The sequence below is a fragment of the Thiomicrospira sp. ALE5 genome, assembly GCF_900112445.1.
In the GTDB taxonomy this organism is placed as follows: Bacteria; Pseudomonadota; Gammaproteobacteria; order Thiomicrospirales; family Thiomicrospiraceae; genus Thiomicrospira.
Window position 1 is genome coordinate 53,174 of the sequence record NZ_FOYY01000005.1, and the last position, 86,764, is coordinate 139,937.

Here is an 86,764-nt window from a genome sequence, read left to right on the forward strand (position 1 = left end):
GGAGTCCCAAATCTCTTACATTGATGGTCAGAAAGGCCTCCTCACTTATCGTGGTTATGACATCATGGAACTGGCGGAAAAGTCTTCATTTGAAGAAACAACACTCTTATTGCTGTTTGGTGAGCTACCTACACGAGACGAGCTCAATGATTTTGATAGCCAGCTTCGTCAGAACCGCCGGGTTAAGTATAACATTCGTGAGATTATGAAAAACCTGCCTGAAACCACCCATCCTATGCATATGTTACAGGTGGTCGTGGCGAGTTTAGCCAGCTTTTATCCCAGCACGGAATACATGAAGGGGGGGACAGAAAACCAGCATTACATTAATGATGTAACGGTAAAAATTATTGCGCACATGGCAACCTTGGTCGCGCAATGGGAACACATGCGCAATGGTTATGACCCCATTGAACCACGTAAAGATTTAACCTATGCCGAGAATTTTTTGTATATGGTTACCGGCGCAGAGCCAGATCCTGATTGGGCGCGTTTATTGGATGCGTGCTTAATTTTACACGCTGAGCATACAATTAATGCCTCAACTTTTACCACGATGGTAACAGGTTCTACCTTGGCAAATCCTTGTTCAGTCATTTCATCTGCCATTGCCTCGTTATCCGGCCCACTCCATGGTGGCGCGAATCAAATGGTCATCGAGATGCTCGAGAAAATTGGTCGTCCAGAAAATGCCCGTGCTTATATTGAAGACCGATTAGCCAATAAGAAAGTGATTTGGGGCATGGGGCATCGTGAGTACAAAACTAAAGATCCACGTGCAACGATTTTGCAACAGTTGTCTGAAAAGCTGCTACTAAAGAAAAGTGAAAGTGGTGAGTTGAGTCAAATGTTTGAAACCGCACTCGAAGTCGAGCGGGTTTGTGAGGAGCATCTTGGTCATAAGGGTGTTTATCCAAACGTGGATTTCTATTCCGGTATTCTGTACAAAGAAATGGGTTTTGATCCAAAAATGTTTACGTCCATTTTTGCAGTAGCGCGCTCTGCGGGTTGGATGGCGCATTGGCGTGAGCAATTACAAAACAATAAAATTTTTCGCCCCACCCAAGTTTATACAGGAGCGGGTAATTCATGTTATTTATCATTGGATCAGCGTTCCGAAGGTATTAGAGGCGTGCTGAGTAAGAAAAAGAATTCGGATGCTTAGTCACACTTGTTGGTGGTTAAAAAATAAAATGCTAAATGCTTGAAATTAGTTCAAGTTTTGAGTAATATTCGCAGTCTTATTAATCCTTCCCCCTCTTATTGCCCGTTAAACAGTAAGTGCGCTACATTTTTGTAGTTAGGATTAAACATTAATTTTAGGATAATGAAATGGGAACATTTGTAGCCAAACCAGCTGAAGTTAAGCGCGACTGGTATATTGTTGATGCTGAAGGTCAAACTTTAGGTCGTCTTGCCGCTCAGGTAGCCGCACGCCTTAGAGGTAAGCATAAGCCTGAATATACACCTCACGTTGATTGTGGTGATTATATTGTTATTGTTAATGCTGAAAAAATCGGGGTAACCGGTAACAAGCGCAAAAACAAAATGTATCACCGTTATACTGGATATATTGGTAACTTGAAGTCTATGTCTTTTGAGAAGATGATTGATTCACGTCCAGAGCGCGTACTAGAGTTAGCGATTAAAGGCATGTTGCCTAGAGGCCCACTTGGCCGTGACATGTATCGCAAGCTAAAAGTCTATGCTGGTGCTGAGCATCCGCATGCAGCGCAACAACCAAAATCACTTGAAGTGTAAGGATAGAACATGGCAACAGAACAATATTACGGAACTGGTCGTCGTAAAAGCTCAGTCGCGCGTGTTTTCTTACGCGCTGGCTCTGGCAAAATGATGGTAAACGGGCGCGAAATTAATCAATATTTCGCGCGTGAAACAGATTTGATGGTGATTAACCAGCCTTTAGAAGCTACCCAGAGTGAAGGTAAGTTTGATGCTTACATTACTGTTGTAGGTGGTGGTACAACGGGTCAGGCGGGTGCCGTTCGTCACGGCCTAGCTCGCGCGCTGGTGGCTTATGAAGAAGGTAACCGTCCAGCCTTACGTGCTAAAGACTTACTAACGCGTGATGCGCGTAAAGTTGAGCGTAAGAAAGTCGGTCTTCGCAAAGCGCGTCGCCGTCCACAATTCTCAAAACGTTAATTTATTATGTAGATGGATTGTTAAAAACCCGCTTCGGCGGGTTTTTTGTTTGTTATCTTCTATAAAAGCCTGCTAGAATCTTATAAGTTATTACTACACAGGGTGTGTCATCATTTTATGAAAAAATTTCCCTTGCGTCATGAATTGTTGCTTCATCTTATTGAGTCGGCACAAGATGGTATTGTACTGGCAGAAAAAGAGGGCGAAGATACCATTCTGGTGTATGTTAATCCTGCCTTTGAAAAGCTGACTGGCTATTCAGCGGAAGAAATTTTGTTTCAGGATTGTCGTTTTCTGCAGGGCGATGACCGCGAACAAAATGCAGTACGCGTGATACGGAATGCAGTAGATAACAATAAGCCTGTTAGAACTGTGCTAAAGAATTATCGTAAGGATGGCAGTTTGTTTTGGAACGAGTTAAGTGTGACGCCCTATTTTGATGAGTACGATAAGCTTACTTACTACATTGGGATTCAAAAGGATGTGACAGAGGAAATGGCACTGCGCGAAGCTCTGAATAAGGCACAACAAGAAATTGCTGATTTACGCGCGCAGCTCAGCTAGTTTTGATCAAGTGTGATGGGTTCAAACCAAAATGGCCAAGCACGCAGTTCTGATGCGATAGCGGCCTGATCATTATTTTCAAAGCTTGCACAACCCATTAACCAACTTTGTAAGCTTCCCAGTGGCTTTACGGCCAAGTTAATGTCAAATTCTTCCTGCTTCTGTAATGGCGAAAACAAGTAGATAGCGCCTCGAAAAGGCGTTAGGTTGTCTGGCAAGATGACCTGATTTATATTCTTAAAAGACTGTTCAATAAAAACGGGCGTTAATCCCTGTTCGTAGATGTGTAATCCCATTAGCTTTTGTAACCAACTCGGTGTGTCTTGGTGTTTAACAATTAACACCATCTCTTTTGATTGATAATTTTGCTTGCGCCACAGGTGCAGTCGATAATAGAGTTGTTGGCTGAGTTCTTGTAACCAGACCTGCTGCCAGAAAAAACTATTTGTGTCGAGCTCATTAGCAGATTGGCTTAGTTTTAATAAATGTTTCGCAAGGCTTGCATAGTCTTTTTTGGCATCAATCATTCGCTGAGTGAGGGAATGTAGTTGCTGATAACTTTGTGCTTGAATCGCCTGGATGATTACATCATGCCAATCACAGGATGATGCATTGGCAGGCGAGGTATCTTTTAGCAATTTTGAACGCTCGGTAATTATCCCTTTAACTTGACTAATAGGTAAGCCTGTTGCGACAAGCATCATGGCTTCTTTGATGATGGCGAGATGGTTTTCAGTATAAAGACGATGACCCGATGTAGTGCGAACAGGTTCAACTAATCCATAGCGACGTTCCCAGGCACGTAATGTAATGGGCTTAATACCTGTTAACCGCGAAATTTCGCGGATTGGATAAAGCGCCTGTTGATCATTTTTATTATCTGTCATAATGCTAAGGTCATCGTTTTTAGTTGCTGAACACGTTGTTGGTGGTTCAAGCGAGCCTGCTTTAAATTTGGATCGGCTAGCGGGTAGTGCGCTGCAATGTCAGGGAATTGCTGTTTAATACTATTCGCTGCCTCCCAAGGGGCATGAAGTATATTTGTTGGCAGCGGTGTAAGTTCTGGTAGCCATTTTCTAATATATACCCCTTGCGGGTCAAATTTCTCGCTTTGTACCACGGGGTTGAATAAGCGAAAATAAGGGGCGGCATCCACCCCGCAGCCAGCCACCCATTGCCATCCCATTACATTATTGGGTATATCGGCATCAATTAATGTTTGCTCAAACCAGCGCTGACCAATTAGCCAATGTTGATTTAGGTTTTTAGTTAACCAAGATGCTACAAGCATTCTGACTCTGTTATGCATCCAACCCGTTTGCCAAAGTTGGCGCATACCTGCATCTATAATTGGTATTCCAGTGACGCCTTTTTGCCAAGCCATTACGCTTTCATTGGGTTCTGGCCAGTCAAGGTGGTTAAATTTTTCTTGGTAGGCATGGGTTTGCAGTTTAGGGTTAAAGAATAATAAATATCGTGCAAATTCACGCCATATAAGTTGACGAATAAAACTCTGAATTGCATCACCATGAGCAGGCCTGTTGACCAGCGCATCGCGACATTGTTCTAGTAAAGCGGTTGAGCTGATTTCACCAAAATGTAAATGTGTGGACAGTTGGCTTGTACCTGAAACACCTGGAAAATCGCGCTGATTAGGGTATTGGGTCATCTTGTCCGTTAAAAATTGCTTAGCTAAAGACCAAGCGGCTTGTTCGCCTATATGCCAATGCTTGAGCATGCGTTGCGCCCAAGAGGCTGAACTTATTTTTTGTAATGTTTGGGGTGGGCGCGTATCTTTTGGCTCAAGTTCAATTGTTTTGAGTTGTGACCAATTTGCCTGCCCCTCCGCTTTTGGCACATCATCAAGTTGACTCATTACCTTCTTGCTAAACGGCGTATATACGCCATAAGGTTTCCCTTGTTGGGTTAGGATTGTCTCGGGTGACAACCAAGTCTGATCAAACGGCGTCAGTCTCACTTGATGCTGCTTGCAAATTCTTAGCGCATGTTGTTGTGCGGTTTGGTAGGGTTCACCTAATTCAAAATGATAAAGCACGTCGGTGATCTTGTGCTTAATTAAGATGCGCTCAAACTCATGGTCAAACGGGCCTTCGGCGACAAGCAGATTGGCGCCCTTTTCTTGAAGGTCTTGTTGTAAGCTTTCCAAGCTCTTCACTAGCCAGGCCTGGTTAGCTTCACCCTGTGCAAGCGCTGGATCGTGAATGTAGCCAAACAGGCACGCACCGCCGTTTGACAGGGCACGGTGAATAGGTGCATGATCTTGAAGGCGTAAATCACGTTGGAACCAAATTAATTGACGCATTAGGGTAGGTCCCTTAACAGGTTGTTTTTTAAACGATTGGATAAGGGCGATTCGCCAATCCAAATACCAAAATAGACAGCTTTAAACCCAGGCGTGTTAATGCGTACTAATTCTTGTCCATTTAATATGAGTGCCGTACCTCGTTCAGGCGCATGGTCGAGTAGATAGCAATCGCCTTGACTAACTGGTTGATAGGCTTGATGAAGCTTTTCGACAGCACGATTAAGTTCGGCAGTAAGATTATCGGGTAAGGCATGATTAGCGCCATCGACAAAATTTTCTACGGTCAGGCTGCGGGCATAACAGAGCTCAAGCTGTAATGGCGTCGTGTCACTAAGCAGCGTTTGATGATTCATGCCGGGTGCGACGCGCAGGGTTGCGTCGTAAAGTTTGATTAGCCCCCAGCGTGCTGTGCCTTCACCCGTTGTTAACCAGTTCTGACTACTTAATACAGGTTGCGTTAATCCCGTTAGCATTAGCGCGAGTAAGAATTTATTCAGCTTACTCACTGTTTTGGTCCTTGTTTGTTAAAAAATAGCGTCACTTCGCCCACCTTAAAACCAAATTTAGTTACGGTGGCACGGTTTAGCATCACATCGTCAGATTGTAAGTACATCCAATCATCAAAGTTTACGGCCACTGTGCTGTTTCTAAAAGGAAGATCCAGCGTATATGTCCAGTGAAAGACGGCACCTTCGGTACGTCCGTGTGCTTCCCCAATAACATCACCTGCCGTGCCCCGATAGGTGTTAGGTGCAATACGTTTAATCACCCAAATCCGCTGTTCTATTTCACCATCGTCATAGATAAAATGCTCGTCCAACGTGATGGTTTCACCTTCAATAGTGCCGGTGATGTCAACATAAAAGCGCCGCTTAACCTCGCCTGATCGGCTCTGGAATTGTCCCCAGGCATAGGTTTTTCCTTCGAAGTAGGTAAATAAGTCAAATGCCGGTTCGGTGTTCGCGTAATCTTCAATTTTCATGCTTGAGCACCCCAATAATAAACTGGCCGCAATAATGATAAGCCAAGCTTTAAAATTCAACATTATTTATGCTCCAAGGTAAGTTGGATAACATCAGTACGTTGCGTTTCAAAGCCGACCCGGCAGTAATCTAGATAGTAGTGCCAGACCCGTTGAAACTTATCATCAAACCCTAGTTTCTCGACCTCATCGATTTTTTTATCGAACTCTTGACGCCAACGATGGAGTGTTTCAGCGTAGTCGAGCCCAAAACTAAAGTTATTAGTAATCTTAAATCCATAGCGATCAGCCAGTTCAACAAGTTGGGTTTTTGAGGGCAGTAACCCGCCTGGAAAAATATAAGTTTGTATAAAGTCTACACCCTGCTGGTATTTTTCGGCATAGGCTTCATCGATGGTGATGATTTGTAGCACGGCTTTGCCTTCGACTGCGAGTAGGGCTTTAAGCTGGCTAAAATAACTATCCCAATATTCTTGTCCAACCGCTTCGAACATTTCGATACTGACAATATGGTCGAACTGGCCTTGTTGGTGACGGTAATCCGTTAAGCTAAGTTGTGTTTTGTGATCAAGATTCAGTTGTTTCATCCGGTTTTTAGCAAAATCCAATTGCTCTCTTGAAAGTGTGATACCGGTTACCTCAGCATCGCGTTTTGCGGCTTCTTCAGCAAAGCCCCCCCAGCCACAGCCAATTTCTAATATCTGTTGATTGGGTTTTACGTCCAATTCATCTAATATGCGATGGTATTTATTATGTTGAGCAGTAGCTAAATCTTCATCAGGCGTTTTAAACAAAGCGCTTGAATAGGTCATGGTGTCATCAAGCCATAATCGATAAAAGTCATTGCCTAGGTCGTAGTGCGCTGAAATATTATCTTTGCTATTTTCAATCGAATTGTGATTTGCTAAATGTTTTTTTAGGTAGTGGCTGTAAAACCAGTTTTTACCCAACAAAACCTGAGATAAGGCTTGTTCATTCATGGCGCCAAAGTGGAGTAGGTGGTGCAGGTTGGGGGTCTCGATATAGTGCTTAGAGTAGGCTTTCGCAAAACCGAGTTCACCTTGTGTTGCCAGTAACCAAAAAAATTTAAGCGGTTTAAGAATGCGTATTTCAGCATGTAAACCTTCATGTTGTCCCTCATATCGTTGTTGATAGCCCCCGATCTGTACCGTTAAGGAGCCAAACATAATCGCGTCGAATGGCAGGCGTTTTAACACCCAAGAACCAAATAAGGGTGTTTTTAGTGCGGCAATATTTGAGCTAGATGTTTTGGTTAACATAATGTCATCTCCGAATGGCTATAGCGAATATTTTGCAAGTGGGTAGGTGTTTTATGAAATTGCCCGCCAGCAAGCCATATTTTTAGCGCCCACCAATGAATAAGCGTGATAACTTTGACCATGCTGAAGGGCGCAAAGCCAGCTGCTTTGAGGATGTTTTTTGTATCCAGTGGCGCCATATAGCCATTTTGGCTGGCATGAAAAAAGGCTTTGTTTTGCCTGGTTTCCTTGATAAAGGTGTTAAATTTATCCCTAGGAGGGGTAATTTTAAAGTGATAAGCGGCATCCATATCAATAAAGGGGGAGACATGGAATACCTTATTGACATGGCACTGTATCGGCTTGCTTGTCTGAGCGGTTTCGGCAGGTACTTTGAGTACATAGTGATGCCATTGTCCAAACGTGTTGCTTACTTCAGCTACAACGGCAAACAATTGCTCATTGTTGTCATAGGCGTACCACATAGCCAGTGGATTAAAAGCGTAACCCATAATGCGTGGATAACAAATGAGTTCGATTTTCGCGGGATTTGGAAGCTGATACTCCGCCAGTAAGCCGGTCAACCATTCTCGCCAAGACGTGCCGTCGCGGGAACCATGGTCCCGAGTATGGACGCTCAATAGATTAAAGCGATTAAAGCTAAGTAGCTTACAGTCTTGTACTTCTTGCGCAAAGAGATCGACATCGATTTTAATGCTTGCGGTGTGATAATCAAAACGATACTGCATCGGGTCTTCACGCTGATGCATAACCTTGCCAAAATAGAAACACGAGGCCATTTAATTATGTTCCCAAGGGAGCGGTAATTGCCATAGTCTTGCAATACGTGCAGCACTGCGTAGACCATCCTCATGAAAACCATAGCCAGTGTAAGCACCGGCAAACCAGCAGCCATGATGGCCTTGAATGGATTCAAGTTCTTTTTGTGCTTGCATGGTTTGTTCGTCAAAAACCGGGTGATCATACTCAAATTTCGCAATCACTTTGCTTGGATCTGGCTCTCGAGTTGGATTAAGCGTGACTAAAATAGGGGTTTCTGTTCGCAAGGGTTGCAATTGATTCATCCAATAGGTGACTGCCACAGCACGTTGTTGATCTTGATTGATATCGCTGAGATAGTTCCAAGAAGCCCATGCAGACTCTATTTTAGGCATCAAACTTTCATCGGTATGTAACCAGGCTTGGTTCGGTTGGAATTTGAAATTAGCCATAAGGTTAAAGTCAGCATGGTGATCAAGTAGCTGATAGGCTTGATCACCGTGGCAAGCAAACACGACCTGATCAAATTCAAGCTGTTGATCATCGGCTGTTTTAATCAGAACGCTATCTCTTTCTGCGGACATAGGTGATACATGGGTTACACCTGAGTGAACAACGTTGAACTTTGCGTGTTTGGTGATGGCGTCAATATAGTGGCGAGCACCATTGCGTACGGTTTTCCATTGTGGGCGATCGTTAACATTAAGTAGCCCGTGATTGTTGAAAAACTGTAAAAAACTTTGTGCAGGAAAACTTAGCATAGTCTCTGTTGGGCAGGACCAAATGGCTGCAGCCATAGGCAACAGGTAATCTTGCTGCATAGATGTAGAAAAATCATGCTGGCTGAGATAATCTTTTAAGCTTAAATGATGTTCTAAATGGTGCAGATCTTTTTTTGCTTGCTTGTTGAAGCGAAGAATTTCGCGAATCATCTTCCAATGGGCGATGGAAAATAAATTTTTTCGTTGCGCAAAAAGCGTATTCAGGTTGTTGCCTGCATACTCAAGCCGACCTTGGTCAATGGATACGGCAAAACTCATATCTGTTTCTGCCGTGTGAATGTGCAGGTGCTTAAACATCGCGGTTAGTAACGGATAGTTAGGTTCGTTGTAAACGATAAAGCCGGTATCTACAGCAATGTTCTTACCTTCGTGTTCAAAGTCAACCGTATTGGTATGACCACCCAAGCGGTTTTCTTTCTCAAACAGTGTGACATGGTGTTGCTGGCTTAGGAACCATGCACTGGCAATGCCACTAATACCACTGCCAATAATGGCAACATGTTGCGGTTTTGATCTAGTCATTTACTGTTAATTCCAAATTCTATACAATAATTATACACGCATTATACACGGTTTTAAGGAATGACTATGCAAGCGCCAAAACATAATGGTTTATTTGCCAAAAAAATATGGTTAGTTGGCGCATCCCAAGGAATTGGGCTGGCTTTATTGCAAAGCTGGTTGCGCGAAGGTGCCCAGGTTGTCGCATCTGCACGTAAGGCAAAGGAGTCAGTAGAGTTACAAGAACTTGCTAACGCCTATCCAAATCAGCTTTATTTGTTAAATGTAGATGTAACGGCAGATGAGATTGCCGATAATCTGGTCACCGAGGCATGGCAGGCTTTCAATGGCTTGGATGCCTGGTTTTATAATGTCGGCAGTTATTACCCAATGTCGAGTCATGATTGGGATTTGGCTGCCTTTATCCAAATGAATCATGCTAATTATTTGGGTGCCGTTAAGTTGATGTTACTACTGCGTGATTATTTTGTTGCGCAAGGTCATGGTCGATGGGTATGGAATGCAAGTGTTGCTGGTTATTTTGGACTCCCTTATGGAGGGGGTTATTCGGCACCCAAAGCGGCACTGATCAACCTAGCTGAATCTTTACAACCTGAATTGGCTGAGCATGGAATTCGCTTACAAATCATTAACCATGGGTTTGTTAAGACACGTTTAACGGCTAAAAATGATTTTACTATGCCGGGTTTAATGACGGCGGAAGAAGCGGCGGCCGCAATAAATAAGGGACTTGCAGGTTCGCGGGGATTTGAAGTTCGTTTTCCGCGCAGTTTGATTGGATTTTTAAGTCTCTTAAAAAGCGTGCCTTATCGTTTTAGCTTGGCAATCACACGCCGCATGCTCAAACCCCAAAAAGAGGTCTCAGATAAATGACACAGCAATATTATGAGCTAACCGAAAAGTCGACTAAGTCAATCAAGGCACGTGCACCGCTAACCTTAGAGCAGGTATTGTCTGCCTACCAAACGCTTTTTGAAAACTTGGACCCGCAAACCATGGCACAAGCGTTTAGTGAGGTGTTTGCACCGCAGGTTTATTTTAAAGATCCGTTTAATGAAATTAAAGGGCGTGCTAAGTTGTTAGCATTGTTTGAGCATATGTTTACGACCTTGCATGAGCCCATGTTTCGAATTCATCATAAAGCGGGTTCGGGCAATACGGGCTATTTGGAATGGCGTTTTTACTTTAAGTTAAAACCCAATCAACCCGTTAAGCAAATTAATGGCATGAGTAAAATTGTGATTGATGATCAGGGCTGGGTTATTGTGCACATTGACTACTGGGATAGTGGTGAGTATATCTATCATCAGGTACCTATTATTGGTGCTTTTACACGTTGGGTAGCAAGCAAGCTTAAGGCGGACGTTTAATGTCGGCACAGCCTTTGTGGTATGGCTTACCGGCCTGGCCTCTAGCCATGTTGGCCATCCCGCTTTATGTTTATCTACCTGCTTATTACCATGAGCTCGGCGTTGGCCTTGCCGCGATTGGACTAGCGTTACTTTTAGCCAGAGTCAGCGATCTAGTAACCGATCCAGTGCTGGGCTGGTTACGTGATCATTTGAGCGCGCGTGGTCATTATCTGATGATCATTATTGGTTGGGCGCTATTGTTATTTGGTTTGTGGTTTTTGCTGTTACCCACCACGCCAAGCTTTTGGACCTTATTGTTCTGGTCTTTAGTCGTTTATTTTGCTTGGACTTTAATCATGATCCCATATCAAGCATTAAGTGCAGAGGTGACGGCCAGTTTGCACTATAAAACCAGCTTTACGGCGGTGCGTGAGGGGTTTGCGATTATCGGCGTCTTAAGCGTGTTGAGCCTACCTGTTGCGCTGGGAGTCCTGCCAACCAGTCGTGACTTGTTTGTCACGGTTTATCTATTGGTTGCGGCCTTGTTGACGTTATTTCTCGGTTTAATGTTATGGCGTCTTCAGCGCCCAGCTTTGGCCTTGGTAAAAAATAATCAATCAGCACGAGATGTGATAGTTAAGCTTCGCTCTATCTGGGAAGACGCTGCCAGTCGTCGTTTATTGCCTGCTTACTTTTTAAACAGCCTTGCCAATGCATTGCCAGCGACCTTGTTTGTACTGTTTGTTCAAGGTTATTTAGATTTGGAGTCTTACACGGGTGTGTTACTGGTTGCTTACTTCATTGCAGGGATAATGGCCTTGCCAGCCTGGGCATGGTTGGCAAAAAGGATAGGTAAATACCAGGCCTGGCAACTGTCAATTTTGTTAGCATCGCTCAGCTTTATTTGGGTGTTTGCGCTAGAGCCAGGTAATCTAATCGGTTTTTTGATTATTAGTTTTATTTCTGGCTTGAGTTTGGGTGCGGATGTCGCTTTGCCTTCTTCTATCCAAGCCGATGTAGCGCAAGACTTATCTAAGCAACAAGGCCCCATGAACGGGGTGTTGTTTGGTATTTGGGGGATGTTGACCAAGTTAGCGCTAGCTTTGGCGGTGGGGTTAAGTTTACCGCTTATTGATTGGGCGGGTTGGGAGCAGCAAACCGCTACCAGCATGACTATGATATTGTGGTTATATGCTGGCGTACCCGTTATGATCAAGTTGGTTGTGTTGGCCTATTTGCAATACACGGGTAGGCAAGGCATGACCAAGGCGTAAAAAAGTTTAAGTCGAATTTAGGCCGTTTGGGGTCGAAAAGCCTGCAAAACCAACGTCAGCAAAAATAAGCCTAAGGCACAGACTACAATGGCAGGACCGGTTGGAACGTCAATATACCAAGAGAGCGCAAGTCCAAGCACAATGGCAATAGTCGCTAAGATAATCGCGAAAACCAGCATTTGTTCAGGTGAGTTTGCCCAGCGTCGAGCGGTAGCAGCGGGCAGTATGAGTAACGAGGTAATAAGCAAAATCCCAACGACTTTCATTGACATGGCAATGACGAGGGCCAGTAGTAGTGTCATTTGCAGCTGTAACCGTGATACGGCTACCCCTTCAACCTGTGCAAGATCAGCGTTGAGCGTAAGGTTAATCAGGTTTCGCCATTGGGTAGTTAAAAACCATGTGACCAGGCCTGCTATTAAGGCCATGAATAGGAGGTCATAGATGGCTAGGTTAAGGATGTCGCCAAATAAAAAGCTCATAATGTCGATGTTAACACCGGTTTGAAGAGCCACCAGTACTAAGCCGCTTGCTAAACTGCCGTGAGCTAAAATGCCAAGGAGGGTGTCATTGGTTAGTTGGGTGTGGCGTTTTAGTAAATGGAGGCTGAAAACCAACAGGAATGAGGTTATTAGAATGGCAAGGCTTAAATTGATACTTAACATGAGGCCAATTCCGACGCCCAACAGCGCTGAGTGAGCAAGGGTTTCTCCGAAGTAGGCTTGGCGTTGCCAAACGACAAATAAACCGAGTGGAGCGGCAATCCAAGCGGTGAGCAGTCCGCCCGCGAGGGCTAGCCAAATAAAATAATCAAGCATGGTTTTTGGTGTCCAAATGGCTATGCTCACAGTGATGTGGTTGATGTTGGTACCAGGCCTGGTAAGGGCTCATATCGCCAAATTGAGCTAAAAAATCAGGGTGGTCTTGGATATGTGCCAGACTGCCACTACAACATACATGGCGGTTGAGGCAGATGACTTGGTCGGTGTTTTTCATCACCAGGTGTAAATCGTGACTGATCATCAGTACGGCACACTGTCGTTGCCGCTGTTGTTGGTAAATGAGTTGGTAAAGCTGGTGTTGGCTTTGCAAATCAATACCCTGTACCGGTTCATCAAGTACGAGCAGGTTAGGTTCGCGAATGAGCGCACGGGCTAACAAAACGCGTTGTAATTCACCGCCGGACAGACTGTGAACGGGGTGTTTAAACAGATGATTAAGCGCTAATTGCTCATTGAGTTCCGCGAGGGCTGTGTTAAGATTCTTGGCGCTTGTTTTGGCATCAAAGCCGAGCGTTAAAAAACCTGCTACGCTAAGTGGTAAGGTGGGGTCAATAAAAAGCTTCTGTGGCATAAATCCAACCCTTAAATCGGTGTGGTGCGAGACATGGCCTTTAGTGGGTTTAAGAATTTTCAGTAGAATTTTAACGAGGGTTGACTTGCCTGCACCATTGGGACCAATTAGCGTACTGATTTGGTCAGCTTTTAGCGTCAAGTTAATATGGTCAAGAGCAAGACATTCCTTATTGTAACGATGACAGATGTCTTGAGCTTGTATAAGAATTTTTTCCATCATCAGACTAGTGTACATGGAGTGATGGCTAATGCGAAGATTGCACAGGCAAATAATTATAGTGTTGTGTTGTTGGTTGGGTGTGGCCAGTGGCGCGCTAAAAGCAGACGTTGAGTCGTCATCCAGTCAACCTATACATATCGTGGCCTCTATTCCGCCTTTGGCAGGGTTGATTTATCCAATGCTGGGTGAACAGGATTCCGTCACGGTCATTTTAGATGCCGGTAGTTCACCGCATGGTTTTCAATTCAGGCCGAGCCACATGCGTGCGGTGCAGCAGGCGGACTTAATATTGATGGTTGGCACGCCAGTTGATGCGTGGATCCAGCGTACTGCAGAGCGTGCTGATAGTGCAAGCTTACAGCTGTTTGATCCAGAGAAATCAGATTGGCTGCCGCGGCGAGACTCGGGGACGTGGAGTCGTGACCATCACCATCGTCATGGACAGGGTATGCATGGTCATGCTCAGCAAACTGGCTTACAAGCCGTGGCTCGAATAGATGGTCATATTTGGTTGGATATAGAGCGTGCTACAGACTGGGTAGCGGATATGAGTTTAGCTTTGCAGCAACTCCGGCCAGAGCGTGCGGCAGAGTTTCAAGCGCGGGAACAGCAAACAGTGGCGAGTCTGATGGCAGCTCGCCAAGTTTGGTCAGATCAGCTGCAAGCATACCAAACTAAGCCATTTGTTGTTATGCATGATGCCTATCAGTATTTTGAACTAAGGTTTGGCTTAAATGCGGCTGGTGCGGTTTATATGAACCCGGAGGTTGCGCCAAGTGTTCGTCGCATTCAAGAGATTCGCGATACCTTGGTTGCCCAGGGTGTGGTATGTGTGTACCAAGAGCCGCAGTTTCCAACGGATAGGCTGCGATCTGTGCTGCGGGGTATGGACGTGGGCTTGGGGCAGCTAGATCCACTTGGTGCAGAGGGTACCATTGTTCCTTATGAGCACTTCTACGACAGTTTAGTTCAATCTTTTATCGCTTGTATGCAAGATGCGTCAAAACCATAAGCTGTTCTTAATCGGCCTGCCTGGCAGTGGTAAATCGTCTGTTGTAACTAAGCTCAAAGGTCTAATGGAGCCGACAGGTATGGCTCAATTAATTGATGCTAGGCTGCGTGAAGCTGACGGGTTTGATTTTTCATTGGATAAAGATGAGCAGGCCTGCTTAGTTTGGGATGTTCGCGAACATTTTTCGGCCTACCCTGAAGACTGGTTAAAAGCGTTTTTTGCCCAAGCGGATCGATTGGTGTTAACCAACTGGACACAGCTCGATTTAATGGCGCAAAACCGATTTAAGCGACAGCTAAAAGATTACTATGGCAGTGCTGTTTTTTATGCTGATACGCTGGCGCCTGAAAAAGCAGCGGCATTATTTGCACCACTAAAACAGGCTTTCCCATGCTTTAGTGATGCAGGTGCCAATCTTCATCATATAACCCTGCCTATGGGTTGTGTTGTATTGGATCATCTGCTATTTGTACTCGATATGGTGCAGCAAAATTATCAGCGCCCCATTTGGCGAGCAGCTGCGTTGTTGGATACCTTAGAGTACGCTAACCCGGTAGTATTGGACATGACCCATAGTCAGTTGCGCACCTTTGGTTGGCCGTTAGATCGCCCAGTCAACAACAAATTGATGCCAGGGCAGCTTAATGTTTGGCTTGATGCGTCGTTTGATCATGCGCAGTTGCAAGAATGGCTTGATGCATCGCTTGCACCTGGGGCGTGATTCGACATATAATAACCTACCAAATTACTCAGAAATTCGGATTGAGGACGAAAGCCCATGCAAACAACCCAGTATGAAGAAATTAATGACATTCTGGCTAAGAATCAGCACTATAAGGAAGGTTTTCATACTCAGACCCTAGTTGAGACCTTTGCAAAGGGCTTGAACGAAGATGTTGTTAAGGCAATCTCGGCGAAAAAAAATGAGCCCCAGTGGATGCTGGATTTTCGTTTGAAAGCTTTTAGGCATTGGCAGACTATGCCAGAGCCTCACTGGGCTAAAGCCGAGTATGAGCCTATCGATTATCAAGATTACAGTTATTATTCTGCACCAGAGTGTGGCAGTTGTGCTACAGACGGGCAGGCTGAAAGTGGCTCGGCTGTAGACCCCGAAGTAGCCAAAGCCTTTGCGGCGCTCGGTGTGCCGATAGATGATAGTGATGCGAATATTGCTGTTGATGCCATTTTTGATTCGGTGTCGGTGTCCACGACCAAGCGTGATCAGCTAGAAAAGTTGGGTATTATTTTTTGCTCATTTTCCGAGGCGGTTCAAGATCATCCTGAGTTAGTCCAGCGTTACCTTGGCAGTGTGGTGCCTTATCACGACAACTTCTTTGCCGCACTCAATTCTGCTGTCGCATCAGATGGAACCTTTGTTTTTATTCCTGAAGGGGTGCGCTGTCCGATTGATTTATCTACCTATTTTCGAATTAATGAAGCTAAGACAGGTCAGTTTGAGCGTACGATTTTAATAGCTGAAAAGGGCAGTTACATTAGCTACATTGAAGGTTGTTCTGCACCGATTCGTGACACCTACCAATTGCATGCCGCTGTGGTTGAGGTGATTGTCCATGAAGATGCCGAGGTTAAATACTCTACGGTGCAAAATTGGTACCCAGGTGATGAGGATTGTCAGGGCGGTATCTTAAATTTTGTGACTAAACGGGGTGTGTGCGAAGGGCGTAATGCAAAGCTATCATGGACGCAAGCTGAAACGGGATCGGCGATCACTTGGAAATATCCAAGCTGTATTTTAAAAGGCGATAACTCAATCGGTGAGTTTTATTCGGTGGCCTTGACTAATCGTCGTCAACAAGCTGATACCGGTACCAAAATGATCCATATCGGCAAAAACACCCGCAGTACTATCATTTCAAAAGGCCTGTCTGCAGGAAAAAGCGACAATACCTATCGTGGCTTAGTGAAAATTTTGCCTGGTGCTGAAGGCGCGAGAAACTTCACACAATGTGACTCGATGTTAATTGGCAATCAATGCGGCGCGCATACCTTTCCATATATCGAGGTACAGAACCCAACTGCTCAAGTAGAGCACGAAGCGACAACCTCTCGGATTGGAGAAGATCAGTTATTTTATTGCCAACAACGGGGTATCAGCGAACAAGATGCGATTTCGATGATCGTTAACGGTTTTTGTAAAGAAGTATTTAAAGAGCTACCATTAGAGTTTGCACAAGAAGCCGAAGAGCTATTGGCGATTAGTTTGGAGGGGTCAGTGGGTTAACCGCAAGCAATGGCTGATATTATCTGTATTTAATTTGAATTTTATTTAACGCAAAAGCGAAGACTAATTATGTTTCTCAATATCGAAAACTTACATGCTCAAGTTGAGGATAAGACAATTCTAAAAGGGATTAACCTTAGGGTTAATCCTGGTGAAGTTCATGCGATTATGGGGCCAAATGGATCGGGTAAAAGTACCTTATCTAGTGTGTTAGCCGGTCGTGAGGATTATGAGGTGAATGCAGGGGAGATTCGTTTCTTGGATCATGATCTGCTCGAAATGGATGCGGATGAGCGCGCCCAGCAAGGGGTGTTTTTGGCATTCCAGTACCCTGTCGAAATTCCTGGTGTCTCGAATAAATTATTTATGCATACAGCGTTGAATGCCAAGCGAGCGGCGGAAGGCTTGCCTGCTTTGGACATGTTTGATTTTGAACAGCTCGCTTTGGAAAAAATGAAAAGGCTTGAAATGTCACCGATAATGCTGGAACGATCGGTGAATGTCGGGTTTTCAGGCGGTGAAAAAAAGCGCAATGATATTTTTCAAATGGCCATGCTTGAACCTAAGCTATGCATCATGGATGAAACCGATTCAGGATTAGATATTGATGCACTAAGAATTGTAGCGAACGGCGTCAATGCGCTTCGCTCTAATGAACGTAGCTTTATTGTTGTTACCCACTATCAGCGTCTGCTTGATCATATTAAGCCCGATTTTGTGCATGTGTTATACGATGGCAAAATCATCAAGTCGGGTGGTTTTGAGTTAGCTCAAGAGTTAGAGGAGAGGGGGTATGACCACCTTATCCAAGCCTATGAAAAAGTTTAGTCCGCTCGCACAGGCTGCGATGGATTATTATCAATCGCAGGCAAAACAACTCATGCAAGCAGAGGGTGAAGGCCATGCTGTGACGGCATTTCGTCAAGCTGCGCTAAATAGATTTTTAGAACAGGGCTTTCCAACTCGCAAGGATGAGGACTGGCAATTTACCCCGCTTAGTAACTTTTTAAAAACTCATTACGCTTTCAATGGTGTGTCACGCATAGACGAAGCTGCGATTGCAGCGGTCAAGCCTAAAGTTGATGGTTGGCATTTAGTATTTGTTGACGGCTATTTTAGTGAAATTTTGTCGGATGATTTAGCGGGTATGCCCTCTGGTGTTTCCCTGGAGTCAGGCAAGGATGCGCTGGATTTTGAACAAGGTTTTCGTGTATTTGCTGACCATGAAACTGATATTGAACAGGACGCATTTGGCATGCTGAATGCCATGTTATTTGACGATGGTTTATTTATTGAGCTCGCCGCGCATGTTCGCTTAGCTAAGCCGATAGTGGTGAGCTATGTGCAAACCTTGGCCAGTCATGCAAACACAACGCGCTGTAAAATTAAGTTAGGTAGGGGTGCGCAATTACAGCTTATAGAGCAATATGTTGCGATTGATGCTGGTTGCGGCTTTGAAAATAGCGTATGCGAAATTGATTTGGCTGAGCAGGCAAAAATGTCGCAAGTTATTTGGCAAAACTTGCCTGAGCAAGGGATGTTTTTTAACAATCAATTTATTGATTTGGCTGAGCAGGCGCAATTTAATACGCATTATATTGGTCTGGGCAGCGCAATCTCGCGCCACCAAAATCACGTTCAAATGGCTGGAGAGCGTATTGAGTCTGAACAAAATAGTATTTGTTTTGCGCGTAATCAGCAAATAATGGACACCCGAACCTATACCGGGCATAGCGTTGAATGGGGTGCGAGCCGACAGCTGCATAAGTTGGTGTTAGCTGATCAGGCAATTGGCGTATTCAATGGCATGATCAAGGTGGATCAAAAGGCACAAAAAACAGACGGCATGATGGATAACAAGAATTTATTGTTATCTAACAAAGCACAGATGAATGCCAAGCCACAGCTGGAAATTTATGCTGATGATGTCAAGTGCTCGCATGGTTCGGCATCGGGCCAAATTAGTGCAGACCAAATTTTTTATCTGCAAGCAAGGGGTTTGACGAAGCAACAGGCGCGTCAGCTTGTTACCTTAGCGTTTCTTATGGAGCCGCTTGAATCAGTGGCAGATCACGCAGTGCGTGATTGGTTACAGCAGGCGCTTTCTGCAGCAGTTACACCTTATTTAAACTAGGCAAAAAGCTTGAGGCTCTATGATTGATAATCACGCCATTCGTACTGAATTTCCTCTGCTAGCACAAACTGAAAAAGGCTTGTCGTTAGTCTATTTGGATAATGCTTCGACGAGTCAAAAGCCACAGCAGGTGATTGATGCCATGGCACGCTATTATGAGGCCGAGAATGCTAATGTGCATCGTGGTGTGTATGGTTTGAGCGAACGTGCAACCGATGCATTTGAAGGTGTTAGAGCGCAGGTTCAACGTTTATTAAACGCGGCTTCTACAAAAGAAATCATTTTTGTACGCGGCGCAACAGAAGGTATTAACCTTGTTGCAAGTTCATGGGGGCGAAGTACTTTAAACCCTGGTGACCAAATTATTGTCAGCGAAATGGAGCATCATTCTAATTTAGTGCCCTGGCAACTGTTGGTTGCCGAGCTGGGTGTTGAAATTGTGAAATGGCCGATCGATGATTTAGGTCAGTTACATTTAGATGACTTAGCAGGCCTGTTTAGTGAAAAGACACGTCTTGTTGCGGTCACGCATATGTCAAATGCCTTGGGTACAATCAATCCTATTGCTGATGTGATAGCACTTGCTCATCAACACGGGGCAAAGGTATTGGTAGACGCGGCTCAATCTGTGTCGCACATGCCGATTGATGTTCAAGCTTTGGATGTTGATTTTATGGTCTTTTCCGGGCACAAAATGTATGCACCTACGGGAATTGGTTGCCTATATGCAAAGCAGACACTATTAGAGCAGATGCCACCCTACATGGGCGGTGGTGACATGATTTACCAAGTGAGTTTTGCAGAGACTACTTTTAATGAGTTGCCCTATAAGTTTGAAGCGGGCACGCCAAACATTGCCGGTGTCATCGGTTTAGGTGCCGCCATTCGTTTTATTGAACGGGTGGGGTTCGATAGAATTTCGGCAATTGAGCAAGATTTATTAGACTATGCTACACAAAAGTTAAGTGAACTACCTGGTTTACGTATTATTGGTGAAGCACCACATAAGGGCGCGGTGATTTCATTTGTGTTTGAACAGGCGCACCCTCATGATATTGCAACCTTAATTGATCAAGATGCGATTGCGTTACGAGCCAGTCATCATTGTGCCATGCCTGTCATGACCAAGTTTTCTCTCCCGGCCACACTGCGTGCGTCATTTGGTGTCTATAACAATCGTGACGATGTGGATCGTTTGTGTGCGGCGTTAAAGGATGCGCTAGAGATGTTGGCATAATTATCTTGCCTAGGCATGTCGTGATAGTTGGTTAAAATTTTGCTATGATACCCACATTTTAGCCTTAAGCCTAGATAGTGCTTAAGTGGGGTAATCAATGAAAGAGCAAGTTAAGCATATCCACTTTGTCGGAATCGGTGGTGTAGGCATGGCCGGTATTGCTGAGGTGTGCATTAACCTTGGTTTTGCAGTCAGTGGATCAGACATTCGCCGCCACGCAACCGTAATACGATTAGAGGCTTTGGGCGCGAAAATTCAACTTGGTCATCAGCCCGAGTGGGTGCAGCAGTCAGATGTTGTGGTGGTTTCAAGTGCCATCACCCAAGATAATCTTGAGGCGGCTTGGGCTAAAGCGAATCGTATTCCGGTCATACCTCGTGCAGAGATGCTTGCAGAGCTGATGCGCATGCGATATGGCATCGCCATTGCAGGCACACATGGTAAAACGACTACCACAAGTTTAACGGCGGCTATTTTGACTCAGGGGGGGCTTGATCCAACATTTGTGATTGGTGGGCAGCTTAATCAAATTGGTACTAATGCGCGCTTGGGAACAAGTCGTTATTTAGTGGCAGAAGCAGACGAATCGGACGCCTCATTTTTGCATCTTGCGCCAATGATGTCAGTAATCACCAATATTGACATAGATCACATGGAAACCTATCAAGGTGATTTTTCTCGTCTTGTTCACACCTATAATGAGTTTATCAACCGACTGCCTTTCTATGGTCTGACTGTATTATGTCTGGATGACCCCCATCTGAAGCAACTAATGCCGGACGTGCTTAGAAAGGTACGCACTTATGGATTTGATTCAGCTGCAGATGTCGTGGCAATTAACTGGCAGGCTAAGGGCTTAACAAGTGAATTTGATGTTGTTGTCAAGGGTCGAGAGCCCTTTCATGTCAAGCTCAATATTCCTGGTCAGCATAATGTTAAAAATGCCTTAGCTGCGATTAGTGTGGCGCTAGAGTTGGGTGTTTCAATAACGTCTATCCAACAAGCATTAGAGGCTTTTGGTGGTGTCGGGCGTCGTTTTGAAGTCTATCCTAAGCGGGTGATTGGTGGTCACACGCTTACTTTGGTTGATGACTATGGTCACCATCCAACCGAGCTATTGGCAACATTAGAGACCGCGCGTGATGCGTTTCCGGGTCAGCGCCTAGTTTTAGTGTTTCAGCCACACCGTTATAGTCGAACACGAGATTTATTTGATGAGTTTATGACTGCGCTTGCAAAAGCAGACCTGATCATATTGGCTCCAGTTTATGCAGCAGGTGAAGCTTTAATTCCAGGTTTTGATACTAAAGCAATGATTCAAAACCTGCGTATTCGTGGTGCACAAAATGTGATGTTAGCGGATGGGTTTGATGCACTTAACGCGATGGCCGGAGATGTATTGGCCGCAGATGATGTTGTTCTGATGATGGGGGCAGGAGATATTGGGCAATGGGCGAAGGTATGGCAGCAGCAAATTTAAACCAAAGAGTGGCATCATGGCGAACAAAGTTGCAGGCACAATCCATTGCGGTTATATACGGCGGCACCTCAGCGGAACGTAATATCTCTTTAAAAAGTGGCCAGGCGGTCGTCAATGCAATGCTATGCGAAGGCTTGGATGCGGTGGGTTATGATGTGTCTTGTTTGGACGATGTGGTCAAGGCCGCTAAACAACACTCTCTGGTCTTTTTAGCGCTGCATGGCCGTTGGGGTGAAGATGGTCAAGTTCAGGCTATATTGCAGAGTTTAGGCGTCCCTTTTACAGGTAGTCACATGGCAGCGAGTGCGCTAGCGATGGATAAGGTGCGTACCAAGTATGTGTGGCAGGGAGCAGGTTTACCCACGCCGCAATTTTATCGCATCTGCGCTGCGGATTTGGCGCAGATTGATTGGTCTGCTATGCCTATTCCGGCCATGGTCAAAGCCAGTCATGAAGGATCTAGCATCGGCCTTTTTAAGGTGGATTCAATGCAACAGCTACAATCTGCTGTCACCGAAGCATTGAGTTTTGATACGGAAGTTTTAGTTGAACAGTGGGTGTCGGGTCGTGAATTTACCTTTTCAATTTTAGGCGATCAAGTGTTGCCTGCGATTGAATTAAAAACACAGCATGACTTTTATGATTTTGAGGCAAAGTATGTCACGGGCGACACACAATATATTTGCCCGGTAAATTTAAGTACGGAGTTGAATGCGCGTCTTGCGCATTTGGTTTGGCAGGCGTTTGAAATTTTGGGTGCAAAAGGGGTTGGGCGTATTGATTTGATGCTTGATGAATCAGGTCAGCCTTGGTTAATTGAATTAAATACGCTACCAGGTATGACGGATATGAGTTTAGTACCTAAAGCGGCAAAGCAATATGGACTAAGCTATGGTGAGCTGTGTATTGCAATTGCAGGATTGGCTTTAGATGACTCGGCTCTGGCTTAAGGGCGCATTAGTTGCCTTATTAGCAGGCCTGCTGCTGCTATGGGTGTTGATGGTTATTAAACCTGAGCAGCACGCAACAATGTCCTATAAAATAACATCGTCCTTAAACCATGTGAGCTTAGATGACATTGAAGATGTCATTTGGCCTTTTTTAGCGCAGGGTTTTTGGGAGGTAGACTTACCTGGCTTGCAATACAGCTTGCAACAGCAAACATGGGTTAAGCAGGCTCATGTATCTAGGCAATGGCCAAACCAGCTCATCTTAGAGCTGGAGGAACGTGATCCAATAGCACGATGGGGTCAAGCAGGGTTAATTGATCGTCAGGGCGAGGTGTTTAACCCAGAGAATGTGGCTGCTTTTGAGCATTTGGTGAAGTTAACCGCACATGACCTACAAACACGTGCCATGCTGCGTCATTGGCATCAGGTGCAGGACACGCTTAATCAAATGGCATGGCGCGTGAAGTCATTGACTTGGTTTGCAGACGACGTCCTTCATGTGGAAGTAGATGCGGGGCACCAACTCTATATTATTGCCAGTGAAAAGGGGTTGCTGCTCCAGCGATTTATTCAAGCTTGGCCGCATTTGGATACGACAGAGTTAGTGGCTGCTAAAACATTGCAGATGCCGACAAAAGAACCTGTTAAATGGAAAATTGATTTAAGATATAGTAATGGAATGGCGCTGAAACCCTTAACTAGAGTTGATTGAGAAAAGTATGGCAAGAAAAAAACCGGCCGCGAATATTGTTGTTGGCTTAGATATTGGCACATCAAAAATAGCTGCCATTGTTGGCAAGCTTAAAACAAATAGTGAAATCGAAGTCATTGGTATGGGGACCTATCCATCCAAAGGTTTAAAAAAAGGGGTCGTTGTAAATATTGACTCTACTGTAGACTCTATTCAGCGTGCAATCGATGAAGCTGAGCGTATGTCTGGCTACGAGGTATCATCCGTCTATGTTGGCATTGCGGGCAGCCATATTAACAGTTTTAACTCAACGGGTATGGTCGCAATCCGCAGTCAAGAAGTGACTGACGACGATATTCTAAGGGTGATTGATGCAGCGAGAACGCAAGCGATTCCCGGTGACCAAAAAGTACTGCATATTTTGCCACAAGAATATACGATTGATAATCAAGATGGTATTCGTGAGCCCATTGGTATGTCTGGTGTTCGTCTTGAAGCAAAGGTTCATATGGTAACCGGTTCACTCAGTGCGGCATTAAACATAACCAAATGTGTCGAGCGTTGCGGGCTAGAGGTTAACGATATTATTCTTGAACAGTTGGCCTCAAGTGAATCAGTTTTGTCAGAAGATGAGAAAGAACTAGGGGTCTGTCTAGTCGATATTGGCGGTGGTACGACTGACATAGCCATTTTTTATCAAGGTGCGATTCGGCATACAGCGGTTATCCCCGTCGCGGGTGACCAGGTAACTAATGATATTGCCGTGGCATTACGCACACCATCACCTGCAGCAGAAGAAATAAAACGCAATTATGCGTGTGCTTTACCGCAGTTGATCGCGACGGATGAAGAAATAGAAGTTCCAAGCGTCGGCGATCGTCCGGCGAGGTGTTTGTCACGACGTACGCTTGTAGAAGTCGTTGAGCCGCGTTATGAAGAGCTTTTCCAACTGATTCAAGCCGAGTTAAGACGTTCTGGTTTTGAAAGCATGATGGCCGCGGGCGTGGTGTTAACTGGCGGTAGTGCTAAGGTCGAGGGCGCGGTAGAACTCGCTGAAGAGGTATTTAATATGCCAGTTAGGTTGGGTATTCCCCAAGATCTGCAAGGGCTAAAAGATGAAGTAACAGATCCGGCTTTTTCCACAACGGTAGGGCTGTTAATTTATGCGCGCGAACATACCCAGTTTGTACCAGGCCAAGATGCATCGCCACTGAAGGTCAATCAAGTATCTGTGCTTAACCGGATGAAAGAGTGGTTCAACAAAAGTTTTTAATGTTTAGGATTAATGAGTGAAGCAACGTACATTAGCTAACCCAATTCATGCCAAGGGTATTGGTCTTCATACCGGGCATCAGGCTCGTATTACACTAAGGCCTGCTCCCGTTGATACCGGTATCATTTTTCGTCGTGTTGATGTCGACCCTGCAGTGGAGTTTAAGGTTACGCCCAATTTAGTTGCAGAAACCACACTCTGTACCACGATTCGCTCAGGTGATAAGAAAATTGCTACCATTGAGCACCTGATGTCGGCACTAGCCGGTGTTGGAATGGATAATCTATATATCGATATTGATGCGGATGAAGTGCCGATTATGGATGGCTCTGCATCGCATTTTATTTTTCTTATTCAGGCAGCAGGTATTCAGTTACAAGATAAGCCGAAAAAGTTTTTGGTTATCAAACAGCCTATTCGTGTTGAAAATGAACTTGGTGGTTGGGCCGAATTTAAGCCTTATCAAGGCTATAAGCTCAACTTTGCAATAAAGTTTAATCATCCTGCGTTTAAGCAAACGGCTGAGGATATGACGCTGGAGTTTTCATCTACAAGTTATTTTAAAGAAGTGAGCCGTGCACGTACCTTTGGTTTTTACAATGACATCGAAGCCTTACGTGCTAAAAAGTTGGCACTTGGCGCGAGTTTAGAAAACGCTATTGGCCTTGATGAAAATGGAGTGATGAATAAGGGTGGTTTGCGTAACAAAGATGAGTTTGTAAGACATAAGATTCTAGATGCAGTAGGTGATCTATTCATGTCTGGCTATGCTATTGTAGGCGAGTTTAGTGCATTTAAATCGGGTCATGCGCTGAATAATCAGTTATTGCGCAAGCTGTTTGAGCAGGACGATGCGTTTGAATTTATAACCGACTTTGGTGATCAGTCTGAGCCGATAAATTTTGACAGTTCTAAGGTGTTGCTATAACAAACCCATCACATGTTGCGTGTTAGTTGGCACGGCGACTAAGCCTTCTTAAAGCACTCGCCAATTTAGCTGATGTTACTTGCTCGCTTAATGCGAGCATTTTTTTTGCTGTCTGCTGATCTGGGCGTTGAGGTTGTTTAGTGGGTTTGAATGGGTCGTGGGTTGATTTTTTATGTTGGCTTAATCTCACTTTTACTGGGTTGATAAGATTAAGTCCGGGGTAGAGTTCATTGATACGAGCCAAGCATTCAGGCGCTATAAACCTGATTTTGCTTGCCCATAATGCTTCATCAATAATCAATACTAAATAAGGATGTTCAATGCCTACTGCGCTGAGGTGTTGGCGCATGGTTTCGGGTAGCAGATTCTGCACATGCTCGTAGAGTGCTTGATATTGTTGCGCTTCTTGAATAAGTTTAAATAACCCGGATTGATTCAGTGGGTGTTTGGCCATAATAGTCTTCAATCAATAAGTGAATGGGATGTCAGCAACCTGTTTACTTTAGCTATGCTAGAATAGCCACATTTTAAACGATTTTTTGCTTTGGATTTCTTCAACTATGTTTATGTCATTTTTTCAAAAGTTATTAGGTAACCGTAATCAGCGCTTGGTTAAGCAGTATCAAAAACGTGTAGCACTTATAAATGCACATGAAGAAGCTTTGGCGAGTTTAACTGACGAAGCATTACAGGCTAAAACGGCTGAATTTAAGACACGTCTTGCGGCTAACGAAAGCCTTAACGATATTCTTCCTGAAGCCTTTGCAGTGGTTAGAGAGGCCGGCAAACGCGTACTCGGTATGCGTCATTATGATGTGCAAATGATTGGGGGTATGGCACTGAATGATGGCCGTATTGCTGAAATGCGCACGGGTGAAGGTAAAACCTTAGTTGCAACCCTACCCGCCTATTTAAATGGTCTAGCGGGTAATGGCGTTCACGTTATCACGGTAAATGATTATTTGGCTAAACGTGATGCCGAGTGGATGAGCCATTTATATGGGTTTTTAGGTTTAACTACGGGTGTGATTGTTAGCGGGCAAAGCCATCAAGAAAAACAATTGGCTTACTCTATGGATATTACCTATGGTACCAATAATGAATTTGGCTTTGATTATCTGCGCGACAATATGGCTATTTTTAATGAAGAGCGAGTCATGCGTGGTCAAGCATTTGCTATTATCGATGAAGTGGACTCAATTTTAATTGATGAGGCTAGAACGCCGTTAATTATTTCCGGGCCGGCTGAAAATAAAGCGCAAACCTATCATACTATCAACCCATTAATGCCCCATCTTGAACGTGGCGAAGAAGACCCGATTGAGAAAACCGCAACGGGTGACTACACCGTTGACGAAAAAAATCGCCAAGTCTATTTGACGGAACAAGGTCACGAAAAGATTGAAAATCTTTTGGCAGAGGTTGAATTGCTTAAAGACGGTGAAAGTCTTTATGATGCGACCAATATTGGTTTGATGATTCATGTGAATGCGGCGTTACGTGCGCACGTGTTGTTTGAGCGTAACCGTGATTACATTGTTGAAGATGGTCAAGTGGTCATTATTGACGAGCATACCGGTCGGAAGATGATAGGCCGCCGTTGGGGCGAGGGCTTGCATCAAGCCGTTGAGGCCAAAGAGGGGCTAGAGATTCAAAGTGAGAGTCAAACCTTCGCTTCAATTACCTTCCAAAACTATTTTAGACAGTATCAAAAATTGTCTGGTATGACCGGTACAGCAGATACCGAAGCAGGCGAATTTCTATCAACCTACAAGCTCGAGGTTGTGGTCATTCCCCCTAATAAAACGCCGCTACGTGATGATTTAACCGACTTGGTTTTCTTGGATGTGCAATCCAAGTTTAAAGCGATTGTTGAGGACGTTAAAGCAACGCATGCTAAAGAGCAGCCTGTATTAATTGGTACCGCTTCGATAGAAATGTCAGAGCTTTTATCGGCCGCTTTTACACAATCAGGTGTTAAACATGAGGTGTTAAATGCAAAGCAACATGAGCGCGAAGCGCAGATTATTGCCAATGCGGGACGCCCGGGTGCGGTCACCATTGCCACCAACATGGCGGGGCGTGGTACGGACATTGTTTTAGGCGGTAGCTTGGATGTTGAACTTGAAGAGTTAGGACCTGACGCGGATGCAGAGGCGAAAGCGCAAGTTAAAGCGGCTTGGCAACTTCGTCATGATCGCGTGCTAGAGTTGGGTGGTTTAAAAGTGATCGGCTCGGAACGTCATGAATCACGCCGTATTGATAACCAGTTGCGCGGGCGCTCCGGTCGTCAAGGTGACCCTGGGAGTACGCGCTTTTATTTGTCATTGGACGATGATTTAATGCGTCGCTTTGCGTCAGAAAAAGTGAAAAATATGATGCGTCGTCTGGGGATGGATGAAGGCGAAGCCATTGAGCATCCGATGGTCAGTCGTTCGATTGAGCGCGCGCAAAAGCAGGTCGAACGTTTACATCAAGATGAACGCGCCAACCTACTGAAATTTGATGACGTATCCAACGAACAGCGTAAAGTGGTGTATCAGCAGCGTAACGAGTTAATGGAAAGCGAAGAAGTTCGTGAAACCGTTAAGATTATGCGTGAAGACGTGGTTAATGAGATCATTGATGACTTTATTGCCCCCGGCAGTCTAGATGAGCAGTGGCGCATTCCAGAACTTAATCATGCGCTAGAAGAAAACTTTGGTATCAAGGTCGATGTGCAGGCTTGGTTGGATGCAGACGCGTCCTTGTATGAAGAAACCTTGCGTGAAAAAATTGTCGCTGAAGTACAGTCTCACTATGATCAAAAAATGGCCATTATTGATGAGAAAACCTTGGGTCATTTTGAAAAAGAGTTGTTGTTGCGCAATATTGATAAATTATGGCGTGAACATTTATCTGAGATGGATTACTTGCGCCGAGGTATTCATCTGCGTGGCTTTGCGCAGCGTGACCCTTTCCAAGAGTACCGCCGTGAAGCCGCATTGCTATTCCAAGGCTTCCTAAATGAAGTGAAAAAAGAAACGATTAAAATGTTGTCATTGGTGCAGTTACATAGTCAACAAGATGTCGCCGCCTTTGAAAAACAGCAGCAAGCTGAATTAGAAAAAGATATGCAGCAGGCGAAGGCCTCTCATCCGGCCGCTGCGGCACCTCAGGCTGAATCAGCAGCGACGTCAAATAATGCAGGTGCTGATAATGCTAAAGAGCAAACTTACCGTCGTGAAACCCCTAAGCTTGGGCGTAATGATCCTTGTTCCTGTGGTTCAGGCAAAAAATACAAACATTGTTGTGGTAAGTTAGATTAATTTTATTCTTAGAGGTGGATCATGCCTGTTGGTCTTGCGTACGAGTTGCCAGAAATTCATCCAGTTGCCGGTGTTTATTTAGGTGCGACGGCCGCTAAAATTAAAAAAAATGGTAAAACAGATTTGGTTGTTATGGAGTTTGCGCCGGGCAGTGTGACCGCCGCAACCTTTACCACCAATGCCTGTTGTGCTGCACCAGTTCATGTCGCGAAAGCCCATTTAGCGGCCGCGCAACCACGGGCGTTATTAATTAATTCGGGTAATGCGAATGCGGCGACTGGCGAGTCGGGAATGGTGAATGCTAAGCAAACCTGTCAGTGGTTGGCTGATGAATTAGGGTGCGAGCCGGAAGAAATCTTGCCCTTCTCGACAGGGGTCATTGGCGAACCCTTGCCGATGAATAAAATTCAATTGGGTTTGGTTGCGGCTGTGGCTGAACGCGCTATTGACCACTGGCCTCATGCTATGGCCGGTATCATGACTACGGACATTGTGCCTAAAATGGTCAGTCGTGTAATTAACATTGACGGGCATGACGTAACCATCACGGGTATGGCTAAAGGCTCGGGGATGATTCATCCTAATATGGCTACGATGTTGGGTTTTGTGGCCACTGATGCCAAAATTACCGCCGAACTATTGCAGGGCTGCTTAAGTCACGCAGTCAAAAAATCATTTAACCGGATTACGGTGGATGGAGACACCTCGACTAACGATGCCTGTACGCTAACGGCCACCCAACAGGCCGATATGCCAACCATGACCGATGCGAACTCGCCTCAATATAAGCTCTTTGCGACAGAGATTGAGCGAGTGATGACCGAGCTTGCGCAGATGATTGTGCGTGATGGTGAGGGGGCAACTAAGTTTATTAGTGTGGAAGTGAATGGTGGTGAATCTGAAACAGAGTGTTTACAGGTCGCCCATGCGGTTGCCTTGTCTCCGTTGGTGAAAACAGCCATGTTCGCATCAGATCCAAATTGGGGTCGTATTTTGGCCGCAGTGGGCCGTGCGGGCGTAAAAAACTTAGACATAAATCGATTGCAGATTTTTTTGGGTGACGTATGTATCGTGCGTGATGGTGGCCGTGCCAGCGATTACACCGAAGAACAGGGGCAGCAGGTGATGAAAGCGGAAGATATTGCGGTACGTATCGAGCTTAATCGTGGTCAGCATAGTGAAACCGTTTGGACCTGCGATTTCTCCTATGATTACGTTAAAATCAATGCGGAGTATCGCTCTTAAATGTCAGACCTTGTCGAGGTTGCGGTCGGCTGTTTAATTCGCAATGGTCAGGTGTTGATTGGGCAGCGATTGGCTCGTCAATCTTTTGCCGGTGAGTGGGAGTTTCCAGGTGGTAAGCTAGAAGCCCATGAAACACCTGTTGAAGCATTGGTTCGTGAGTTTAAGGAAGAAACCGGTTTAATTACCCAAGATTGGCAAGCCTTAATTAGCTATCCTTGGACACACCATTTACCCAAGGGTTCGCTCCAAGTACAGCTGCATGTGTATGTGACTGAGCAGGCAAGTGGCGAGCTCACCGCCCCTGAAGGGCATGCGTTTGAATGGTGTCCATTAGCTGATTTGGATCAGCGTCCTATGCTGGTTGCTAATAAAGGGATTGTGCGGGCGCTGCAGTTACCTTCATCCTATATGATTACCGGTGGCTTTCACGATCAACAAGATGCGATAGGGCGCCTTGAGCAGGCGCTTAAACAGGGTATTAAGTTGGTGCAGCTCCGCGCGAAACATCTGGATAAGTCAGCGCTTTGTAAGCTTGCTCATGAGATGGCGAAACATTGTCATGGTCATGGCGCAAAACTACTTGTCAACACCTCTGTTGACTGGTTTGAGGCAATGCCATTAGTTGACGGTTTACAGTTATCGTCCACGGAGTTAATGTCTTGCACCAGCAGGCATGTTGCGACCGATCAGTTGTTGGGTGTATCGGCTCACAATGCTGTGGAGCTTGCCAAGGCGGCTGAGTTAGTCGCCGATTTTGCGCTGCTATCACCGGTTAAAGCGACACAAACCCATCCTAATACCCCCGCGCTTGGCTGGTCAGCTTTTACGCAACTTACCCAATCCATGCCGATTCCCGTTTATGCTCTAGGCGGCATGACGCTGAATGACCTCGCGATTGCGAAGTCAGCCGGTGCACAAGGTATTGCGGCCATTAATGGTTTGTGGCCCCAGGCTTTGTAACCGATTCTAACCAAGCCTGCAAAGTTTGATGCAATGCTGCGACCGAACTATTGTTCTCAATAATGCTATCAGCTAAGGCTTGGCGTGTGGCGGGGTCCGCTTGTTGCACGATAATGCGTTCGATTTGTTCAATGGCGCGTTGATCACGGGTTGCAACGCGTTGACGTTGTAAAGCAGGGTCGCATTCAATTAATAGGACATGGTCGATTTGATAAGCCGGTTGTATGACTTGGCTAATCACTGGGATGGCAACAAAGATCAACTTGTGTTGGGTTTTGAGTGCGCTGACTTGAGCGCCAACTTGTTGGCGAACCAAGGGGTGTATCATCTGCTCGATGTCATGTTTCAGTTTTTGATCACTAAAAAAAGCCGCGGCGAGTTTTGGGCGATCTAATTCACCCTGTTGGGTTAAAAAACGATGACCATAATCGGCAACTAATGCTTTCAATCCTGGCTGTCCGGGTTGCATGAGCTGTTTTGCAACCTGATCGGTATCGATGACTGGATAGCCTTGCTCAGCAAAGTAACTACAAGCCGCCGATTTACCACAGCCTATCCCGCCGATAACGGCAACAACCAGGCCTGGTGTCATGGCCACACCTTCTGATGAACCCAAGCGATATGCCAACCTAACGACGATTGAAAGGGTTCGCTGGGGCGTGCAACAGGCGCACCCCATAGCCCATGTTCAAAGTCTCGCTCAAGCAGGCCTGGTGCCATAAAGCCTAAATCCCCTTCATGTGCCTTGCTAACACAGATTGAATAGCGCATGACGGCCTCGGTAAAGCTCAGCTCTTGCGCAACTAAGCGGGGGTATAGACGTGCTGCAATTTTTCGCGAGGGCAGCAGGATATGACTGGCATGGATTAATGGCATTATTTTTGGTAATCGGTAAAATGGTAAAACTCTATTTTACTGGATGAAAGTCTTATGTGCGGAATTTGCGGTGAGTTTTTGTGGCGAGACGGACAGCAAGCTGATCAGCAACGAATCAATAAGATGGTTGCGCAGCTTGCCAAACGTGGCCCGGATGCACAAGGGGTGTGGACACACGAGCAAGTGGGCTTGGGTCATACGCGTTTAGCCATTATTGACTTAAGTCCAGCAGGGCAGCAGCCTATGCAGGATCAAGAGTTAACCTTGGTATTTAATGGTTGCATTTATAATTACAAGGCGTTGCGAGCAGAGTTGATTATTCTGGGGCATGACTTTCAGTCTGACTCGGATACCGAGGTGATTCTAAAGGCTTATCGTCAGTGGGGTTCGGAGTGTTTAACCTACCTTGACGGCATGTTTGCTTTTGCTATCTGGGATGACCATCAGCAACAATTATTTTTAGCACGTGACCGCTTTGGGATTAAGCCGCTCTATTATGCTTTGACTGATCAGGGGGTGCGTTTTGCGTCGAATACCCAAGCACTCTTGGCTTCAGGCGGCATCAATATGGAGATTGATCCGGTAGGTTTGCATTTCCAGTTAACCCTGCATGGTGTGATTCCGGCACCGCATACCATTTTAAAAGGAATTAGAAAATTACAGCCAGGGCATTACATGCTGGTGCAGCCGGATGGTCAAATTTTTGTGCGCCAATACTGGCAGCTCAAAGCCCAGCGTCCTGAGGAGACGGATGCAGCTAAGCCGCAAACGGAGCAGGCCTGGTTAGACGCTACGCATGATGCGTTAAAAAAAGCGGTGGCTAAGCGAATGGCAGCGGCGGATGTGCCGGTCGGCGTTTTGCTTTCTGGTGGGCTGGATTCGAGCCTACTGGTCGGATTGTTAGCTGAAGCAGGGGTGAGCCATATCAAAACCTTTTCAATTGGTTTTGAAGATGTCGCTGATGAGCGTGGGTCTGAGTTTGAGTACTCCGATAAAGTGGTTGCGCGTTATCAAACCGACCATCATAAATATATTGTACCGAATAGCCAGGTACTGCCTCGTTTACCAGAAGCGATCGCGGCTATGTCCGAACCCATGGTGGGCCAGGATGCGGTGGCCTTTTATTTGTTATCCGAACAGGTGTCACAAGATGTCAAGGTGGTGCTATCAGGTCAGGGCGCCGACGAAGTGTTTGCCGGCTATTTCTGGTACCCGCAGATGGCGGCGGCAGAAGGCTCGGCGCTAGAGCGATTTGCGCCTTACTATTTTGATCGCAGTCATGAGGAATGGTTACAAACTGTTCATCCGCGTTTTCATCTAAATGATGTAACCAGTGAATATGTCGCAGAGTGTTTAACCGAGCCGGGCGCGGATAGTTTTTTAGATCAAGTGTTGCGTTTTGATAGCACGACCTTAATTGTTGATGACCCGGTGAAGCGTGTTGATAACATGACCATGGCGTGGGGCTTAGAGGCGAGAGTGCCTTTTTTGGATAAGGATTTAGTTGAATTGGTGATGCAAGCGCCTCCCGAACTTAAACTGGCGGATGGCGGTAAGACGTTGTTAAAAAGGATGGCGCGTGGCCTGATTCCTGACGAGGTTATTGATCGACCCAAAGGGTATTTCCCAATGCCAGCGCTTAAATTTGTACGCGGGGAGTTTTATGATTTTATGCGGGATATTTTATTGAGCCCCGCAGCACAAGCGCGCGGTTTATTTAATCAGGATTACATTGCAAGATTGTTAGCCAGTCCTGAAGCGCCTGAAAACTTTACGGCCATTAAAGGGTCCAAGCTTTGGCATTGCGCGCTATTAGAACTTTGGCTGCAAACCCATGTTGACCCATATAATTTAGCGCACTAACGTGATCGCAAGAATTGGCGTATAATAACCAAGCATTTTACTAGGACATTAAATAGGAGTTTAAGATGAGTTTTGAAATGGATGAACAAAGCGTGCTCGCAAAAATCGATGAGCAGGTTAAAAACAATCCGGTTGTGTTGTATATGAAAGGCACGCCCCAAATGCCATCCTGTGGTTTTTCCAGTCGTACGGCAGCGGCTTTGGTTGAAACGGGTGAAAAGTTTGCGTTTGTAAATGTGTTAGCAGACCAAGGGATTTATCAGTTTTTGCCTAAATATCAAGATTGGCCAACCTTTCCACAGCTTTACATCGACGGCGAATTACAAGGCGGGTGCGATATTACGCTCGAGTTAGCTGAGGCTGGCGAGCTAAAAGCGCTCATGGCGGCCGCCAATGCCAAGGTCGACCAAGCTTAATCAGCTATTCTTAAGCACGACTTGGCTTGTCAAGTTTCCATTGATTCACGATTTGGCAGAATAGACGCCCTGTTTGCAGGGTGTCATAAGCCGCTTCATGAGCCTTGTCATGGTCCCAGTCAAAGCCGGCCATTTTAACCGCCTTGCTTAAAACCGTCTCACCATATACCAGGCCTGCTAATGACACCGTGTCAAAGGTACTAAATTGGTGAAAAGGTGATTTCATTTTATTCCGCTCTGCGGCATGTTTTATAAAATTCAAATCAAACATGGCATTATGGCCCACTAAAATCGCGCGAGTGCAGCCACTGGCCTTAATGGCGCTATTGATTGGTTGGAATAAATTTTCAAGCGCTGTCCGCTCGGACTTAGCATCTCGAAACGGATGGTAAGGATCCTCAATGCCATTAAACTTTAGGGCACTTTGATCTAGTTTTGAGCCCTCAAAGGGTAAGATATTCTCTTGGAACAGTGACCCATTAATCAGTTCACCCTGCTCATTCATATCTAGCAATAGCACGGCAACCTGTAACAGCGCATGACTGCCTGGGTCGAAACCGGCTGTTTCAACATCAACCACAACAGGTAAAAAACCTCGGAAACGATCTTTGATTTTTGTCACATGGGCAGCTGTTTGGTTGGATTTAGGTTCGAAGTGGGTCATGTTAGGGCTTTAATAAGTACTTTAGATTGGCGTTGAAAGTTATATAGCTGTTGTTTTTGGAGTGGAAGATCGTCCAAGGCCGCTAATACAAAGCCTTGTTCAATAAACCAATGATAGGTGTGCGTAGTAAGCAAGAATAGTTGTTTGATGTCCTGCTCCTTGGCCTTGTGAACAAGGTAGGTAATCAATTCTTCACCCAAGCCCTGGCCTTGATAGCTAGGGTCAATGGCGAGACAGGCGAGCTCGGCCTGTGCATTGGGGTGAGGATAAAGCGCGGCACAGCCTAAAATGTGGCTATCACGTTCAATAACAAAAAACTGGTTGATTTCAAGTTCAAGGCGCTCTCTGGAACGTTTTACGAGCATACCTTTCTGCTCCAAGGGCGAAATTAAATCAATAATCCCACTCACATCCTCGATACATGCTTGACGAATCTGGTGGTAGCGATCGGTGAAAACCAATGAGCCAATACCGTCGCGGCTAAATAATTCAATTAACAAACTGGTGGGATCTGACTCATTAAGTAGGTGAATACGTTTAACTTCTTGTGCATTGTTCGCAAGGCATTGAATGAGATCGGCTTGGTCGGCATTTTGTGCGGGCCAATGAGTCAATTGATTAAGACTGAGCTGCTTGGGCAGGCCACTCATTTGATCGCTTGAAGTAAACACCATTAGTTTGTCTGCGTGGATTTTACTCGCAACCCAGCAGGCCTGCTCAAGGGTGTTGAGGTTAAACACTTCACCGGTCAGCGAGTAGGCTAAAGGCGTAAGTAGTGCAATTTGGTTTGAATCTAACACGGCTTGCAATGCGGTTTGATTAACCTTACGAATTAAACCGGTATGTTGGTAGTCAACGCCATCAATGACACCTCTTGGTTTGGCAATGACCCAGTTACCTGAGCAGAGGGTCAGTGGGAATGGATGATGGGTCTGTTGGCGACTAAAGGCCGCTTCTAACATACTGCGCACTTCACCAATGGTGCGTTGTAAAACAGGGAGCATGTCAGGTGAGGTAATGCGAATTTGATGATGGGTTGACCATTCAATGCCAGCCTGTTCAAGTGCCTGATTAATTTGTAGGGTGGCGCCCATTACGATAATAAGACGTAAGCCCAGTGCATTAAGGTGCGAAATATCTTCAGCAAATTCCTGTAATTGCTCGCGATGCTCTAGCAATTCGCCGGGCAAATATACCACGCACACTTTACCGCGATGTTGAGCAACATAGTCGGAGGCTTGGCGAAGGTTGTTGAGAAAATCAAGTTCAGATTGTTTCATGAGGTTTCGTAATTATGAGAAAATGTTAAAAATATTTTTAACAACTACAGACTTTTTTAAGTATAGCAAAGCAATAACTAAAAGTTTGATTATCTAAGCGTTTGTTTAAGGAGAAACTATGCCAGCATATCGTTCAAGAACCAGTACTCACGGCCGCAACATGGCCGGCGCGCGTGCGTTATGGCGTGCTACCGGGATGAATACAGAAGATTTTGGTAAACCGATTATTGCGATTGCTAACTCATTTACCCAATTTGTGCCGGGCCATGTGCATCTAAAAGATCTAGGTCAGCTTGTGGCAGGTGTTATTGAACAGTCGGGTGGCGTGGCAAAAGAGTTTAATACGATTGCAGTCGATGATGGGATTGCTATGGGTCACGACGGTATGTTGTACTCATTACCATCTCGTGAGGTGATAGCCGATTCAGTGGAATACATGGTTAATGCGCATTGTGCAGATGCGTTAATTTGTATTTCTAACTGTGACAAAATCACCCCCGGTATGTTGATGGCCGCAATGCGATTAAATATTCCAACGATATTTGTTTCTGGTGGACCTATGGAGTCGGGTAAAACGGTGATAGGTGGTCAAACAATTAAGCTAGATCTAGTTGATGCGATGGTGATGGCCGCTGATGATAAGGTTACCGATGACGAAGTAGAATCTGTTGAGGTTTCGGCTTGTCCGACCTGTGGTTCTTGCTCGGGCATGTTTACCGCTAATTCGATGAACTGTCTTGCTGAAGCCTTGGGTATGGCTTTACCTGGTAATGGGTCAGTACTGGCCACCCACGCTGATCGTAAGCATTTGTTTGAAGAAGCAGGTCGCCGTATTGTCGAAATCGCTAAAGAGTATTATGAGCAAGATAATGACAAGGTGTTGCCACGCTCTATTGCTACCTTTAGTGCATTTCAGAATGCCGTAGCATTAGATGTGGCAATGGGTGGGTCAACTAATACGGTGTTACACTTATTAGCTGTTGCACATGAGGCAGGCGTTGAATTTACGATGGCCGACATTGATGCGATGTCACGTAAAGTCCCTTGTTTATCGAAAGTTGCCCCTAATTCAAAAATTTATCATATGGAAGATGTGCACCGAGCGGGCGGTATTATGCGCTTGTTAGGTGAACTAGACCGTGGTGGGCTGCTAGATCCTGATACCTATACTGTGCATGCGTCCACACTGGGTGCGGCACTTGAACTATGGGATATCCGCCGTAATCCATCGGAAGCTGTGCAGAAGTTTTACATGGCGGCACCGGGTAATGTTAGAACCACGCAGGCCTTTAGCCAGGAAAAGCGTTGGAAAACACTGGATACAGATTATGAAAATGGCTGTATTCGATCAGTTGAGCATGCCTATACGCAGGACGGTGGTTTAGCAGTATTGTTTGGTAATATTGCTCAAGATGGCTGTATTGTTAAAACGGCTGGCATAGACGAAAGTATGCTTGAAGTCGAACAGCTTGAATATACCACCAGTGTGCCAACCTCGACTATCCGTGTGTTCAGTGGTCCAGCGCGAATCTATGAAAGTCAAGATGCAGCCGTCGCGGCTATTTTGGGTGATGAAATTCAGAAAGGCGATGTGGTGTTGATTCGTTATGAGGGCCCAAAAGGTGGACCAGGTATGCAAGAAATGCTTTATCCCACCAGTTATCTTAAATCAAAAGGCTTAGGCAAATACTGCGCCTTGTTGACAGATGGGCGTTTTTCAGGTGGTACATCGGGGTTATCAATTGGCCACGCTTCACCAGAAGCCGCTGAGGGTGGCAATATTGGCTTGGTTGAAGAGGGTGATATTATTGAAATTGATATACCAAACCGGTCAATTAACGTTAAAGTGAGTGACTATGAACTGTCACAACGACGTCAAAAAATGTTGGCGAAAGGTGATAAGGCATGGAAGCCAGAGCACCTAAGAGAGCGTCGTGTTTCAGCGGCATTGCGTGCCTATGCTGCGATGACTACAAGTGCTGCATTTGGTGCGGTTCGTCGTGTTGAGCAAATCGAAAAATAGGAGTGACGTTATGTTTGTAGATCGACTTAATCCTACTCAGCAACAAGCGTTACTGGATTTGGCTGTTGTTTTGGCTGGGGTCGACAATGACGTATCTGAGGAGGAGCTTCAGTATCTGAACAATCTAAGTCAAACCTACGGCCTTAAATTAGATTTAGAGAATAGTCGTGCTAACTCACTAGATGATGTGATTGCGGTAATTGATACTAAGCAGTCAAAGGTAATCGTGCTTCAGGAATTAATTAAGCTATCTTATAAAGATGGTCATTTTGGTCCGGAAGAGCAGCAGAAAGTGTTTCAGATTGCACAAAAGCTGGGTTTAAATGATCCAGAGTTGCTATTGGCAATTGAAAAGTGGGTTAGACAGGGTTTTGATTGGTTGCATGAAGGTGAGCAAATGCTCAATTAGATTAATTATAGAGTGGAGTGATGATAAAAACCCGGAAATTCCGGGTTTTTTATTGTGCCAACAAATTACTGACGATAGCTTGGTGCGTTAATTTCTAGCCCATTAGAAATATAAGCATGCCAGAATTCAAGGTTACGATACTCTTCGCCTTGAACTTCATAGGCAGTGTGGCGCATGTTTTTGTGACAACCCTCATAGCGACGGTGTAAGGTACCTAATCCATCACCTGATGCACGTGCCCATTTACCACGCCAAACAGGGAAGTGAGAAACATGACCAAGTACAGGTGAAAGAATATCTGAGCGTGCTTGACGCGATGCGTTATATACGTGACAGCTCGCACAAGCAAGACCAAGCTGACCACGAGGTTCAGCGAACTCACGTTCACCTGCGGCAAAGGCTGCGGCAGCACCGGGTGAATCGATTACGACATTAATCTTTTGACCACGTGCTTCATAACCTAGAAATGCACCGACATGGGCAATATCACCACGTTTCCAAGCAAAAGGTTTTAAACCCGCCTCGGTACGGCAGCGGTTAATATCACCTTCAAGCGTAACAACTTGTTGTGTCTGCTCATTGAAGTAGGGGTAACTTGGACGAATGTGTGCAACACCTCTGTCTGAACCAACCATACAGCCCATGTAAGCATTTAAATCACGATTAAATAGTTCTTCACCGCGTTCTACGAATTCTTCATACTGAGGAAATTCTTCTTCAGCCTGCCATTGCATTCTACGGTCTTCATCATACCCGTAGATACCATTTATGTAATCTGCAAAAGGTCTGTTCGGGTGCTTATTTTGGAAGTAATTAATTAAGTCAGTGCGACTTTGTTCAGCTACAGCATTATGCTCAACTGCGATAGCTTGACTTCCAAATGAGGTGGCTATGGCAATGGCTATAGCACTTGAAAGTGTCTTCTTCATTTTGAATCCTCCACAAAAGAGCTTTAATTGTTTTTATGGTTTTTATTATTTTAAGCTTAAAAAGCGGGGCAAGCCCCGCTGTAGTCGCTTATTAACGTAGGGTAAAGGTGTCAGAACCTTTATCGCCAGTGTTATCAACAACGTTGATTGTCACTTCATCACCTGAATTAGCAGCAACGTTAACGTGCATGTAAGGGTTAGTAGAGACGTTAGCTGACCACTGTGCATCTACAACGCGATTACCATTTACAGATACATCAACATTTTGAATTAATTTCATTGGAAATGGCTTACCTGTTGATTGGTCCATACGAGCACCAGATTCCATCGGATGACGAATTAAAGATTTAATTTCAGCAACGCCACCACGTACTTGTCCACGAGTTCTGATATTGATAGACATCGATTATTCCTTTTCTTTAAATTTTGTTAAAGTTTTAATTAGTTCAAAAGTGCAGGGATTAACCGCCACAACCACCAATGGTTACACGAACTTCTTGTTCTGCTTTCAATAAGTTATCGCCAACTTTAGCAATGCCCATTACAGTTTGGGTACTACCCATACGGATACGAGTTGAAACAAAGCCTTGTGCCGCACCATGGAACTTGTATTCACATACTAGTGGGTTTGGGTTGTCAGTAGCAATGATTACGATTGACTCAACACCATCAATACCAGAAGCATCTACTGTGATAGGTGTTACCGCACCGTTTTCAGCAATAGCAGGAGCAGTTAGTTTTACATCATCAGATGATGCAGCATTAGCGCTACCAAACACACCATTAAGAGCTGCGTCAACAGTACTTGCTTCAAAAGCTTGCTTATTCCAGCTAGCTAATACTTTGCTAGGGGTTAGTAGGCCAGCACTTACTGCAACAGAAGCAGCACCAGTAGCTAATGTAGCTTTCAAAAATGATCTACGTTTCATAATTATTTTAACTCCTAAGTTAGATAAATATTATAGTGTGTATAGGTAGTCTACAATGAGGTTAATTTCCTCATCGCTCAATATACCATGACGACCGAATAATGGCATCATGCTGTATTTAACTTCAGTTTCTTCTACGCCCCACAGCTTGTCAAAAAGTTTTTGACGATCTGGGTAGCGCAATTGCATCGCAATTAACGCAGGCCCGATATTACCAGGAGAAGTTCCTTCTGGCATCATGTGGCAGGCAAGACAGTTGCCTTGAGCACGATTCCAAGCAAGTTCTTTACCTTGGGCAATGCGCTGTTGCATTTCTTCTTCCGAAATTTCACCAGCAGTCACAGCCATTGGGGTTGCTAACATTGCTGATACAGCGAGGGTGCCTAATACACTCTTTAATCTAGATTGACTCATTCTCTCCTCCTAAAGTGCCTCTATAAGACCCCAGGTTTTTGTGTATTTTGGGGTTCATTGTCTGAGCTGGATATTGAACTTCGCTCTTGTTGTATAAGCTTACGGAGTTAAAGGGCAAAAGCAAGTGTTTTTGGTGCCTTTGGCTATAGTTTTATTTAATAGCTAAAAAGATTATTTCTATGTGTTTGGCTGTTGGTTCGGTATGAACTTGTTGTAGCAATTAGTTATTTTCTTGTAATAAGTTGTTGATTTTTTTTAATAAAGTAGGCGTTTCGCTGGCATGTTTTCTTGCTTCCTTTAATAGGTGTTTAAACTGTCGAATGTTGCCTATTTCGTTGGCTCTTAAAGCTTGAAAATATAGTGCATTCGCAATGTCGTTTTTTTGCAAATAAAGCTCGCTAATCTGTTGATAGAGTTCAATTTTCGTGGGTGTGATTGTCGCTTGGTGCTTGAGAATTGCTATAGCTGAACCTATATCATTGCGGTGTTGATACTGGTGGGCGATCTGGTGTGCTAGTGCATTATCTTGTGGGTATAGATCCTTTAGTTGCAACAGGTTTGAGACGCTGTTTGAAGACCTGTCTTTAATATCGGCTAGTGCTATTTCAAGTAGTCTGTTGCCGGGTTGATTTTTGGTTGCCTGAATTAGGCAAGATTTAATTTCAGCGGCATTGTCTGGTGTGTTCGTGAGATTTAAGTAGTTTTTATAGCAATGAAAGGCTTCATGTTCTTTTTCATTTAATTGCTCGAGGGGGATACGTTGATCTGTTAGCCTAGCTTGGATAAGTTTTAGGTCTAGATATCTTTCTTGGGTTGTCTTCTGTTGTTCTGCTCTTGCTAGCGCAAGTGCAGTTCTTCTTTCAGTCACTGGATGCGTTAGCAGGACTTCGGGTGGTCTACTTGAATGATTATGCTGTTGGTGTAGTTGGTCAAAGAATTGTGCCATGGCTCTGGGGTTGTAACCAGCTTGAGCCAAGAGCTTAATGCCAACGCTGTCAGCTTCATGTTCGTGGATTCTGGAGAATCTAAGTTGGTTTTGAATTGCTAAACTGTTTCCCCCAATAAAGGTGGCAATTCCCGCTGAGGGATCTAGGGTGCCAATCAAAATTGCAGCTAGCAAAGAGGCGAAGCTGGTAATGTTACCCTGCTCAAATTGTTCAAAACGGCGTGACAAATGCTCTTGAGTAATATGTGCTATTTCATGTGCGATAACTGAGGCTAAGGCATCTTCGCTTGTTGCAGCCAAAATAAGCCCGCGGTTTATGCCGATAATGCCATCAGGCCCAGCAAAGGCATTAATCTCAGGCCTGTCGATTATAAAGAAATGATATTGACGCCCGTCTGCGAGGTGGCTGGTTAATCGACTACCTATTTGACGAACATATTCAACAACGAATGGATCGTCAATCATAGTAAAGTCAGTGTGAAGTGCCGTCATAAATGCACGACCAAGCTCTGACTCCATACTTTTATCATACAGCACTAGGCCTGGAGAACCCAAATCTGGTAAGTTGTATTGAGTAGCTGAAGTTGAACTAGCAGTAATCAGCCAAAAAATCATTAAAAGACCAAGTTGACGAAGTTTTTGCATAGCTGCTCATTTAAAAATTTTATCTATCCGTTATTATAGAGTCATAATTGAGGATGCTTACATGCAAAAAGTGAATTTAATCGGACTAAAGTGTCCCTTGCCATTAATTAAATTTAAGAAAGCCCTAGTCGAATACGCTGATGAAGTGGAGTTTCATGTTTCGGTTGATGATCCAGGTGCATTAAAGGATTTTCCTGTTTTTTGTAACAAGCTTGGGCTTGATTTTGATTTGCTTGCTGAGCAGCCTTTAATGGAATTTAGAATTAGTCGGCACAGGGCTACTTAATTAGATAAATTTGATGAATGAAAAATTGGAATAAATAGCTATGTATAAAAAACTTACTAAGGCCATCATCCCTGTTGCAGGTTTGGGCACGCGCTTTTTGCCAGCAACTAAGGCCATACCCAAAGAAATGCTTACCGTGGTGGATAAGCCACTCATTCAATATATTGTGCATGAAGCTGCAGAGGCAGGCATTACTGATATTATTTTGGTAACGCATTCGAGCAAAAATGCCATAGAAAATCACTTTGATACCCACTATGAGCTAGAGGCAAAGTTACTCGAGTCTGCTAAACACGACCGCATTGAAGCCATTAATAAAATTACGCCAAAAGGTATTAATATTATTAGTGTTAGACAGCCAGAGGCATTGGGTTTGGGGCATGCTATTTTGTGTGCAAGTCATATTATTGCACAAGACGAACCCTTTGCCGTGCTTCTGCCTGATGTACTCATGTATCATCCAAAGAAAGGATGTTTAGCGCAGATGGCACAAAGTTATGCGCGGGTGCACACTAGCGTGATTGCCCTTGAGCAAGTACCGGATGATCAGGTTCACAAGTATGGTATTGCCGGCGTTCAAGACCCCGATTTGCGGATTAATCAGTTAGTTGAGAAACCAAAGCTCGGTGAAGCGCCCTCTAACCTATCAGTAGTTGGGCGTTATATTTTTACGCCACGACTTATGCAGTTGCTAAAGACAACGCAGCCTGGTGTGGGTGGGGAAATTCAATTAACTGATGCCATGGCACATTTGCTTAATGAAGAAGTCATGTTTGGTTATGAGTTCAAAGGGGGGAAAAGTTATGATTGTGGTGATAAGCAAGGGTTTTTGCAGGCTAATGTGGAGTATGCATTGCGTGATACATTGTTAGGGCAATCGTTTAAGTCTTATCTTGAGCAGTTGGATCTAGCAGCATTTAAGTAATATTAATATTTACCAAAGGGTGAAATATGGCAGTCAATCAATCAGCAGCATGGCAGGCACTTAAAGTTCTGGCAGAATCAGGAGTTGCAGAAAAACACTTGCAGGATTGGTTTGCTGCCGACCCAGATCGTGCCAAACGTTACGCTATAGAACTTGATGAGCTTTATTTAGATTTTTCTAAAAATCGAATTGACGACCAGGTTATAGCAGGCCTGCTAGCACTGGCTGAGCAGCAAGACCTGTCCGGCTGGATTAAGCGTTTGCTGACGGGCGACGAGGTTAATGATACGGAAGGGCGACCTGCGCTCCATACTGCATTGCGAAGTTTAAATGCCGCTAATGTCTCCGGTTTTGCTGCGGAAGTGCAGCCAGATGTTGAATTTCAGTTTGCCAAAATGGCCAAAATTGTTAGCAAGATTCGAGCAGGCCATTGGCGTGGTTATAGCGGCAAACCTATTACGGATGTAGTCAATATTGGCGTAGGAGGTTCTGATTTAGGGCCGCTAATGATTACGCATGCACTGCAAGTGCAAAAGTCCCCAGTGAGACTGCACTTTATTTCATCTATTGACGGCACACAGACCTCAAATCTGCTTAAAACGCTGAATCAAGAAACAACGCTTTTTGTACTCGCATCAAAATCTTTTACGACTATTGATACGTTGTCAAATGCTGAAACCGCAAAGGATTGGCTTGAAGAGCGTATTGAGCGTCCTCAAACACTTATGGCGCAACATTTCATTGGTGTATCGACCCGACCTGACAAAATGGCTGAGTGGGGTATTCCTGAGGAAAACCAGTTACTGTTTTGGGATTGGGTAGGGGGGCGCTACTCCATGTGGTCTGCGATTGGCTTTCCAATTGCGTTGAAAGTGGGGATGAAGGGCTTTTATCAAATGCTTGATGGCGCTAATGTGATGGATGAGCATTTTGCTAGGGCGCCATTAGCGCAAAATATTCCCGTGATTATGGGTTTGATTGATGTATGGAATATTAACTTTTTAAATATTCAGGCTAAAGCGATCTTGCCCTATGATGCGCGACTGAAATACCTGCCATCCTATTTCGAGCAGCTGGTAATGGAGAGTAATGGTAAAGCTGTTAATCGTGCGGGTGAAAAAGTCAGTTATAAAACCTGTCCCATTTTATGGGGCGAGGTTGGGCCCAACGCGCAGCATGCCTTTTACCAACTTTTGCATCAAGGTACCCAGGGGGTTATGAGTGACTTTATTGTGCCAGTTGAGCGTGATGATTTTGAATTACACTCGGGTGCAGAAAAGGATGCTTCGCTGCTTAAGCAGCATCATCTGGCATTAGCTAACTGTTTTGCTCAATCTAGAGTTCTGATGCTAGGGGATGCGGCTATCCCTGAATCCTTAAAGTCAAGTTTTGACAGCCCGTTTAAACACTATGCGGGTAATCAGCCCTCAAATACTATTATGTTAAAAAACCTGTCGGCGAAGACCTTAGGTATGTTAGTTGCTTTGTACGAGCACAAAACCTATGTTGAATCTGTTATCTGGGAAATTAATCCGTTTGATCAATGGGGAGTTGAGTTAGGTAAATTAATTGCCAAAGAGGCCTATGCCTGTTTGGTTGATAATGAATCAGTTGAGTCATTTGATGCCTCAACACAGGCCCTGATGAAGCGAGTAAAATAATATGAAAGTAGCGGTATATGGATGTGAATTAACAGGCCTGGTAACGGCGGGAGCTTTAGCCCAAGTAGGTAATCAAGTTATGGCGCTCCCCGTTGGTTTTGTGAAGGTTGAGGACTTAAAGGCAGGGGTGTTGCCACGAGAAGAACCTGGTTTGGACAATATGTTAGCGCAGCAACAGGCAGAAGGGCGCTTGAGCTTTGAAGCAGACTGGGAAAAGGGTCTTGCGCATGCTGAGGTGTTGATTGTTGCAACGCCATCTTGGCGAATGGATCGCGCAGAAGCCCTGATTGAATTAATTGGTAACAAGGTACGTAAAGATTTAGTCGTCGTGAATCAAAGCACCTTTCCAGTGGGCACAGCCGACCGTTTTGAGGCCAAACTAAAACTGGCATTAGCTGAGCGCGGAGAGGTGTGCAATGTTGCCGTTGTGGCCATGCCTGACTTTTTAAGTGAGGGGTCCGCCATAAATAATTTTATGCGGCCAGACCGGATTGTATTGGGTTCATCGAGTGATAGCAGTATTCGGTTAATGCGAGACTTGTTGCGTCCATTTAATCGCGTAACGGATCAAATTAAGGTAATGACTACGCGTGCAGCAGAGTACACCAAATATGCTGTTAATGCGTTGTTAGCAACACGGATTAGTTTGGTTAACGAGCTGGCGAATAATGCTGAACACTTTAATATTGACTTTGAAGAGGTGAGGCAGGGTCTAGGGTCGGATCACCGAATTGGATTTAATTATCTTTATCCAGGCTGTGGTTTTGGTGGCCCCAGCTTTGCAGCAGATGTGCGTTCATTAGTCGCAAATCTGCAATCAATGGGCTATGATGCCGATTTATTAAAGACGGTCTTATCAAACAACGAAACACAAAAAGAAGTGTTGTTTCGCAAGGCTTGGCGCTTTTTTAATAATGATTTGCGCGGTATTAAAATTGGCGTTTGGGGTCTTTCTTTTAAACCTAATACAGCGACAGTAGAAAATGCGCCAAGCGTCAAAGCGATTGAGGCTTTCTGTGCTCAAGGTGCACACATTAAGGCTTACGATCCAAAAGCGATGACTGATTTTGCAATGCATTGGCAGGGTGCGGAGCAGGTAGAGTTAGTGGATAATATGTATGCGGCTTTAGATAGCGTGGATGCGTTAGTTATTATGACTGAGTGGAAGCGCTTTTGGAGTCCTGATTATGCGCAAATGAAGCAGCTGATGAATCAACCCGTGATATTTGATGGCCGTAATATTTATGACCCTGAAATGATTGCCTCGCAAGGCTTTCGTTATTTTGGTGTCGGACGTGGTGAAGAAATTTAAGGAAATTTATGCAAAAGTCCTCGGGGCAAGGTAAAACTGAACGCGGTATTTATTGGTTACCCAATTTAATTACCACGCTTGCATTATTTGCAGGATTTTACGCTATCATTGCTGGTATGCATGGCCAGTTTATGCACGGCGCCATTGCACTTTTTGTGGCGATGGTTTTCGATGGCCTTGATGGTCGTATCGCACGTATGACTAACTCCTCCAGCGCCTTTGGCGCAGAATATGACAGTCTTGCCGATATGGTGTCATTTGGCGTAGCGCCCGCATTGCTCATGTATCAGTGGGTGCTTTATGACTTGGGTAAATTGGGCTGGATTGTTGCTTTTGTATTTGTTGCTGGTGCAGCACTAAGGTTGGCTCGTTTTAATACCCAAGTTGGGATAGCAGATAAGCGCTACTTTCAAGGTTTAGCGAGCCCAGCGGCCGCTGCAGTGCTTGCAGGCCTGGTATGGATGGTCGAGGCAAATGACCTGAGTTTTGATGGTTTGGGGTGGATTGCATTATTGTTAACTTTTTTAGCAGGGGTGCTGATGGTAAGCAATGTTCGCTACAGCAGCTTCAAAGAGTTTAACCTGAAGGATAAAGTGCCTTTTGTAACCTTGTTAGTCATTGTGACGGTATTTGTCATAATTACCATTAAGCCATCGGTTTTTTTATTCGGTTTAGCACTGTTGTACGCAGTGTCAGGCCCCGTAATGACATTGGTTACGATACGTAAAACGCGTGAAGGACGTAAACGCCATAAATCTGAGCGCGACTGATATATGACAGTGGTTTTGCCGCGTTAAAATTTTAGACATAATTAAATAAGTATAGAGACGAGCGATGAAAGATCATTTAGTTATTTTTGATACAACTTTGCGTGACGGCGAGCAAAGTCCGGGTGCATCAATGACCAAAGAAGAAAAGGTGCGTATTGCTAAACAATTAGAAAAAATGCGTGTAGATGTCATTGAAGCTGGCTTCCCTGCTGCAAGTCAGGGTGACTTTGACTCGGTGCAAGCAGTAGCAAAGGTAATTAAAGATAGTACAGTATGTGGGTTAGCGCGTGCTGTTGAGCAGGATATTGTTAGAGCGGGTCAAGCGATAGCGCCGGCCAATTCAGGGCGTATTCATACCTTTATAGCAACCTCGCCTATTCATATGGAAATGAAACTACGTATGACGCCAGACCAAGTCGTTGAAAGAGCGGTATGGGCGGTAAAACGTGCGCGTGATTTTACTGACAATGTGGAGTTCTCGCCTGAAGATGCTGGGCGCTCGGAATTGGATTTTTTATGTCGGGTTATTGAGGCAGCCATTGATGCCGGTGCCACCACAATTAACATCCCTGATACAGTGGGCTATAACGTGCCGGAGCAGTTTGGTTATCTGTTTAAGCAGTTAATAGAGCGGATACCCAATGCGGATAAGGCTGTTTTCTCAGCGCACTGTCACAATGACTTGGGGTTGGCCGTTGCCAACTCGCTTGCTGCGGTAACGAACGGTGCGCGCCAGGTTGAGTGTACTATCAATGGTTTGGGTGAGCGTGCTGGTAATACGGCACTAGAAGAGTTGGTTATGGCGGTTAGAACGCGCCAAGACTATTTTGCCGTAGACACGCGCATTCAAACGCCAGAGATTTTGACAGCATCGCGCTTAGTCTCGAATATTACCGGCTTTAGCGTGCAACCGAATAAAGCTATTGTGGGTGCCAATGCTTTCGCGCATGAATCGGGTATTCACCAAGATGGTGTGCTTAAACATCGTGAAACTTATGAGATTATGCGCGCTGAAGACGTGGGTTGGAGCACCAATAAAATGGTGCTGGGCAAGCACTCGGGCCGCAATGCCTTTAAAACACGTCTGCAAGAGTTAGGCATTGAGTTTGAAACTGAGCAACAGCTAAACGACGCTTTTGTACGTTTTAAGGAGTTAGCAGACCGTAAGCATGAAATCTATGACGAAGATTTGCAAGCATTGGTTACTGAGGTCAATATTGAGCGCGTTGAAAATGAGTCTTTGCGATTAGTTGCGCTAAAGGTGTCTACAGAGATGGGTGAGCAACCCAGTGCGACTGTTACACTGTCGGTTGATGGTCAAGAAGTGACAGCCAGTGAAGTAGGTAGTGGTGTTGTAGATGCTACCTTTAAAGCGATCGAGCAGATTGTTAACTCGCAAACGAGTCTAGAGTTATATTCAGTGAGTAATGTTACTAACGGTACAGATTCTTTGGGTGAGACCTCTGTTCGTCTTGAGAAGGCTGGTCGCATTGTAAATGGCCAGGGGTCAGATACTGATATTGTGACCGCATCAGCTAAAGCCTATATTAATGCACTTAATAAATTTTCTGATGCAGCAATTAAGGCTCACCCTCAGCGCCAAGAAACCGTTTAACTTAATGGGTAATCCTTGTCGGTGATTAATTTTTCCGAACATCATGCGATGTGGCGCGAGCTAGGGATTACCCTATGGTCGCCACTTGCCTCTAATCCGCTAAACTTATCTACTGAGCCGCGTGTGAATAAACTAGAAACCCCTACCTCTTTTATTAAGCAACCGGTTGTTTTGTTGGCTGGCTTTGGTAATGATGCAGCAGGCCTGCTTAATCAAGATGCACTTGTTGAAGCGGGTGTGGATCGGCTTTGGAGCGATGTCACCCGCGTGCATTTTACTAAGACACTGCAAATACAAGTGGGTTTAAAAGGGATTGATGATTATGAACGTGGTTATGAGTTGTTAGATCGTTTGATAGAGCTAGATCCTGAGTTGGTCTTGTTGTTTGGTCAGCATGAGTTGATTACAGAGCTGCTTAGTGAGGGAATGGATGTGGTTGTGTTGCCTAGTCTAGAAGATTTACGTGATAGCCCCGCTGCTAAGCAACGCTGCTATAGTGCGTTAGTGGCCCTGAAACTGCTTGCTTGATCGGGCCTCTAAAAGATGACCTACATTGACTTGACACGTCCAGTTAAGCTTCCGGTTGGAATGAAACTCACTGCAATGGTGGCATCTGACTTGGTTTCAGTTGTTGAGCTTGAGCAAAAAAATGCGCTAATGCCTTGGAGTCTGCGCTCGTTTGAGCTGTCATTGAGTAACCGTCAGGGGAACTGGGTGGTCTACCGTGAAACAGAGCTAGTAGGCTTTGTGTGTGCCAGTGTAATATTGGATGAGTTGCATATTCTAAATTTAAGTGTTGCTCAGACTTGTCGGGGGCAAGGTATAGCGACGGCCTTGATTATGCAACTGTGTGCCGCGGTTAACCAAGAGCCTATACGAAAAATTTTTTTGGAAGTACGTCAATCAAATAAGGTTGCTCAAAAACTCTATCGCAAACTTGGCTTTTGCTCAGACGGCATTCGCAAGGGTTACTATCAGTCTACGCGTGGCACCCGAGAGGATGCCTTATTAATGTCGCGAGATTTTTAGCGTTTAAGTTCGGGGCGGATGTGTTGGCTAATGCCCAAGGCAAGGTGTTTAAGTAGTTTGGGGTTCCCTGCTAGTATGTTGCCAGAGACTAGTTGGTTGTTTCCTCCAGCAAAATCACAACAGCGTCCACCTGCTTCTTGGACTAATAGAATGCCAGCGGCAATATCCCAAGGTTTTAAGTTAAACTCCCAGTAGCCATCAACACGTCCGCATGCTACATAGGCTAAGTCTAATGCCGCTGAGCCAGCACGTCGAATGCCTGCTGTTTCAGACATAAAGAACTTTAATGTAGCGAGATAATCATCGATATAGTCAAACTGATAGTATGGGAAACCGGTGGCTAACAGGGTGTTGGTTAGATGTTTTTGCTCTGTTACTCGAATCCGGCGATTGTTGAGTTTGGCACCCTGACCCTTTGATGCGCTGAACATTTCGTCTCTAAGTGGATCGAAGACGACGCCATGTTGTAGGTTGCCTTTTTCGGTCACCGCAATAGAGATACTGTACTGTGGGAATTGGTGTAGGTAATTTGTGGTGCCATCAAGCGGGTCGATAATCCATTGAATGGGGGAGTCGGCCTGGTTGTGGCCAGTTTCCTCGCCCAAGATCGCGTGATCTGGGTAGTATTTTTTGATTGTTTTGATGATGGCTCGCTCCGCCAGTTGATCAACCTGTGTGACATAGTTGTTTCGGTCTTTTTCAGTTATTTCGAGGCGGTCGACATCTTGAGCATATTTCATGATGATGTCACCGGCTTCACGCGCAGCCATCATGGCTACATTTAATATTGGGTGCATAGCTTATGAGAGTCCAAATTTTAAAAGAGTAGGCAGAATAACCCTTGGCTTGTGCCAAATGTTAAAATATTAATTTTAATTATAAACTATTTAGCAGGTAAGTATGCAGGATCAGTTTGCGCCACTAGGTTCAATTCGTGTAGTGTTGGTGGCTACGTCCCACCCTGGTAACATTGGAGCGGTTGCACGTGCAATGAAAAATATGGGGTTAAGTGATCTCGTCTTAGTTAATCCAAGCCAGTTTCCCTCTTATGAGGCTTCAGCCCGTGCTTCGGGGGCAGCGGATATTTTAGATCAGGCAAACGTGGTTTCAAGCCTAGCTGAAGCCTTACATGATTGCCATCAGGTTATTGGTGCCAGTGCTCGTCTAAGAAAAGTCTCTTGGCCGCAATTATCAGCCCGAGACGTGGGTGAGCATAGTGTTAAAGCAGCACAAGATGGGCGTGTGGCGCTGGTATTTGGTCGCGAAGATTCGGGTTTAACCAATGAGGAGTTGGATCAGTGTCATATATTAGGGCATATCGCCTCTAACCCAGACTATAGCTCCTTAAATTTAGCTGCGGCGGTTCAGGTATTTACCTATGAGTGTCGTATGGCTTGTAAACCAAGCATGCCAGGCGGTTTGGGTTATCGTTTTGATGCCGCAACTCATGCTCAGATGGAAGGTTTTTATGCGCACCTTGAGCAAGCACTAGCGGTGATTGAATATCTTGATCCAGATAAGCATGAGCGGTTTATGCGTCGTATGCGCCGTCTTTTTAATCGTGCACAGCTAGATGCAAAAGAGGTAACGATTTTACGGGGTGTGTTAGCCGCCGCTACCAAAAAAGCTCAAAATTAAATAGGAGCGTCAATGTTTAAGTTGTTGCGAGAGGATGTTCAATGTGTTTTTAGTCGTGATCCTGCTGCACGAAATTTATGGGATGTACTCACGACCTACCCTGGTGTGCACGCCATAATTTGGTATCGTGTAGCTCATTGGTTATGGCAAAAAGGTTTGAAGTGGTTGGCGCGCTGGCTAGCAACCGTTGCAAGATGGTTTACAGGTGTCGAGATTCATCCTGCCGCCAGCATTGGTCGGCGGGTGTTTATTGATCATGGTATGGGCGTAGTCATTGGTGAAACAGCAGAGGTGGGTGATGATTGTACTTTATATCATGGTGTAACGCTTGGTGGTACATCATGGCAAGAAGGTAAGCGACATCCTACACTAGGTGAGCGTGTGGTGGTTGGCGCCGGTGCAAAAATATTGGGGCCAATTATGATTGGCGATGATGCGCGAATTGGTTCTAATGCGGTTGTGGTAAAAAATGTGCCTGGTTCAAAAACCGTTGTCGGCATTCCTGGGCGTGTGGTTAAGAAAAAGTCTGATGCCGAACATAAGCGAGCCAAAATGGCGGAAAAAATTGGTTTTGATGCGTATGGTATAACCGCTAATGGTGATGACCCAATTGAAAAAGCCATCTATAGCTTATTAGATCATATTCAGGCGCAAGATGAAAAAATTGCACTTTTATCTCATCAGGTGCAAAAGCTAGGTGGTGAAGCGGTTGATTTGGCCATGCCGGATTTGGCTGAAGCCGTACTGGAGCCAGATGACCCAGAGCAAGCTTCGCATCTTAAGACAAAAGATTACAATAGTTGAGTAAATCGCTAGGTTATTATACTATTAGCTTATAAATTTTAATCTTGAAGGCTAGGTATGAAGCTTACCTCGAAAGGGCGATATGCTGTAACAGCAATGATTGATATAGCACTATACCAAGATCAAGGCTCGGTAACCTTGGCGATGATATCGGAGCGTCAATCAATTTCGCTGTCTTATTTAGAGCAGTTATTTGCTAAATTAAAAAAAGCAGACTTAGTTGTGTCTGCAAGAGGTCCAGGTGGAGGCTATCGACTCAGTCGTGCAGCCGGCACTATTTCAATTCGACAGGTTATAGATGCTGTTGACGAAGAAATTGATGTGCGGCGATGTGGCGGTAAATCTAACTGTCAGAACGGTCAACAGTGTCTTTCACATCATTTGTGGGAAGACTTAAGTGAGATGATTGGCGACTTTTTAGCTGAGGTGACATTACAGTCACTTTTCGATCAACATCAAGCATCGAAGTCATTTAAAATTGCGGTTAATTCAATTAATTAGGAGCTGGCATGGCGGTAAGTCTTACAGCTGCGGCTGCGCAGCGCGTTAAAACAATGATCGAGAAGCGTGGATCAGGCATTGGCCTTCGTCTTGGTATTAAAAAAAGTGGTTGCACCGGTTTTGCGTATGTTGTGGATTATGTTGATGAGCCGGGTTCGAGTGATCAGGTTTTTACCCACTACGGTGTAGATGTCTATGTCGACGCAAAAAGCCTGCCAGCGATTGATGGCATGGAGGTGGATTATGTCAAGGAAAGTCTTCTAAACGAAGGATTTGAGTTTCGCAACCCTAATGTTAAGGATGAGTGTGGTTGCGGTGAGTCTTTTAGTGTTTAGCTTTTTGAGCGATAGCATTCTTGTTTTTTGTCAAAGTGATACCATTGCTGTAAAAACCAGTAAAAACTTGTTAATATAGAGTACATTTTTATTCTATTTTAGGTTTAAGCATAATGGAGCAAACGCTTTCAATCATAAAGCCCGATGCGGTTAAAAAACACCTGATCGGCGACATTCTTGTGCGCTTTGAGAAAGCGGGACTTTACCCAGTCAAGTTACAAATGATGACCTTAACGCTCTCGCAAGCAGAATCATTCTATGCAGAGCACCATGGCCGAGATTTTTATCAGCCGCTAGTTGACTTTATGACATCGGGGCCATCAGTGGTAATGATACTAGAGGGGCAGGACGCTATAAAGCGTAACAGGCAGCTGATGGGGTCAACCAACCCCGATTTGGCAGAGCCTGGTACAATTAGAGCAGACCATGCAGAGTCAACCCGTTTGAATTGTGTTCACGGTTCTGATAGTCACGAAAGCGCAGTGCGAGAAATTAATTTTTTCTTTGCCAGTCATCAGGAATAGGACTGAAGCAATATGCCATTTGAATCATTGGATCAGTCTCCCAGCATTGTGACGACTAAAGTTGACCTTCTCGGTATGGATTATGATGCGCTATTGACTTTTTTTGAGTCGATAGGAGAGAAATCTTTCCGTGCGAAACAGGTCATGAAGTGGATTCATCAGATGGGCGTCTGTGACTTTGATTTGATGACAAATCTTAGTAAGGCGCTAAGAGAAAAGTTAAAACAGGCGGCATGGATTAGAGCGCCTAAGATTGTTAGTGAGCAATTATCAGATGATGGAACACGCAAATGGTTGATTGAAGTTGACCAACAGAATTGTATTGAAACTGTCTTTATTCCTGAAGCGGATCGCGGCACATTATGCATTTCATCACAGGTTGGGTGTGCACTAGATTGCGCATTTTGTGCCACAGCCCAGCAGGGCTTTAATCGTAACCTAGAAAACTGGGAGATTATTGCCCAGGTATGGGTGGCAAATAAAGCGCTCGGCGCTAATCCAAAAGATGGCCGTAAAATTACCAATGTTGTGTTTATGGGTATGGGCGAGCCGTTACTAAACGTAACACATGTTTTCCCCGTTGCTAAACTCTTGATGGATGATAATGCCTATGGTCTCTCTAAGCGGCGCGTGACCATAAGCACGGCCGGGGTGGTTCCTGCAATAGACAAACTTAAAGAAGAGGTTGATGTAAGTTTAGCTATTTCATTGCATGCGCCCAATAACCCTCTTCGTGACCAACTGGTACCAATCAATAAAAAATATCCACTTGAAGTTTTGATGCCCGCATTACATGGTTATGTGGCAGAGGGGCATGCTAAAAAACACATCACCGTGGAATATGTAATGCTTGACCAGGTTAATGATGAGATTGAACATGCGCATGAATTGGTAAAGCTTTTAAAGGGTTTAGTGTGTAAGGTTAATCTAATCCCATTTAATCCTTTTCCGAACACGCCTTATCTCCGCTCTTCAAATAACAGGGTTCATCGTTTTCAGCGAGTATTACATGAAGCGAGCATTAACTGCACTATTCGCAAGACACGAGGTGATGATATAGATGCGGCTTGTGGCCAATTAGCGGGCAAAGTAAAAGATAGAACTAAACGCACCTTGCACAGAGTGCATTTTGAATCGGCAGTGTCTTAGAAAATAAGGCGGTATGGACGAATATGACTGAAGAGAACTTACAGCAAGCTGACATTACCTTAGGAGAGGCTTTGCTTCAAGCGAGGCTAGATAAAGATCTGACCAAAGAAGCAATGGCTGACATTATGAAGCTGTCTGTTGATAAAATATCTAATTTAGAGGCTTACACAGATTTATCGTCTCTGTCGCCATTTGAACGTGGCTATGTCCGAAATTATGCAAGCAAGGTTGGGCTTGATTTAAAAGTGTTTGAATTAGAGACCCGTGATGTGGATTCGATTGCAGCGGAACTGCAACCCATTGCAAAAGAAAACTGGTCTAAGCCGCTGTTCCCATGGTTTAAGGCACTGTTTTTGGTGTCTATAATTGCAAGCACCGCAGTTGGTCTTATCCTGTATTTAAATTAGTTTTCCAAATCTAGAGTATTTCACCAACATGGCAACTAAACTTACCGCAATACGCGGCATGAATGATTATATTCAAGAGGATGCGGCTATCCTGCAATACCTTGTTCGTACTGCTGAACAAGTCCTTAACCAGTATGCTTACCACCCTGTGTTTTTACCTGTGGTAGAGAAAACCGCGCTATTTTCGCGTGCTATTGGCGAAGTGACGGATATTGTCGAAAAAGAAATGTACACCTTTGATGATCGCAACGGTGATAGTTTAAGCCTTCGTCCAGAAGGCACGGCGGGTTGCGTAAGAGCAATGATCGAAAATGGCATGCTCTACAATCAAACCCAAAAAGTTTACTATTATGGTCCGATGTTCCGTCACGAACGACCACAAAAAGGTCGCTACCGTCAGTTTAATCAGTTTGGGGTAGAAGTATTCGGGTTGTCGGCAGCGGAAGTCGATGCCGAGTTGATCGCTATTTCAGCAAGGCTTTGGGATCAGTTGGGTTTTAGTGATTTTGAGTTGCAGCTAAACTCACTTGGAAGTAGCGAGGCACGATCAGCTTATAAGAAGGTGCTTACCGATTATTTTAAAGCGCACCTTGAACAGCTTGATGAAGACAGTTTAAGACGGCTAGATCGTAATCCATTACGTATTCTTGATAGTAAAAACCCCGCAATGGCTGAGCTTATCCTAAACGCACCCAAATTGATTGATCATCTTGATTCACCTTCACAGGAACATTTTGCTAAGTTGTGTTCAATGCTTGATGATTTGGGTATTGCGTATAGATTAAATACGAATTTAGTTCGTGGACTCGATTATTACAATCAAACCGTTTTTGAGTGGACAACAGACAAGCTAGGAGCGCAAGCGACTGTTTGTGCTGGCGGTCGTTACGATGGTTTGGTGAGTCAAATCGGTGGTCAACCGACCTCAGCAGTCGGATTTGCAATGGGGTTGGAGCGTTTAATGGTGTTGCTGAAAGAGTCACAGTTTAAACCAAAATCGAATGCGGATATTTATATGGTGGTGGCTGAAGAGAAAGCTATTCCAGCTGCGTCACTGTTGTGTGAAAGTCTCCGCGACCATTTTACTGATCTTCGTGTTGTCATGCATAGTGGTGGGGGCAGTTTAAAAAGCCAATTCAAAAAAGCGGACAAATCAGGGGCTCGCTTTGCGCTCGTGTTGGGCGATAGCGAGCTGGCAAGTCAAACATTGCAAGTCAAAGCATTACGTGAGGAAGGGGCGCAAGAAACAATCGCCTGGAATCAGCTGATAACCCATATAAGTACAAGGATTAAATAAAGTATGAGTCGCCATAATTCAGAACAAGAACAGTTGGATCAGTTAAAAGCGTGGTGGGACAAATGGGGCACATGGCTCTTGTCGGCGATTTTGATTGTCGTGTTAAGCTTTTCTGGCTGGCGTTATTGGCAAGCTAATCAATTGAGTCAAGCACAGACAGCCTCTATGACATTTGATATGCTAGAAGTGAGCCAGCAAGCAGGCCAATTTGGTGAGGTGGTTAGAGAGGCGCGTCGTTTAATGCAAGACTTTCCTCGAAGCCCATACTCCGCTGCGGCAGCGATGATGTTAGCCACCTACTATATTGAGCAAGGTGACTTTGACGAGGCACAGGCTTCGCTAGAGTGGATTATGGACGCCCGTGTAGAAAAGGTGTTTAAGGATACGGCAGCCATGCGATTAGTTAGGTTGCATATTAATGCACAGCGTTATGAGCTTGCTCAACAGGCGCTTGATCAAGTTGAATCGGTGTTGCTACCGGCTGCAACGCGAGCGCAATATGACTACCATCAAGCGTTGGTTTACATGTATCAAGGAAATGCGCAACAAGCACAGGATGCATTTAATAGAGTGCTAGCTAATAACTCGGCGTCTACAGATTTGCGTAATATTGCACGTTTATACAAGGATGATTTAGCGCTGTGAAAAATCTAAAATTTGCAGGTTTAATAGCACTGTTTGCATTTACCTTAGGTTGCTCAGGTACGCCAAATACCTTGCCAGAGCCAGGTCCTCTGTTACCAGGAGTATCGACAGCACCGCTAAAAATAGAATGGCGTTTAAATCTTAATCAAGTGTCTCAAGCAGATGGTCGTGGCTTGGCAATCACCTTATCAGAGCATGATCGCGCTTATGTTGCCGCAAGCTCAGGTTTGCTAACGGCCATCACGCGTAAGCCACAATCTCGTTATATTGATCAGGTTTTGTGGCAGTCTAAATATGAAGCGCCGTTAATTGCAGGACCCGCATTGGATGCAACCGGCCTTTACGTGGGTACAGCAAAGGGTAGCTTAATGCATATTCACCCTGATACAGGGCGTATTATTTGGCAAACGCATTTAAATAGCGAAGTGGTGGCCACACCCGCCTTAACAAGTCGTAAAGTGATTGTTCGAACTAATGATGGGCGTGTAATAGCGGCAGATAAGTTAAACGGCGAAGTGCTATGGGTAGCTAGTGCACAAATGCCCAGTTTGTTTTTGCGCGGGGCGGCTCCTGTCTTAGTTATTAATAACCAGGTTTTTGTTGGTCGTGAAAATGGTTTTGTTGAAGCACTCTCGCTTGCAAATGGAGAAACGCTTTGGCAAGCGCGATTAGCGACGCCATCGGGACGTACAGATCTCGAACGCATGGTTGATATTCAAGCACAGCTTATTTACGATCAAGGGCGTTTATTCGCTCTGGCATACAATGGCAGAATGGCGGCTATTAATACTCAAACGGGTAACTTTATATGGACACGTCCTGTAGAGGGAGCGAAAGACTTTACCTTTAAAGACAATAGGCTATTTGTATCTGGGAGCGATCAAATTGTTAGAGCTCTGGATGCCAGCTCTGGCACTGAAATATGGAATCAGTCAGGGCTGGTGGGTAGAATGCCTGGCAGTATCCATCAAGTAGACCTAGACAATGATTCAGCGTTATTAGTTCTTGACGGCTTTGGTTACCTTCACTGGCTTAGTGAGGTTGATGGTCGTGTATTAGCTCGATTTGGTCATGTTGATCACCTGGATCGGGGACGTCAAATGCTTGTTGCAGCAGTTGAAAATGGCAATTATTTTATTTTAGATCGTAACGGACAGTTGATAAGCTATCAATTAGACATTGCAAAATTTCAATCCTTAAACAAGCAAGCAGAGACGAATGACTAAACCCATCATTGCATTAGTTGGGCGACCAAACGTTGGTAAATCGACTTTATTTAATCGTTTGACCAAGACCCGTGATGCGATTGTTGCCGACTTTCCCGGTCTGACCCGCGATCGTCAATATGGCACCGGCAAGGTGGGTGATTGTGACTATATCGTGGTTGATACCGGTGGCTTGAGTGGGGAGATGGAAGGGGTTGATCCTTTGATGGCCTCGCAAGTTCAGCAGGCGCTAGAAGAAGCTCACGGCATTTTCTTTTTAGTGGATGGCCGTGCAGGCTTAACCCCCGCTGATGAAGCGATTGCCAACTATATCCGCAGCTATGGCAAGCCGGTACAGCTTTTGGTCAATAAGACTGAGGGCTGTAATCTGGCGGTATTGACCGCTGAATTCTATGGCATGGGGTTGGGCGAGCCGATTGGAATTTCGTCAGCGCACGGTGACAATGTTTCCGAGGCGGTCGATGATTTAATTGAGCGTTTGCCGATTGATTCGGCCGATGATGGCTTTGATTTAGACGACCATCCCGGCATACGGGTAGCGGTCATAGGTCGTCCGAATGTCGGTAAATCGACCTTGGTCAACCGTATGCTGGGTGAAGATCGGGTGGTGGCATTTGATATGCCCGGCACCACACGTGACAGTATTTATGTGCCGTTTGAGCGTGATGGTCAAGCCTATACCTTGATTGATACCGCCGGGGTGCGTCGTCGTAAAAAAGTATCGGAAAAAATTGAAAAATTTTCGGTGCTCAAAGCAATTGAAGCGATGCAAGATGCGCATGTGGTGGTGATGTTGATGGACGGCTCGGAAGGCATCACCGATCAGGATTTAACCCTGTTGGGATTGGCGATTGAATCCGGTCGTGGTTTGGTTTTGGCCGTGAATAAATGGGATGGTCTCGACAGTGATCAGCGTGCGAAAATTAAGCATGAACTGGATTTTCGTTTGCAGTTTGTGGATTATGCCAAAACCCATTTAATTTCGGCCTTGCATGGCAGTGGGGTGGGTGACCTGTTCAAAACCATTAAGCGTGTGTATCGTGCCGCGACCCAAAAAATTTCGACCTCAGACTTAAACCGAGTGTTGGAGCAGGCGGTGTTGGATCATCAGCCGCCGCTGGTTGGCGGGCGACGTTTAAAAATGCGTTATGCCCATTTGGGTGGCTTAAATCCGCCCCGGGTCATTATCCACGGCAATAAAATTGATAAAACCCCGGCACCTTATAAACGTTATTTAGAAAACACCTTTCGTAAAGCGTTTAAGTGGGAAGGTACACCGGTTATTGTTGAGTTTAGGGTGGGGGATAATCCCTTTGATGCCGATAAGGATCAGTTAACTGAGCGCCAGAAACAACGCAAGCGTCGCGTGCAAAGTTTTCGTGAATCGAAAAAGACCCGAAACCAGCCGAGACAAAGATAACCGTAAAGATCACGTTAAAGCACCAGGCCTGGTGCTTTTTTAACCTTATATGTTAAGAAAAATTGAATGAGTCCAAACCTATGAACAAGCGTATTCGTGAGATTCCTTACAACTATACTTCGTTTTCAGATCGCGAGATCGTCAAGCGTTTTATAGGGGAATCCGGCTGGCAAACGATTGAGCAACTGCGTGAAAGTCGCGGCACCGGTCGTTCAGCGCAAATGCTGTTCGAGGTGTTGGGGGATATGTGGGTTGTCACGCGTAATCCCTATATTCAGGATGATCTATTAGAAAATGCCAAGCGCCGAAGCGCTTTAATTGAAGCATTGCATCACCGCTTGACGCAGGTTGAGTCGCGTCTAAATAACAATAAATTGGCAGAATCATTGTTGAATGCGGTTAAAGAGTCCGTGAAACAATTTGAGGCTTGGTTTCCGCAACAAATATCATTGCGCCAAAAAGTCAGCAAGCGTTTAAAGAAAATCACCCGATTAGACAATGTTGATTTTGGTGGCTTAGCGCGCGTCTCTCATGCCACCGATGCCACCGACTGGCGGGTAGAGTTGCCCTTGGTGGTGATCAGCCCGGATACCGAACAAGAAACCGCCGATATCGTCGCTGCCTGTATTGAGTTGGGCTTGGTGATTATTCCGCGTGGCGGTGGCACGGGGTACACGGGTGGTGCGATTCCGCTTGAAGCCAATACTGCAGTGATTAACACCGAAAAGCTTGAATTCCTCAGTATGGTGGAAAAGGTTGAGCTGCCTGGCGTCGGCGTTAAAGTACCGACGGTGCGCACCGGTGCCGGAGTGGTCACCAAGCGCGTGACGGAGTTGGCGGAACGTAACGGCTTGGTGTTTGCGGTGGATCCCACCTCACACGATGCTTCGACCATTGGCGGGAATATCTCGATGAATGCCGGCGGCAAAAAAGCCGTGCTGTGGGGCACCACCCTGGATAACTTAGCCTCCTGGAAAATGGTGATGCCAGATGCCAGCTGGTTAGAAGTCGTGCGTGTCAATCATAACCTTGGCAAACTGCAAGACCAGGCGACCGTCAGTTTTGAACTGCATCGTTATGAGTCCGACGGCAAAACGCCGCGCGGTGAAGTCGAGCGCCTGGATATTCCGGGGGCGGCTTTCCGTCAAGCCGGGCTGGGGAAGGATGTGACCGACAAGTTTTTGAGTGGTCTGCCCGGTGTGCAAAAAGAAGGCTGCGACGGTTTAATTACCTCAGCACGGTTTATTTTGCATCGCATGCCGGAACATATCCGCACCGTGTGTTTAGAATTCTTTGGTACGGATTTGAGCCTGGCGGTGCCGGCGATTGTGGAAATCACCGACTATATTGAAAGCAAAAAAGCGCAAGGCATATTGCTGGCCGGTCTCGAACATTTAGACGAGCGTTATGTGCGTGCCGTCAAGTACAACACCAAGGCCAACCGCCGTGAATTGCCGAAGATGATTCTGTTGGGTGATATTGCCGGTGACAATGGTTTTGAGGTGGCGAAAACCTGCCAAGAAATTGTTGAACTGGCTAAAAAACGTAACGCCGAGGGCTTTGTCGCTGTCAGTGCCGAAGCACGCAAACGTTTCTGGTTAGACCGTTCACGCACCGCCGCAATTTCGGCTCATACCAATGCGTTCAAAATCAACGAAGACGTGGTGATTCCTTTGCCGCGTTTGAATGAGTACAACGAAGGCATAGAACGCATCAATATTGAAATGTCGCTGCAAAACAAGGTCGAGATTATTGATGCCTTGGAAGTGTATTTTAACGGCGAGATTAAAGAATATACCCTTGAAGATGATTTTGAAGATTCGCAAGGGGATCCGGCAGCCTATTTTAAAACTAAGGTTGATGCCACCCTAGCACATTTGTCGAATGTAAAGCGCAAGTGGCAGGCGTTTTATGACGGTTTGGACAAACCCGCCGAGCAGTTTTTAGACTTAATGGATGAGTCGGCGCGCACCTTGATTCGTGACAATGAATCTTTGGTTAAGCTGATTTTACGTCGTGATTTAGTGGTGTCCTATCGCAAAGAAGTGCTGGAGTTTCTGCAACAAACCTTTATGGGACATGATTTTGAACCCATGATGAAACGGCTAAAAGAGCTGCATTTTGATATACGCAATGCGCGTTTATTTGTGGCGCTGCATATGCACGCCGGCGATGGCAATATCCACACCAATATTCCGGTGCATTCCAATAATTATCGGATGATCCATCAAGCCGAAGCGGTTGTGGAACGCGTGATGAAACTCGCGACCGAATTAGGCGGGGTGATTTCGGGTGAGCATGGTATTGGCCTGACCAAAATCGAATTCCTGGCGCCGGAAAAAATCCAAGCCTTTGTCGAATACAAACATAAAGTTGACCCGAATGGTCACTTTAACAAAGGCAAGCTCATGCCGGGTTCCGGCCTGCATAACGCCTATACGCCGTCTTTGTCCTTGGTTAAGCAAGAAGCGTTAATTCTTGAAGCCAGTGAATTGGATCAGCTCAATAATGATATTAAGGACTGCTTACGTTGCGGTAAATGTAAGCCGGTCTGTCAGACCCATATTCCGCGCGCGAATTTGCTTTATTCACCACGGAATAAAATTCTAGCCACCGGTCAGGTGATAGAAGCTTTCTTGTATGAAGAACAAACACGTCGCGGGATTTCATTGCATCATTTTGATGCGATGAATGATGTGGCTGATCATTGTACGACCTGTCATAAGTGTGAAGCGCCCTGTCCGGTCGATATCGACTTTGGCGATGTGTCGATTAGGATGCGCAAGATTCTGACCGATATGGGCAAGAAAAAAGTCAGCTTGGGCACCAAGGCGGCTTTATTCTATTTGAATACTGGACAACCAGGCCTGGTAAAACTGCTGCGCACGACGATGATTGGTTGGGGTGCGTTGGGGCAGCGTATCGGGCATAAACTAGCTAAGATGACGGGATTGTTGGGCAAAAAAGACCAGCTACCGGCTAAATCGACCGGCAGTACACCGGTGACGCAGCAGGTGATTCATTTTGTACGTAAACCGTTGGATACCGGACCCAATCAACCGACCATGCGAGCCTTATTAGCGTTGGAAGATCGTACCATTGTACCAATTTTGCGTGACCCACAGAAAACCACCGAAGAGTCGGAAGCGGTGTTTTATTTCCCAGGCTGTGGTTCTGAGCGTTTGTTTAGTGACATCAGTTTAGCAACCCTGGCGATGCTGTATGAAACCGGCGCACAAACGATTCTGCCACCGGGTTACTTGTGTTGCGGTTATCCGCAAACTGCAGCGGGGCAGGCGGCCAAGGGAGCGCAAATTACCACTGAAAACCGAGCTTTATTTCATCGGGTTGCTAATACGCTGAACTATATGGACATTAAAACGGTGTTGGTGTCTTGTGGTACTTGTATGGATCAATTGTTGAAGTATGAGTTCGAGCAGATTTTCCCGGGTTGTCGTTTGTTGGATATTCACGAATATCTGATGGAGAAGGGCGTGAAAATGCCATCAACTAACGGTGTGCAGTATATGTATCACGCGCCGTGCCATGACCCGATGAAAAAATATGATTCTACAAAGGTGGCATCTGAACTCACCGGTATCAATGTGCCGCTGAACGATCGCTGTTGTAGCGAAGCCGGTACGCTTGCGACGGCAAGGCCGGATATTGCCAACCAGTTACGTTTCCGCAAAGAAGCGGAGCTGAAGCAGGGCATTAAAGACCTGACCGGTGAAGAGAAAGCCGTGAATGGCAATGTTAAGCTGCTGACCTCTTGTCCGGCCTGTCAGCAGGGCTTAAATCGCTATCAAGACGATACCGGTTTAAAAACCGACTATATTGTGGTTGAGTTAGCCAACAACTTGATGGGTAAAGACTGGAAAAAAGATTTTGTGGCTAAGGTCGAAAAAGAAGGCGCTGAGCGAGTATTGTTATAATAATAGTGATGAAGATAAAACCGATCTTATAAAAAAGCCCCAATTAGGGGCTTTAATCACAGTGGATTTGGCAATGATTATTGCGGTGTCTGCTGTGAGTAGTATTCTGCGAGGTCACGAATTTCTTCATCTGTTAGTCCTCGGGCAAATGCTGCCATGGACTCATCTCGTCTAAACCCATCTCGGTAGTCTTTCAGCGCTTTTTCAAGATAGGCTGCGTGCTGACCAGCGAGTTTCGGGAAGTTGGGCACTGTACTATTACCATCAGCTCCGTGACAACCAATGCAAGTATTGAGCTTAGCTGGTTGTCCAGCCGTCTGAGCGACAGCGACATTTGATGCAGTCATTAAACCTAATGAAACAGCAAGAACCATACTTTTTTTATTCATTATTTTCTCCATGCCTTTAGCTGAAACACGATGTTCCAAAGGTTAAAACCGCCCAAAACGGGCGGCTTCGCGGCAATGACTTATAAAGAAGCCATGTATGCAGACAAGTTAGCAATGTCTGCATCAGACAAGCCAGCCGCCATAGGCGCCATCATAGCTGTCATTGGACCAACTTGCTCACCAGCACGGTACTTTTTCATTAGCTCAGCCAATTCACCAGCGTCACGACCAGCAACGGCTGGACCTACACCGCCTTGACCTTGCATACCATGACAACCCATGCAGGTTGAATAAGCAGCTTGACCAGCAGCAACATCACCTGCTTGTGCAGCCATACCAAAAGTCATTAATCCTGCAGCTGTCGCAGCTAAGATTGATTTTTTCATTTTGCACTCTCCTAAAGCACGTAAAAAAATTTTAGGGATATCCCTCTATCTATTAGACATTAATCATGTATTTGAGTCAAGTTAACTCGCTTTAATCCTATGCTAGTTCATGTTTTTTACGTGAAGTAATGGTTTTGATAAAAACTAAGAATACCTCGTTTTTTTCTTGTTAAACAAATTAGAATATCAATTTTACAAATTTACAGGATGGATGTTGTGGCGCTGATTAAAATTTGGTTATTAGTCATGTTGGCTACTTTTGCAAGTTGGTATGTGTTGAAGTTAATTAATAACCCCAAACCGCTGGCTTGGGTATTTCTGTTTTGGGTGTTGGTGATAGGTTTAACGGCCGGTTTACTTTATTTTATCTCGGTTTTTTTGGCCGCCTGATAGATCAAAATAGTCCGCAAATTCCTGTCGAAGGTTTTGAAAGCTGGCAAAACGGCTTTCGGCAATGTTACCTTCATCAACCGCTTGACGTATTGCGCAGCCTGGTTCATGCTGATGGGTGCAGTTATCAAAACGGCATTGTCCTAAAAATGGCAAAAAGTCGGGGTAATAGCCTTCAAGTATAGACGGTGAGCAGGGCGTAGGTGTAAAACGACGAACGCCCGGTGAGTCTATAATGTCACCACCGCAAGGCAGATGATACAAAATACTGTTGGTTGTGGTATGTACCCCAAGGCCGGTTGCTGCCGACAAGGAGCCGGTGCGAATGGCAAGGTCAGGTATGAGGGCATTGATTAATGATGATTTTCCTGCCCCAGATGGCCCAACAAAAACCGATGTTTTCTGGCTTAAAAAGGCTTTAATGTCATCAAGTCCATCGCTTAGTTGCGCGGAAACGGTGATAATGTCTATGCCCATTTCATCATAAGGTAGTAAGGTTTCGGCTAGTTCTTCCCAGGCTTCGTCATTGGTCAATAAATCGATCTTATTAATGATCAGTGCGACTGGGATATCCAGTTGCGCGGCAGCGACCAAGTAGCGATCAATCATATCAGGATGCACGCCGGGTTCGATAGGCGCAACAATTCCAATCACATCAATGTTTGCAGCGACCATCCGCGTTTGGCCTCGAAAGCCGGGTCTGGCGAGTTCACTATGTCTTGGCGAAGTCGCGCTGACGATACCACGCCCAGCTTCAGCATCAGGTTCCCAAAGTACCCGGTCTCCTGCCACCAACTTACCTAGGTGTTGACGAACGGCACAGTTAAAAATAGTGCCTTGCTTGTCTTCTACAAGTAGGCGTTGGCCAAAGTTGGTGATAACCAGGCCTGACCGTACTTGTGAATTCTGTTGATCTGCCGTCTTAAACCGGTTTTTCTTCACTCGGCGTTGTTGCTGAATGTTAAGTTTTCGTTTGCTCATCTAAGCTTTTCAATTTAGCAATGCATTGATTTTTGCAGCCATAATCACATCATTCTGGCTTAAGCCTTTTATGCTGTGGGTTTTGAGCGTGATAGTGCACTGGTTGTAGCCAAATTGAATATCAGGATGATGGTCTTGTTGGTGTGCGATCCATGCTACGGCATTAATGAAAGCCAAGGTTTGGTGATAGTTTTTGAACTTAAAGGTTTTGTTGATGCTTGCATAGTCAAGGCTGACATCCCAGCCTGGCAGCATATTCAAATAACTCTCTATAGTTGGGATAACCAGGCTTTTAGTGCCGGGCTGGATGTCTTCACACTGCTGATTAACTAGATCGGGTAAGCCACTCATCGTTGCTCCTTGTCATTATTGATTGCTGGGTGTTGTGGTTAAAGAGTTCAAATGATCAATACGAATCTTAGCAGGCGGATGACTGTCATGATAAGCCGAGTAACTTGGATCCGGTGTGAGGCTGCTGGCATTATCGCGATAGAGTTTTAGTAAAGCGCTCACTAAATGCTGTGCGCCAACGTGTTTGGCAGCAAATGCATCAGCTTCAAATTCATCTTTGCGACTTTGAATAGCCATAATCGGGCCAAGAAAAAAGAACATCAAGGGTACGGCTGTCACGAATAGCAATAAGGCTGCTGCGGGTGTAGCGCTGGTCATGCCAAGACCCGCATAAAAGGCTGGCCACTGTACTAACCAGCCAAGCAGTGCCAGGCCTGCTAGGCTAATAAACGCACTCATGATGAGGCGTTTTTTGATATGGCCGTGTTTAAAGTGTCCTAGCTCGTGTGCAAGCACGGCTTCCACTTCATCGACACTCAGTTTTTCCAGCAGGGTATCAAAAAATACAATACGTTTGTTTTTGCCCATGCCGGTGAAGTAGGCATTACCGTGTCCAGAGCGGGAGGAGCCATCCATGACAAAAATGCCATTAGATTCAAATCCGGTGCGTGCCAATAATGCTTCAATTCGTTGTTTCATTTCACCTTCTTCAAGTGGGGTGAATTTATTGAATAGCGGCGCGATCCATTTTGGATAGGCCCATAGCAGCGCAAGGTTAAAGATCATCCAAACTGCCCATACTGCTAACCACCAGGCTTGGTCAATGTAGGTGTTCATAAGTAGAACAATGACCCACAATAGAGGTAAACCTAAAATGAGCATTAGCAACCATTGTTTAACTAGGTCGCTGATAAATTGTTTGGGAGTGGTACGGTTAAAGCCAAACTTAGCTTCAATTTTAAAGGTGCTTATTAGGCTGAAGGGTAGATGGAGTAAAGCCAAAAACCAAAAGGTAAATAACAAAAAGCCAACATCTTGCCAGATGGGTGCCAGTTCCAATCCCTGCCAAATAGTATAGATGTCTTGAAAACCGCCACCCAAGGTCATGATTAGGATTAATGCGGCATCGAAAAATAAAATGAACCGCGCAAGCTGAAGTTTCTCACGACTATAATCAGCGGCTTTTTGATGAGCGGCTAAATCTACTGTTTGCGCAAATTCCTGCGGTACCGCATCCTTGTGTATGGCAATGTGTAATTGATTTTTAATATTGAGAACTAGCTCTATTATCAAGTTAGTTGCCCAGCTTATTAAAAACAAAATACTCACAATATTCATAAAGTCTCCTGGGTAGCACGATGCTGACATGCAGCGGCTTTGGCTTTTTTCAAATTGGGTTAAGGGGTATTATGGCGGTTTATTTTATGTCAAAACGGAAAAATTATGAAATCTGATACAAATTTAGTGTGGATTGATTTAGAAATGACTGGGTTAGAGCCAGGTACCCACAAAATAATTGAAATTGCGACGGTTGTGACTGATTCAGCGTTAAATATTGTGGCGGAGGGACCTGTTATCGCAATTAAAACGCCAGACGAGGAACTTGCTAAGATGGATGAATGGTGCCAAAAGACTCATGGAGCGTCAGGTTTAACCGCTCGGGTTAAGGGGAGTGTCGTATCTGTTGAAGAAGCACAGAAAATAACAATCGATTTTTTAGCACAATATGTCAGCAAGGGGCAGTCGCCTATGTGTGGCAATAGTATTTGTCAGGATCGAAGGTTTTTGGCGGTTGATATGCCCGAGCTAGAAGACTATTTTCATTATCGAAACTTAGATGTAAGCACCCTTAAGGAGTTGGCAAAGCGCTGGCATCCAGAAGTCTATAGTGGTTTTACTAAGAAAAACACGCACCTGGCTCTGGATGATATTTACGAATCAATCAGCGAGTTACGACATTACCGTGAAGAGTTGTTTCCAAAAGGTTAATTTCCTAGTAAAATAGTCGGGAATTGTTTGGTATAGCAAACAAACGAGTTCGCTGATATTTTTACGCAATCAGGTTAAATTTCGTTATAATTAACGACTTTTCAAATTTTATTCCAAGAACGACTTTTTCTAAGAGTCGTTAATCAATGGAGGACCATTATTGTGGAACTAACTGGTGCCCAAATTCTCGTTCATTTTTTAGAGGATGCGGGGGTAGAGCATGTATGGGGTTATCCAGGTGGCGCGGCTTTGCCGATTTACGATGCACTGGATACCGATGCAAAAGAATTGAAACATATTCTGGTGCGTCATGAACAAGCGGCAGTGCATGCCGCAGACGGTTATGCTCGCTCTACAGGTAAGCCAGGTGTGGTGCTGGTAACATCGGGTCCTGGAGCAACCAATACCGTAACAGGTATTGCAACAGCTTATATGGACTCTATTCCAATGGTGGTGCTTACGGGTCAGGTTCCCACGAACTTGATTGGGTCAGACGCATTTCAAGAATGCGATACTGTAGGCATCACGCGCCCCATTGTGAAGCATAATTTCTTGGTCAAGGATGTTAAAGATTTAGCAATTACGCTCAAAAAAGCATTTTATATTGCTACAACCGGCCGACCAGGCCCCGTTGTTGTTGACATTCCTAAAGACGTACAAAACGCCATAAGCACCTATGTGTATCCACAAGAAGTTGAGCTACGCTCTTACTTACCTGTAACGAAAGGTCATAGCGGTCAAATCAAAAAAGCGGTTGAGTTGATGTTGTCAGCTGAACGCCCCGTCTTCTACACGGGTGGTGGTGCGGTACTGGGTGATGCTGCGGACGAGCTTATTCAGCTGGTACGATCATTAGGTTACCCGATTACACAGACGCTTATGGGATTAGGAGCCTATCCAGCTCAAGACCAGCAAAACTTAGGCATGTTAGGTATGCATGGTACCTATGAAGCCAACTTGGCAATGCATCACTGCGATGTGTTAATTGCTATAGGATCTCGTTTCGATGACCGTGTGACGGGTAATATCGCCAAGTTTTGTCCAAATGCTAAGATCATTCATGTTGATATAGACCCTGCATCTATCTCCAAAATTATAACTGTTGATGTGCCTATCGTAGGTCCAGTTAAACAGGTTGTAGCAGAAATGAATCAGCACTTGGCAGGGATGGATAAAGGTGCTAATCAAGAAGCGATCGACGCTTGGTGGGCTCAAATCACTGAGTGGCGTGAAATGAACTGCTTAAAGTTTGATGAAAGTGCTACCAAGATCAAGCCACAAGCGGCAGTCAAAGCGGTCTGGGAGGTAACAAACGGTGACGCTTATGTGACATCGGATGTTGGACAGCATCAAATGTTTGCTGCGCAATACTACACCTTCGATAAGCCCAGGCGTTGGATAAATTCCGGTGGTTTAGGCACAATGGGCTTCGGTTTGCCTGCTGCTATGGGTGTTCAGATGGCTTTTCCAGATGCTACAGTTATCTGTGTGACCGGGGAAGGATCTATTCAAATGAACATCCAAGAACTTTCCACCTGTTTGCAATATGGTTTGCCAATCAAAATTGTGAGCCTAAATAATGGCTATTTAGGTATGGTAAGACAGTGGCAGGAGTTTTTCTACGATCGCCGTTACTCTATGTCCTACATGGATTCTTTGCCGGACTTTGTTAAGTTGGCTGAAGCTTATGGTCATGTAGGGGTGCGTATTGATGACCCTAAGACTATGCGTCAACAGCTTGAGGAAGCTTTTGCGCTGAAGGATCGCCTGGTGTTTATTGACATTGTGACTGACCCGCAAGAGAACGTCTACCCAATGATTCCAGCAGGTGCCGGACAAAACGAAATGATTTTGGTGTAAATATATTTATGAAACATATAATTTCAATGCTCATGGAAAATGAGTCAGGAGCACTGTCACGGGTTGCGGGCTTGTTTTCCGCGCGTGGTTATAATATTCATGCTTTAACGGTTGCGCCTACCGAGGAAGAGTCCTTGTCAAGGTTGACACTCGTCACGAGTGGTACCGCGCACCAGATTGAGCAAATTGTTAAGCACCTTAACCGTCTAATTGACGTGGTGAAAGTGGTGGATTTAACAGACGGACCTCATATCGAGCGGGAGCTGATGCTGATAAAGCTAACTGCACAGGGTGCATTCCGTGAGGAGTTGGTGAGGTTGACTGATATTTTTCGTGGCACGATAGTCGATGTTACGGCAACGACCTATACCGTTCAACTGGTGGGCGAGACACAAAAGCTTGATGCCTTTATTGCTGCCATTGATCCTGCATTAATTATGGAAACGGTTCGTTCTGGCGCAATGGGCATTATGCGCGGCGAAAAATGTTTACAACTCTAAAACATTCATTAGCAGGCCTGGTTTTAGGTATTTCGTCTAGGACTAGGTTATAATTCCGCAAATAATCATCTTAACTCGTTTAATTTCAAAGGAAAAGCAATGCAAGTTTATTACGATAAAGACTGTGATCTTTCTATTATTCGTGGCATGAAAGTCGCGGTTATCGGCTTTGGTTCGCAAGGTCACGCACATGCTGCGAATTTACAGGACTCTGGTGTTGATGTTACCGTCGGTCTGCGCCCAGGTTCGTCTTCAATTAAAAAAGCTGAAGGCTATGGTTTAAAAACCGCAGATGTAGCTACGGCTGTTGCTGGTGCAGATTTAGTGATGATCCTAACACCAGACGAATTCCAATCTGTACTATACAAAGAAGAAATCGAACCTAATTTGAAAAAAGGCGCAGTATTAGCCTTTGCACATGGTTTTGCAGTTCTTTACAACCAAGTAGTACCTCGTGCCGATCTTGATGTCATTATGATTGCACCTAAAGCACCAGGCCACACAGTACGTTCAGAATTTGTTAAAGGCGGCGGAATTCCTGACCTAATCGCAGTTCACCAAGATGTATCTGGTAAAGCAAAATCTATCGCGCTTTCTTATGCTTCAGGTGTAGGCGGTGGTCGTACCGGTATTATCGAAACGACCTTCCGTGAAGAGTGTGAAACTGACCTGTTCGGTGAGCAAGCCGTTCTTTGTGGTGGTGCAGTTGAATTGGTTAAAATGGGCTTTGAAACTCTGGTTGAAGCCGGTTATGCCCCTGAAATGGCTTACTTTGAGTGTTTACACGAGTTAAAACTGATTGTTGACTTGATGTACGAAGGCGGTATCGCCAACATGAACTACTCCATTTCTAACAATGCTGAGTATGGTGAGTATGTTACGGGTCCACAGGTCATTAACGAAGAAAGCCGTATGGCAATGCGTGAAGCCCTCTACAACATCCAAAGCGGTGAGTATGCTAAGCGTTTCATTCTTGAAGGTATGACCAACTACCCAGAAATGACTGCGATGCGTCGTATGAATGCAGAGCACCCAATCGAAGTCGTTGGTGAGCAATTACGTTCGATGATGCCTTGGATTCAAGCGAACAAAATTGTTGATAAAGATAAGAACTAAGTTCTGCTTTAATCGATGATATTAAAAAGGCTCCATTTGGAGCCTTTTTGGTTTTGAGCTGATGATTAAGACTAAACCTCTAGATAATCCAGGATGCCTTCAGCGGCATCACGCGCTTCAGCAATAGCATGAACAACTAAGCTAGAACCTCTTACCATATCACCTCCTGCGAAAATCTTAGGATTAGTGGTTTGGAAAGGATACAAACTATCTTTTGAAGCAACAACGCCTTCCCAGCTATTTAACTCAATATTGTAATGCTTAAACCATTCTGGAGGATTGGGTTTAAAACCAAATGCAACAATAACAGCATCGCAAGGAATGACAGTCTCGGAACCGGCTACCGTTTCGGCGCGACGACGACCATTTTCATCAGGCTCCCCCATTTTGGTTTGAATAACCTTGATGGCTTCTACCTTGCCAGTGCCAATAATTTCTACAGGTGCAAGGTTGAACTTAAATTGAACACCTTCTTCCTTGGCATTTTTAACTTCAGCACGTGAACCCGGCATATTTTCTTCATCACGACGATAAACACAATGTACTTCACTCGCGCCTTGACGAATCGAAGTACGAGTACAGTCCATTGTCGTGTCACCACCACCTAATACGACAACGCGTTTGCCGGCCATTGAAACATAGGGTTCGGGTGTCTGTGCGAGGCCAAGCTCATGTTTCACGTTACCCACCAAGAAATCGAGAGCCTTATAAACACCGGGTAAGTCTTCACCAGGGAAGTTACCACGCATAGGCTTATAGGTTCCCATGCCTAAAAACACAGCATCATGCTGACTAATAATATCTTCAAATGCGATATCCTTGCCTACTTCAATACCCAGGCGGAACTCTACACCCATGTGTTCAAATACACGCCGGCGATGCTCAACGACTTTTTTATCTAGTTTAAACTGGGGTATGCCAAAGGTCAGTAAGCCACCAATTTCAGGTTGTTTATCAAAAACAATGGCTTGTACACCATTGCGCACAAGCACATCGGCAGCAGCTAGGCCGGCGGGTCCAGCGCCAATTATGGCCACTTTCTTGTCCGTTTTAACAACATCTGACATATCAGGTAGCCAGCCACTAGCAATGGCAACATCACTAATATATTTTTCGACGGCTCCAATGGTAACCGCACCAAAATTGGTATCGTGGAGCGTACAGGCTTGTTCACATAAACGATCTTGTGGGCATATCCGACCACACATTTCGGGAAGTGAGTTCGTTTTATGTGATAGTTCAACCGCCTCCATCACATTGCCTTCTGCAACAAGTTTGAGCCAGTTAGGTATATAGTTATGAACGGGGCAAGCCCACTCACAGTAAGGGTTGCCACAATGAAGGCAGCGATCCGCTTGAGCCATGGCCTCTGAGGCATCGAAGTCGGTATAGATTTCTTCAAAATTTTGACGACGTTCTGCCGCTTCAAGCTTTGTAGGAAGTTGGCGGTCTAATTCTAAAAATTGTCTTACGTTTGACATCTATAAATTCCTTTTAAGCCGCATCATTTGCAAAAAGTTGTAGCAGCGTCTTCACATCAATGGCGCGAGATTTAACAAGCCAAAAGTGACCGATATACTGACTAAAGTTGGCTAAAACCTCTTGGCCCCATGGACTTTGTGTTTTTTGAACATACTCGTTTAAGAGTGATTTTAGATAGTTGCGATGGGCTTCAGTCATTTCCGTGTCGACTCTCATTGCTTCGACCATTTCGCCATTTAGCCGATCAGGTAAAGTACGTTCGAGGTCTAGAATAAACGCCATGCCGCCTGACATACCGGCTCCGAAGTTCACACCGACTTCACCCAAGCTAACGATGGTACCCCCCGTCATGTATTCGCAGCCATGGTCACCGAGTCCTTCCACCACTGCAATGGCGCCTGAGTTGCGAACACCAAAGCGCTCACCTCCCGTACCTTGCGCAAATAAACGACCGCCTGTTGCACCATATAAGCAGGTGTTACCTACAATTGGCGTGAAGCGCGGGTTAAACGCCGACTCTTTTGGTGGGATAATGACGATTTCTCCACCGGCCATACCCTTGCCAACATAGTCGTTAGCATCGCCTTCAAGGTGAAGGTTTAAACCGTCCACATTGAAGACACCAAATGATTGACCAGCAATGCCAGTTAGTTTTAATGTTATCGGGTTAGATAACATACCGTGATTACCATAACGTTCGGCAATTTCACCGGCTACGCGGGCGCCTATTGACCGCCCAGTATTTACCAGTTTAAAGTTGAAGATACCGCCACTCTTAGCTTCAATTGCAGGTAGCACTTGTTTGACCATTTCTTCTGCTAAATCACCGCGATCCCAAGGGTTGTTGCGTTCAACTTGAACAGTTTGGGGTTTATTAGCCGGCACACCTCCATCGCTAATGATGCTAGTAAGATCTAAATTGCGTTGTTTATCAGTGAGAGGATTGTCAATGATAGCAAGAAGATCCGTACGTCCAACTAATTCCTCTAAGCTTCGAACACCCAACTTAGCCATCCATTCACGTGTTTCTTCAGCTACAAACTGGAAGTAATGCATAACCATTTCAGGTAAGCCAATATAGTGCTCTTTGCGTAAACGCTTGTCCTGCGTTGCAACACCAACGGCACAAGTATTTAAGTGGCAAATGCGAAGGTACTTACAGCCCAGTGCAATCATCGGTGCGGTGCCAAATCCAAATGACTCTGCGCCCAAAATAGCCGCTTTAACAACGTCTAGTCCGGTCTTTAGGCCGCCATCTGCCTGAACAATAACTTGGCCACGAAGATCGTTGGCGCGTAAAACTTGGTGGGTTTCTGCTAGACCCATTTCAAACGGGTTACCCGCATATTTTACCGAAGTGATTGGGCTGGCACCGGTACCACCATCATAACCAGAAATCGTTATAAGGTCGGCATAGGCCTTGGCCACACCCGCCGCAATCGTGCCAACCCCCGGTTCTGCAACCAGCTTAACAGATACTAAGGCATTGGGATTAATCTGCTTTAGGTCATATATTAACTGTGCTAAATCCTCGATCGAATAGATATCGTGGTGCGGTGGCGGTGAAATTAGGGTAACGCCTGGTACCGAGTGACGCAGCTTAGCAATAGTCATATCCACTTTATGACCGGGCAGTTGTCCTCCTTCGCCCGGTTTAGCACCTTGAGCGACCTTAATTTGAAGCACTTCCGCGTTGCGAAGGTAATGCGCGGTGACACCAAAACGACCAGAAGCAATCTGTTTGATTTTAGACATTTTTTCAGTGCCATAGCGACTCGGGTCCTCAGCGCCTTCACCAGAGTTGGAACGTGCACCTAATCGATTCATTGCGGTGGCTAATGATTCGTGTGCCTCAGGCGACAGGGCGCCAAGTGAGATACCTGCGCTGTCGAAACGTTTGTAGATACTGGTTAGCGGTTCAACCTCATCTACAGAAATAGCTTTGATATCCTTGCGGAAAGTGATCATATCGCGGATGGTCATGGCTGGACGGTTGTTTACCAGATCAGCAAAGATGTCATAGTAGCGTTTTTCGCCAGTTTGCACCGCGTTACGTAGGTTTTCAACCACATCTGGGTTGTAGGCGTGGTATTCGCCACCATGAACATATTTAAGTAGTCCACCTTGCGCCATTTTTTTGCGTGGGTTGAACGCTTCTTTGGCTAGGCGTAATTGATCAGCTTCTAGGTGTTCAAATTTAGTACCTTCAATTCGGTTTGCGGTACCTGGAAAGCATAATCCAACGATTTCTGAACTCAAACCTACCGCCTCAAACAACTGTGAGCCTCGGTAGGACGGCAACGTGGAAATTCCCATTTTAGACATGATTTTCATCAAGCCTTTATTGATGCCCTTGCGGTAGTTACTGATCAACTTGCCTATCGGGGTAGCAGGATCGAGCTCTTTGGTACGTTGCATGTCAGCAATAGCGGCATAGGCAAGATATGGATAAACCGCTGTTGCACCATAGCCAAACAATACAGCGAAATGATGCGGGTCACGCGCCGTTCCTGTCGCTACAATGATATTGGCTTCAGTACGCAAGCCTGCCTTAATTAAGTGATGATGTAGTGCACCGGTTGCCATAACCGCCGGGATTGAAGTCATCTCCGCGCTAATGTTTTCATCGCTTAAAATGACCAAAGTAACCCCCGCTGTCACGGCTGCGGCTACCTGTTCATTCATTTTAATGATAGCTGACTTTAGATCTGTTTGATTAGCATCATAGTGCAAACTGAAAGTCTGAGCGCGATAATTCGGGTCATCCAAAGCTAAAAGTTGATCCATCATGCTTGGTGTTAGAATTGGTGACTTCACCTCTAGACGATGCGCATGATCCGGACCTTCTTCAAACATATTGAGCTCGCGGCCAAAACAGGTGTTGAGCGACATCACGATCGCTTCGCGTAACGGGTCAATAGGTGGGTTGGTGACCTGGGCAAACATTTGACGGAAATAATCAAACACCGAGCGTGGTTTATGCGAGAACACCGGCAGCGGGGCGTCGTCACCCATCGATCCAACAGCCTCTTGTGCAGACTCTGCGAGGACACGGATAATTTGGTCACGTTCTTCAAAACTAACTTGATAGTATTTTTGATAACTATTAACCGTTTTGGCATCCCAGTTACCCTGTAAGGTTTCTTGATCATGCTGTTCTTCTAGATGGCGATAACCCGCATCCATCCATTGACGGTATGGTTTAGCGGTTTTTAATGCGTGGTCAATTTGATCAGGCATTAGTAACTGACCGTTTTCTAAATCAACTGCAATCACTTGTCCTGGTTTTAAACGGCCTTTTTCAGCAACGTCTTCTGGTGCATAATCGTAAACGCCAATTTCGGAGGCAAAGGTAATATGGCGATCTTTGGTAATAACGTAACGTGTTGGGCGTAAACCATTACGATCCACACCGCAAATAGCATATTTGCCCGTATTAATGACCAGGCCTGCTGGACCATCCCAAGGTTCCATGTGCATAGAGTTGTACTCTAGGAAGGCTTTTAGATCGGCATCCATGTGAGGAACATTTTGCCAAGCTGGTGGGATCAGGAGGCGAAGTGCTTGGAAAACTGACATGTCGCCCATCATCAGTACTTCGAGCATATTATCGAGGCTGTTTGAGTCTGAGCCAGACTGTGCAACTAGAGGTTTAAGTTCAGCAAGCTCTGGAATGAGTGGTGTCTCAAATTTTTGTTGACGAGCCAACGCCCAGTTACGGTTACCCCGAATCGTATTGAGTTCACCGTTGTGTGCAAGAAAGCGGAAGGGCTGCGCCAAACGCCATTGTGGCATGGTGTTAGTAGAAAAACGTTGATGATAAGATATTGATGATGACGCAAAATCTGGATTGACCAGGTCTAGGAAGTAGAGCTCTAACTCACGCGGCATCACTAATCCCTTGTATGCAATCAGTTGTGAGTGCAGCGAGGCAATATAAAAGTCGCTGTCATTGGGCTCAATAGCCATTTCAGTTTTACGCCGTGCCGTGAAAAGCTTGCGATTGAATTCGTTTTCATTATTACTTGAAGGAGCGTTAACAAAGACTTGTTGAATACACGGCTCCATTGATGCAGCCTGCGCACCCAGAACGCTTGAATTAACGGGTACGTCACGCCAGCCAGCGACTTGTAAACCTTGTGACTCGATGGCTGTTGTTAGTGTTTGTTTTGCGCGATCTGCAAAATCGGCATTTTGGCTTAAAAACACCATGCCAACAGCATATAGTGGGTTAAGGGTAATGCCGAGTTGCTGTGCCTGTGATTCGAAAAAGGCAGAAGGGCGCTTAATAAGTAAGCCGCATCCGTCACCTGTGCAGCAATCTGCAGCGACCCCCCCGCGATGCGTCATCTTTGATAATGACTTAATCGCTGTTGCTACCAGCCAATGACTCGGTTGGTCATCCATGTTAGCAATCAGGCCAAAACCACAGTTTTCTTTCTCAAAATCTGGGGAGTAAAGGCCTTTTAGGGTATTCAATGAGTTCATGTCTAACGGTTCCTTATGTTCTGGGTTTTGCGGGTCGTCAGAGAGCTAAGTAGAGGCTATCTGGAAATCGCTCACAATTTAATGCGCCCAGTGCGCGGCAAATTTATTTATTCGGCCCTTTTATTTAATTTACTAAGAAAAAAGGGGTGGTTAATCTATAGTTTTAATGGTCTTTTGTCAAGATTTAATCCAAGATACAGCAAGAGAGCCATTAAGCGTTTTCAACTTTTTAATACTCTATAATAATAGGTTAGGTGGAACAATGTAGCGTGATTTTTGACAAAAAAATGACATTAAATCATCTTTAAAATATAAGCCGAGCCTTAGAGGCCTGTGAGGATCGAAAAATGGGTTTAAAGTTAGAAGATAGCTTGGACTTAATCTATCAGGAAGTGTTAAAGAGAAATCCAGGGGAGCTGGAGTTTCATCAGGCAACTTTTGAAGTGTTTGAAAGCTTGAATCCAGTGATGGCGAAGCACCCGGAAATCGCGAAGAAAAAAATCTTGCAACGTATTTGTGAGCCTGAGCGCCAAATTATTTTTCGCGTGCCCTGGGTTGATGATCGTGGTGAGGTGCAGGTTAATCGTGGGTTTCGCGTTGAGTTTAATAGTGCGCTTGGTCCCTATAAAGGGGGCATTCGTTTTCACCCATCGGTTAATTTGAGTGTCATTAAGTTTTTGGGCTTTGAGCAGATTTTTAAGAATGCCCTAACCGGTTTACCGATAGGCGGTGGAAAAGGCGGCAGTGATTTTGACCCCAAGGGTAAATCGGATAATGAGATTATGCGCTTTTGCCAAAGTTTTATGACCGAGTTGTACCGTCATATCGGTGAGCATACCGATGTGCCAGCGGGTGATATTGGTGTCGGTGCCCGCGAGATAGGCTATATGTTTGGTCAATACAAGCGTATTACAAACCGCTACGAGTCTGGTGTATTTACTGGTAAAGGTATTGCATGGGGCGGATCATTGGCGCGCAAAGAAGCAACCGGTTATGGCGCGGTATTTTTTGCCCAAGAAATGATGAAAGCGCGTGGCGATAGCCTAGATGGCAAGACAGTGGTTGTGTCCGGTTCGGGAAACGTGGCGATCTATGCAATTGAAAAAGCGATGAGTTACGGTGCTAAGGTCATTGCGTGCTCAGATTCTTCTGGTTTTATTGTCGATGAGAAGGGGCTAAAACTTGAAGTAGTTAAACGCCTTAAAGAATTGGAGTATGCGCGTATTAGTCAGTATGCTGAAGAGGTAAGGCACGCAAAGTTTTATCAAGATGGGTCTATTTGGTCAGTGCCCTGTGATGTGGCCTTGCCATGTGCGACGCAAAATGAACTGAATGCTAGTGATGCAGAAATGCTGGTTAAAAATGGTTGTAAAACGGTTGTTGAGGGGGCAAATATGCCGTGCACACCCGGTGCGATTCGTGTATTGCAGCAAGCAAGTTTGGCCTATGCTCCGGGTAAGGCAGCCAATGCTGGTGGCGTCGCAACCAGTGCATTAGAAATGCAACAAAATGCGAGTCGAGATTCTTGGACGCAGGATTATACCGAGACACGGTTACATGAAATTATGGTCAATATTCATCAAAACTGTTACGAAACAGCGGAATGCTATGGCTGCCCTAATGATTATATTATGGGCGCCAATATCGCAGGGTTCTTAAGAGTAAGCCAGGCAATGTGTGCGATGGGGGTGATTTAATCTTAATTACGATAGCAGGCCTGCTCATGGAGCGCCTGCTGTTGAAGTCTTAATGAGTCAACGTTAATCAATACAGATTGACTGGCCTGTCATTTCTTCAGGTTGTGATAAATTCATCAGCTTTAATAGCGTTGGAATCACATCCGGAAGACTCCCGTTTTCACGTAACGAGAACCCCTGTTTACCAATGTAGACAAAAGGAACTGGGTTGGTGGTGTGTGCCGTCAATGGACTGTTAGTGGTTTCATCCCAAAGTTGTTCTATATTGCCATGGTCAGCGGTTATGAGTAATTCACCTTCTACGTTTGTCATAGCTGCCGTAATGCGAGCAAGGGCTGCGTCAACTGCTTCAACGGCTTTGATGCAGGCTGCAAGGTTTCCAGAGTGCCCGACCATGTCTGGGTTAGCAATATTGCAAATAAACGTATCATATTTTTGCGATGAGATGGCGTCGCATAATTTATCAGTGAGTTCATTGATGCTCATTTCAGGCTGCAAATCATAGGTCGCAACTTTAGGTGATGGAATCAGGATTCGATCTTCATTTTTATTGGGCGCTTCAACGCCACCGTTTAAGAAAAAAGTCACATGAGCGTATTTTTCGGTCTCTGCAATACGAAGCTGGGTAAGACCTTGTTTTGAAACCCATTCTCCAAAAGTGTTGATTAATTTGGTGGGTCTAAAAGCAACAGATACATTGAAGTTTTTGTTATATTCAGTCAAAGTGACAAAGTCGCTGAGGATCGGTGAAACGTCACGGTGAAAATCAGCAAAGTCACGCTCTATAAACGGGCGAGTAAGTTGGCGGGCGCGGTCAGCTCGATAATTCATAAAAATAATGGCGTCACCGTCTTTTATTTTAATGGGTTTGCCATTCTTTTTGACTATTGCCGTGGGTAAGATAAATTCATCCGTTTCACCGCGCGCGTAGGCTGCTTTGATGGCATCTTTGGCAGAGTCGGCAGTAAAATCACCTTGTCCACTGGCTATGACATCAAATGCCTTTTGTGTTCTTTCCCAGCGATTATCGCGATCCATGGCGAAATAGCGGCCTGTGATAGAGGCTATGCGCCCACTATCAAGCGATTTTAAATGTTGTTCAATGTCTCTTACGTAACCCAGTGCGCTTTCAGGTGCAGTGTCACGGCCGTCGGTAAATAAATGTAAATTCGTTTTGGCACCACGTTTGATAGCAAGTGAAGCCGCCGCTTTAAGATGATTGATGTGGGAGTGTACGCCGCCATCTGAAACTAGGCCAAGTATGTGAACTGCACGCCCGCGTGACGTGGCCGAATCAATAGCGTGGACTAATGCACTATTGTCAAAAAAGATGCCATCCTCAATCGCTTTTTGAATGCGAGTGAGTTCTTGGTAAACCACGCGCCCTGCGCCAAGATTTAAATGGCCTACCTCTGAGTTACCCATTTGACCATCTGGTAGGCCGACATTGAGGCCTGATGTATTAATAAGCGTATTAGGGTTGTTTTGTAAAATGCTGTCCCAGGTGGGGGTCTGAGCTTGTGCGATGGCGTTATGTTCATTGTTTGGGTTGTGGCCCCAGCCATCTAAGATAATAAGGCCGACTGGCTTAGCTGTCTTAATGGTTTGTTCGGTCATTTATTAGCCCTGTAATTAAAATTAGTCATAAATTGGATTTATTGTAGCCAGTTTCGCTGTTAAAATCATCTGATTTGCGAGAAACTCGTTAGTTAAGGATAGAACTATGTTTGCAGATTTTGTTGCTCAAAATGTATTGTTGTTTGTGGCTCTTGGTGTGATTACGCTGATGCTACTTTACTCTTATGTTGGCGATAGGTTTTTGGGTTATCAACAGGTATCGCCAGAAGAGGCAACCCGTCTCTATAATCAAGGCGCACTGGTGGTGGATGTGCGCTCAGACGCGGAATTTAAAACGGGTTATATTGGCGAAGCACGTCATATAGCCAGTAGTGAGTTCAAGGATAAGATGTCAACGCTTGACCACTTTAAAGAAAAGCAAATCTTAGTTTATTGTCAATCTGGTGCGCGCTCCGGTGGCGCGGCAAGTCAGTTAGTTAAGTCTGGTTTTAAGCAGGTTGCAAATTTACGCGGCGGTATTTTGGCGTGGAAAATGGCAGGATTGCCTTTAAATCAGCCGGTATCTAAAAAAGCGCGTCGTAAGGAAAAAGGTTCGGGAAAGCGAAAGGGGGGCGTATGAATACCGAAGTAGTTGTTTACGCCAATAACACTTGTCCATATTGTTTCAAAGCGCGTAAACTTTTGGATCAAAAAGGAGTGATGTATACATGGCATAATATTGACCAAATTCCAAATGGTTGGCAAAAAGTAAAGGATGTGTCGGGGCGTAACACCATTCCCCAGATTTTTGTAGGAGACGACCATATTGGTGGTTGCGATGAATTATATGCGGCTGATAAATCAGGTCAGCTAGATGAGCTATTAGCAAAGGTTAAGTGAAATGGCAGAAGACAAACGCTTTTTAATCAACAAAATTTATGTCAAAAATGTATCTTTCGAAGCACCTAATTCACCGGGTATGTTTGCGGTGGAGTTTAAGCCTAAAATGGACGTGAATCTTAACGTTGAAAGTTACAACATTGAAAATGATATTTACCACGTCATGGTAAGGGTAACTGTCACTGTTAAGATCGATGATAAAACAGCCTTTTTGTGTGAAGTGGATCAAGCAGGCGTATTTACGATTGCCAATTTTGAGCAGGCAGAACTCGGTTATATGTTAGGTAGTCAGTGCCCTAATATTCTTTTTCCATTTGCTCGTGAAACGGTATCGGATTTAGTTGTTCGCGGAGGGTTCCCTCAATTACTGCTTGAGCCGGTTAATTTTGATGCGCTCTATGCTAACCATATGCAACAGAAGCAGGCGCAAGGGGAGCAAGCGGATGAGAGTTCGCGTTCTGCTGTGCAAAACGAAATTGGTTAACGAGATAGCGGTGCTTAAGTTTTGTTAAGGTTAGCGGTACTGGGTGCGGGTGCATGGGGGACGGCATTAGCTGTTCATCTTGCAGCAAAAGGTCATGATGTGGTGTTATGGGCGCACAGTAATACTCATGCCGAAAGTATGGTGTTACAACGTGAGAACCCGCGATACTTGCCAAATATTGTCTTTCCCGATCGTTTGATGGTTACAGCCGATCTAGCTGTCGCCCTAGCTGATGTTGATGGTGTTTTGCTGGTTGTGCCGAGTGACGCTTTTGCCGATTTGTTAAAACGGGTTGTGCAGCTAGTAGGTCAACCCAAACACCTTGCTTGGGCGACAAAAGGGTTTGATCCACAAAATCAGCGCTTGCTGCATCAAGTTGCCGTCGATGAGTTGGGTGCTGACGCTCCGATGGCGGTTGTTTCGGGCCCTACCTTTGCCGATGAAGTGGCAAGAGGTTTGCCAACGGCCATGGTTAGTGCATCTCAAGATTCAGCTGAGGCAGACTTTTGGGCGCAGGCTTTTCACTATAAACATTTTCGCATGTATACCCAAGCAGATATTGCGGGTGTAGAGGTGGGCGGCGCATTCAAGAACATTATGGCTATCGCAACGGGTATAAGTGATGGCATGGGTTTGGGCGCAAATGCGCGCGCAGCATTAATCGCCAGGGGTATGGTTGAAATGCAACGCTTTGGTGCGTTATTTGATGCTCAACCTTCTACCTTGATGGGATTAGCAGGCCTGGGAGATTTGGTGCTTACCTGTACTGATGATCTTTCTCGTAATCGACGTTTTGGTTTGAGCCTAGCGCGATCAGGTAGGAGTGCGCAACAGGTGCAGCAGGAAATTGGTCAAGTAGTTGAAGGGGTCAAGGCTGTTAAGATTGTGATGGCAATCGCTCAAGCCCAGCAGCTAGAGTTGCCTATTGTTGAACAGGTTTTCAAGCTTGTCCAAGGTCAAATAACCGCCGAAGAGGCGGTAACGCAATTACTTGCACGTGAGCAAACTGCCGAGCAAGGCTTGGTCTAGTGCTTATGGCTAGTGTTTAGGACTGCTCAAGGGTTGAAAGTCTAGTTGGCGCCAAGCCTCATAAGCCATGACTGAAACGGCATTGGCCAAATTCATACTTCGAGCTTCTGCAACCATCGGTATGCGCAGTAATTGCCCATGTGGAAATTGATTGCGGACTTGCTCTGGAAGGCCGCGACTTTCGGGACCAAATAAAAATGCATCACCCGGTTGATACGAAGGTTCATGATAGTGGTGCGTGGCCTTGGTTGTTAGTGCATATACTCGATTGGGTCTGATAGATTCTAGGCATTGCTCAAGGTTATCGTACGCAAATACATTGGCGAGTTCATGATAATCCAGCCCCGCACGTCTGACCCGTTTTTCACTCAAGTCAAAAGGAAAGGGTCTGATTAGGTGTAAATGCGCACCCATGTTGGCGCTCAGTCGAATCAAAGCTCCCGTATTTTGCGGGATTTCTGGTTCATAAAGAATAATATGTAACATAGTAGTAGGTATCGCTATGGTTGATTTATCAGTTAATATTTGTGGTGTAGTCTGCCGCTCACCTGTTGCCATGGCGTCAGGTAACGCTGGCTATGGTTTGGAATATCAAGCCGTATCAGGCTTTCGTAGCCAAGATGTTGGCGCGGTGTTTCTTAAAGGCACTACATTAGAGCCCAAGTTAGGTAATAAACCTGATCGCGTCTGGGAGACACCCAATGGATTATTAAATTCAATTGGGCTACAAAATCCGGGTGTTGATTATGTGGTAAATCAATTGCTTCCGCAACTGGATTATAGCGCTACCCAATACTTTGCTAACGTGTCCGGTTCCTCCATTGAGGAGTATGCTGAAGTGTGTCGTCGTTTTGAACAAACCGCATTAGCAGGCCTGGAAATTAATATATCCTGTCCTAATGTGAAAAAGGGCGGGGCGGCTTTTGGTAACGATCCGGATATGGCGGCGCGCGTGGTTGAGGCATGTCGTGCAAGTACGACTAAGCCACTAATAATAAAATTGTCACCTAATCAGACAGATGTTGCTGAAGGTGCGCGTCGAGTGATCGAAGCGGGTGCTGATGCACTGTCTGCTATTAATACCTTAATGGGTATGTCAATTAATATTGATACTTGGCGGCCTGATCTGGGTAACAATCAAGGCGGTTTGTCTGGTCCAGCAATTAAGCCCGTTGCGCTTTTGCGCGTGCATCAGGTTTACCAGGTTGCTAAGCACCATGACATTCCGATTATCGGCTTGGGTGGCGTGAGCTGCGCCGAGGATGCAATTGAGTTTTTCTTGGCGGGAGCATCAATGGTTGCTGTTGGCACCGCGTTGGCAAAAGACCCATTATTGATCAAGAAAATGAATAAGGATATTGCGCGTTATCTTGAAAAGCACGGCTTGCAGTCCGTTAGTCAGTTGACCGGAAAGTTAGAATTAAACACCGATACCGTGTTGTGCGGCTAATTCGGTGTTAAAGACAATATATTAGAGAGCGAAGATGTTAAGTATTGATGAACAGTTAGCCATTATTAAGCGTGGCGCAGAAGAGATTTTGGTTGAAGCCGAGTTGGTTGAAAAGTTAAAGCTGAATCGTCCGCTCATTGTTAAAGCAGGTTTTGATCCCACTGCGCCGGACTTGCATTTGGGTCATACCGTATTAATTAATAAGCTTAAGCAGCTACAAGATTTGGGACATGAAGTTCATTTCCTAATTGGTGATTTCACTGCGATGATTGGTGACCCAACTGGCAAGAGCGCTACGCGTCCTCCTTTGTCGCATGAAGATATAGCTGAAAATGCTAGAACCTATCAAGAGCAGGTCTTCAAAATTCTTGATCCATCGAAAACAAAAGTGGTTTTTAATTCCGCATGGTTCAGCGATTTTAGCGCAGCAGATATGATTAGATTAGCCTCGTCAGCGACTGTTGCACGAATGCTAGAGCGTAATGATTTCGAAACCCGTTATCGTGCAGGTTCGCCAATTGCATTGCATGAATTTTTATACCCGCTTGTTCAGGGCTATGATTCGGTTGTGATGAAGGCTGATATTGAATTAGGTGGCACGGATCAGAAGTTTAACCTGCTCATGGGACGTCAGTTGCAACAACAGGCGGGCGACAAACCACAAGTTACGCTTACTATGCCTATATTAGAAGGCTTGGACGGCGTACAAAAAATGTCAAAGTCACTTAATAACTATATCGGCATTAAGGATGCGCCTAATGATATGTTTGGTAAAGTTATGTCAATCTCCGATGAGTTGATGTGGCGTTACTATGAATTGTTGAGCTTTGAAAGTCTTCAAACAATTGAGGGCTACAGGATCGCGGTTGAGCAGGGTGAAAATCCACGTAATATTAAGGTTAAACTTGCATTTGAATTGGTGTCGCGTTTTCACTCCGAAGAGCAGGCTCAGTTAGCACTACATGATTTTGAAACACGCTTCTCAAAAAATGCCATACCTGATGATATGCCTGAATACATATTTGAGCAAAGTATGCCGCTGGCGAATTTGTTAAAAGAAGCAGGCCTGGTTGATACAACTTCTGAAGGACATCGTATGGTAAAACAGGGTGGTGTCAAATTAAATGGTGAAAAATTGAGTGACAGAAAAGCTGTTATGACCAATTTAGCATCAAGTGTTATACAAGTAGGTAAGCGTAAATTTGCCAGGGTCACCATTAAGTAATTGTACAAAATGCACAAATGATAGTCATGGAAGTGGGTTTTGTGTGTAACTCTGTGGATAAGTTTGGCTTGGGCAGTCTATAAACCTAGTTTATAAAAAAACTTTAAAAAAACCGTAAAAAAGAGTTGCAAGGAACTGGGGAGTCTGTAGAATACGCCTCACTTCGAAGCGATGCGCTAAGAAGGTAAGAAACAAGCGGTTTGAGTGAAAAGATTTTGAAAATAAATATTGACACTAAAACGCAGGCCTGGTTATAATAGCGGGCTTCCAAGCGACGATATGTTGGTTTGGTAAAGTTAGAAAGAAGTTCTTTAAAAAGTAGGTAATTCAGAGATAATTTATGTGGAAGTGCTTGAATGAGTATCTGCAAAAATTAACTCGAAACGACAAATGTAAGTATAGGTAGAAGTAATTCTTCCATGTTAACTTTGTCAATTCCGAGTGTTTAAAAATGTTCAAGATTAAACTGAAGAGTTTGATCCTGGCTCAGAATGAACGCTGGCGGCAGGCCTAACACATGCAAGTCGAACGGTAACAGAAGAGCTTGCTCTTGCTGACGAGTGGCGGACGGGTGAGTAATGCATGGGAATCTGCCCTTTGGTTGGGGATACCGTATGGAAACGTACGTTAATACCGAA

Annotated in this window: 86 protein-coding genes and 1 rRNA gene (1 of these 87 only partly in view); 58 read left to right on the plus strand and 29 right to left on the minus strand. The window is 45.1% G+C overall.

Annotated features, from left to right (window positions below):
- From BM293_RS09125 to BM293_RS09140, 4 genes are all read left to right on the plus strand, one after another.
- Positions 1 to 1,165: the 3' portion of a citrate synthase gene (locus tag BM293_RS09125; RefSeq protein WP_093448694.1), read on the plus strand. 38 nt of this gene lie to the left of the window's left edge; the window shows 1,165 of its 1,203 coding nt (coding positions 39-1,203); its start codon lies off the left edge, out of view; the stop codon is at positions 1,163 to 1,165.
- 167 nt (positions 1,166 to 1,332) lie between these two features.
- Positions 1,333 to 1,761: a 50S ribosomal protein L13 gene (gene rplM, locus BM293_RS09130; RefSeq protein WP_093448696.1), complete on the plus strand. Its 429-nt coding sequence runs from the start codon at positions 1,333 to 1,335 to the stop codon at positions 1,759 to 1,761.
- Positions 1,762 to 1,770: 9 nt separating this feature from the next.
- Complete coding sequence (gene rpsI / locus BM293_RS09135; protein WP_093448699.1) at positions 1,771 to 2,163, plus strand: 30S ribosomal protein S9; 393 nt, start codon at positions 1,771 to 1,773, stop codon at positions 2,161 to 2,163.
- Positions 2,164 to 2,280: 117 nt separating this feature from the next.
- Positions 2,281 to 2,727: a PAS domain S-box protein gene (locus BM293_RS09140; RefSeq protein WP_093448702.1), complete on the plus strand. Its 447-nt coding sequence runs from the start codon at positions 2,281 to 2,283 to the stop codon at positions 2,725 to 2,727.
- Here the strand turns inward: BM293_RS09140 and BM293_RS09145 are convergent.
- Genes BM293_RS09145 through BM293_RS09175 form a run of 7 tightly spaced genes read right to left on the minus strand, consistent with a single transcriptional unit; the run spans position 2,724 to position 9,378 of the window.
- A complete protein-coding gene (locus BM293_RS09145; RefSeq protein WP_234968969.1) occupies positions 2,724 to 3,614 on the minus strand; it encodes a MerR family transcriptional regulator in 891 nt (296 codons plus the stop codon). The genes BM293_RS09140 and BM293_RS09145 overlap by 4 nt on opposite strands.
- Positions 3,611 to 5,050, minus strand: a complete 1,440-nt coding sequence (locus tag BM293_RS09150) for a cryptochrome/photolyase family protein (protein WP_093448708.1) — start codon at positions 5,048 to 5,050, stop codon at positions 3,611 to 3,613. The genes BM293_RS09145 and BM293_RS09150 overlap by 4 nt, the downstream gene beginning before the upstream one ends.
- Positions 5,050 to 5,559 carry a chalcone isomerase family protein gene (locus BM293_RS09155; RefSeq protein WP_234968970.1) on the minus strand — a complete coding sequence of 170 codons (510 nt, stop codon included), beginning with the start codon at positions 5,557 to 5,559 and terminating at the stop codon, positions 5,050 to 5,052. The genes BM293_RS09150 and BM293_RS09155 overlap by 1 nt, the downstream gene beginning before the upstream one ends.
- Positions 5,556 to 6,098, minus strand: coding sequence for a DUF3833 domain-containing protein (locus BM293_RS09160; protein WP_093448710.1), 543 nt, complete (start codon positions 6,096 to 6,098; stop codon positions 5,556 to 5,558). The genes BM293_RS09155 and BM293_RS09160 overlap by 4 nt, the downstream gene beginning before the upstream one ends.
- Positions 6,098 to 7,315 carry an SAM-dependent methyltransferase gene (locus tag BM293_RS09165; RefSeq protein WP_093448713.1) on the minus strand — a complete coding sequence of 406 codons (1,218 nt, stop codon included), beginning with the start codon at positions 7,313 to 7,315 and terminating at the stop codon, positions 6,098 to 6,100. The genes BM293_RS09160 and BM293_RS09165 overlap by 1 nt, the downstream gene beginning before the upstream one ends.
- Positions 7,309 to 8,094: a DUF1365 domain-containing protein gene (locus BM293_RS09170; protein WP_093448716.1), complete on the minus strand. Its 786-nt coding sequence runs from the start codon at positions 8,092 to 8,094 to the stop codon at positions 7,309 to 7,311. The genes BM293_RS09165 and BM293_RS09170 overlap by 7 nt, the downstream gene beginning before the upstream one ends.
- Positions 8,095 to 9,378 carry an NAD(P)/FAD-dependent oxidoreductase gene (locus tag BM293_RS09175; protein ID WP_093448718.1) on the minus strand — a complete coding sequence of 428 codons (1,284 nt, stop codon included), beginning with the start codon at positions 9,376 to 9,378 and terminating at the stop codon, positions 8,095 to 8,097.
- 66 nt (positions 9,379 to 9,444) lie between these two features.
- On the opposite strand from BM293_RS09175, the gene BM293_RS09180 reads away from it, so the two are divergent.
- From BM293_RS09180 to BM293_RS09190, 3 genes are read left to right on the plus strand one after another with little or no spacing between them, the layout of a single operon-like run.
- Entirely contained in the window at positions 9,445 to 10,251 is an 807-nt protein-coding gene (locus BM293_RS09180; protein WP_093448721.1) for an SDR family NAD(P)-dependent oxidoreductase, read from the plus strand.
- Entirely contained in the window at positions 10,248 to 10,748 is a 501-nt protein-coding gene (locus BM293_RS09185; RefSeq protein WP_093448723.1) for a nuclear transport factor 2 family protein, read from the plus strand. The genes BM293_RS09180 and BM293_RS09185 overlap by 4 nt, the downstream gene beginning before the upstream one ends.
- The gene (locus tag BM293_RS09190; protein WP_093448726.1) at positions 10,748 to 12,004 is read left to right on the plus strand and encodes an MFS transporter; all 1,257 of its coding nucleotides are present in this window, start codon (positions 10,748 to 10,750) and stop codon (positions 12,002 to 12,004) included. Before BM293_RS09185 ends, BM293_RS09190 begins: the two co-directional genes overlap by 1 nt.
- Positions 12,005 to 12,021: 17 nt before the next feature.
- On the opposite strand, the gene BM293_RS09195 is transcribed toward BM293_RS09190, so the two are convergent.
- Both BM293_RS09195 and BM293_RS09200 read right to left on the minus strand, forming a co-directional pair.
- Complete coding sequence (locus tag BM293_RS09195) at positions 12,022 to 12,852, minus strand: metal ABC transporter permease (RefSeq protein WP_369793729.1); 831 nt, start codon at positions 12,850 to 12,852, stop codon at positions 12,022 to 12,024.
- The gene (locus BM293_RS09200) at positions 12,815 to 13,594 is read right to left on the minus strand and encodes a metal ABC transporter ATP-binding protein (RefSeq protein ID WP_234968972.1); all 780 of its coding nucleotides are present in this window, start codon (positions 13,592 to 13,594) and stop codon (positions 12,815 to 12,817) included. The genes BM293_RS09195 and BM293_RS09200 overlap by 38 nt, the downstream gene beginning before the upstream one ends.
- 13 nt (positions 13,595 to 13,607) lie before the next feature.
- Here BM293_RS09200 and BM293_RS09205 point away from each other — a divergent pair, with 13 nt between their 5' ends.
- From BM293_RS09205 to lpxC, 11 genes are all read left to right on the plus strand, one after another.
- Positions 13,608 to 14,591: a zinc ABC transporter substrate-binding protein gene (locus BM293_RS09205; RefSeq protein WP_093448732.1), complete on the plus strand. Its 984-nt coding sequence runs from the start codon at positions 13,608 to 13,610 to the stop codon at positions 14,589 to 14,591.
- A complete protein-coding gene (locus BM293_RS09210) occupies positions 14,575 to 15,312 on the plus strand; it encodes a hypothetical protein (RefSeq protein ID WP_093448734.1) in 738 nt (245 codons plus the stop codon). The genes BM293_RS09205 and BM293_RS09210 overlap by 17 nt, the downstream gene beginning before the upstream one ends.
- 57 nt (positions 15,313 to 15,369) lie before the next feature.
- Positions 15,370 to 16,833 (plus strand): Fe-S cluster assembly protein SufB, encoded by a 1,464-nt coding sequence (gene sufB / locus BM293_RS09215; RefSeq protein ID WP_093448737.1) that lies wholly within the window; start codon positions 15,370 to 15,372, stop codon positions 16,831 to 16,833.
- Positions 16,834 to 16,902: 69 nt separating this feature from the next.
- Positions 16,903 to 17,661, plus strand: coding sequence for a Fe-S cluster assembly ATPase SufC (gene sufC, locus BM293_RS09220; protein ID WP_093448741.1), 759 nt, complete (start codon positions 16,903 to 16,905; stop codon positions 17,659 to 17,661).
- Complete coding sequence (gene sufD / locus BM293_RS09225) at positions 17,627 to 18,967, plus strand: Fe-S cluster assembly protein SufD (protein WP_093448744.1); 1,341 nt, start codon at positions 17,627 to 17,629, stop codon at positions 18,965 to 18,967. Before sufC ends, sufD begins: the two co-directional genes overlap by 35 nt.
- A gap of 19 nt (positions 18,968 to 18,986) precedes the next feature.
- A complete protein-coding gene (locus BM293_RS09230) occupies positions 18,987 to 20,204 on the plus strand; it encodes an aminotransferase class V-fold PLP-dependent enzyme (RefSeq protein ID WP_093448747.1) in 1,218 nt (405 codons plus the stop codon).
- 97 nt (positions 20,205 to 20,301) lie between these two features.
- Entirely contained in the window at positions 20,302 to 21,684 is a 1,383-nt protein-coding gene (murC, locus tag BM293_RS09235; protein ID WP_093448750.1) for a UDP-N-acetylmuramate--L-alanine ligase, read from the plus strand.
- On the plus strand, positions 21,666 to 22,634 hold the full coding sequence (locus BM293_RS09240) for a D-alanine--D-alanine ligase (protein WP_093448940.1): 969 nt from the start codon (positions 21,666 to 21,668) through the stop codon (positions 22,632 to 22,634). The genes murC and BM293_RS09240 overlap by 19 nt, the downstream gene beginning before the upstream one ends.
- Positions 22,615 to 23,346 carry a cell division protein FtsQ/DivIB gene (locus BM293_RS09245; RefSeq protein WP_093448753.1) on the plus strand — a complete coding sequence of 244 codons (732 nt, stop codon included), beginning with the start codon at positions 22,615 to 22,617 and terminating at the stop codon, positions 23,344 to 23,346. Before BM293_RS09240 ends, BM293_RS09245 begins: the two co-directional genes overlap by 20 nt.
- A gap of 7 nt (positions 23,347 to 23,353) precedes the next feature.
- Positions 23,354 to 24,598 carry a cell division protein FtsA gene (ftsA, locus tag BM293_RS09250; RefSeq protein WP_093448756.1) on the plus strand — a complete coding sequence of 415 codons (1,245 nt, stop codon included), beginning with the start codon at positions 23,354 to 23,356 and terminating at the stop codon, positions 24,596 to 24,598.
- 16 nt (positions 24,599 to 24,614) lie between these two features.
- Positions 24,615 to 25,526, plus strand: coding sequence for a UDP-3-O-acyl-N-acetylglucosamine deacetylase (gene lpxC / locus BM293_RS09255; RefSeq protein WP_093448758.1), 912 nt, complete (start codon positions 24,615 to 24,617; stop codon positions 25,524 to 25,526).
- Between the two features lie 22 nt (positions 25,527 to 25,548).
- On the opposite strand, the gene BM293_RS09260 is transcribed toward lpxC, so the two are convergent.
- Positions 25,549 to 25,980 carry a DciA family protein gene (locus BM293_RS09260; RefSeq protein WP_093448761.1) on the minus strand — a complete coding sequence of 144 codons (432 nt, stop codon included), beginning with the start codon at positions 25,978 to 25,980 and terminating at the stop codon, positions 25,549 to 25,551.
- Between the two features lie 106 nt (positions 25,981 to 26,086).
- On the opposite strand from BM293_RS09260, the gene secA reads away from it, so the two are divergent.
- From secA to BM293_RS09275, 3 genes are read left to right on the plus strand one after another with little or no spacing between them, the layout of a single operon-like run.
- The gene (gene secA / locus BM293_RS09265; RefSeq protein ID WP_093448764.1) at positions 26,087 to 28,834 is read left to right on the plus strand and encodes a preprotein translocase subunit SecA; all 2,748 of its coding nucleotides are present in this window, start codon (positions 26,087 to 26,089) and stop codon (positions 28,832 to 28,834) included.
- 21 nt (positions 28,835 to 28,855) lie between these two features.
- Positions 28,856 to 30,079: a bifunctional glutamate N-acetyltransferase/amino-acid acetyltransferase ArgJ gene (gene argJ / locus BM293_RS09270; protein ID WP_093448767.1), complete on the plus strand. Its 1,224-nt coding sequence runs from the start codon at positions 28,856 to 28,858 to the stop codon at positions 30,077 to 30,079.
- Positions 30,080 to 31,039 carry a Nudix family hydrolase gene (locus tag BM293_RS09275; RefSeq protein ID WP_093448770.1) on the plus strand — a complete coding sequence of 320 codons (960 nt, stop codon included), beginning with the start codon at positions 30,080 to 30,082 and terminating at the stop codon, positions 31,037 to 31,039.
- On the opposite strand, the gene coaE is transcribed toward BM293_RS09275, so the two are convergent.
- Both coaE and BM293_RS09285 read right to left on the minus strand, forming a co-directional pair.
- Complete coding sequence (gene coaE / locus BM293_RS09280) at positions 31,011 to 31,655, minus strand: dephospho-CoA kinase (protein ID WP_234968973.1); 645 nt, start codon at positions 31,653 to 31,655, stop codon at positions 31,011 to 31,013. The two genes, BM293_RS09275 and coaE, sit on opposite strands and share 29 nt — an antisense overlap.
- Positions 31,628 to 31,915 (minus strand): peptidylprolyl isomerase, encoded by a 288-nt coding sequence (locus BM293_RS09285; protein ID WP_093448776.1) that lies wholly within the window; start codon positions 31,913 to 31,915, stop codon positions 31,628 to 31,630. The genes coaE and BM293_RS09285 overlap by 28 nt, the downstream gene beginning before the upstream one ends.
- A gap of 54 nt (positions 31,916 to 31,969) precedes the next feature.
- Here BM293_RS09285 and BM293_RS09290 point away from each other — a divergent pair, with 54 nt between their 5' ends.
- Both BM293_RS09290 and grxD read left to right on the plus strand, forming a co-directional pair.
- A complete protein-coding gene (locus BM293_RS09290) occupies positions 31,970 to 33,778 on the plus strand; it encodes an N-acetylglutaminylglutamine amidotransferase (RefSeq protein WP_093448778.1) in 1,809 nt (602 codons plus the stop codon).
- A 65-nt stretch (positions 33,779 to 33,843) separates the two neighbouring features.
- Complete coding sequence (gene grxD, locus BM293_RS09295) at positions 33,844 to 34,194, plus strand: Grx4 family monothiol glutaredoxin (protein ID WP_093448780.1); 351 nt, start codon at positions 33,844 to 33,846, stop codon at positions 34,192 to 34,194.
- Between the two features lie 10 nt (positions 34,195 to 34,204).
- Here grxD and rnt read toward each other — a convergent pair whose 3' ends face one another.
- Complete coding sequence (gene rnt / locus BM293_RS09300) at positions 34,205 to 34,858, minus strand: ribonuclease T (RefSeq protein ID WP_093448783.1); 654 nt, start codon at positions 34,856 to 34,858, stop codon at positions 34,205 to 34,207.
- Positions 34,855 to 36,138, minus strand: coding sequence for an amino-acid N-acetyltransferase (gene argA / locus BM293_RS09305; RefSeq protein WP_093448785.1), 1,284 nt, complete (start codon positions 36,136 to 36,138; stop codon positions 34,855 to 34,857). The genes rnt and argA overlap by 4 nt, the downstream gene beginning before the upstream one ends.
- 118 nt (positions 36,139 to 36,256) lie before the next feature.
- Here argA and ilvD point away from each other — a divergent pair, with 118 nt between their 5' ends.
- Both ilvD and BM293_RS09315 read left to right on the plus strand, forming a co-directional pair.
- Entirely contained in the window at positions 36,257 to 38,161 is a 1,905-nt protein-coding gene (gene ilvD, locus BM293_RS09310; RefSeq protein WP_093448788.1) for a dihydroxy-acid dehydratase, read from the plus strand.
- 10 nt (positions 38,162 to 38,171) lie between these two features.
- Positions 38,172 to 38,570, plus strand: a complete 399-nt coding sequence (locus BM293_RS09315; protein WP_093448791.1) for a type 1 periplasmic-binding domain-containing protein — start codon at positions 38,172 to 38,174, stop codon at positions 38,568 to 38,570.
- Positions 38,571 to 38,635: 65 nt separating this feature from the next.
- Here BM293_RS09315 and soxA read toward each other — a convergent pair whose 3' ends face one another.
- The 5 genes from soxA to BM293_RS09340 all read right to left on the minus strand — a co-directional run bounded on the left by soxA (position 38,636) and on the right by BM293_RS09340 (position 42,433).
- Positions 38,636 to 39,499, minus strand: coding sequence for a sulfur oxidation c-type cytochrome SoxA (gene soxA / locus BM293_RS09320; protein WP_093448793.1), 864 nt, complete (start codon positions 39,497 to 39,499; stop codon positions 38,636 to 38,638).
- Between the two features lie 91 nt (positions 39,500 to 39,590).
- Positions 39,591 to 39,902, minus strand: coding sequence for a thiosulfate oxidation carrier complex protein SoxZ (soxZ, locus tag BM293_RS09325; protein ID WP_093448796.1), 312 nt, complete (start codon positions 39,900 to 39,902; stop codon positions 39,591 to 39,593).
- Between the two features lie 58 nt (positions 39,903 to 39,960).
- Positions 39,961 to 40,428, minus strand: a complete 468-nt coding sequence (soxY, locus tag BM293_RS09330) for a thiosulfate oxidation carrier protein SoxY (RefSeq protein WP_093448799.1) — start codon at positions 40,426 to 40,428, stop codon at positions 39,961 to 39,963.
- A 30-nt stretch (positions 40,429 to 40,458) separates the two neighbouring features.
- Positions 40,459 to 40,842, minus strand: coding sequence for a sulfur oxidation c-type cytochrome SoxX (soxX, locus tag BM293_RS09335; protein ID WP_093448801.1), 384 nt, complete (start codon positions 40,840 to 40,842; stop codon positions 40,459 to 40,461).
- A gap of 220 nt (positions 40,843 to 41,062) precedes the next feature.
- The gene (locus BM293_RS09340; protein WP_093448804.1) at positions 41,063 to 42,433 is read right to left on the minus strand and encodes a M48 family metalloprotease; all 1,371 of its coding nucleotides are present in this window, start codon (positions 42,431 to 42,433) and stop codon (positions 41,063 to 41,065) included.
- 61 nt (positions 42,434 to 42,494) lie between these two features.
- Here BM293_RS09340 and BM293_RS09345 point away from each other — a divergent pair, with 61 nt between their 5' ends.
- From BM293_RS09345 to rimI, 8 genes are all read left to right on the plus strand, one after another.
- On the plus strand, positions 42,495 to 42,719 hold the full coding sequence (locus BM293_RS09345; RefSeq protein WP_093448807.1) for a sulfurtransferase TusA family protein: 225 nt from the start codon (positions 42,495 to 42,497) through the stop codon (positions 42,717 to 42,719).
- Positions 42,720 to 42,759: 40 nt separating this feature from the next.
- A complete protein-coding gene (gene galU / locus BM293_RS09350; protein WP_093448810.1) occupies positions 42,760 to 43,644 on the plus strand; it encodes a UTP--glucose-1-phosphate uridylyltransferase GalU in 885 nt (294 codons plus the stop codon).
- 26 nt (positions 43,645 to 43,670) lie between these two features.
- A complete protein-coding gene (pgi, locus tag BM293_RS09355) occupies positions 43,671 to 45,305 on the plus strand; it encodes a glucose-6-phosphate isomerase (RefSeq protein WP_093448812.1) in 1,635 nt (544 codons plus the stop codon).
- Position 45,306: 1 nt separating this feature from the next.
- Positions 45,307 to 46,617: a UDP-glucose dehydrogenase family protein gene (locus BM293_RS09360; RefSeq protein ID WP_093448815.1), complete on the plus strand. Its 1,311-nt coding sequence runs from the start codon at positions 45,307 to 45,309 to the stop codon at positions 46,615 to 46,617.
- Between the two features lie 8 nt (positions 46,618 to 46,625).
- Complete coding sequence (pssA, locus tag BM293_RS09365) at positions 46,626 to 47,387, plus strand: CDP-diacylglycerol--serine O-phosphatidyltransferase (RefSeq protein WP_093448818.1); 762 nt, start codon at positions 46,626 to 46,628, stop codon at positions 47,385 to 47,387.
- A gap of 64 nt (positions 47,388 to 47,451) precedes the next feature.
- On the plus strand, positions 47,452 to 49,002 hold the full coding sequence (locus BM293_RS09370) for a 2-isopropylmalate synthase (RefSeq protein WP_093448820.1): 1,551 nt from the start codon (positions 47,452 to 47,454) through the stop codon (positions 49,000 to 49,002).
- 21 nt (positions 49,003 to 49,023) lie between these two features.
- Positions 49,024 to 49,530: a hypothetical protein gene (locus BM293_RS09375; protein WP_234968977.1), complete on the plus strand. Its 507-nt coding sequence runs from the start codon at positions 49,024 to 49,026 to the stop codon at positions 49,528 to 49,530.
- Between the two features lie 15 nt (positions 49,531 to 49,545).
- Positions 49,546 to 50,031, plus strand: a complete 486-nt coding sequence (gene rimI / locus BM293_RS09380) for a ribosomal protein S18-alanine N-acetyltransferase (protein ID WP_093448826.1) — start codon at positions 49,546 to 49,548, stop codon at positions 50,029 to 50,031.
- Here the strand turns inward: rimI and BM293_RS09385 are convergent.
- Complete coding sequence (locus BM293_RS09385) at positions 50,028 to 50,828, minus strand: inositol monophosphatase family protein (RefSeq protein ID WP_093448828.1); 801 nt, start codon at positions 50,826 to 50,828, stop codon at positions 50,028 to 50,030. The two genes, rimI and BM293_RS09385, sit on opposite strands and share 4 nt — an antisense overlap.
- A 103-nt stretch (positions 50,829 to 50,931) precedes the next feature.
- Here BM293_RS09385 and BM293_RS09390 point away from each other — a divergent pair, with 103 nt between their 5' ends.
- From BM293_RS09390 to BM293_RS09445, 12 genes are all read left to right on the plus strand, one after another.
- Positions 50,932 to 51,669 carry an RNA methyltransferase gene (locus tag BM293_RS09390; protein ID WP_093448831.1) on the plus strand — a complete coding sequence of 246 codons (738 nt, stop codon included), beginning with the start codon at positions 50,932 to 50,934 and terminating at the stop codon, positions 51,667 to 51,669.
- 12 nt (positions 51,670 to 51,681) lie between these two features.
- Entirely contained in the window at positions 51,682 to 52,473 is a 792-nt protein-coding gene (cysE, locus tag BM293_RS09395) for a serine O-acetyltransferase (RefSeq protein WP_093448835.1), read from the plus strand.
- Positions 52,474 to 52,530: 57 nt separating this feature from the next.
- Positions 52,531 to 52,974: an Rrf2 family transcriptional regulator gene (locus BM293_RS09400; protein ID WP_093448838.1), complete on the plus strand. Its 444-nt coding sequence runs from the start codon at positions 52,531 to 52,533 to the stop codon at positions 52,972 to 52,974.
- 8 nt (positions 52,975 to 52,982) lie between these two features.
- Entirely contained in the window at positions 52,983 to 53,309 is a 327-nt protein-coding gene (locus BM293_RS09405) for a HesB/IscA family protein (RefSeq protein ID WP_093448841.1), read from the plus strand.
- A 113-nt stretch (positions 53,310 to 53,422) separates the two neighbouring features.
- Entirely contained in the window at positions 53,423 to 53,833 is a 411-nt protein-coding gene (gene ndk, locus BM293_RS09410) for a nucleoside-diphosphate kinase (RefSeq protein WP_093448843.1), read from the plus strand.
- A 12-nt stretch (positions 53,834 to 53,845) separates the two neighbouring features.
- Entirely contained in the window at positions 53,846 to 54,982 is a 1,137-nt protein-coding gene (gene rlmN / locus BM293_RS09415; RefSeq protein WP_093448846.1) for a dual-specificity RNA methyltransferase RlmN, read from the plus strand.
- Positions 54,983 to 55,005: 23 nt separating this feature from the next.
- A complete protein-coding gene (locus BM293_RS09420) occupies positions 55,006 to 55,389 on the plus strand; it encodes a helix-turn-helix domain-containing protein (protein ID WP_093448849.1) in 384 nt (127 codons plus the stop codon).
- Between the two features lie 28 nt (positions 55,390 to 55,417).
- The gene (gene hisS, locus BM293_RS09425) at positions 55,418 to 56,686 is read left to right on the plus strand and encodes a histidine--tRNA ligase (RefSeq protein WP_093448851.1); all 1,269 of its coding nucleotides are present in this window, start codon (positions 55,418 to 55,420) and stop codon (positions 56,684 to 56,686) included.
- A gap of 3 nt (positions 56,687 to 56,689) precedes the next feature.
- On the plus strand, positions 56,690 to 57,331 hold the full coding sequence (locus BM293_RS09430) for a YfgM family protein (protein WP_093448854.1): 642 nt from the start codon (positions 56,690 to 56,692) through the stop codon (positions 57,329 to 57,331).
- Positions 57,328 to 58,557: a PQQ-binding-like beta-propeller repeat protein gene (locus BM293_RS09435; protein ID WP_093448857.1), complete on the plus strand. Its 1,230-nt coding sequence runs from the start codon at positions 57,328 to 57,330 to the stop codon at positions 58,555 to 58,557. Before BM293_RS09430 ends, BM293_RS09435 begins: the two co-directional genes overlap by 4 nt.
- Positions 58,550 to 59,977, plus strand: coding sequence for a ribosome biogenesis GTPase Der (gene der, locus BM293_RS09440; protein ID WP_093448860.1), 1,428 nt, complete (start codon positions 58,550 to 58,552; stop codon positions 59,975 to 59,977). Before BM293_RS09435 ends, der begins: the two co-directional genes overlap by 8 nt.
- Before the next feature lie 80 nt (positions 59,978 to 60,057).
- A complete protein-coding gene (locus BM293_RS09445) occupies positions 60,058 to 63,912 on the plus strand; it encodes a DUF3683 domain-containing protein (protein WP_093448862.1) in 3,855 nt (1,284 codons plus the stop codon).
- Positions 63,913 to 63,989: 77 nt separating this feature from the next.
- Here BM293_RS09445 and BM293_RS09450 read toward each other — a convergent pair whose 3' ends face one another.
- Positions 63,990 to 64,301, minus strand: coding sequence for a c-type cytochrome (locus BM293_RS09450; protein ID WP_093448865.1), 312 nt, complete (start codon positions 64,299 to 64,301; stop codon positions 63,990 to 63,992).
- A gap of 80 nt (positions 64,302 to 64,381) precedes the next feature.
- Positions 64,382 to 64,687, minus strand: a complete 306-nt coding sequence (locus BM293_RS09455; protein ID WP_093448868.1) for a c-type cytochrome — start codon at positions 64,685 to 64,687, stop codon at positions 64,382 to 64,384.
- 207 nt (positions 64,688 to 64,894) lie between these two features.
- Between BM293_RS09455 and BM293_RS10300 the strand changes: the two genes are divergently transcribed.
- On the plus strand, positions 64,895 to 65,077 hold the full coding sequence (locus BM293_RS10300) for a hypothetical protein (RefSeq protein WP_234968974.1): 183 nt from the start codon (positions 64,895 to 64,897) through the stop codon (positions 65,075 to 65,077).
- On the opposite strand, the gene rsgA is transcribed toward BM293_RS10300, so the two are convergent.
- The 3 genes from rsgA to BM293_RS09470 are packed head-to-tail and all read right to left on the minus strand — an operon-like array spanning position 65,042 to position 67,687.
- Positions 65,042 to 66,058 carry a ribosome small subunit-dependent GTPase A gene (gene rsgA / locus BM293_RS09460; protein ID WP_093448871.1) on the minus strand — a complete coding sequence of 339 codons (1,017 nt, stop codon included), beginning with the start codon at positions 66,056 to 66,058 and terminating at the stop codon, positions 65,042 to 65,044. The two genes, BM293_RS10300 and rsgA, sit on opposite strands and share 36 nt — an antisense overlap.
- 9 nt (positions 66,059 to 66,067) lie before the next feature.
- A complete protein-coding gene (locus BM293_RS09465; protein ID WP_093448874.1) occupies positions 66,068 to 66,409 on the minus strand; it encodes a 4a-hydroxytetrahydrobiopterin dehydratase in 342 nt (113 codons plus the stop codon).
- Positions 66,410 to 66,424: 15 nt separating this feature from the next.
- Positions 66,425 to 67,687 carry a M48 family metallopeptidase gene (locus BM293_RS09470; protein WP_093448876.1) on the minus strand — a complete coding sequence of 421 codons (1,263 nt, stop codon included), beginning with the start codon at positions 67,685 to 67,687 and terminating at the stop codon, positions 66,425 to 66,427.
- Between the two features lie 105 nt (positions 67,688 to 67,792).
- Between BM293_RS09470 and orn the strand changes: the two genes are divergently transcribed.
- The 4 genes from orn (at position 67,793) to ilvC (ending at position 71,814) form a co-directional block, all read left to right on the plus strand.
- Positions 67,793 to 68,338: an oligoribonuclease gene (orn, locus tag BM293_RS09475; protein WP_093448879.1), complete on the plus strand. Its 546-nt coding sequence runs from the start codon at positions 67,793 to 67,795 to the stop codon at positions 68,336 to 68,338.
- Between the two features lie 162 nt (positions 68,339 to 68,500).
- Positions 68,501 to 70,198 (plus strand): acetolactate synthase 3 large subunit, encoded by a 1,698-nt coding sequence (locus BM293_RS09480; protein ID WP_093448882.1) that lies wholly within the window; start codon positions 68,501 to 68,503, stop codon positions 70,196 to 70,198.
- Positions 70,199 to 70,206: 8 nt separating this feature from the next.
- Positions 70,207 to 70,698: an acetolactate synthase small subunit gene (gene ilvN / locus BM293_RS09485; RefSeq protein ID WP_093448885.1), complete on the plus strand. Its 492-nt coding sequence runs from the start codon at positions 70,207 to 70,209 to the stop codon at positions 70,696 to 70,698.
- A 99-nt stretch (positions 70,699 to 70,797) separates the two neighbouring features.
- On the plus strand, positions 70,798 to 71,814 hold the full coding sequence (ilvC, locus tag BM293_RS09490; protein WP_093448887.1) for a ketol-acid reductoisomerase: 1,017 nt from the start codon (positions 70,798 to 70,800) through the stop codon (positions 71,812 to 71,814).
- A gap of 71 nt (positions 71,815 to 71,885) precedes the next feature.
- Here ilvC and BM293_RS09495 read toward each other — a convergent pair whose 3' ends face one another.
- Together BM293_RS09495 and gltB are read right to left on the minus strand one after the other, a co-directional pair.
- On the minus strand, positions 71,886 to 73,295 hold the full coding sequence (locus tag BM293_RS09495; RefSeq protein ID WP_093448890.1) for an FAD-dependent oxidoreductase: 1,410 nt from the start codon (positions 73,293 to 73,295) through the stop codon (positions 71,886 to 71,888).
- A gap of 13 nt (positions 73,296 to 73,308) precedes the next feature.
- The gene (gltB, locus tag BM293_RS09500; protein WP_093448893.1) at positions 73,309 to 77,784 is read right to left on the minus strand and encodes a glutamate synthase large subunit; all 4,476 of its coding nucleotides are present in this window, start codon (positions 77,782 to 77,784) and stop codon (positions 73,309 to 73,311) included.
- Positions 77,785 to 78,131: 347 nt separating this feature from the next.
- On the opposite strand from gltB, the gene gdhA reads away from it, so the two are divergent.
- Entirely contained in the window at positions 78,132 to 79,481 is a 1,350-nt protein-coding gene (gene gdhA / locus BM293_RS09505) for an NADP-specific glutamate dehydrogenase (protein ID WP_093448895.1), read from the plus strand.
- 63 nt (positions 79,482 to 79,544) lie between these two features.
- On the opposite strand, the gene gpmI is transcribed toward gdhA, so the two are convergent.
- Positions 79,545 to 81,098, minus strand: coding sequence for a 2,3-bisphosphoglycerate-independent phosphoglycerate mutase (gene gpmI / locus BM293_RS09510; RefSeq protein ID WP_093448898.1), 1,554 nt, complete (start codon positions 81,096 to 81,098; stop codon positions 79,545 to 79,547).
- Between the two features lie 106 nt (positions 81,099 to 81,204).
- Between gpmI and BM293_RS09515 the strand changes: the two genes are divergently transcribed.
- From BM293_RS09515 to BM293_RS09530, 4 genes are read left to right on the plus strand one after another with little or no spacing between them, the layout of a single operon-like run.
- Positions 81,205 to 81,678 (plus strand): rhodanese-like domain-containing protein, encoded by a 474-nt coding sequence (locus BM293_RS09515; RefSeq protein WP_093448900.1) that lies wholly within the window; start codon positions 81,205 to 81,207, stop codon positions 81,676 to 81,678.
- A complete protein-coding gene (grxC, locus tag BM293_RS09520) occupies positions 81,675 to 81,938 on the plus strand; it encodes a glutaredoxin 3 (protein WP_093448903.1) in 264 nt (87 codons plus the stop codon). Before BM293_RS09515 ends, grxC begins: the two co-directional genes overlap by 4 nt.
- Position 81,939: 1 nt before the next feature.
- Positions 81,940 to 82,422, plus strand: coding sequence for a protein-export chaperone SecB (gene secB, locus BM293_RS09525; RefSeq protein WP_093448907.1), 483 nt, complete (start codon positions 81,940 to 81,942; stop codon positions 82,420 to 82,422).
- Between the two features lie 21 nt (positions 82,423 to 82,443).
- Positions 82,444 to 83,451 (plus strand): NAD(P)H-dependent glycerol-3-phosphate dehydrogenase, encoded by a 1,008-nt coding sequence (locus BM293_RS09530; protein WP_093448910.1) that lies wholly within the window; start codon positions 82,444 to 82,446, stop codon positions 83,449 to 83,451.
- 9 nt (positions 83,452 to 83,460) lie between these two features.
- Here BM293_RS09530 and BM293_RS09535 read toward each other — a convergent pair whose 3' ends face one another.
- Positions 83,461 to 83,937, minus strand: coding sequence for a tRNA (cytidine(34)-2'-O)-methyltransferase (locus BM293_RS09535; RefSeq protein WP_093448913.1), 477 nt, complete (start codon positions 83,935 to 83,937; stop codon positions 83,461 to 83,463).
- A gap of 16 nt (positions 83,938 to 83,953) precedes the next feature.
- On the opposite strand from BM293_RS09535, the gene BM293_RS09540 reads away from it, so the two are divergent.
- The 3 genes from BM293_RS09540 to BM293_RS09550 form a co-directional block, all read left to right on the plus strand.
- Positions 83,954 to 84,901 carry a dihydroorotate dehydrogenase gene (locus BM293_RS09540; protein WP_093448916.1) on the plus strand — a complete coding sequence of 316 codons (948 nt, stop codon included), beginning with the start codon at positions 83,954 to 83,956 and terminating at the stop codon, positions 84,899 to 84,901.
- 34 nt (positions 84,902 to 84,935) lie between these two features.
- On the plus strand, positions 84,936 to 86,126 hold the full coding sequence (gene tyrS / locus BM293_RS09545) for a tyrosine--tRNA ligase (protein WP_093448918.1): 1,191 nt from the start codon (positions 84,936 to 84,938) through the stop codon (positions 86,124 to 86,126).
- Between the two features lie 463 nt (positions 86,127 to 86,589).
- A 16S ribosomal RNA gene (locus BM293_RS09550) occupies positions 86,590 to 86,764 on the plus strand; the annotation flags it as partial.

Bases quoted from the DNA above. Each gene is read 5' to 3' on its own strand.
- soxA (WP_093448793.1), bottom strand. From the start codon at position 39,499: ATGAAGAAGACACTTTCAAGTGCTATAGCCATTGCCATAGCCACCTCA.
- BM293_RS09290 (WP_093448778.1), top strand. From the start codon at position 31,970: ATGTGCGGAATTTGCGGTGAGTTTTTGTGGCGAGACGGACAGCAAGCT.
- rlmN (WP_093448846.1), top strand. From the start codon at position 53,846: ATGCCATTTGAATCATTGGATCAGTCTCCCAGCATTGTGACGACTAAA.
- gltB (WP_093448893.1), bottom strand. From the start codon at position 77,784: ATGAACTCATTGAATACCCTAAAAGGCCTTTACTCCCCAGATTTTGAG.
- BM293_RS09150 (WP_093448708.1), bottom strand. From the start codon at position 5,050: ATGCGTCAATTAATTTGGTTCCAACGTGATTTACGCCTTCAAGATCAT.
- grxC (WP_093448903.1), top strand. From the start codon at position 81,675: ATGAATACCGAAGTAGTTGTTTACGCCAATAACACTTGTCCATATTGT.
- BM293_RS09420 (WP_093448849.1), top strand. From the start codon at position 55,006: ATGACTGAAGAGAACTTACAGCAAGCTGACATTACCTTAGGAGAGGCT.
- gdhA (WP_093448895.1), top strand. From the start codon at position 78,132: ATGGGTTTAAAGTTAGAAGATAGCTTGGACTTAATCTATCAGGAAGTG.
- BM293_RS09175 (WP_093448718.1), bottom strand. From the start codon at position 9,378: ATGACTAGATCAAAACCGCAACATGTTGCCATTATTGGCAGTGGTATT.
- cysE (WP_093448835.1), top strand. From the start codon at position 51,682: ATGTTTAAGTTGTTGCGAGAGGATGTTCAATGTGTTTTTAGTCGTGAT.
- ilvD (WP_093448788.1), top strand. From the start codon at position 36,257: ATGCCAGCATATCGTTCAAGAACCAGTACTCACGGCCGCAACATGGCC.
- BM293_RS09535 (WP_093448913.1), bottom strand. From the start codon at position 83,937: ATGTTACATATTATTCTTTATGAACCAGAAATCCCGCAAAATACGGGA.
- rplM (WP_093448696.1), top strand. From the start codon at position 1,333: ATGGGAACATTTGTAGCCAAACCAGCTGAAGTTAAGCGCGACTGGTAT.
- argJ (WP_093448767.1), top strand. From the start codon at position 28,856: ATGCCTGTTGGTCTTGCGTACGAGTTGCCAGAAATTCATCCAGTTGCC.
- BM293_RS09385 (WP_093448828.1), bottom strand. From the start codon at position 50,828: ATGCACCCAATATTAAATGTAGCCATGATGGCTGCGCGTGAAGCCGGT.
- BM293_RS09360 (WP_093448815.1), top strand. From the start codon at position 45,307: ATGAAAGTAGCGGTATATGGATGTGAATTAACAGGCCTGGTAACGGCG.
- soxZ (WP_093448796.1), bottom strand. From the start codon at position 39,902: ATGTCTATCAATATCAGAACTCGTGGACAAGTACGTGGTGGCGTTGCT.
- BM293_RS09205 (WP_093448732.1), top strand. From the start codon at position 13,608: ATGCGAAGATTGCACAGGCAAATAATTATAGTGTTGTGTTGTTGGTTG.
- orn (WP_093448879.1), top strand. From the start codon at position 67,793: ATGAAATCTGATACAAATTTAGTGTGGATTGATTTAGAAATGACTGGG.
- BM293_RS09285 (WP_093448776.1), bottom strand. From the start codon at position 31,915: ATGCCATTAATCCATGCCAGTCATATCCTGCTGCCCTCGCGAAAAATT.
- ilvN (WP_093448885.1), top strand. From the start codon at position 70,207: ATGAAACATATAATTTCAATGCTCATGGAAAATGAGTCAGGAGCACTG.
- BM293_RS09390 (WP_093448831.1), top strand. From the start codon at position 50,932: ATGCAGGATCAGTTTGCGCCACTAGGTTCAATTCGTGTAGTGTTGGTG.
- BM293_RS09275 (WP_093448770.1), top strand. From the start codon at position 30,080: ATGTCAGACCTTGTCGAGGTTGCGGTCGGCTGTTTAATTCGCAATGGT.
- BM293_RS09370 (WP_093448820.1), top strand. From the start codon at position 47,452: ATGAAAGATCATTTAGTTATTTTTGATACAACTTTGCGTGACGGCGAG.
- BM293_RS09240 (WP_093448940.1), top strand. From the start codon at position 21,666: ATGGCAGCAGCAAATTTAAACCAAAGAGTGGCATCATGGCGAACAAAG.
- BM293_RS09190 (WP_093448726.1), top strand. From the start codon at position 10,748: ATGTCGGCACAGCCTTTGTGGTATGGCTTACCGGCCTGGCCTCTAGCC.
- BM293_RS09140 (WP_093448702.1), top strand. From the start codon at position 2,281: ATGAAAAAATTTCCCTTGCGTCATGAATTGTTGCTTCATCTTATTGAG.
- BM293_RS09515 (WP_093448900.1), top strand. From the start codon at position 81,205: ATGTTTGCAGATTTTGTTGCTCAAAATGTATTGTTGTTTGTGGCTCTT.
- BM293_RS09185 (WP_093448723.1), top strand. From the start codon at position 10,248: ATGACACAGCAATATTATGAGCTAACCGAAAAGTCGACTAAGTCAATC.
- BM293_RS09210 (WP_093448734.1), top strand. From the start codon at position 14,575: ATGCGTCAAAACCATAAGCTGTTCTTAATCGGCCTGCCTGGCAGTGGT.
- BM293_RS09450 (WP_093448865.1), bottom strand. From the start codon at position 64,301: ATGAATAAAAAAAGTATGGTTCTTGCTGTTTCATTAGGTTTAATGACT.
- secA (WP_093448764.1), top strand. From the start codon at position 26,087: ATGTTTATGTCATTTTTTCAAAAGTTATTAGGTAACCGTAATCAGCGC.
- hisS (WP_093448851.1), top strand. From the start codon at position 55,418: ATGGCAACTAAACTTACCGCAATACGCGGCATGAATGATTATATTCAA.
- rimI (WP_093448826.1), top strand. From the start codon at position 49,546: ATGACCTACATTGACTTGACACGTCCAGTTAAGCTTCCGGTTGGAATG.
- pssA (WP_093448818.1), top strand. From the start codon at position 46,626: ATGCAAAAGTCCTCGGGGCAAGGTAAAACTGAACGCGGTATTTATTGG.
- gpmI (WP_093448898.1), bottom strand. From the start codon at position 81,098: ATGACCGAACAAACCATTAAGACAGCTAAGCCAGTCGGCCTTATTATC.
- sufC (WP_093448741.1), top strand. From the start codon at position 16,903: ATGTTTCTCAATATCGAAAACTTACATGCTCAAGTTGAGGATAAGACA.
- sufD (WP_093448744.1), top strand. From the start codon at position 17,627: ATGACCACCTTATCCAAGCCTATGAAAAAGTTTAGTCCGCTCGCACAG.
- BM293_RS09540 (WP_093448916.1), top strand. From the start codon at position 83,954: ATGGTTGATTTATCAGTTAATATTTGTGGTGTAGTCTGCCGCTCACCT.
- BM293_RS09180 (WP_093448721.1), top strand. From the start codon at position 9,445: ATGCAAGCGCCAAAACATAATGGTTTATTTGCCAAAAAAATATGGTTA.
- tyrS (WP_093448918.1), top strand. From the start codon at position 84,936: ATGTTAAGTATTGATGAACAGTTAGCCATTATTAAGCGTGGCGCAGAA.
- BM293_RS09430 (WP_093448854.1), top strand. From the start codon at position 56,690: ATGAGTCGCCATAATTCAGAACAAGAACAGTTGGATCAGTTAAAAGCG.
- BM293_RS09200 (WP_234968972.1), bottom strand. From the start codon at position 13,594: ATGTACACTAGTCTGATGATGGAAAAAATTCTTATACAAGCTCAAGAC.
- BM293_RS09315 (WP_093448791.1), top strand. From the start codon at position 38,172: ATGTTTGTAGATCGACTTAATCCTACTCAGCAACAAGCGTTACTGGAT.
- BM293_RS10300 (WP_234968974.1), top strand. From the start codon at position 64,895: ATGGATGTTGTGGCGCTGATTAAAATTTGGTTATTAGTCATGTTGGCT.
- BM293_RS09445 (WP_093448862.1), top strand. From the start codon at position 60,058: ATGAACAAGCGTATTCGTGAGATTCCTTACAACTATACTTCGTTTTCA.
- pgi (WP_093448812.1), top strand. From the start codon at position 43,671: ATGGCAGTCAATCAATCAGCAGCATGGCAGGCACTTAAAGTTCTGGCA.
- rpsI (WP_093448699.1), top strand. From the start codon at position 1,771: ATGGCAACAGAACAATATTACGGAACTGGTCGTCGTAAAAGCTCAGTC.
- ilvC (WP_093448887.1), top strand. From the start codon at position 70,798: ATGCAAGTTTATTACGATAAAGACTGTGATCTTTCTATTATTCGTGGC.
- soxX (WP_093448801.1), bottom strand. From the start codon at position 40,842: ATGAGTCAATCTAGATTAAAGAGTGTATTAGGCACCCTCGCTGTATCA.
- murC (WP_093448750.1), top strand. From the start codon at position 20,302: ATGAAAGAGCAAGTTAAGCATATCCACTTTGTCGGAATCGGTGGTGTA.
- der (WP_093448860.1), top strand. From the start codon at position 58,550: ATGACTAAACCCATCATTGCATTAGTTGGGCGACCAAACGTTGGTAAA.
- ftsA (WP_093448756.1), top strand. From the start codon at position 23,354: ATGGCAAGAAAAAAACCGGCCGCGAATATTGTTGTTGGCTTAGATATT.
- sufB (WP_093448737.1), top strand. From the start codon at position 15,370: ATGCAAACAACCCAGTATGAAGAAATTAATGACATTCTGGCTAAGAAT.
- BM293_RS09405 (WP_093448841.1), top strand. From the start codon at position 52,983: ATGGCGGTAAGTCTTACAGCTGCGGCTGCGCAGCGCGTTAAAACAATG.
- ndk (WP_093448843.1), top strand. From the start codon at position 53,423: ATGGAGCAAACGCTTTCAATCATAAAGCCCGATGCGGTTAAAAAACAC.
- BM293_RS09400 (WP_093448838.1), top strand. From the start codon at position 52,531: ATGAAGCTTACCTCGAAAGGGCGATATGCTGTAACAGCAATGATTGAT.
- rnt (WP_093448783.1), bottom strand. From the start codon at position 34,858: ATGACCCACTTCGAACCTAAATCCAACCAAACAGCTGCCCATGTGACA.
- BM293_RS09495 (WP_093448890.1), bottom strand. From the start codon at position 73,295: ATGTCAAACGTAAGACAATTTTTAGAATTAGACCGCCAACTTCCTACA.
- BM293_RS09230 (WP_093448747.1), top strand. From the start codon at position 18,987: ATGATTGATAATCACGCCATTCGTACTGAATTTCCTCTGCTAGCACAA.
- BM293_RS09160 (WP_093448710.1), bottom strand. From the start codon at position 6,098: ATGTTGAATTTTAAAGCTTGGCTTATCATTATTGCGGCCAGTTTATTA.
- BM293_RS09455 (WP_093448868.1), bottom strand. From the start codon at position 64,687: ATGAAAAAATCAATCTTAGCTGCGACAGCTGCAGGATTAATGACTTTT.
- grxD (WP_093448780.1), top strand. From the start codon at position 33,844: ATGAGTTTTGAAATGGATGAACAAAGCGTGCTCGCAAAAATCGATGAG.
- BM293_RS09345 (WP_093448807.1), top strand. From the start codon at position 42,495: ATGCAAAAAGTGAATTTAATCGGACTAAAGTGTCCCTTGCCATTAATT.
- BM293_RS09165 (WP_093448713.1), bottom strand. From the start codon at position 7,315: ATGTTAACCAAAACATCTAGCTCAAATATTGCCGCACTAAAAACACCC.
- BM293_RS09470 (WP_093448876.1), bottom strand. From the start codon at position 67,687: ATGAATATTGTGAGTATTTTGTTTTTAATAAGCTGGGCAACTAACTTG.
- BM293_RS09170 (WP_093448716.1), bottom strand. From the start codon at position 8,094: ATGGCCTCGTGTTTCTATTTTGGCAAGGTTATGCATCAGCGTGAAGAC.
- galU (WP_093448810.1), top strand. From the start codon at position 42,760: ATGTATAAAAAACTTACTAAGGCCATCATCCCTGTTGCAGGTTTGGGC.
- BM293_RS09465 (WP_093448874.1), bottom strand. From the start codon at position 66,409: ATGAGTGGCTTACCCGATCTAGTTAATCAGCAGTGTGAAGACATCCAG.
- BM293_RS09145 (WP_234968969.1), bottom strand. From the start codon at position 3,614: ATGACAGATAATAAAAATGATCAACAGGCGCTTTATCCAATCCGCGAA.
- BM293_RS09245 (WP_093448753.1), top strand. From the start codon at position 22,615: ATGACTCGGCTCTGGCTTAAGGGCGCATTAGTTGCCTTATTAGCAGGC.
- soxY (WP_093448799.1), bottom strand. From the start codon at position 40,428: ATGAAACGTAGATCATTTTTGAAAGCTACATTAGCTACTGGTGCTGCT.
- argA (WP_093448785.1), bottom strand. From the start codon at position 36,138: ATGAAACAATCTGAACTTGATTTTCTCAACAACCTTCGCCAAGCCTCC.
- BM293_RS09260 (WP_093448761.1), bottom strand. From the start codon at position 25,980: ATGGCCAAACACCCACTGAATCAATCCGGGTTATTTAAACTTATTCAA.
- rsgA (WP_093448871.1), bottom strand. From the start codon at position 66,058: ATGAGCAAACGAAAACTTAACATTCAGCAACAACGCCGAGTGAAGAAA.
- secB (WP_093448907.1), top strand. From the start codon at position 81,940: ATGGCAGAAGACAAACGCTTTTTAATCAACAAAATTTATGTCAAAAAT.
- BM293_RS09340 (WP_093448804.1), bottom strand. From the start codon at position 42,433: ATGCAAAAACTTCGTCAACTTGGTCTTTTAATGATTTTTTGGCTGATT.